This is a genomic window from Planktothrix paucivesiculata PCC 9631 (assembly GCF_900009265.2).
GTDB classification, from domain to species: Bacteria; Cyanobacteriota; Cyanobacteriia; order Cyanobacteriales; family Microcoleaceae; genus Planktothrix; species Planktothrix paucivesiculata.
Genome location: NZ_LR735002.1, coordinates 75,991 through 178,583, shown reverse-complemented (window position 1 = coordinate 178,583; position 102,593 = coordinate 75,991). Strand labels below are relative to the sequence as shown.

The following is a 102,593-nucleotide window of genomic DNA, read 5'->3' as shown; positions in this document are numbered from 1 at the left end:
GGAGGCAGGGGAGGTAGGGGAGGTAGGGGGAGCAGGGGAGGCAGGGGAGGTAAACTTTTGCTATTACCCATTCGTAATTCGTAATTCGTAATTCGTAATTCGTAATTACCCATTACCCTGTTACTGAGCGAAGTCGAAGTATTACCCATTACCCATTCCCAACACCGGCTTTAACTTCTGTCCAAGCTTGATCATATAATTGGGTGGCTTCTCCTACATCTTGGAGATATTGGAGTTTATCAAAAACTTCTGGAGGGGGATAAATTCCAGGATTTTTTAAGTTTTCAGCTTCAATTAATTTCTGATCAATTGCAACTTTATTGGGGGAAGCATAATTAATAAAATTAGAGATTTTGGCACTATTTTCCGGTTCCAAAATAAAGTTAATAAAGGTTTCAGCGAGTTTTTTGTTTGGTGCGCCTTTGGGAATCACCATATTATCCATACCAATAATACTGCCTTCTTTGGGAATAACATATCGTAAATCAGGATTTTCTGCCATAACTTGAAAAATATCGCCACTATATTCCATGGTCAAACTCACCTCTCCTTGATTTAATAATTGCTGACCGGTATCGGGAACAAAAGCGGCAATATTATCTTTATTTTTAATTAAGAAATCTCTCGCTTGTTTGATTTCTTCGGGATTTTTTGTATTGGGACTATAGCCTAAATACATTAAAACAGCCCCCATTGTATGGCGCATATCATCTAATAAACCTACTTTTCCTTGATATTTGGGATCAATTAATGCTGACCAACTATTGATTTCTTCTCCGGTTTTTTTGAGATTATAGCCAATTCCTAACGTGATCCATTGATAGGGAATACTATATTTATTTCCTGGATCATAGGGAGGATTTAGAAATTTTGGTTCAATATTTTTGATATTAGCAATATTAGCCGGGTCTAACTCCTCTAACATTTGTTCTTTTACCATAATTTTAACCATATAATCTGGGGGGAATGCCACGTCATAACCTGGGTTTCCGGCTTTTAATTTAGCATAAAGACTTTCGGCACTATCATAAGTATCATAATTAACTTTAACTTGATGTTTTTGCTCAAAGGCTTTAAGAACTTCTGGGTCAATATAGGTTGACCAGTTATAAATATTCAGGACATTTGCTGTAGGCGTGGTCGGCGGGGTGTTAGACTGATTTGCTGTGCAGCCAAAGGGTAAAAATACACCTAAACAGAATAGTAGAATTAAGGTTAGAATTCGTTTCATGTTTGAAAAATAAAGATTAATGTGTAAGGTGAGTTATGGACTGATTAATTTTAAACTTAATCCCTTGTAAATACAAGCACTAGGAGTATCCTCGCTTACTATCTTACCTTGACTCCCTCTTGTAATTTTAAGGATGATATTACCAATAAAAGAGAAGCGAGTAACATTAAAGTTGAAATTGCATTAATTACTGGACTGACGGATAATTTAATCATTCCATAGACAAATAAAGGTAAGGTTGTTGCACCGACTCCTGTGGTAAAAAAGGTGACAACAAAATCATCTAAGGAGATGGTAAATGCTAATAATGCACCGCTTAAAATAGCGGGAAAAATTAAGGGGAAAGTAATGCACCAAAAGGTTTTCCATTCATTAGCTCCTAAATCTAATGCTGCTTCTTCTAAAGCGGGATCTAAGTCGGATAAACGCGCCCTGACCGTAATAGTAATGAAGGCAATACTAAAGGTAGCATGACTAATAATTACCGATGGTAAGCCTAAAGTCAAGCGAATTCCGGTGAGATTTTCTAGGATTCTAAAAACTAAGGTAAAAAAGACTAATAGGGAAACGCCTAATGTAATTTCAGGAATAATAATTGGTAATAATAATAATGCTTCTAATAATTTAGCACCCGGAAACCTAAATCTCTCTAAAGCCAATGCTACCATAGTTCCTAAAATAGAGGCAATTAAGGTGGAAGCGATCGCAATAATCAAGCTATTTTGTAAGGAATTCCAGAGGCTTTGGGTAGAAATATCGGCGGTACTTTCGGTTAAGCCACTGAATAACTTTTGATACCATTTTAATGTAAATCCCGTCCAATTTGAATTAAACCGAGAGTCATTAAAGGAATAAATGATTAAAATTAAAATCGGTAAGTAAAGAAAAGCAAAAACTAGGGTAGCTTGTAGTTTTAATCCTGTTTTTCCCCAGGTATGAATAAAATTATCTAGGGTTTGAATATTCATGGTTTTAATATAAATTATCTGTATTAGAACTTCTAAAATAAATCATAACAGGAATTAAGACTAATATCATTAATCCCATGGACAAAGCCGAGCCAAAGGGCCAATCCCGGGCTTGTAAAAATTGATTTTGGATTAAATTTCCCACCATAACTGTTTTTGCTCCTCCGAGAATATCCGGGGTAATAAATGCCCCTAAAGCGGGAATAAAAACTAGGATAGATCCGGCAATAATTCCTGGTAAAGTTAAGGGTAAAATAATTCTAAAAAACGTTCTAATATGATTTGCACCTAAGTCTTGAGCCGCTTCAACTAAAGAAAAGTTTAATCGTTCAATGGTGGCATATAAGGGTAGAATCATAAAGGGTAAATAACCATAAATTAAACCGACAATAACGGCGAAGGGAGTAAATAGTAAATTCAGAGGTTCAGAAATTAAATTCAAACTTTGTAAAAAGGTATTAATCACTCCTTCAGAACGAAGAATAACCATCCAAGCATAGGTTCTAACTAGAAAATTTGTCCAGAAGGGAATAATCACTAAAAACAATAACAGGTTTCGCCAACGGCCAGAAGAAATTGCAATAAAAAAGGCAATAGGATAACCAATTATTAAACAAATTAAGGTGGTTAATGATGCTAAACCCAGCGATCGCCAAATAATATTCAGGTACAAATCATTGGCTAATCGTTGATAATTTTTGAGAGTAAATTCCCAAGTTACTCCCCCATAGTTTCCCCGTTCTAAAAAGCTATAAATCAAGACAATAATCAGGGGAATAACAAAAAAAATCAGTAACCAAATGGTAGCCGGAAGCAATAGGATTAGGAGAGTTTTGGTTTTTCGATTTTCCCCGGTGGGATGGGGCAGTTTTTTGAGTAAAAAATCCATAAATTAGCATCAAAACTATTGAATTAAATCGGTAAGAATATTAGGAAATGACGAATGGATGTTCCAGAGTTGATTTTAGATCCAAGATCAGTTATGATGCAACCGGAAAACACTATCCAGCTAAAATTTGCTGTAAGTTACCGTGCAAACGCTTCAGATACCCGAATCGAGCCATCCACTGGTCAAGTCCCTATTTCATCATAAAGACCAGGAATTGTTAACTCTGTTTCAGAATTATCCTGATCAGGGTAAATACTTTGTTGCTATTTTCTGCCGTTACGGTTTAATTGTCTATACTTTAATTCGTCATTCAGTGCGATCGCCTGTACAAGCGGATTATTTATTCTCTCAAACCTGGCGGCATATTTTTTATGAAATGCGACCGTTAAATTTAAGGGAACAAGAAAATACAGAAGGGGGAACAACGCTACAAAATTGGTTAATTAATGTCACCGCAGTTTGTATTAATCAAGCGGAATTACCCCCGGTAGAATCGATTCAATATTCTTTATCTGCGGCTCCTCCTCCTTTGTGGTGTTATGTGGGATTAGTATTAGATCGAATGGAACCTTTATTAAGGTTAATTCTGGTGATGGCACAAACCTTTCATTGGAGTGAAACTCGAATTTCCGCCTATTTACAAGCCGAAGGAGAGTCAGTTTCTCCCAATGAAGTTAAAGAACTATTAAAAGGAGCTTATCGCACGTTAGATGAGAATTTACCTGCTGATATTCGTCAAATTTATTTCAATGAAAATGGCTTAGTTTCCGCCCTCGATCCCGATGTGGATCAACAAATTTTAAAGCCTTAAATTTTGAGGTGCGATCGCCGAATTAAGATTAATTTAAAAACACCGATCCTCCTTGGTTAATATTCATAGATCGGGTATCCAGACTAAAATTGTTTGTCACCTCAAATTGTACTTCTAAAACCCCGGTGGCAGTTGGCTTAGGTCTAACTAATAAAGAACCCCCATCTTGGCGTTGATAGGTGAGAGTAATTGGCAAGGAACCTTGGACTTGAACGGTGGAATTTTGAGCTAATAATTCTTGACGAGTTCCTCCAATTAGTTGATATTGAATGGGTGTATTTGTATTATTAATTAACTTGATCGTGACAATTCCATTAACAGCAGCGACCTTGGCACTGGGTAAGGGAAATCGAGGGGGAAGATCATCTTTTTCTGAGTTAGAGGTTGGCTGAGGTTGGGTGGTTGTGGGAGCAGCTTGGGGTCGTGAGGGTTTCCCAGGAGGAGGGCCACCTGCTAAGGAGATCGCCGATAAACTCGTGAATACTTCACCTATGGCAAGCATTAAGACGATTAAACGAGATACAGTTGATTTCATGATGGATTAATTTAGGATCGGTTGATGTAACCCAGTTTAAGCTAAATTTTCAATTTGAGGATGGGATATTGAGACTTGTTCTATAATAAAGATATCATCCTGATCCGATTCACCCAAATAGGTAACAGGTTAAAACACAATATTGTGATCTTTTTAGCTATGAAATTGCTCAAAAAATTCCCGATTTTCCTTCTAGCATTGAGTGTTTTTATTATCTCGGTTTTGACACTCACCCAACCGATGTTTGTCTCTCGCCAGACCCATCGGTTAATCGCTCAATTGACCCCTATTATTCCTGCTAGAATTGCATTTTTAACCCCTAAAATTTCTCCTCAAACCCTGATTAAACCCGCCTTAAATCTCAATCAAATATCCCCAACCTTAGCCTCAAATTGGACAACGGATCACAGCAAAACCGCCATTACAGGATGTAATTGTCCCCAGTGTCAATTAACGGTTTAATTTGACTGCGCTATTAAGCATCTAATAGTTTGCTACACATTCCCCCCGTAGAGACGTTGTATGCAACGTCTCTACAGGGGAGTTTTATGCAACAGTTATTTCATATAATAACAATATCTACAAAAACTCCTTTGCTGTTTTAATCCAAAGTTCAATTCCTTTTTGAGTCGGTTTACCTGTAGCGGTAAATGTCCAAATATCGCGTTTATGTTGGGGGCCATAACTAATATGAATCGGTTGATTTTTCCCGTAAAAATAGAGAGAATCAAAAGGAAGTTGTTGTTTTAAAATCCAATCCACTAATTGATCACTATCTAAATCTAAAATCAGGAAATCACAGGCCGCCCCTAACCGTTGACAGTAATATTCTCCATTCTTTTTAAGTTCATGGGCAATATGTTGATCTAATTTTGGAGCTACCCGACCATTTTTTAATCCGGTAATCGGATCTTTTTTATCTAAATAAATTCTTAATTCATGGGAACAAAATCCATAAGTTAGCTTAAATTTAGCCAAACTAAAATAATCAATAACCGGATCAATAATATAAAAATTTAGATTTTTTAGTGCTTGAATTGATTCTTTTGAATCAGGATAGGGATTAATTTTATCGGAATATTTTCGATAAGTATTTGTACAGGTACAAAAATCATTTAAGCTAAGATATTTTCCTAATTTAATATTTTTCATAGACAATTTACTAGATTTTTGACTATCATATAAGTAGGTAGTCATAATTATTCGCCCATATAAAAAAGTTCGTTGTTGGGCTTCAGCCCATACCCATGCGCCGCATCGCAACAACAAACCTTATTCTTATTGTTACTTTATTTATGACTACCTACTTAATTGATATTAGTCGAATCCAAAACGACGGCATCTAGTTTTGTAGTTAACCGAAACACCTAATTTTGCCAACCCTAAACGATTATGTCTAACCGAACAGAACCTTCACTTACCCAGGAACTCAAAAGCCATATCCTCATTTTAGGCGGAATTGTGGCTTTCCTGTGGATGATTGAAATTATTGATTTTTTTGTATTTAGAGGCGGTTTAAATCGCTTAGGAATTCATCCGCGCCATATTCAAGGGTTACAAGGGATTTTCTTTGCTCCTTTTTTACATGGAAATTTTAACCATTTAGCCGCCAATACCTTACCCTTAATTATACTAGGTTGGTTTGTAATGTTGCGCGATGTTAAAGACTTTTTCATTGTCACATTCATCACCATAATTGTTAGTGGTTTCGGCGTGTGGTTATTCGGTTCACCTAATACGATTCATATTGGGGCAAGTGGAGTTGTTTTTGGATATTTAGGATTTCTGCTATTAAGAGGATTTTTTGAGCGTAGTTTCCTTTCTATTGTTTTATCCTTACTCGTAGGTTGGCTTTATGGCGGCTTACTTTGGGGGGTTTTACCCTTACAATACGGCATTTCTTGGCAGGGACATTTATTCGGGTTTATCGGCGGTGTCTTCGCTGCACAAATACTGGCTAAATCCCATCGGACTACAGCCTAATTAGATTTTCCCAATAACACTTATAAAAAATTAAATGGACTGGCTTTCTATTTCAGGAAATTGGGTGTTAATTCCTCCCCGTCCTCAAGCAATTGTGCATTTTTTGGGCGGGGCTTTTGTCGCAACTGCACCCCATTTAACCTATCGTTGGTTACTCGAAGAACTGGCATATCAGGGTTATGCAATTGTTGCTACTCCTTTTATTAATACCCTAGATCATACGGTGATCGCTCAGGAGGTTTTCGAGATATTTGAAGATGGATTATATGATTTATATGATCTACAATTATTAAAACGGCGCGGTTTACCTATTTATGGATTAGGACATAGTATGGGGTGTAAAGTTCATTTATTAATGGGTTCTTTATTTCCCCTAGAACGTTCGGGAAATATTTTAATGTCCTTTAATAATTATCCCGCCCGTCGGTCGATTCCTTTGGTTGAACAAATTTCACAATTTATGGATGTAGAGTTTACTCCTTCCCCCGAAGAAACTAATATTTTAGTTAGCGATCGCTATCAAATTAGACGAAACCTTTTAATTAAGTTCTCTAAAGATACTATTGATCAAACTTCTAATTTACATCATATTTTAGATCAAAAGTTCCCCGGGTTAACCACCTTACAAAAATTAAATGGCGATCATCAAACTCCCCTGGGTCAAAATGTCAACTGGTCAGTGGGAGAAACCTTTACTCCTTTAGATGCTGTTGGTCAATGGATTAAACAAGCGGTTTATCAAGATTTAAACCAACTCAAAAAACAAATTTTGTACTGGTTAAATCCGTCATTAAAGTCACCATAAAGCCACAATGGACACTAAACGGGGAACTAATTGTAATTAATTCAGTCTGCTTCTGAGGATCTTGATGACGATCCTCTCCGAATCAACTCGGGGGAATTATAGGGTTAAACGCTAAAATAACAGGAATTCTGAGTTTCCTTCTCCTAACTTTTCTACCGAGAATTATTTGGGGTTAAGGTTATTTTCTGGTGTCAATGTTTTTATAGCTAAATTAAGAAACAATTAATATTTTTTTCATCTTTAATCCGGTTCACGAGCCATTTAAACTGAGTTTATCCTATCCCATCAGATCAGGAAGATTATCTAAAAATAGAATACCTGATGATAACGGATTTTCCGAAAATTATTCTTAATTAATTAATTTTTTGAGTATTTTTGATCACAAATTATGGACTTAATTAATTTTAATTTATACAGAGAAATAAATTTCGATTATTCCTGGGTCTTTGTTTATATAAATTGTTTCTCTGTCGATCCTGATCATTGATCAAATACTGGTATGTAGGGATAGTAGTTTTCAGGCCAGTCCAGCTATTGAAACTTGAAAGATTCGAGATTTCAACTGTAAAAATCTATCAATTTATCACTATACATTAGGTTATTACTATGTCTTTACCCTGTCAAAATCCAACGGAACCCGCCCTTATACAACCTATCCCTGACTCCAAAGATGGAGGGTTTATTATAGAAGGGTTTCTCGATAAATCTAATAGTTTAATTGGTTCTAATGGCAGTGATCAAATTATTCTGAGTAATCAGGATGATGGAGTCTGTGCTAGTGATGGAGATGATGTTATCCTAGCCTACCAGGGCAAGGATCTCCTATACGGAGGAGAGGGAAACGATACCATTTATGCCGGAAAAGGTAACGATACTGTTGATGGCGGAGGAGGAAATGATCTGATCTTTGGAGATGAAGGAGATGACTTCATTTTTGGCGGAACTGGCGATGATGTTTTGTTTGGCAACCAGGGTAATGATTCTATTATTGCAGGTTCTGGTAATGATACCGTCTACGCCGGAAAAGATAATGACACCGTAGATGGGGGAGAAGGCGATGACTTGTTATATGGAGATCTTGGTGATGATGTTATTTTCGGTGGAGTCGGAAGTGATGTTATCTACGGAGGTGAGGGTCAGGATAGCCTATTCGGTGAAGAAGGCAATGACACCTTCTATGGTGGTCAAGATAATGACACTATAATCGGTGGAGACGGAAATGACTTCTTAAGTGGAGATAAAGGAAATGATAGTTTGATTGGCGGTTTAGGGGATGATACATTCAGTTTTGTCTTCGTAGGTCAATCAACACCCAATAGCATTACAGAAGCATTTGGCTTAGATACCCTCACCGACTTTAGCGTTGCAGAAGACAAAATTTTCCTAGATGCGGATTTATTTAATGCTATTAGTACACAAACCGGTGGTTCTCTTGAGTCTGGAGAACTCACTGTAATTGGAAACTTTGATCCGAATAATACTTTAGTTGCAGGTAGCGCCAACCTAGTCTATGACAATGTAACAGGAACATTATATTACCTGGATAAACAAGGACAATCAACACCTGTACTCCAAATGGGTGCAAACTTGAACCTTAATGATGATAACTTCCGCTTAATTTAAGCAAAAATTAACCCCTTTGTTCTCATCCCATCTCCCATGAATAATCGTCCTGTTGACCACACAAATTTATCAGACAACCCTCCTGTATTTCTATCTAATGATACAAACCGAATACACCCATCTGAGGGAAGTCAAGGTTCATCCTTAGCCCTGTCAACAATAGTGATTTCAAATCACCAATTACGGATGGAAATTGAACGCTATGAACAGGAAGTAATTCAAGATCCTGAGTCAGATTTAGCTTATTATAATCTAGCGGTTGCTTTGCAAAAACAAGACTTATTAGACGAAGCTCAAGAAAGCTATCAAATTGCAATTCGCCTGAATCCTGAAGCGATGAATGCCTATCTTAATCTGGGGTTGATTTGGGTTCAGAAAGAGAATTGGGAAGCAGCGATTCAAACCTTTAAACAGGGTTTAATTCATTGTCCACAGTCTGCTAAACTCTATCATAACCTTGCCCATACTTATTTTAAACAAGGCAATTTTGATGGGGCGATCGCGGGTTATTTACAAGCAATTCAACTGCAACCGGATTTAAAAGAAGCCTACTTAAATTTAGGTAAGGCTTTTCAGAAACAAGGGTTGCATGAAGTGGCTATTCAATATTTTAAAAAACTGATTCAGGTTGAACCCCATTCAATTTCTGCCCATAGTGAATGTGTAAACTCACTTTTACAACAGGATCAACTGGCAGAATCCCTGTTTCATTTACAAAGAATTATTGAGTTAGAGCAACCTTTTATGACTGCTTACTGTCAGACTGTTAAACAGTTAAAAGGGGATAACGAACTTGATCAAGCCAGAATTGCCTGTGGAAAATTAATTGAGGGGTTACAACAGAATCCCCAATCCCTAGAGGTTTATCAGGATTTTGCTAAGGTGCATTTTCATCTGGGAAATACTTTAGCAGAATATCGCAATTATCCCCAGGCAGAATATTATTATCGACAGTCTATTAAAGCTGCTCCCCATTGGATTGATCCCTATTTAAAATTAGCAGAATCCTTTGTGGAGCAACAACAATTTGTTTCGGCGGCAATTTATTATCATCAAGCATTAGGAATTAATTCAGAACAACCGGAAATTTATCAACGGTTAACGTGGGTATTAGAACAGCAAAAACCAGACCACAAAAAGCCTAAATTAGCGGGTTTAAAAGTTAAGCTTAATGCTAATTTTGATCAATCGGATTCTAATCATCCCCAATGTCAGGGTTTAGACTGTCCAATCTGTTTAAATCGAGTGTTCAAACTTTTACATCCGACCCGTTTAGATGAGGGAATTTATGACTGTTCTCAACCCAGAGATCTGCCTTGGAATAGTCCCCCCCCATCTATTACCATTATCCCCCATGGAAAGGCCTGGATTGCCCCTCAAAAAAACTGGTGGAATATTTGTAATGCGATCGCAATTCTCAACTCCAAAAATGAACTTTTAACCGATTTATCCCGATTCTATCCCACTCCCTTACCCGGATCTGATCCGATTGATTGGAAACAACATCAAATCTTTTCTTTAGAAGAATTTCCCCCGTTAGAAAAGATTTCTGGTTCCGTCGCCGTGTTATCGGGATTATCAGGAAATGTGTATTTTCATTGGATGGTTGATATCTTGCCCCGTTTTGCTATTTTACAACAAAAACAACCCGATTGGCAAAAAATTGATTGGTTTTTAGTTAATAGTATTAAAGCACCTTTTCAGCGAGAAACCTTACAAAAGTTAGGGATTCCCGAAGCTAAAATTATAGAAAGCGATCGCCATTCTTTTATCCAAGCCAAACAACTGATTATTCCGTCCTTTACCGGGTCAGTCGGATGGGTAACCCCTGAAGTAATCCACTTTAATCGTCAGTTATTTGCTGAGGAGATTACTCCCTCTAATCATCCCTATCCAGAACGCATTTTTATTCGTCGAAATCGAGCCCAATATCGGCAAGTTTTGAATGAAAATGATGTGATTACTTATCTGAGTGAATGGGGGGTTGTTCCCGTTGAATTAGAAACCCTATCTGTTGCAGAACAAGCCAGTTTATTTGCCCATGCTAAAGTCATTATTGCTCCCCATGGTGCGGGGTTGACAAATTTGATGTTTTGTAGTCCTGAAACCATTGTTATTGAACTGGTTTCTCCCCATTATATTCGTCATTATTACTGGGTAATTAGTCAACAATTAAAACTCAAACATTATTATATCACGGGGGAGGTTTTTAAATGTTATCCTTTGCGAAAATTAATGTATCAATCCCCCTTAATTGAGGATATTTATGTCAAAATTAATAATTTAGAAAAAATTCTTAAAATCTTAGATTCTGACCTCCAGAATCAAACCGCAATCTCTCCAGCTTCTACTCGGTTTAATGTCAGAGATCAACCCTTAATTAATCCGGCTGAAATTTCCTTAAAGTTACAACAAATTCCATCCCCAAATCATCACAGGAGTTCAAGTATTAATATGGTTACTACTTCTTATCATAAAAATGGACATCATCGCCACCCTGGAGAATTGACTCTGATCGAAGCTAATTCTTCCGGTAAAAATCCGACTTCTTTAGAGTTATTTTGCCTCTCTAAACAGGAAAATACAACAATTCAAGCATCCAATTTAATTGAAATAGAAAATAGCATTAAAACGGCTGAAACTTACTTTGAACAGAAAAACTATCAACGGGTTGTTCAGGAATGTGAAAAAGTGATTCAACTTGACCCGAATACCGTTGAGGCTTATCACCTTTTAGGAAAATCTTTACAGGGTTTGGGTAAACCGGAAGAAGCCCTAAAATGGTATCAATATATTGTTAATTTTAAACCGAATGAAGCTATTGTTCATGCCAATTTAGGGAATTTATATGCTCAACTTAAACAGTGGAAATCTGCTATTTATTCCTATCAAAAAGCGATAAAATTACAACCCAATTTAGCCCTAGCCCACCGAAATTTAGGAAAAGTTTGGAGTAAAATTGGTAAACCAGAAATGGCGGCTTCTTGTTGGTATCAAGCCTTTAGTTTAGAACCCCAAAATATTAAACCAGAGGAACATCTTTCCCTGGGTAATATTCTATTCCGTCAAGGCAAAATTGATCAAGCCGAAATTAGTTATCGTCGCGCCCTTCATTGTCATGCTAACCCCGTTGAAGTGTATCATAATTTGGGAGAATTATTCGCAGCCCAGGGAAAATTAGCAGAGGCGGAAAGTTTTTATCAACAAGCGATTCATTTTAATCCTAAATCATTTGAATCCTATAATAGTTTAGGAAAAGTATTAGTCGCCCAAGGAAAATGGCAAGAAGTAGTTTCTTGCTATCGTCAAGTCTTGGAATTAAACCCTCGGTTATTGTTGGCATTACAAAACCTAACTCAAGCCCTTTTACATCAAAATAAGGGGATTGATGGAAGTTCGGACTATCGGCAAATCCTATTATTAATGGCAGGTAATTTACCGACTCAATCTGTTTTGACAACGAACATTCCTTCTACAAAGTTAATTCCAGAAACAGCCGTTGCAAAATTCACCGTTACCGAATCTATTTCTCTGGAACAAGCTCATATTTATTATACCCAGCAAGACTATGTACCCTGTTTGCGTTTATGTCAAAAACTTTTAAAACAAAATCCTGGGGATGTTGCTGTTTATCAACTGTTAGCCAAGGTATTTGTTGAACAAAAAAACTGGGGAAAAGCTAAATTTTGTTACCAAAAAGCTATTGCTAAACAGCCAAAAAACGAAAATTTGTATTTAGAATTAGGAGATATTTTTGCTCAACAACAACAATGGCAACAAGCGATTGCCTGTTATCAACAAGCTATTTTAATTCAGCCGCAACCCCAAGCCTATCATCAACTTTCTCATCTTTGGCAAACAGTGGGACGTTCAGAAAATGCTGAAGATTGTCTATATGAAGCCCTACAATTAGCTCCAGAAGAAGCCACCTTAGAGGATTATTTTAGTTTAGGAAATGCCCTCTGGAAACGGGGACAAATCAGTCAGGCGATGATCTGTTATCGGCGGGTATTAGAGCGTGATCCAGAGCAAGTAATAGCTCATCAACGGTTAGCCCAGGGGTTACAACAGCAAAATCAATTAGAAGCGGCGATCGCCCATTATAAGCAAGCCTATCAAGTGGCAATTCAACAACTCAATCCCACCCATCTATCATCGGTAAATACTGATTTTTTAGCATCGAATGAAACAGGTTGGTTAGCCGAAACTCAATCTTTATTGGGAGATATTTATTCACAGCAGCAACAATGGCAAGAAGCCATTATTTGTTATCAAGAAGCGGTGAAATTAAATCCTAAATTAGTTGCAATTCAAGAAGCATTAGGGGATATTTGGTTTGAATCCCAAGACTGGGAATCAGCGATTAATTGTTATCGCCAAATCATCCAATTAGAACCCAATACTTGGCAAGTTTACCATAAATTAGGTGATGCTTTACGAGAACAGGGTCATCTGAAAGAAGCGATTAAAGCCTATCGTCAAGCAACGGAATTAGCTAAAAAATTAGTCCGTTAAAAGCCTAATAATTGAATTTAACAATAGAATCAGGACTTACGCAGCTACGCTATGCATAGCGTAGCTGCGTAAGTCCTGGTCTAAATACCTCAGTCAAGAACTTAAATATCCGTCTTTGAAGCTAAAATTTATTGAGCTTTAAAACTCATGAATTGAGACTAATTTAATCCGGGTGTCTGGCGATTCTCTGAGCTAAATTGCCGAAAATTGCCCGATTTTCTATGAGCTATATATAGCGTAATTGCGTAAGTCCTGTTAATAAGAAGTGCGCTGAAGCGCAACAACGGCGCAACAACGATTTATACACTTCTATCTGATATCGTAGCCAAATAAATTGGGGTCAACTTCGGTTAAATTCAGATCATTTAATCCATATTCTGCCCAACGTCGTGTTACCATTTCGGCTGTATCAATATCTGACTCTAAAGGTTCTCCCCATTCGTGATTAGTTTCCGGGGAGATTTTTGTAGTTGCATCTATCCCCATTCTTCCCCCTAATCCTATTTTTTGACTGGCAAAATCTAAGGTATCAAAAGGCGTATCAGGAAGAATAAAAACATCCCTGGAAGGGTCAACTTTAGAACTAATTGCCCATACCACTTGTCGCGGATCTCTAATATTAATATCCTTATCCACAACAATCACAAATTTGGTATAAGTAAATTGGGGTAAGGCACTCCAAAACGCTAAAGCTGCCCGTCTTGCTTGACCTGGATAAGCCTTATCGATGGAGATAATAGCGGCTTTATAACTTAAGGCTTCCATGGGAAGGAAAAAGTCTACAATTTCCGATACTTGCTGTCTTAAAATCGGGGTATAAATCCGGTTTAATGCGATCGCCATCATGGCTTCTTCTTTCGGCGGACGACCGCTAAAAGTCGTTAAATAAATCGGATCTTGACGATGGGTAATACAGTTAAATCTAACTAATGGAGAATCTTCTACGCCGCCATAATATCCCATGTGATCACCAAAGGGCCCATCGGGTAATATTTCTCCAGGCGTTATCGTTCCTTCTAATACAAATTCCGAGTCCGCCGGAACTTCTAAATCTACCGTTTTACACTTAGCTAATTGTACACCCGAACCGCCATATAATCCCGCAAATAACCATTCGGATAAATCCACGGGAATCGGAGTTGCCGCCGCCATAATAATTAACGGATCAACTCCTAAAGCGATCGCAATTTCTAATTTTTTTCCCTTCTCCGCCGCCTTGCGTAAATGTCTCGCCCCACCTCTAACCGATAACCAATGGACGGTCATGGTATTTTTAGATTGTAATTGTAACCGATAAACCCCGACATTAGGTGTTCCGGTTTCACAATCTTTAGTAATTACTAATCCTAAAGTAATAATTTTTCCCGCATCTTTAGGATAGGGACGAATCATCGGAATTTGGTTTAAATCAACATCATCTCCTTCAATAATAATCTGTTGACAAGGAGGAAAAAAGTTGCGTCCGGGTTTGGCTTTAACGACATCAAATAAAACCTTGCCAAAATCAATAGCTTGGGATATCTTTTTCGGGGGTTTAGGTTGTTGTAACATCCCTAACTTTTTCCCCAATTCCTCCAACTCCTGGGGGTTTTCCATCTTCATTGACCAACAAACCCGTTGTTCAGTCCCCAACAAATTTACCGCCACCGGATAGGGTGAACCTTTAACGTTTTCAAATAACAAACCGGGGCCTCCGGCTTGTAACATTCGATTAGAAATTTCTGCAATTTCTAGGTCAGGATCAACTAAGGTTTGAATCCGGCGTAATTGTCCCCGATCTTCTAACAGTTTTAAAAATCCTCTTAAATCCCTTGCCATTGTGTTTAATAATTGTTAGATCTGTTTTATATTATGACAGTTTCTCGGAAATCATGTAACTCTGGGGAAAATTTATATTTTATTTTGGGTGAATTGTAAGTTTATTGATCCAGAGGCTTTAATATAAGTCTAAAGTGATTGTTAGTCGATTATGTCTCGTTCTAAATCTTTACAATATTACGTTTTTAGTCGTTTACTGTTAGCCCCCTTAATGTTGTGGACGATTACCACCGTGGTTTTTTTGCTCTTGCGCGCCACGCCCGGTGATCCTGTGGATGCGATTCTCGGCCCTCGGGCACCGGCCGCCGCCAAGGAAGCCTTGCGAGCGCAATTGGGGTTAAATGGTTCCCTAGGGCAACAATATTTAGATTATATGGGGAAACTCCTGCATCTGGATTTGGGCACCTCCCTGACCAGTCGCGGCGAAACGGTTTGGCAAATTATTCAAAATCACTTTCCCGCAACGGTTGAACTGGCCTTATTTAGTATGATCGTGGCCTTGGCCGTGGGAATTACCGTGGGGGCGGTGGCCGCATCCCATCCCGATACGATTTGGGACACGGGGGGCCGTTTATTCGGAATTATTACCTATGCAGTCCCTCCGTTTTGGGCGGGGATGTTGTTGCAGTTAATTTTTGCCGTGCAGTTGGGTTGGTTTCCCTTGGGCACTCGATTTCCGGTGACTATTCCTACTCCTGAAGGTTGGAGTGGTTTATATACCTTAGATAGTTTGTTTACGGGAAACTTAATGCAGTTAGGAGTCGCACTTTATTACCTCTGTTTACCTTCTTTAACCTTGGGTTTATTATTAAGTGGTATTTTTGAAAGAATTGTGCGAGTTAACCTGAAACAAACCTTAAAAGCCGATTATGTGGAAGCGGCTAGAGCCAGAGGAATTCCTGAATTAAGAATTGTTTTAGCTCACGCTTTAAAAAATGCCATGATTCCCGTAATTACGGTGTTAGGTTTAACTTTTGCAGCGTTATTAGGGGGGGCAATTTTAACAGAAGTTACCTTTTCTTGGCCGGGATTAGCTAATCGGTTATATGAAGCCATTAGTTTCCGTGACTATCCCACAGTGCAGGGAATTGTTGTCTTTTTCGCGGCTATTGTTGTGGTTGCGAGTATTCTAATTGATGTTCTGAATGCCTGTATTGATCCGAGAATTAGATATTAGGACAATTGGGGTGACGGGGGAATAGAATTGGGATTCAATTCGATAGTATCTAGGGGCAATGGCAACTGGAATCCATCGACTTTTTCAACCCGATTTCTCGCAATTTGACAGTATTCGGGACTCATATCAATCCCGATAAAATTTCTCCCCATTTGTTGAGCAACTTTGCAAGTTGTCCCACTTCCACACATCGGATCAAGAATTAAATCCCCAGCATTTGACCAAGAATAAATATGATCCCGAGCTAATTCACAGGGAAAGGGCGCGGGGTGATTTTTTGCTTCTTGATCTTCGAGATTTTTTCCCACCACATATTCCCAAATATTCCCTTTAATTTTTTGATTCTTTACAGGTTTTGCCATTTTTGAACGTTTTTGATCATCTTTTGAATAATTTTTATAGGTTGTGCCATTTAGTTCTAATCCGGCGTGTAAACAATCTACCATTAGGGCGTTATGGGTAGCGACTTGACCTTTACTAAAAATAAACATATATTCAAATTCATTACTATATCTCCGTCGATAAATTTGGGGGATGGGATTTCTTTTTTTAAAGATCATGGTATCATGAAGATTGAAACCGATTTCTTTAAAAAATATCGCTTGTTTAAAGCTAGTTCCGGTTTCACTTCCCTCAATAGTGGCGTCAGCAACTACCCAAACCATAACCCCCCCTGGTTTAATTACACGGTATAATTCTCCAGCAATATCTTCAAAAGGAAATACAAAACCTTTATATTTTCTCAGGTTATCATAAGGAGGGGAAGTTAATACCATATCAATCCAGTTATTCTCGAAGTTTTTCATCACTTCGATACAATCTCCTTGGACTATTTTATTAATAAATTTAGTCATAGTCATTGAGCTTAAATTTTTGATCATCATCCTAATATAACCCACCCCCATTCTTAACTATTCCAAAATTTGCCTCGAAAATGGATAGTTTTGATAAAATTGGGAATGAGCGATCGCTATAATGATCATTATGGAAAGTCAACCTAGGGAGATTCAACGTTATGTTACACCAGAAGGTAGAGTTCCATTTGCACAGTGGTTAGAAGCAGTGCAAGATAGAACAGTAAGAGCTAAAATTAAATTCAGATTAGATCGAGTTGAGGAGGGCAATTTAGGCAATTATCGTTCTGTTGGTGAAGGAGTATTTGAATTTAAAATTAATTATGGCCCGGGCTACCGGGTTTATTTTGGACAAGTCGGGTTCACCGTAATTTTATTGCTCTGTGGTGGAGATAAAAGCACTCAGCAAAAAGATATTCAAAAAGCAAAAGAATACTGGAGAGACTACCATGCAAGACGTTAAAACTCCCATTACTGATAGTTATCATAATTATTTAATTGAATCTCTCAAAGATCCACAAGAAGCAGCAGCTTATCTGGAAGTTGCTTTAGAAGAAAGTAACGATCAACCTCAATTATTAAAAAAAGTCATTACCAATATTATAGAAGCTCAGTCTCAACTTGATCAAAGTTTTAATTTAGATAACATGAATCGAGAAAAAGTTGATAAAGTTTTAACATCAATCACTTGTACAGAAATTTATACTTTTGTTGAATTACTTAATATTTTAGGGCTTAAAATCTCAATTCAGGTGAAAGAAGCAGAAATAGAAGGAGATGCAGAATAATCGATTTTGAAAAAGTCTGGGCGGGTTTATAAACATCAATTGTAAGTTATAAAGCTCTGAGTGAACCCGCCCCTACAAATCATTTTATATTAACCCTAATTTAACGTGAGTTCGATGGAGTTTGATCGCCACACCCTTCGGCTGACGCTCACGGCGAAGCCACAAGCTGTAAGTTATCAGGCGGGAAGTGAAATTAGCTTGTCAGTTTTAATGTTTATTTAATGCGCGGGAAATTTGAGTTTATTCAAAATGATAAACTGGTTGTTTAATCTCATACAATGATGGCTTTTCAGGTTGATAAGTATAAGCAATCATTCCGGCTACTAAATTCACCATAAAATTACCTACACTTCGATGTCTTGTATGTTCAATTTGGCATAAGTTTTTCAGTTGATCATTCACTGATTCTATTATACCTCTTTTTCTTAATTTCATTTTATCTGACCACAACATTAGTTTATTTTTCATGTTTTTCTTCAGCCTAGTTATCAGTTGTAAACCTTTTTCATGTAATTGCTTAAATAATTTTTCGGAAATATATCCCTTGTCTCCAAAAATTTTTCCCACAATTCCTTCTGTTAATTCTGGGACTACTTTTCGGTCATCAACATTAGCAGGTGTGACTTGAAAATTTAAAATTTCCCCATAGTCGTTGATGATTAAATGTAACTTAAATCCAAAATAAAAGCCAATTGAACTTTTCCCCCATTCCGCTAGTCCAGCAAAGACTTTATGGCTATTTGCTCGATTTTCATGACAGACCTTTAAGGCGGTCGAATCGATAAAACTTGTTCCAGTTACCTCGCCTTTACAACAATATTCAAAGTAACAACATAGTGCTAATAAAGCATAAGACATTAACTCAACAAAACGATTATAACTGACTAAGTTAGGCATAGCTTTTGACCAATATGCCATTACTTGTAATCGGTAAAAGTCTTTAAATGTTCGGTAACGTGAACCATGAAATCCGATCAATATTGTCATTATTTCACTTAAAGTCAAGCGGGTTTTGGGTCGGCTTTGACCCACCACTTCTGGTAACAACATTTGTGCCAATAAGGGTTCAAATACTTGACAAAAGTCATCCAGGTCACAAAAAACTTTTGTTATGTCTAAGTGTGATGCTCTGTGATCCATAAAAGCCTCCTTAATTGTCTAATATTTGCTGGTTACATCTCTATTTTCCCACGCTTACTGATTAGATCATATGCCCAATAGTCGTCTGTTTTGTCGCGATCGCCTGCCCAGTAGTCGTCTGTTTTATCGCGATCGCTTGCCCAGTAGTCGTCTGTTTTATCGCGATCGCCTGCTCAATAGTCGTCTGTTTTATCGCGATCGCACTCCATCGAACTCACGTTAATTTATTTAAAGCTAGGGTAGCAGCTTGCTTTTCTGCATCTCTTATCCTTGTAGCTGTTCCCTGACCATAACTAATACCATTGACTTTAACTGCTACAGTAAAGACTCTATTATGAGCATTTCCAGATTCTTGAATAACAATATATTCAGGATTTTGTTTATGATTAGTTATCGCCCAATGTTGAAAAGTATTTTTAGCATCATTCAATACCTGAGAACAGTTAGCCTCAATTTTTATGGTTTCTAATTGTTCTAACATCGGTTTTAACCATTCCCAAACCGCATCAATACCAGAATCTTTATAATAAGCTCCAATGACCGCTTCTAAGGTATTACTTAATAAAGTTGGATTTGTCCGACCTCCGGTTAATTCTTCGCCTCTCCCTAATTTTATCCATTTTCCTAAATTAAAATTCTGAGCTAATATTGCTAACGCTTCATTACTAACAATTTTTTCTCGTTTCTGGGTCAATTGTCCTTCCTGTTCACCGAAATATTTTTCATAGACATAATCTCCTGCTAAAAATTGTAATACAGAATCCCCTAAAAATTCCAGTTGTTCGTTATCTCCTTGTGTTTTTGTAGGGTTTTCAAACATATAACTGCGATGGGTTAATGCTCGTAATAATAATCTCGCATCTTGAAAGGGAATAATATCTAAAAGTTCTTTCAATTGCTCTCGAATTTGCTCATCGGCTTGAGACATTTGAGCTTGAGAAAAATTAGATTGTTTTTGACTCAGAAGTTTAAAAACAATTTGTTTATGAGCATCAACAGTCTTTTCCTGTTCAGCACCAATTTTCACCAGTAACCGATGAATACTATCTAAAGCGCGAAAAGCGTCCTCTGGTGAAAAGCCATTAATATGCGCCCATCTATTTCGGACTTCAATCAATTCACTGATTAAATATCTTTCTGAAGATAAATATTTCTTGAAAACTTTATCCCAGCGTTGATTGATTATAGTTAATAAAGTAGAAACGTCTTGGAAAATTTCTTCATTACTTCGATTGAAATTGTTCTTGTTTGATAGGCAAAGATTGACCTGAGAAAACCAACTATTACCATAAACTTCTCTCATTTTTTGTTCGACGTAAGGAGAGAGTGCTTGACTTAATAATGTCAAAGATTGACCAATTCTTTCATTATTGCTGAGTTGCATATTAAGTTCATCCTTTTACTAAAATAGCTCAAAACAAAAAGCCACACCTATCAATACCGGTAAATAGTTTGATACCATAGGTTGAGTAACTTAGACCTTAACTACAACTCGACAATATTCGATTTCTGAAAAACTGATATTTTTGTAGAAAGCACAGAAATTATATCCCCAAATTAGCCTCAAAAATGGATATTTTTGATAAACTGGGGGATGAGCGATCGCTATAATGATTAATTAAATTGTAAATATCTGATCATTTTGACTGTTTACTAAACTTTAATACTTCAGACTCTAACCGATCTTCTAACTGATCTTTTGCCAATTCTAAATCATAATTAATTTGAAGGTTTAACCAAAATCGTTCTGAGAGTTCAAAATATTTCGACAATCTCAAAGCAATATCTGCGGTTATCGAAGATTTTCCTTGAATAATCTCATCAATTTTTATCAAAGAAATATGAATATCCTCGGCTAACTTTTCTAAGGTTATCTCCATCGGATTCAAAAATTCTTCTAATAGAATTTCACCAGGGTGAACGGGTTCTAACTTAGGTTCGATCATAATTTTAACGATGATAATCTACAATTTCTACATCTAATATATTGCCATTATCCCATCTAAAACAGATTCTCCATTGCTCATTAATACGAATACTATATTGATCTTGGCGATCGCCTTTTAACTTTTCCAAACGGTTTCCAGGAGGAACTCGCAAATCTTCTATTTTCTCAGCCGCATCCAATATCGCCAATTTACGTTGAGCAATACGTTGTATTGACGGTGGGAGTGTGAGAGAATACTGTCTCCTGAATAAGCGTTCAGTTTCTTTACACCTAAAATTTTGAATCATCCTATTTGATCATAGCAAAATACTATCATAGCGTCAAACACTATTTTGAGTAAAGATTAAATCTTATGATGACTTGCTCATTATTATTTATTCCAAAGTATCAACCTTAGCAAGATGTTGTTTTAACACTTGTTTTAAATAAATCCCCGTATAAGATTTAGCATTTTTAGCAATATCTTCCGGGGTTCCTTCTGCAATTAATTCTCCCCCTTTATCTCCTCCCTCTGGCCCTAAATCAATTACCCAATCTGCACAACGAATTACATCTAAATTATGTTCAATTACTAAAATAGAATTACCTTTATCCACTAATCTTTGCAATACATTTAATAATTGATGCACGTCATAAAAGGATAAACCCGTTGTCGGTTCGTCAATTAAATATAAGGTTTTTCCCGTGGCTCTTTTGGATAATTCTGATGCTAATTTAACCCGTTGGGCTTCTCCTCCTGATAAGGTTGGCGCAGGTTGTCCTAACTGAATATAACCCAAACCAACATCCACTAAAGTTTGTAACCGACCTGCCGCCCTAGGAATATTTTGAAACACTTCTAAAGCCGTTTCTACGGGCATATTTAACACATCTGCAATCGAATATCCTTTATATTTGACCTGTAAAGTTTCCCGATTATATCGGGCTCCTTTGCACACTTCACACTGGACATAAACATCGGGTAAAAAGTTCATTTCAATCACATTAACACCCTGTCCTCCGCAGGCTTCACACCGCCCTCCTTTAACATTAAACGAAAATTGTCCGGCTTTATAACCTCTGGCTTTAGCTTCAATGGTTTCGGTAAAAACCTCTCGAATAATATCAAAAACTCCGGTATAAGTTGCGGGGTTAGATCTGGGTGTGCGACCAATGGGAGATTGATCAATGACAATCACTTTATCTAAGGCGTCTAACCCTTCTATTTGTTTTAAATCCTTGGGAAAAGGCACTTTACGGGTAAAATGATGTTGTAAAGCCGGATACAGTAATTCACTCATTAAGGTAGATTTTCCTGAACCCGAAACCCCCGTAATACTCACCAGTTTTCCTAACGGAATTTCCACGGTAATATTATTTAAGTTATTGCGGGTAGCGTTAATTAATTTAATCTGTTTTCCATTTCCTTTTCTTCTTTCTGTGGGGGTTTCTATTTGTTTTCTTCCTGATAAATAAGCACCCGTTAAAGAGCGCTCAGTTTTTAATAAAACCTCTATATTTCCTTGAGCAACAATTTCGCCGCCATGTACTCCCGCCCCCGGCCCAATATCCACTAAATGATCCGCCGCCCGAATGGTTTCTTCATCATGTTCAACCACAATTAAAGTGTTACCTAAATCCCGTAATTTTATCAACGTATTTAAGAGTTTTGTATTATCCCGTTGATGTAAACCAATACTAGGTTCATCTAATACATATAAAACCCCCGTTAAACCCGCTCCAATTTGAGTAGCTAACCGAATCCGTTGGGCTTCTCCTCCTGATAGGGTAGATGCGGTTCTAGCTAGGGTTAAATAGTCTAATCCTACATCGAGTAAAAATTGCAATCTGGCTCTGATTTCCCGCAGAACTAATTCCGCTATTTTTGCTTGTCTTTCGGTTAGGTTTAACTGATTAATTCGGTTTAAACAATCCTGAATTGAAACCCCTGTTAATTCATCGATTTGATATTGTCCAACTCGCACCGCTAGGGCTTCGGGTTTGAGTCGTTTTCCCAGACAAACTTCGCAGGGTTGATCAATTAAATATTGTTCTAATTTTTGCTTTTGTAATTCGGAAGCACTATCTTGATATTGACGTTGTAATAATGGCAATACCCCGGCGTAGGGTCGATAATAACCTTTGTTTTCTCGATAGCGAGAATCGGTTTCAATTAAAATAGGTTCCTCTGAACCATAAAGGATAATATTTTGTTGTTCTTTTGTGAGTTGATTCCAAGGAGTGGTAATCTCAAAACCAAAGGCTTGACCGACACTATGTAAAATGGATAAATAATAGGAATTATCCTTATCTGACCAAGGAGCAATGGCCGTATAAACGGGTTGAGTGGGGTCGGGAATGACTAACTCCGAGGAAAAGGTTTTGAGATGTCCTAAACCATGACAACTTGGACAAGCCCCAAAGGGAGAATTAAAAGAAAATAACCGAGGAGAAAGTTCTTCCATTACCGCCCCATGTTCGGGACAAGCGAAGTTTTCAGAAAATATTAATTGTGAAGATTCTACCCCTTTAATTGAGGGGGATTCAAAGTTATCTTGTTCTAAATGATCCTGATGTTCTGGATCTTCAGAATTTTCATTTTTTGCATCCGTTGATCTATCATCTAAGAGTTTGATAATTGCAATTCCATTTGATTGTTTTAAACAGGTGGTTAAGGAATCAGCGAGACGTTCTTGTAGTCCTGGTTTTTTAATTAAGCGGTCAATAACAATTTCAATATTATGGCTATGGTTTTTATCTAATTCAATATTTTCTGAGAGTTCCAAAACCTCATGATTCACCCTAACACGCACAAATCCCTGGGAGGCTAAACTTGATAATAGCTTGCGGTGGGTTCCTTTTTTTCCCCTAACAACTGGAGCTAGGATCATGAATTTGGTGCGGTCTGGAAGTTCCATGATCCGATCGCACATCTCATCAATGGTTTGGGGGGCAATATTGCGATCGCACATCGGACAATGGGGCTGTCCAGCGCGACCAAATAGCAACCGCAAATAATCATAAATCTCCGTCACCGTCCCAACGGTAGAGCGGGGGTTATGGGAGGTTGATTTCTGGTCAATGGAAATGGCGGGACTCAAGCCATCGATCGCATCGACATCGGGTTTATCCAGTTGTCCGAGGAATTGGCGGGCGTAGGCGCTCAGGGACTCCACATAGCGGCGCTGACCTTCAGCGAAGATGGTATCAAAGGCGAGGGACGATTTCCCAGAGCCGGAAACGCCTGTAAATACAATTAAGCGATCGCGCGGTAACTCCAAATCAACATTTTTCAAGTTATGTTGTTTCGCCCCCCGAATGCGGATGGTGTTGGGGGAGTTGTTGGGATAGGGCAGGGGGTCAGAGAGCAATTTTGAGTTCACTACATTTCGAGTGGTACAGTCCTTAATTATCTTAGCGTTACCATTGGCTCGGTTGAATGAAAAGGAAACCCAACAATGAATTAAAATCCGTTAATCCCATATATCAAATCTGATATACTGGATTAAATCTGATATATTTAAAAGATGAATCAGCAGGATAAACCCCTAATCTGGTTGCACGGAGAAGTTAGAACTCCACCTTTTAGTCAAAACGCAAGAATTGAAGCAGGTGTTTTCTTAAGGAGGTTGCAGCAAGGTTAAAATTTGGGGATGCCTCACTCTCGACCGATGCCCAGTATTGGAAATAACTGTCATGAATTAAGAATCCGAGATAGTCGTCAAACCTGGCGAATTATTTATCGAATTGATCACGATGCTATTTTAATTGTTGATATTTTTAGTAAAACAACCCGAACCACACCAAAAATTGTTATTGAAAATTGTAAAAAGAGGTTGACGCAATATGACAGAGATTAGTCCTAATCATGCAATGGATCAAGAAAAAAAGAAACGCTTAGAAGCTAAAGGTTGGAAAGTTGGAACTGTTGCTGAATTTTTAAAACTCACACCGGAAGAAGTGTTATTAGTTGAAATTAAATTAGTATTAAGTCGTCATTTAAAAGAACGTCGTCAAAATTTGATGACACAATCAGAGTTAGCTGAAAAAATTCATTCTAGTCAACCGCGTATTGCTAAAGCAGAAAATGGGGATGGTTCGGTTTCTATTGAGTTGTTAATTAAGGCTATTTTAGCTACAGGTGCTACCCCTCAAGAGATCGGAGATTTAATTTCTAGTATAGGGTAATTAACAATATAGAGAGCGATCGCATCATTCAACAATAGGAATTATTTAGATTAACCTTAAATCATATGATTCATAAAACAAATTAATTATGGATTTTTCAGATATGACTTATTATCCAAACAATCAACGATAGAGATTGCTAATTCGTGCATAACTTCTATAGCAGCATCTTCATATTTTTTATATTCTTGCAAGTCTTTGATAATCATCTTTTTACCATGAGCAATGTGATTCCTCCTTTTTACCAAAGCTTTTAACTCTATTTCATATTTTTCAACTAATTGGTAATTCAAACAAACCTGAATAGAGTTTTTCTTTAATAAATTTGGATAAAGATTGGATTCTGTATCGAGTTTAGTTGAAAAATCCAAATCTTCTTCTAACATTTTTTGAAACCCAGTTTGCCCGAATTCCCAAAAGCTATCTATACTTAAGTCCCATTTAAAGCTATTAAGGTATTTTTGTAACGATAGTTTAGCGATTTCTTCTCTACAATCTTTTCTCTTAATTCCTAATTTCTGTAATTCTTCTAAATAAAGATCCCAAGCAAATTTACAAAATCCTTCATAGTGAGCATACAGCATTGCCCACAATGCACGCAGAAGTGCTTGGTATATTACAGAACCTTTAGTAGTTTTTAACACCTGCAACTTTAGTGATACAAGTTCTGCTTCCCGCCAGCTTAAATCATTTTCTAGTTCTTGAGACCAATTACTCATTAGTTTTGAATTAGTTCTAGTAAAGCGTTTTCAATAGTATTAATTCTATTTTTAAGCCAACTTTTTTTATTGGCTCCTGAGCCAGTATACTGCTTAAAGTCATTACTTTGAACCGTTTCAATAATTTTTTGTTTAATTACTTCATCAGAAATGTCCATCAGCTTATCTAAGGCATTACAAGTACCTACGGTAATTGCTTCATAGTAAGCAGGTTTTAAGTTTCCTTTAGGTTGATTATCTTTATAAATTACAAAAGAATTTTCACCTAGTGTTCTGGCAAGGATCTCAAATAAGTTATCAAACTGATTGCTTTCAGATTGATAATCAAAATCAATTTCTTCTAACAGTATTTTTTCCATATAAATATCGAGCCAGTCTTTTACACTTGACTTAAATAAATCTGGAGCGTTTTTAGCTGCAAAAAACCTTAACACTAATTCTTCATCAGCTTTTTCATCTTTATCTTCTTCTGGTAAAGTTTCTATACATTTTCTGAAATTAGGATTAGATGCTTTTTGAGTTAAAAATTCATAAAAATTAATTCCTTTTTCTCCCACCATTCTTGCTGAACAATTACGAATCTCTTGAGGTTCTAAACTTTCACCACCTGTATTCAACCTTTTAAACATATTATATCTTAAAAAAGATTTACTTTGTCTTTTAATGATAACAGTTCTGATTGATGATCTTTTAATTCTTAGTCTAAGTGTTAAAGATAGATCATTAAATAGTTTATCGTCTAGTTCTTTAATTAAATCACACCCTTGCAATTTTAAAGGAAGCAAAGGTTGATCATCTTTGTCTTTCAATTGTGAAGAATCAACAAATTGGATCACTGAACTTACTCTTTGCAGACCATCAATCAATTCAAATACACCGTCGGAATTCTCTATAACAAAAATTTGTGGAATAGGCAATTCTAAAAGAATTGATTCTATCAACCTGGATTTTTGCACATCAGACCATCTAAATAAACGTTGATATTCTGGTTGAATAATTAGTTCATTATTTGCGTGTAAGTTAACAATCTCACCAAAACTTAAATCTAGCGATTCTGTACGAACTTCACCAATTTTTTCATCAATGATTTCTTCAAGAGAAGGCATCTTTTATTTCTCCTTTTATTGCAATTAAGTTTAAAAGCTATCATTCAATTTAATTCTAGCTTATCATAGTCTTTCACGAAGAACCAAGTCAAGCTGTTGAAGTAACTCGGCTACATTCTCAGGGCGATAAAACTCTGTCATTTTCCGAGCTTTCGGTTTGACGGGTAGAACCTTGAAATTAGCATTTTTCTTGGCAACCTTTTCCAAAACAGTGCGATAGGCCATACTGGTCGCGTATCCAATGCAAGCAATATAGTGATTGCTATAACGTTCTAAATATAAGGTCAGACGTTCTGTTAGCAAACTAATTTGAGCATTATTAAATCGCTCTAAGCGAAAATCATACCCCAAGATGGCAGACTCAAGTTCATATTCTTCAGGAACAGGGCCGTAAAGCCCCGATAGGGTAACTTTATGAATCAATTTTGTTTTTTCACCAAAAGTTTCGTCTAAGCGTTGTTTAATTAGACGGTGAGAATGAGACATAGAATAAGGTTTATTTTCAGAACAAGGGATAATTAGTAATATCTGTTTATGTCCTGAAGGGTTATAACCATTGGTCAAAATATTAAAATCCTCAGGAGTGTACTGAAGGGAAACGAAACCTTCAAGCTGATTTTTTTGACTTTGAATAGGAGGAGCCATTGAGATTACTAGGCGTGATAATCTTTTCTGTAAACCATCATCTTGCGTCCCTAAATAGGATAAAGCTGGACGTAAATTAGTAAATTTTTCTGTATGCTCAATAACATACTCCTGAAGTTCATCAGATTTTATAGATTCTTGAGTTTTTTCCAAGATTCTAAAATCCATTTCTAAATTATGTAAAGCAATATCAGCATAATATTTACTTTTATAATGCCCATTGTGAACAGGACGACCGCGAATTTCTGAGGTTAAGGCATCTTGTATATGTTTTAAATTAGCATTTTGACAAATACAACAATCACAAGTTATTTTTTCCATTCCTAAAATTGGGCGAGAACGTCCAGTGAGAGGTTCAATATAGCCCAAACCTCTTGCTTCTTGAATATAACTACTAGAGTCAAAACTATCTACTCCTAGATAAGCTAAGATTGGAATTAAACTCCCTGTTATTCCAAAAACATGAATAGGGATTCTATCAATTTTTTCTTTAGGAATATTTTCCTTTAAGCCTAAAATTAGATTAATAATTGCACTATATTTATGCGCTCCTCTCAGTGGAACTAATGAACCAACGGCAAATCCAAAAGGATAGTTTCTTAATTCTTCTCGATGAAATTTATCAAACACGCTTTTAATATAGTTTCCCATGCTAGTTCTATCTTGACCATGAGCAGCTACATATAGAAAAGGATTATAATCTGAATCATTTTGAAGTATTAAAGCGGTTTCAACAGCATTATTGATACTTTTTAACATTCGTTCTTTAGCTTCAATTTCTGATAATTTAGGCGGTAATGGATAATCTAATGTCGCAATAATCTGTCCTCCAAAATCTTTTTGTAATTGTAATATGGATTGAGGGCCTTGTCCATTTTCAATAGAAAGACCATAAGCTGATAAGTCTATACTTTGGTTCCAGAGTAATTTAAACCCTCCAGAATCCAAAAATAGAGGGGCTGTATAATCAAATCCAGGTGATAAATCCTGATGATAACGTTTAATAATTCCTTGACTTCGCCATTTATTTAATTGATTGGGTCTATCCCGAATAAAATCTAAAAAGTGCAGAACTTGAGATAAAACGGGTAAATTACGACGTAATAAACTATTCTGACAATCAGCTTGTAAAATATATTTCCAGAGACCCCCACCTTTTGCTGTTGTACCCGTTACTAGGGAAACTACAGGAAAGAGAATTGGTGTTTGAATAGATTGGCTTTGAACAAGGTCTAGTTTACCAATGCGACCATATTTAAAACATTGGGCTGAAAACATTTTTTATAAACTTTGTAGGAATAAAGGCCAGTTAATTATAGTATAAAGACAAAATTAACAAGGAAATAACCAAAATAAGCTTCGGTTTTTACCTTGTTATTATCTTGTTTAAAAAATAATTTAACAGAGAAAAATGTTCTCGAAAATATCAAGTTTGTTCGGATTTCGGCAACAGCAAATCAGTTTTGTTTACGGCTTGGTGATGATGTGAGACGATCAAGTTGTGTCAGAGCGATCGCCACAATCAATAATACAATCGCAAAGACTCTGGAGCTATTCAGAGCATGGAGTGGAACACCAAACCAACCCAACTGATCAATGATTAGTGACATCACCATTTGGCTACAGACAACGGCTAATGTGGCTGTAGTTAAACCCAGCTTTGGTACGGTCAACGTACTTAAGCTGACAAATATTGCTCCTAACAATCCTCCTAAAAATGCCCACCAAGGGACATTAGCAACCCTTTCCCAGCCCGGTGATTTGAAAAGACCCGATGCAAGTAAAAGCGTTAAAATACCGAACCCTACCAAGAAATTCATAGCTGTCGCTGCAATTGCAGAGTGAAGGGTTTGTTTCAACCGAGCATTAGCAGCAGATCCAATTGCCAAGAAACTTCCGGCCGAACCCGCCCCAAGCATTGCCAATAAAATATCCATAATATATGAGAAATAATTGATTATTGTCTCAGAAAAAAGATAGCAACGGCTAACAGCCCGACGGCAATACGACGATGGGGAGTCAGACGATGTTTAGGCATTCCTAGCCAACCAAAATGATCGATGATGATCCCTGCGATTGCCTGTCCACCGACCACAAATCCTAACGTGAGGGTTGCTCCCAAACTAGAGATGAAGTAAGCACTGGAGGCAATGTACCAAGCTCCAAATAAGCCTCCGGTGAAACTCCATAGCGGTGCTTGGCGTAGGGTGAAGCCGTCTAAATGACCGAACTTTCCGGTTAAGAGCAAGGTTATTAAAGTTAGTAAACCGACGAAATAGGAAATATCTGCCGCCAGAGGAGCAGAGTTGAGTGAACGTGCCAATTGAGCATTGATGCTGGCTTGAATGGGTAACAACGCCCCACTCAATAACGACAACAGCAGATAAAGACCAATTTGACCGCGCCATAAGGGATTCCGAGAGCCGAACAAAGGTAAGAAGGTCATGGTTGTAGCCGTGTCAGGATGGAATAATTAATTTATCTTGATATCAAGATAGTTGAAACAAAGATAAATGTCAAGAATCTCGATATCAAGATATAATCAGCCTATGAAACACGATCGCATTGATGAAATTTTGGAACAATGGCAACGAGAGTCCCCTGAGCTAGATGTTTCCGCTTTAGCCGTGATTGGACGAGTGTTGCGAATTGCCCGATTATTGGAAAAGCATCGGGAAACTGTGTTGGCTGACTATGGTTTGAATGTGTGGTCGTTTGATGTGCTGGCGACGCTCAGGCGGCAAGGTTCACCCTACCAACTCAAACCCACTGACCTCTATGGTTTGTTAATGCTCTCGTCTGGAGCGATGACGAACCGGATTGATCGCCTGGAACAAGAGGGTGTGGTTGTTCGGATTCGTGATCCCCATGATCGGCGCAGTGTAAGTGTGCAACTGACTTCCAAGGGAGTTGAGTTAATGAATCGGGTCATGCCTGTTTTGTTTGAGAAGGAAACTCAATTTCTTGAGCAATTCAACCCAACTGAAACTCAAATTTTTACTCAATTGCTCCGTCGTTTTTTGCTGTCATTTGATGAGAGCGATCAATGACCTGAAAAACTCTAATTTTTTTCTTAGTCACTATTAGTGACTATCATCGGGTTAGGCTGAGTTGCTTTACAGGCTATTTGGATTTAGTAAATTTCTAGGGTATCATAAACTTGTTTGAGTTAATCCGGGCTGTAGCAGTACAACGGTCAGGATTCGTTGTTTTAGTTGAGGAATTTCTGGGAACTTTAATATCCCTAATATATTCCCTACAATTTCATCGTTAAACTAATCCGTTTTAACTTCTCATTAATTTCCATAACTCGCACTTTAACAACCTGTCCCACTTTAACAAATTTATTCGGATCATCGACAAATTGATCGGCGAGTTGGGAAATATGAACTAACCCATCTTGATGGACTCCAATATCAACAAATGCCCCAAAAGCCACTACATTTGTTACACTTCCTTCTAATTCCATTCCTATTTTTAAATCGGTTATTTCTTTAATTCCTTCTCGGAATGTGGCATATTTAAACTCAGCCCGGGGATCTCGTCCGGGTTTTTCGAGTTCGCTAATAATGTCTTTTAAGGTAGGAATTCCGATGGTTTCGGTAACATATTTATCCAGTTTAACCGATTTAATTTTATCCTTAAATTGACTAATATTATTTAAGGTAACGCCTACATCCTTTGCCATAATTTCCACAACCGCATAACTTTCGGGGTGAACTGCGGTATTATCTAAAGGATTAACACCTCCTCGAATTCTTAAAAATCCCGCCGCCTGTTGAAAGGCTTTTGGGCCTAATTTAGCGACTTTTAAGAGTTCTTTCCGGGTTTTAAAAGCTCCATTTTCATTGCGATAATTAACAATATTCTGGGCCACTGTTGGGGTAATTCCTGACACAAAGGTTAATAATTCCTTAGAAGCGGTATTTAATTCCACGCCCACATAGTTAACACAACTTTCAACCGTATCATCGAGTTTTTTCTTTAATAATTTCTGATCCACATCATGTTGATATTGTCCGACACCAATGGATTTTGGATCAATTTTAACTAATTCCGCTAGGGGATCTTGTAACCGTCGTCCGATACTAATTGCACCCCGCACCGTTAAGTCTAAATCGGGAAATTCTTGCCGCGCCACATCACTAGCGGAATAAATGGATGCACCGGATTCATTCACCATCACTTTGATCGGTTTTCGCTCTAATTTAGCGATAATTTCTGTTATAAATTCATCGGTTTCTCGTCCGGCGGTTCCATTTCCGATCGCGATTAATTCGATTTTATATTTATCAATTAATTGTTTAACTTTTTTCGCTGCTTCTTGACGTTGACCCTCCGCTTGGTGGGGGAAAATGGTATGATATTCACAGAATTTTCCGGTTTCTGATAATACTGAAACTTTGCACCCAGTTCTAAACCCGGGGTCAATGGCTAAGGTGGGTTTCATTCCCGCAGGGGAGGCGAGTAATAATTCTCTTAAATTTGATTCAAAGGTTTTAATTGATTCTAAATCAGCGTAGGTTTTGCGATCGCTTCTAACTTCACTAATTAACGATGTTTTCATTAACCGATTAAAGGCATCTTTCAACATCGGTTGATAAAATTTTCTAATGATCGGATTTTTGGTTTTAATTTCCTGGGATTCTAAATGAGACTGAACAAAATCTTGATCAAATTCAATCTCAACTTTTAAGATTCCTTCGGTTTCTCCCCGCAATAAAGCTAACAAATTATGGGGTCTAATATCCTGTACATTTTCTCGATATTGGCGATACATTTCAAATTTAGTTGTTCCTTCGGGATAGTCGTCTTTAACTAGGGAAACAAATACCCCTCGATTCATTAAATATTCTCTTAAATAGGCTCGTAAATTCGCTTTTTCAGATACGATTTCTGCCAAAATATCAGAGGCTCCATTTAAGGCTTCTTCAATGGATTTAACACCTTTTTCTTCAGAAACATATTTTTCTGCTTCGGCGTTTAAATCAAAAGTAGGGGAATTGGGTTGATTAAAATTGGCAATCCATTGTGCTAGGGGTTCTAATCCTTTTTCTTTGGCAACGGTGGCGCGGGTTCTGCGTTTAGGTTTATAGGGTAAATATAAATCTTCTAGTTCGGTTTTTTGTAAACAGGTTTCAATTTTTTCTCGCAGTTCATCGGTGAGTTTTTCTTGAGATGCGATCGCTTCTAAAATACTTTTTTTTCGGTCTTCCAATTCCGTTAAATAAGTATAACGTTCTGAGATATCTCGCAGTTGAATTTCATCTAATAAACCCGTGATTTCTTTGCGATATCGCGCTACAAAAGGAATAGTTGCCCCTTCAGAAAACAGTTGTAGGGCGTTTTCTACTTGGAAGGGTTTAAGAGAAAGTTCTTGAGCTAGAATTTGAGGAATATTCGACATGAGAAGCGAAATAAAATTAAGTTTAGTCTATTGTTGATTATACCATATCTAATTGAATTGGGGTAAAATCTTCCTATTGTTTATAATTAATATTATTTATGTTATAATTAGTAGACTTTTTGACAAAAGGCTTAATGCGATGGAAACCTTATCTCAAAACAACACTTTATATGAACAAGATTATTATTTATGGTTACTTCAAACTTCTAAACTATTGCAGGAAGGCAAGTTAAATCAGGTAGATATTAATAATTTAATTGAGGAAATTGATAGTAGGGGAAGAAGTGAGAAAAAAGAAGTAAAAAACCGACTAATTGTGTTAATCGAACATTTGTTAAAATTAAACTATTGGCAAACCGAAAAAGAATATAATGCTAGGGGATGGCAGCGTACTATAGTAGAACAACGGTTACAAATAGATTTATCCTTAGAAGATAGTCCCAGTTTAAGGAATTTGTTAGATGAAATATTCCTTGATTGCTATAATCGAGCTAGAAAAGATATTCTCAAAACCTATAATTTATCGAGTGATTTATTTCCCACCGAACCCCCATTTTCTTTAGAGGAGGTTTTAGATTCTGATTATTTACCCTAATTTTAACGGTTCGATGTTCATGTTACCTCAAGGATAAACAATGCTCAACAAATTACTTCTAATATTATTCTTAACCTTAACTTTAGTTCTGGGTTCTGTCCATGCCACGGCCTTAGCTGTTAATATTGATACTGGGGCGAAAATATTTGAAGCGCAATGTGCAGGATGTCATGCTGGGGGAGGAAATATTGTCCGACGGGGAAAAACTTTACAGAAAAAAGCCTTAGAACGTAATCATGTTGATAGTTTAGAAGCAATTTCAAGTTTAGTAACTAATGGTAAAAATAATATGTCTGCGTACAAAGATCGCTTAACAGAAGCCGAAATTCAAGAAGTTTCTGCCTATGTTTTAGAACAGGCCCAAAAGAACTGGAAAAATTAACCGAGTTGCTGAATAGCCAGAAACCCGGTTTCCTCGTTATTTAATTTTTAATTCTGCCATCTTCTAAGGTCAAAATACTATCAGCCACATCCATAATTCGAGGATCATGAGTTACCATTAATACCGTTGTATTTTCTTGTTTGGCTAAGGTTTTTAACAGATCAATCACAGCCCGGCCACTGGTAGAATCTAAGGCGGCTGTGGGTTCATCGGCCATAATTAATGGAGGTTCTCCAGCTAAGGCGCGCGCCACGGCTACCCGTTGTTTTTGCCCCCCCGATAAATCCTGGGGTAGCAGATGAATTTTATCCTGTAAACCGACTTGTTCTAAGCGAGTTTTTGCTTCTTCTCTCGCATTTCTTCCCCTAATTCCTTTAAGATGGAGAGCTAATTCCACATTTTCCAAAGCAGTTAAAGCCGGAAATAAATTAAATCCTTGGAAAATAAACCCAATATTATGTAAACGAAATTCTGCCAATTGAGTCCGAGACAATTTGGTAATTTCTTCGCCCAACAAAAAGACCTGTCCCGCCGTTGGAGTTAAAAGTCCGGCGATAATTGAGAGTAATGTGGTTTTACCCGATCCACTCGGCCCCATTAACAGTTGAATATCCCCTTGTTCGACTTCTAAATCAATATTTTCCAGAACTTGAACCGTTTGCCGTCCAGATTTATAAGCCATTTCCACGCGACAAGTTTGAATTCCAATCGGCTTAACTTTGGCATTGGCTGAATAATATTCAGTCTGATTGGGGGATATAGTAGACTTTGCCTCGTTCACTTGAGTGCGTATCATTGTTACCAATTAATTATGATGTGGGCTTATAACGGGAATTGACAGATCTAATAAACTAAATTACAAGGGCTTATTATCAGTTTACTGAAGAAATCCGGGATTGTCGGAGAAGGAATGGGAACATGAACTATCCTATACAGTTTAGTATTACTATTCTAAACTCAAACGTCCTCAATTGCCTGTGATCTGACTCAACGGAGGAACAAAAACTCATCCTATCAAGCTTTAAACACAATCGCCGGGTCAACTTTAGTGACTTTCTGAATGGCGAAAAACGCCGACCCAGTACACATAACCACCGTTAAGCCGAATACCCCCAAAGCCGATAACGGGGTAATTAAAATCAAAATTCCCTGGGTCGCACCGGCCCAATAGGCAACACCAAAACATAGAGCCATCCCTGGAATATAACCTAAAACCGCCATCCAGAGAGCCTGTTCTAAAATAATTCCGTAAATTACCCAGTCGGAGGCTCCCATCGCCTTCAAAGTCCCAAATTCTTTGAGGTGGTCACTGACGGAGGAATAAAGAATTTGTCCGACCACGACCATCCCGACTAATATTCCGACCGCCGCCCCCAAACTGAGAACAAATCCAACCCCCGTGCGTTTTTGCCAAAAGGTTTGCATGATCATTGACATTTCTTCCCGGGTCAAAACTTGCACATCATTGGGTAAAGTTTCCTGGAGTTTTTGCTTGAGTTGGGCTAAGTCTTGATCGGGTTTAGCTTTAATTAAAACGTATGTAATAGGGTCAGCTAGATTTAATTGTCTTGGGGGCGGAGAATTCAGGGGTTTTTGATTAGAGGATTGATCCTCATAGCTTTGAGTACATTGTAAATCATCATTTTGAAGTTGGCACAGGGTTTGAGTTTTTACGGGGCTATTCACATAAGCGTTAGCATTTTTTAAAGAGGTAAAGATAAAACTATTACTCACAATTGATTGGGTTCCCTGGGTAATTCCTCCTAATTTTGCTTCTAATCCTCCGAGTTTAGCAATATCACCAATATTTTTAATTTTGAGTGCGTTTAATTTGCTCTCATCAACTATAATTGTGTAAGGATTTTTTAAGGCTTGAGCTTCTCCTTGAATAATATTCCAAGGGAAAAATAATTCTCCATCGGGATCGGAACCGACCACAGTAACGGCATGGATTTTATTCTCTAGGGGATCACGCCAACGGGCATTTCTAAAAATAAAGGCTTCGGCTCGTTCAACGCCCTCAACGGTTTGGGCTTGGGTCATTCGTTCTAAAGAAATGGGCATGGTTAACTCTAGGTGAATCATGTCTTTAGAGGCGATCCAAATATCAGCTTTTGAGTGATCAATTAAGATAGAAGAAGACCGAATAAACCCGGTTAAAATTCCATTTTGAATGGTAACTAAACTCACAGCAAACATAATCCCCGCTTGAGCCACTAAAAAACGGGGAATATCTTCAAATAGATTTTTTCGCGCCAGAGAAGCCATAGGTTAGAGGGCAGGGGGGCAGGGGAGGTAGGGGGGAACAGGGGGAGCAGGGGGAGGATAGATAACCCCTGTCGCGCCATGGCACGTCTGTACCTATTGTATACCTTCTTTAAGCCGTGGCTTGTTGGGGAAAAAGTTGGCTGAGATTTTGACGGGATAAGGGTTTTACCCAGGATAACCAAGTGGCTACGGGTTGGAAACCAACGGATTCATAAAGTTTAGTTGCTCCGGTCAAACTATCGGCATCGACGCTGAGTTTGGCGGTGGTGGCTCCGGCTTTTTGCAGTTGGGATAAACCCGCAAAGAGCATGGCTTTCCCTAGGCCTAATTTCCGAAATCCCCGTCGAGTTCCTAACCATTCAATCCAACCGATTTGATCAGAGGTTAATTGACATTTACAGAAGGCTGCAAAGGTTCCATTAGGAGCAACGGCGACTAAATCTAATTCCGGTTGATATTCAGGTTGATTCTGCCAATATTGGGCTTGTTCTAGGGTGAGTTCATGATGATCCCAATGATCAATAAAGGATTCATTAAATAAATCGACCCAAGTAGAAATATCGGGTTTTCCTTGGCAATGGGATAAGCTAAAATCCGAAGGAAATGGGGGGATAAAAAGGGGAGATTCTAAGGATTTCGCCATGGTAATAAATTGACGATCTACTTTGAATCCTTGTTTTTTTAGGAGTTGATTTTGTTGGCTTTGGTTTTCTAAAGTGTAGGTTCGGAGTTGTACCGATTGTTGTTTTTGTTGTCCGATTTCCCGCAGGCGAGTTTCGCACCAACGCAACATTTCTTTTCCTAAATTGCTAGAGCGGATACTCGGATGAATATATAAACCAAAATATCCATCAATTACCATTTTAGAGGCTAAAGGTTCAATGCCCATTAACCCTAAAAGTTGATTTTCTGTATCTGTCCACAGACGAATATCTTTTTGAGGATTAACGTTAGGAGAAGATAGACCTAATTTTAAGTCGGCTAAACTTTCATCTTCGCTAAGATGATCGACGGTTTGACAGGCTTTAAATAAATGGGCGATCGCAGACCAATCTTTTTGACCTTCGTAGGATTTAATTATTAAGGTATTCATAACAAACTGTTCCGAATATTCGGATGGTTTTGACTTAATCTTGAACTGAAAAATTTGTACCAAAAACTGGCGGTTGCGGTAGAAACACAACCCTTGATTTTTCTCCGTTAATCTTAATAACGGAAAGTTTTAAACTAAACCCCAATACTGCCAGAAACACCTGAATATGGAGGTTTCTCGACTGAAATCCGTATGGTTTTGGAGTTAAAAAGCAATTATGATGATAAAACTCTGCTCTGTGTTTGTCCCACAGAAATGTTCAGGTTTTATCGAGTTAGACACTCATAAAAATGGGTTAATAAATTAATTAAATTTTGTTCTCTTAACTTGACTTTATACACAGGTTAAATGGGTATTGCCAGTTCGACCACTGGCCCTTGGAAAGTCACCAAACCCGATATAAAAGTCTTAATAATCTGACTAAAAAGGTGCTATGTCGCTAGGTAAAGAAGAATTTCACCCCCAATGAGGTTTGATTTTCGAGCCCCTCTCAGACCCAACAATTGCAGGCTGGACGATTCCATTTGAGAGCGCGGGACGGATTACAGATGTTTCTACTTCAAAGATAGCCGATCACCCCAATCAGTTGTCAAGGGTTCTAAGGTTAAGATTTGGTTATGCTCTTGTAGTGAGCCCTTCAGGACTCAAAGCCATGCCTCAAAGCCCTGAAGGGCTTACTACCTCTTGTAGTGAGCCCTTCACGCCTCAAAGCCCTGAAGGGCTTACTACGTTGGGATTGATTCTTAATGCGATAATTTGGGTGGTTTGTAAACTCATAAAGTTATTATCACTGATGAGAATGAGCGATCGCCCACCTTCAGGTAAGGGAGAACCCCACGTTAATCCTTCTATATTATCAATCAAAATATTTAAACGGTTTAAATTGAGTAATAATGTTTTTTCTGCGGGTATAATTGCTGATTTTGCTTGTTTTATACTCTCCAATTCTTGAATATTATCGGCTGGCTCTAAGTTAACTAAAAATAATTTAATCGTATATCCTAAACCCAAGGAAAAAGATCGTTCTAAACTAATTAAATGCTGATCGTCAATTGCCAATATATCAACTAAACCCTGTCTATTATACTGTTCTGCAATAAAAGAAGAATTGGCTAAGGGGTCGGTGAGATATAAATACTCTCGATCCGGTTGATTTGTTTGCAAATTATAGCGCAAAATTCGAGAGGGAGTTACCCGATCTAAACTCGCCTTGTCTCCATCTTGAATTAAGGCGTTTTCTGTAGCTGTAAATAAATAGTTTTTATCCGGTGTTATGGTTAAACTTTCTAAGGACAAATTAGAACGGAGTCCTTGATTTTTATTCCCATTCTCATCCATAAATTTATCAGAAATAGGTAAAGAACGTAATAGTTGACCCTCCAAAGAAAACTCCGTAATAAAAGCTGGAATATTTTGATAAAAATTCCCTTCGGAAGCAATAAAAACACTATTTCCAGAAAATGCAATTCCTTCAGGATCAAGACTATCCTTAAGAAAGGGTTCTGCCGTTTCTGTTAATAACGGAGTTACACCAATTACACTTATCCCTGTTTCCGCCAGGGAACCGGAACTTAAATCAATCTTTAGGGTATAAAATCGAGCTTTATTTATATTACTGGGGTCATCGGATATGGCATAATAAACCTGTTGTTCGGGGTCATAGGTTATTCCTGATAAACCACCGACTTCTGTATTATTATAGATCAATCCTGTGGATAAATTCCCTTGTCCCATAAAATCAATTATTGTGGAAATCGCCACACTAGAGGTACTAAAAATCAAGAAGAAGGTTAGGGTTAAAACTATGAATAAAATAGATAATAGAATTCGCATAAAATTCACCTATGCTTTTATTTTTACGAGATAATCTAAGGGATAGGAAATTAATATCGAAGCCCAATTAAAATATTGGCAATAAAAGGTAAAGATCGATTACTTTGTAAGTCCAAAGAATTAGGAGCATTTTTTTGAGGTAAATCTCGACGGAAAAATAACGGTAAGCTAATCAACCCTAAAATGACTACAATAGCTGTGATTATCCAGATTGATAAACGCTTGGGTTGATAATTTCCCTGTTCAATTTGCCAAAAAACTTGATTATAATTCCAAGCTGCAATTACAATAATAATCATTCCGGTAATTACTAGAATAATTCCAATATTATTAGAGTTAAAAACAGGATGAATCCTAGTATTTTGTTGAGTTAAGGAAATCTCTAATTGATTTAAAAACAAACTAAAGCGAGCGATCGCAAATCCCAAAGCAATTAATGAAATAGAGGTTCTTAACCAGGCTAAAAACGTCCGTTCATTGGCTTGATGTCCTCGTTGACGATCAGTTTTTTGTTCTTGAGTCATAGATCTAACTTTCTTTTAAAACGCTATAATTTTCATAACGAATTAATCTATATTATATCGAATCATTGAGAAACTCTGTTAACCATTTTTTAACATGAAATGTAGCGAGACAATCATCTTCATTATATTGAACAATTGCATCCAATAATTTGCGATCGCCTGTTTTTAACCATTGTTCATACCAACAAACAGATTGAGCACCATTTGCTTTCGGATCACGCCATTCAAATCCTAACCATTTCGCCACGGGTTTCAGGGCGTAACTTTCCACCGGAAGGGTCACAGTTTCCGTCATTTTGGCATGGAGATCAATAAATCGTTTTAACACGGGTTTCCACCAATAATCTGGCGTATTATAAACCATTGCCAATCGTTTAATCGTCTTAGGTTCATAGTCACAAAAATGGAAAATAGGGGCGATGGGATACATCCAAACTAATTCTAAAAACTGTTTCCAAATTAGTTCCTCTTGGTTCTGATGTTCTGCCAAAAAGGGATAAAATTTTTGTTGATTTGAACGGTGATCTACAACCAGCATTCCATGAAGATAATCCAAGTTTAATTCCGGTTGAGCTTCAATATCAAAATAAATCTCAACGGGAAATTTTTTTAATTTTGTTTGAGAGTTATCATTAAAAATATCAATCCATTCGCTAGAATTAAAATTTTGTTCAAAACTGATAAATTCTTCCCGACGTTTAATCGCTTTATTCCTTAAATTTGATTCTGCTTGTTTGATAATTTGTAAAGCAATTCCCTCGGCAAATTCGGGATAGACTTCTAATTGTTCAGGGGTGGCTTTAGCTAAGGTTTCAACCGTAGTTAAATTAAGTTCTTGTAACCGTAAATAACGGGTTGGAGTCACCCCGGGAATTAAAGAAATATGATTTTGCGATCGCGCTACACCCAAACAATAACTATGCCATTGACATAAATTACATTTTTGTCTCGCAATAAAAACCTCCGGTTCCTGACGAGATAACACCATGATTAAATAATTATTTAAAACCTTCTGCATCTGCGGCAGACGTTGCTCTAAATTAACCGCATAAGGTGCTTTTCCGCGTAAAATTAACCAGCCTGTTTCTGGCTGTATTCCTTGAATATCTGTTAATAAATAAGCATGAAACGCCGATATCACTTGATAATCGAGTTTAGGACGTTTACCTAACTTAATATCCTGGGAAACATAAATCCAATCTCCAAATTCAGAAGTTCCTGGCTGTTTAACCAATAATTCAGGAGAACTCAATAATCTGATCTGAATCATCTCATCAGATTCTATAGATGACCCATCTAAACTGAAATCAGAAGTATTAATTACCTCGGACTTAAGTAAAACTCCTTGATAAATTCGCTCCACTCCTTGCTGCATTAATTCTATCGTTTGTTTTGCCCCCAACTCCCAATTTTTAAAAAAAGAATTGAGTTTAGAATAGGGATAATTTGATAAAATACTTTGCTGATAGGCAAAACTATCCTGGATTAGTTTCAGTAAAAAATCACTCGGAGGATCTTGTTGAGAAATATCGCCATAACGATCTAAAAATGCCCGCCTCTGACAGCGTTGATAAAGTAACAGTTGTTTATCGGTGATTAACATAATTATTTAAGTGTCAATGATTAATTGTACATCAGATATCCCCTTCAGATTAAACTTAGTAGAGACGTTCCATGGAACATCTCTACAGCGTCTTCCTTAACGAAAAATAACTAACCTTCAATATTATGACAATTCCTTCCCTAGAAACCCATCGCCAAAATTTTCCCGCATTAACGAATAAAGCCTATTTTAATTATGGCGGACAAGGGCCATTATCCCAAATATCGATGGATGCTATTGTTGAGGGGTATAAATATATGCAATTCTCTGGCCCGTTTTCGGGGAAAGTCAACCAATGGCAAAACCAAGAAACCCAATTAACTCGCCATTTGCTGGCTACGGAATTAGGCATCTCACCAGAAACCCTAACTTTTACCGAAAATGTTACTGTAGGCTGCAATATTGCCCTCTGGGGAATTGATTGGCAACCCGGAGATCATCTGTTGATTTCTGATTGTGAACACCCCGGAATTTTAGCGATTATTCAAGAAATTCAACGTCGTTTTGATCTGGAAGTTTCGTTTTTTCCCTTGAGAGAAACCTTAAACCAAGGTGATCCGGTAGCGATGATTTCTAAGTATTTAAAACCCCATACTCGTCTATTAGTCATTAGTCATATTTTATGGAATACAGGACAAGTATTGCCCTTGACAGAAATTGTTAACCTTTGCCACAATAATTATAACACAAAAGTATTAGTAGATGCGGCTCAATCCGTAGGAGTTTTACCGCTCAATTTAACAGAAACTGGGGTTGATTTTTATGCCTTTACCGGTCATAAATGGTTTTGTGGGCCCGATGGATTGGGGGGGTTATATGTTAGCGCTGAATCTTTATCAGAATTATCTCCAACCTTTATCGGATGGCGGAGTATTATGGGGGATGAACAGGGAAAACCCATCGCTTGGACACCGGATGGAAAACGCTATGAAGTGGCAACTTCCGCTTCTCCATTATATGCGGCTTTACGCCAGGCGATCGCTCTCCATCATCAACAGGGAACAGCAACAGAACGCTATCAACAAATTTGTCAAAATAGTGAATATTTATGGCAAAAATTATCAGAAATTCCCCAAATTCAATGTTTAAGAACTTCTCCCCCAGAAGCGGGTTTAGTTTCCTTTCAACTCACTGATGGAAAATCCCATAAATCCTTAGTTAATACTTTAGAAAACCAAGGTATTTTCCTGAGAACTCTCCTCGATCCTAACTGCGTTAGAGCTTGTGTTCATTACCTTACCCTCTCCTCAGAAATTGATCAACTTATAGACGCCATTAACCAGTTTATTGCTGTTCCTTAAACCCCTACGGTGCGTCAGATGTATATCACGCACCACCCCACTACATTAATGATCGGTTATATTTGTTATAATATAATCTAAACATCAAATCATTGTATTTTCCCGAAAATTAATATGACTCTCTTTTCTTCTGAACAACTACTGATAGATATTCAAGAACTACCAGAAGAAGCTCAAGAAATTATTGCTGATCTGGTCGCTGTTTTAAAAAGACGCTATGAAATAGAACAAAAGCCCCCGATTAATTCTCTGCAATTAGAAGATCAACCTTTTATTGGAATGTGGAGCGATCGCCCAGAGACTCAAAATAGTACGCAATGGGTGAGAAATATCCGACAACAACATTGGCATCAGTAACATGAAATCTATTCTAATTGATACAGATATTTTAATTGATTTCGCAAATAACGACATAATTGCTCAAGAACGTCTTGTGCAAGAATCGCAAAAATTATTGCTAACAATTAGTATAATTACTAAATTAGAATTAATGGTTGGATGTCGTAATAAAAGAGAATTAGAATCTTTAGAAAAATTCCTTAAACAGTTTATTATTCTCCAACTAAACCAACAGATATCTATTAGAGCAGAACAACTGATTAATTATTACTATCTTAGTCATGGACTCTTAATACCAGACGCTCTAATTGCTGCCACAGCTATTGAGTACAAAATTCCCCTACTGAGTAAAAACCAACGAGATTATCGGTTTATATCAGAACTCAATTTATGGAAATATCCGTGAGATACCCATCACCCACTAAATTATTTAAAACTAATTTGTACTCGTTATATATTGCTTAATTAAAGGTAAAACAGTATAAAAATTTCCTTGTTGTTCGATTAAACACCGTTTTAATAAAGACTGTAGGGCATTAATTAAATCCGATGAATTAATTCTGCTATTTTCTAACAGTTTAACTAAATTAACAGGATAGCTTTCTTCCGCCAATAAAGATAGCACTTGTTTTTCTATTTCCGATAAGCGATCGCACTGTTGCTGTAAACTCTCTTTCACATCTTCAGGTAACAATAGAGTATTATTCAGTAACACCTCAATTTCACATTTTCCCAAATCCTGCATCAAATTTGCTATACTTTTTAACCAGAAGGGATTGCCTTGATAGTGTTGAATCATTGCATCCCAGTGAGTAATTTCTGTTAACCCATTATCGCTCAATATTTCCCGTGCAGCTACAATATCTAAACCCGTCAGTCGTAAAGTCCGAATTAAAGAATTTTCGCTTTTAACCTCAGTTACAATTCTAGGTTGTTCCCAACCTGTTAACACAACACAACTTTGATGATGTAATTCTTTGATTTGTTTAAATAAAGTGCGATAGTCTTCATATTCTGGTTTATATTTTCCCGCTAATTCGCCGCTACTAAAAAGATTTTGAATATTATCTAAAATAACTAAACAGCGATACTTTTGTAAATATTTAATTAGAGGTAAAAATTTCTGATTATTGGCAGATAAATCTAACTGTTCAGACTGAGAAATTATCCGAATCAAGTTACTTTGAAATTCCGCTAAAGTCGGCGATGAGTCAAAATCACACCAAATTACAGACTCAAATTCCTCCTTAATTTGTTGAACCAGTTTCACCGTTAACGCCGTTTTCCCAATACCACTAATACCCGTAATTGCAATCAAACGACATTGTTCTTGTAAAATCCAATTTGTCAGGGTTTCTAATTCAGGAGTGCGATCGTAAAAAGCACCCAAATCAGGCATTTCACTTAAATCATTATGTAGAGTTTCAGTTGATTTAGACTGAGAAATATTCTCATTTTGGTGATAGGGGTTGGGTATATCAGGCGGATGTCTACTTTCTCCACAAATATTAAAACTATGACTAACATTATTATTATTTTGTGCAAAGTTGAAAAGATTAGAGTCTTGTAACCTCTCTATTGCAGATTTAAAATTAGATTTATTAACATCTTCCCCCAACTTCTCTGAGAGAATCTGCCATAATTTTGATCCTGTATTTCTCACATTACTCTCCGAACAATCAAAATCCCTAGCAATTTGTTTGTACGTCTCCCGTTCCAGTGTTCCCCGCAATACCGCTTCCTCTAAATCATCAAGATGCCTACCCGTTTTAGCAAATACTATTTTATCAGCCACTTTTAACATTTCTTTAAGGTTCATTTGGGCTAGGAGATGGGAGAGTTTTGTGTATTATAGCGTACATGGGCTGATTTTTTTAGACATTTTTGTATATTTTTGTATAAAACTAGATTAAATAGTTTGAAAGACAGTAAAAGTTGTTGACAAAATTGAACATTTTTGAGCTAGACAAACATCAGATTTCTCAATCATCATATAGAAAGTATTACTACTTAACTAAATTTTGGGATTAAACGCTTGTCGTTTTATACCCTCCATTTAGATCAAAGTTACAATCTAAATCGATAATTATATTGCTGGGAGATGAAATAATGAGAGACGATTACTGGATTCAACTTGTGAAAAACGCAGGAGAGGCTGCTGTAATTGCAGGAGCAAAGGCTTTGGGAACAGGTCTTGCAGGAGCCCTTGTAGCTGGAACTATTGGTTGGGTAGTTGCAGGCCCAGCAGGAGCCGCTGTTGGTGCAAAAATAGGAGCCACGACTGGTACAGCACTTGGAGGAAATGGCATTTCTGTCTAATTAAATCCTTAGTCAGTACAAAATTAGGTAGGGTAGGTAATCGTCTATCCTACCTTTTTTGATTTACTTTATAAATCTAATTGATCGCAGTCTTAAAAAAGGAGCGATCGCATTCTTATGATAATTGTAGGGAAAGCGATCTCGTTTCTCATGAACAAATTTTAATTCCCAAAACTTACGGAAAATAACGATAAAATTCTCGACGATATAAAACTCGCATCACTTCTATAAAATCATCATTAACCTCTATTCCAATACGGTAATCGCCGATGCGGATACGATACCGATGACTGTAACCTTTCATGGATTTAATGTCAGAAATCTCCTCCAAACTGTTGATAGCTGCTAGAGTTGTAAACGCAACTTCATAGATGCGTTGGTATGATGTGGAACTCTTAAGTTGCTTCAAGTCTTTTAAAAAAGCCTGACGGTATTGAACTTCCAAGATCATTACTCCTCAAGATAAGCCAAAGCCATCGCTCGATCAAGTAAGGGAGTATTAATAGCTTCATTCATCGCTTTATTCAAACAATAGTCTTCTACCGCTTCCCCAAGTTCCTCCAAGGAAGATTCTTCATCAGGCAAAAGTTGTCGCCATAGAGCAATAGGAATTACCACGGCGATCGCCTCTCCATCTTGGCTCGTCAGATATTCAATATTCAGCATGGTTTCCATTTTAGACTTCAGAAACTATTAGTCATTCTACCTGATCTGCAAGTGATACGGCAAGAAAATCTATCGTCCCACAACAAGAAACTATGATCGCATTTTATTCGTGATAATTGTAGGGAGAGCGATGCCGACAGGCGGCGGCTACCCCATCGCAGTCTTAAAAAAAGAGCGATTAGTGTATGTTGTACAATATTTGTGTACTTTCCAATTTCCCAACTGTCCATTTTACAACCAACGGACACAACCCGTAAACCCCTGATTTTTCTTGAGTTAATCAGGGTTTTACGTTTAAATAGACCCCCCATTTTCTCTCAACCTTGTAGAACTTTGAATAGTAGCACTCACTAACCACCGAAACTATTAAACTCCTCGGTAGACTGAAATCAAAGCATGAGGAAAATGTATGATTTCAAATCGAGTTCGCACCTGTTTAATTGCCACAATTATTCCTTTTATGATTAGTGTGTTCATGCCGATGTCGGGAAATGCCCAAACCCCCAGTAGTAACGGCAATACCGATATATTTATCCTAAAAACCCAAGATGCCAGCCATAATATGTTTCATGTTTCTGTGATTTCTGATTTTGATTGGTTTAATGATGGGGATAAAATTGGGTTAACCGATGGCATTGGTGAAACCGATTTAGACTATAAGGAATTAATGGATTTTGATGGAGATGGAAGGGTTGATGATGTTGTCATTAAAATCAAATCCACCCAAGAAATTTTAGGGGTCGTCTTGAATGCCGATGATTTTGTTTTAGAAGGAGAATTTGTTTCTATTCCTTCGATTTTGACTCAACCTATTGCTTGTTTACCAAAAACCAATACGGCCACCTGTCAAGTTCCTGCTTTCAACCCAATAATATTACAATCTTCATCGAGTGTAACCTCCTCAGAAAGTCCTCAACCCAAAGGAGAAATCAATTCTAAAAATTAAACGGGGCAAAATATTGACCTCTGGGCATCTACCCCCAATCATCGGATCAAATTAACAGTAATTTGTTAAACTATAATAGCTCTTTAAACTTGAGATTTTATTCCGATGAAACGTTTCGATGTTGTGATTATTGGTGCGGGGCCAGCCGGAGGTCAATGTGCAAGAAAACTCACCCAGGCGGGTCAGCAAGTATTATTAGTCGAACAACATGAAACTTTTTCTAAAAATGATTTTTCCAGTGCCGCTACACCGTTAGAAACTTTGGAAAACTTCCATTTACCGGAAACTGTGGTCGGGAGTTTTTGGCAAAATTTAGTGATTATTACTACCAATGTTCATCAAAAATGGCAGTCTCCAACACCTTTGGGGGCTGTTCTTGATTTTACCAAATTACGGGAATTTTTAGCCACAGAAGTTACTACCCATGGCGGCGAGGTTTGGATGGGATATCGCTATCTTAGGCATTTTAAAGAGAATCAAAATACAATGGTTGAATTAAAACAACGGTCTACCGGGGAAATTATTTTAGTAGAAACTCAAGTTTTAGTAGATGCAACCGGGCCGACTCGGGCGGTGATGTATACTAAAAAAGCACCCCAACCTAATTATTTAACGGGAACAGGAATTGAATATTTAATTGAACTTTCAGAAACGGATTATCAAAACTATTCTCAAGATCTAATTTTCTTTTTAGGTCATCGTTGGATGCCCAGGGGATATTCTTGGATTTTTCCCATGGGAAATAATCGCTTAAAAGTGGGGTCTGCTCAATTAAATCGTTCCCATGAATGGGTCAATCAAACTCAGACTTTACGTTCCTATGTGGAATTATTATTAACGGATTATTTAACAGAAATTCCCTATAAAATTATTAATCATCATGGGGGAATGTTAAAATATTCTAGTGGTTTAGAAGATATTTATTATCAGGATAATATTATTGCCATTGGGGACGCGGTTTCTATGGTGAATATGTTAGGCGGAGAGGGTATTCGTCACGGAATGCAAAATGCAAATATTGCTGCCGGATATATTCAAGATTATCTATCGGGAAAAATAACTAATTTTGCCGGATACCGTCAAGAAATCAAACAAACCTATACTCAAACTTGGAACTGGTCAGAACAAATGGGTTTGAGTAAATATTTAAAATATAGTGATCAATCTATTGATAAGGGAGTCTATTATCTGAAGGATTTATCTTCAGAAGATATAATGGCTATTTTATTTGACTATGATTTTAAACGATTATATAAAGCCGGGTTCAAATATTTGCGGTATAAAATTAGTAAGATTTGGACAAGATTAAAACTTAAACTCAATTTAACCTAATTTTGTTTGGGATTATGGGATTAATTTTGATTATAATAGATCAAGATCACCCGATAGGTTGATGGGAGGACAAGCCAGGATGACCCATGCAACGACTGAAAAAATCATGTCCTTGCAGGAGTTTCTCAATTATGATCAGGATACCGATGCTGGTTATGAGCTAGAGGATGGGAGACTTCTATTAATGCCGACTGAAAGCGAAATTAATCGACGTATTGCTTGTTTTTTGTTTGCCTATTTTCTGCAATTAGGTGTTTCCTTTTCTCGGTTAACCCTAAAAACTGAATTGGTCATGATGGGAAGTCGAACTACGGTACGAATTCCTGATTTAATGGTATTAACAGAAACCTTAGTACAGATGATGGAGGGGGCAAGTCGCTCCTTAATTACCCTAGATATGCCACCCCCTCAAATGGTGGTGGAGGTTGTCAGTCCTGGTCAGGAAAATCAACAGCGAGACTATCGTTATAAACGATCACAATATCAAGCCCGAGGAATTCCTGAATATTGGATTATTGACCCCATCCAACAACAGATTACCGTATTTAGTTTAGTAACGGGACTCTATGAACAGGCTATTTTTACAGGGGATATGGTCATAAATTCCGCCTTCTTATCAGACTATAATCAGCCCTCTCCTTTGAGGGCATCACAGCTATTACAAACACAAAATTAACGAGTCAGTTTTACATTATTAAAGCTCAATTTAGACTTATAATTAAATAACTGGCAACAATATTCTACTATCAACTTTAACTCTAAAAATGACCTCAACTCTAACTCAAGTTTATCCGATTATTTGGGAAAGCGATCGCGCTTCCCTCATCGACCAAACCCGTCTGCCCGATGAATATACCCGGGTAGAAATTACCACCTATCAACAAATGGCAGAAGCCATTAAAACCATGATTGTTCGGGGGGCTCCCGCCATTGGGATCGCCGCCGCCTATGGGTTATATTTAGGGGCAAGGGAGATTCAAACTTCAGACCGTCAGGAATTTTTTAACCAACTAGAAACCATAGCCCAAGTCCTACGGGCAACCCGTCCCACGGCGGTCAATTTATTTTGGGCAATTGATCAAATGTTGCAAACCGCAACCGAAACCCCCGGCACAATTGAGGAGATTAAAACAGCTTTATTACAAAAAGCAAATACGATTCGGGAAGACGATATTAAAACCTGTTTTGCTATTGGAGAAGCGGGTTTAATTGTATTACCTAAAACCCCAGAAAAACTAAATATTCTTACCCATTGTAACACGGGTTCTTTAGCCACGGGAGGATATGGAACCGCTTTAGGGGTGATTCGTTCAGCATGGAATTCAGGACGGTTAAATCGAGTGTATGCTGATGAAACTCGCCCCCGGTTACAAGGAGCTAAATTAACCACTTGGGAGTGTGTACAAGATCAAATTCCAGTAACATTAATTTCCGATAATATGGCAGCCCATTGTATGAAACAGGGGTTAATTCATGCCGTTATTGTGGGGGCTGATCGAATTACAGCTAATGGCGATGCGGCGAATAAAATTGGAACCTATAGTTTAGCAATTGTGGCTAAAGCCCACCACGTTCCTTTCTTTGTAGCTGCACCCTTATCAACGGTTGATTTTAAATTAGCAACCGGGGATGAAATTCCGATTGAAGAACGAGATCCTACGGAACTTTATCAGGTAGGAACTACTCGAATTTGTCCCGAAGGAGTGGAATTTTTTAATCCGGCTTTTGATGTGACTCCGGCGGAATTAATTACCGCTATTATAACAGAAAAAGGGGCGGTTATTCCCGGGGAATTGAAACAATTCTCTATGAGTTAATCAACCACAAAGGCACTAAGGGGTATTAAAGAGTTATAGATGGTTGTTAATATTACCGTCTATTTTTTTATTGATAACTAGCAATAAAGATTTGGTCGGCGGTTAGGTTGATGTTGGTGAATTGTGAGGAAAAAATGCGATCGCTTCCTTGAAATGTGCCGATTTCCGTATAAAAATTATTGACCAATTTTAATACTAATACGGTTTGTAATTGTGGATCAATAATCCAATATTCAGGAATTCCTCGATCTTGGTATTGCATTCTTTTGGCAATATAATCTCTATCTCTTTGTAATTCCCCAGGACTAACTACTTCCATAACAACTAAAGGAGGAGCCATAAAAAAACGTAATGTATTGCGCTTTTCTAATTGTTCGATATGTTCCTCTCGGATAATTCAGGACTTACGCAAGGACGCTATATATAGCGCATTCAGGATCAGGCGATCGCTTGATTCAGACAGAAGGGCGATATGCGTCCGGCACGCTACGCGAGCGCGCTTATAAAAAGAGAATTAATCTGTGTTTGAATTGATAAGTAAACTAAATAAAAGAAAGCTTGAGAGAGGGATGTTTAAGCTCTTGGCTCAGGTAATCTGCTAACAAACTAGCTTTTAACTGATAGACAGTTTGAGAAACTTTCTTAGCCATACGAGTCAGAAAAACCCAAACTAATAAAGCGCAAGCAATGTGGTTTTTTTGAATACTCGCTTTACGGCATTGGCAAGATTCTATCCCCGTTAATTGTTTAATTTCTCGGTGAAATTCCTCAATTTTCCATCGCAGTTTACATTGAGAGATGACTTCATCTATTGAAGACTGATTTAAATCATTTGTAGCTACATATTCCGTTCTGTTGGCAGAAACAGTTACCCGAAATAGTTTAACTTTTTTATCTCTAGGGAATTTATTTATTTTGATTAGCTTTCCCTGTTTTTCTTCAATTTCAGACCAAATTAACTGTTCAATAGGCTGATATTTTTTTTGACCTCCTGTATCATCAACCAGCCGGTTTTTTTTGAGCGGAACATAATAAATTTTCCCTAAATTATCAATCAAAGCCATTAGCTTTTGGGCTGCGTACCAACTATCCATAAGCACTTTCGCTACAGGAATCTTTTTTTTAAAGACGACATCATTCAGCATATCTGCTACATGATCTAGCTTGGTGTGACCATCCCCATCTGGATCGTAAATTCGATAATCAATCACTGAATAGGATCCGGTTTCAGGATTTACATAAATACAGCTTATTAAACCAATTCCTCGAATCACTCGATGTTCATTGCCGCTATATTGACGGCGGACAAGTTCAATTTTCGAGGAAAATCTTTTGTCGAGTACCGTATCATCAAAAACTAAACAAGCTTCGGGATGGCTCTGAAGTTCTGAATGCACTTTTTCCCAAATCACTTCGGGTGTTAAGTTTTCTGAATTCAAGTAACGATTAATTGTATCATGGCTAAACTCTTGAATATGTTCAGCGAAGTTGGTTAGAGTATAATTGATTTGGCTACTCAGGAGATATTGGCAATAGTATAGATAATTGATGCTCATATTTTTGGGCATAGATTCTGATGCTATTTTAACATTCCTTATTCTCCGTTTCCAGATTTCTTTTGGGTTAGCGATCGCTAACTCCTTAGTACGCTACATATAGCGTCACTGCGTAAGTCCTGTAATTGTTAGGTCTGGATAGCGGTTTTTTGGTTCTCCTCTGACTTCTAGTTCTAAACCCTGTCCTCTGACTCTTAAATGACCGATTAGCAAGGCAAATTGTACAAACAAAAATCCAGCAATTGCAACATTTTTTCCCGACTCGGGAGGCACTTGAATTAATTCTCCATTGAATAGTTCATACAAGTTTTCTGTACCATCATCAAAAGATAAGTAGTCTTCAAAATTTTGAAATCTTACTTGAGCTTGAGTCATATTCAATTGATCATTAGACATCTCCGAAATAAAAATGGGGAGGGATACTTGATGGTAAAATTAGATTTTACCCCAAGGAGAGATGACTAAATTAAGAGGCTATCTGGACAAGAATCCCCAGCAAACAAAAAGGCTATTGTCGATGAACAAATCTTACTAACTCTAATTTATCTGCATCAGATGCCCACATTTCAAATGTTAGGGTTACAGTTTGAAGTGAGTGAATCAACAGCGAATGATATTTTCCATAACTGGATAAAAATCTTCAGAGAATTACTGCCAGCCAGTTTAGTTGAGCAAGTAAAAAAAAACGAGAGTGATTGGGAGTGGGTAGAAGAAATTCTGCTGGAATTTGAGTTAATAGTAGATAGCTATGAACAGCCCATGCAAAGACCAATAGACAACGAAGAGCAGAAAAAATATTACTCAGGAAAGAAAAAAACACATACGTTTAAAAATCAAGTCATTGTCATGCCGAGCGGGAAAGAAATAGTGGATGTAGCTGTGGGTTATACCGGAGCAACAAGCGATCTGAAATTGTGGAGAGAAAGAAGGGAGGAATTGGGGAATCATCAAAAATACAGGGGGGATAAAGCTTATGTAGGGGAAACAGCAATTAATACACCACATAAGAAACCGAGGAATCAAGAAATATCCCTTGAACATCGAGAAGAAAATCGGTTAAAAGCCAAACAAAGGATTGTAGTCGAACATTTAATAAGACTGATAAAAATTTATCGAGTTGCTTCCGAAAGATTTCGGTTAAAGAGCCAAAATTATGAAGCAGTAATCTTGACAGTATGTGGACTAATAAGATGGCGAATAGGAGCGATTGTATTATCATCTAAGAATTGCCCAGAATACTTTTGAAAAATGATTGAATATCAGAAATAAAATTCATTAATTATTATTAATGTAACTGAAAAAGCCTATGAATCCGTTACTTTAGGAGAACCCGGCACAGGAGTGCTAGAGGCTCAAAAAGTAGCGATAGAGGGCGTTTGAGGATTTTCGGAGATGTCTATTACTTCATAATATCCATTTTACGCTCAATAGCCCCCGGATAGCTAACAACAGTAAACCTATCTTGACGTGCCATTGAGTCGTACAATGATCTTGATCGGTTTCGTTTTTACTAGGAGACTTCAATGCCAGAGGCAGTGGGTGTCATACAAGCCCTGGGTTTTCCGGGGATTTTAGCCGCAGCAGATGCGATGGTCAAGGCTGCGCGAGTTACCCTGGTTTACTATGATTTAGCAGAACGGGGTGAGTTTATAGTAGCAGTTCGTGGCCCAACATCGGAGGTGGTTCCTGCTGTAAAAGCTGGTGTTGAAGCGGCAGAAAAGACGTTTGGCTGTTCAGTGATTACTTACTACGTTGTTCCCAACCCCCCTGAGAACATTGTAGATGTTATGTCTATTGGCTACACAGAACTGAGTGAACGTTTTCGCACTTAAGATAATTTCTATTTTGCGAAAAATATTCAATTTCCACACTTTTAAAGTCTAGTTAATTTAGGAGAAATTCAATGGCAGAACAAGCAGTTGGAGCGTTAGAAACGAAAGGATTTCCTGGGGTTTTAGCCGCCGCCGATGCAATGGTGAAGGCGGGTCGAGTGACCTTGGTGGGCTATATTCGGGCAGGAAGTGCACGGTTTACAATTATGATTCGGGGCGATGTTTCCGAAGTAAAAACCGCCATGGATGCCGGAATTGCAGCCGTCGATAAAGCCTATGGTGCGGCATTAGAAACCTGGGTGATTATTCCCCGTCCCCATGAAAATGTGGTCGCTGTTTTACCGATTGATTTTAATGAAGATGTTGAGGAATATCGGGCTGCGGCGGAAGGGTTTACTTTACCCAGAGGTCGTTAATTCATTTATTGATATTAACCCTCTTTTGTAGTAGGAAAGGACAACCTTGATTAATTGTTTGCAAGGGTGTCATTTCCCCCATATCGCCCAAACAAAAGAGGGGTAGAAGGGTGGCGGTATAAACTATCAATAATATTGAAATGAGTTTAAGGAAAAAATCAAAGAAGCTAAATGTTTTTGATCGGACAAAGGAAAATAGCCAAATTCATCCGAAAACACCCTAATGCGAAAGCTTCCTTAGAAAGATGGGTAGTTTTAATCACAGAAAACGATTTTGATTCTTTCCCTAATTTAATCTCTATTTTTCCTACGGCTGATTATGTTAGACCATATACCGTGTTTAATATTAGTGGTAACAACTTTCGCTTTGGCGTTACTGAACAAACTTTTCTGGGTTGAGGCCCACCCATTTTAATAACACTTTCCTTGTAACGAGTATGGAGGGACTCGAACCCTAGGTACAGCCTACAACACTGATTCTGTCGTTGATCGCTATCACTCAATATACCTAACCCGAATATAAGGATTGAGTGAATAATGAGTGACAATTCTGGCGGTGTGTATGATGAGTATTCCGATTTGCTCCTAGATTTAAAGCGTACCCAGAAACAATGTCCCAAAGGTGTAAGGATTAAACTAGAAAACGGAAAAACACTATCTTTGCAATTCGTTAACCCTGACACCGGGAATCGTACAACTAAAGGGTTATCCTTACAATTTACTCGAAGGGGATTGCTGGACGCACTTGATAAAGCCTATAAGGTATCAGAAGCGTTAAAACGCTACAATACATCATCAGACTTCTGGGCTTGGTATGACGACAATATAAAGGTTAAAAGTAATACTTTAGAGAGTGATAGGCTAACTTACAAGCAAATATTCGAGATTATTAAAGACAACTATTTTAAAGGTAAGCATAGAAACACTGGTAGACAACGCACGGAGGATCAAAACACGCCCGGTGGTGTAAATGATTGGAGTAGCTTTAACCGTGTCTATGGTGTGGTATTTCATCGGTTTACCGCTTGGGATAGTTACCCTACTTGGGATGAGATAAAAACAGTTTGGGATAGTTTCATTGTAGGTACTAAGTCGTATAAAGATGTTAAGTCGGTAATGTTAGCTATTGCTGAGTTAACCCCGAATAATACTAAATTAATTAAACAGATTAAAAACGTTAATTCGCAGCAAACAATTTTTAATGAAAAACAATCTATCAGCTTAGATGATTTTTTGATCTGGTATAAAGAAGCGTATAAAAGTATTGAATTATTAGAGAGAGAGGATCGGATACTCCCTAAGCGATCTTGGTTGTGGGTTTCTGCTATGTGCGTACTATACGGTTTACGACCCTCTGAGATTGCAGCTAGTTTAAATTTAGATAAATCATACACTAAAGATAATGTAACGGTTCACCCGATAACTGATAAAATCAATAACCCTGAGTGTACTTTGGTAATCGGTGAGTTTACTTACTTTGGAACTAGCACTAAAACAGGATTAAGAGTCATTAACCCAGTACCGTTAAAATACCTCTGGGATGATTTAAAAATACGTGATCCGTTATTACCGATTTATAACCCTAAAAAAGATAGTAAACCCGAAACTATAACCAATGGTTTTGATTTAAACTTCAGTAAACGTATGAATAGTTATAATTGTCCGATAACTCAAAAATATGCTTTCAGACATTTATACAATCAATTATTAGAGATGTGTGGGATTAATACTACTATCAGATCGCGTTTAATGGGACACAGTGAAACCACGAATACAGGTACATATAAGAAGCGTAGAAACTTAAAAACTGAATTAGATATTATTAATAATTCAACAAAAAAACAACCGTTAGATATAGATACAGCCAAACAACGGTTAATTGACAATAATTTTAGTTTAACTGATATTGATAATATTTTAAGGATTATCTATCAAAATTGCTGATAGAGTAGTTTTAACAGTGTAACACCGTTTCATAAGGGGGATTATCCCCCTAGTTTTGTTAATGCCCTTGGTAGGGTTCTATCTGATGCTCATACACATCGCTCATTAACCCGGTAGTATGTGCGTTATCCCATCTGACTTTGTAGATACCCCCCATGTCTCCCCTTCTGGGTTCCTCTATCGTGACAACGACACCAAACCACTTATACCCGTCAACAGTCTGTTGAAACACCTCTATCACCTTGTCACCAACCTTAAACCCTTCTGGTTTTGGTGTCGGTATGGGTTCTGATTTTACATTTTCTGAAGTTTGACAATTTTGCTGTGTAGGCCGTGTAAACTGTGTATCCCCCTCTGTGTCAGGGTTTGAGTTTACACAGCTATCTACACAACTAGGGGGGGCCGTGTAAGGGGGTTGTGTATCTGATGATTCCGTATCGGGAACCGTTACAACAGGGCGCTTATAACCACGCCTACGAATACCGTTGTCATCTTTAATCCCTTGAGCTTTAACCCATTTCAGTTTTAGCATGATGTCAGCTATCTCTATTTCAGCCCTCTTGGTTTGACTCAGGTTGTCTTTTTGAACTCCCATCACGTTCAGTAAATCATCGGTAGCGACACTTATCTTGTCTTCTACGAAGTTCTCAATGTCATCTAACCAGGGAGAATCCCTTGAATACGCTTCATTATTAACATTAGATTGTTTTTGCTCCTCACGATTTAACCACCAAAGTTCACCGTTTTTATAGCATTGTACGGCAGCACCCCAAATCGCGTCACACTCTTTTTCTAGTAAGTCTATAGGGATTTCTTTAGTAACAGAAATTATATGAAACCTCCGCGCACCAGACGGGTCATTAAGCACCCCTAAGCTGTTTGTTGTGCCTGCCATAGCACACATACGAGGCATTGACTCTGTTTTGACGGCGTAAGGTGTTCTAAGTTTGTCGGATGATGTCGATAGAAATGACTTGATTTTACCTGTATCTGTCTTACTGAATGTATAATCTAATTCGGCAATTTCAGCTATCCATGTTTGGTGAAGTTTTAACAATTCATCTTTGTCCCTATCTTTAATACTTATATTGTCACAAAACCAGTTGTCTTTTATTGCCAAAGTTTTGAAGAAACTAGACTTACCGACACCCTGCTCCCCTTGTAAAACTAGCATGGTATCTAGTTTACATCCCGGCTCAAAAACCCTTGCCACAGCACCAGTCAAAAACTTTCTAACAAACGTTTCATATAACGGGTTACTTACTCCAAAATACCGTTTAGCAAAACCGTTAAGAATAGATGTATCAGAATGCTTTTCATTGCATTGACTAAGGTATTCTCTAACGGGGTGATAACTATTCTCCTTTGCGGTTTTAATGACGATAGCTTTTAAGTCTCTCTCGGTACATTTTAACTCAAGCCCAAAGGTTTCATCTAACTCAAGTTTAAAGTCATCAGACCCTATTGATATCCCATCTAATTCAATTTCCTTGGTTAATTCGTTGTGCCGGAGTCTATTGCCAACAACTAGTTTTAATTGTGTGCGTTGCGCTCCCAGTTTACCTATTTTTTGAGGTAAGTCATCTGCATTAATCCCATTATCCTTAAACTCCTGATCAACCTTAGTTAACCATTCAGCAAAAGATTGAACCTTTGATAAAACCTCGCTCTGGAATTGTGGGAACCCGTGGTTAAGGATGTAATCATCTACACCCTTATCTTTTTCGCTTGTCATATTCCAACTAGCTACATAAACAGGATTATTAAACAATCCTAGTTGATGACCGAGTTTTTTTAGCGCATTTTTAACATTTATATTCGTAGCGCTATCACCGTCAAACATCATTAAGAACCCAAAACCCGCTTTAGCGAATTTTTCTAGGGCGTGAACTAAATATCGTTTCTCTTGCGGGTCATTTTTCTTAGGAGTTAAACCCATTTCAACCCCTAGCACAGACACACAGGGGATACCGTTATCCATTACCACCATTGCCTTAAACGCACCCTCTGTTATAGCAATACAGGGTACACCGTTTATCTTGTAAGCCCGTTCCTTCAACTTATCAAGGTTAGTCCAGTAATCGGAATAATCAGGATGAGTTAGGAGCATTGCATCATACCCTTGATCTTCCCTAGGGGTTAAGTATTTTAAAACCTTTTTAGTCCCATCATCTTTAGTTGTGACCTTTGGGCTATCCGGTTTAAACTGCCATTGACCGTTACTGCTACGGATCATAATCCCGTTAGATGGGGGTGCATATCCTAGATACCCCGTGGCGGTCTCCGCAGTCATTGACTCGCAGTTATCTATAACCCAATCAAACGGCAAACCCCGTTCTGTAACCAAGTAGTCCCAATGGGTAACGGTTAACCGAGTATTTTTTTTGAGTTCCCCTAAAGGTTGTGCTTTTTGGTGAGTTGTACTATAATTATTTGTATCAGCACTACTCATCGGTGTTTTGTTTACATTCTTGGTGGAGGTGTTCATATCATCAATATTCCTTTATACGGTTAATCTATTTGAATTTCTATTTATATCTTCAAAGAGGTAGCTTTTACGGGTTGCCTCTTTTTCGTTTGTAAGAAGGTACTCTCTGAAAGTAGCACAACTATCGAGAGAATTTCAACAATAAAAAGATTTATTTTTGAACAGGGAAACCCTAGGGTTTAGGCATTCTGTATCAATACTTTAGGGGGTGTAAGTTTAGGGAAAGATAAACGAAACCTTTAAGGTTTCCTATTACACTCTCGCTAACTCCACTTGCTGTACACTTTTAACTTTTAATCAAATAAAAACTGATAACTGATTTAGAGTAAAAAACTAATTAACGGGTTTTTCGCGAAAAATGATTAATCGTTTAACTCAATAAAACGTTTAATCTCGTTTAATACGTTTTTACCCTTTTTGTAGCTTCTCCCTTTATACCCCATTAACTCCTCAACTATTTTGGTATCTGAGTAACCATCCTCTAAGGCATCAATTACAAGTTCAAACATTTCTTCAGCTTCTACACTTAACCCAGTTTCCGGTTTACTTCCACTTACGGGAATGTCGGAAGTGGGTACTTCCGGTGTTTGGGAAGTGTGGGAAGTTTCCTCATCAAAAACGGTAGTATCGGCTTCTAGTGTCACTTCCGGGTCACTTACACCTTGGGAAGTCAGGGAAGTACCCCGCTCAGTGAGTAAATATTGGGCGATAGCGGTATTCGTACCCTGTGCCAAGAATAAGTCACTAGCTAAACTGTGTTTAAATTCGGCTTGTTCACGTTTTTTAATCGCGTCAATTTTAGGCTTAATTTCTCCTAACTTTGTTGTTAAGTAGAGTGATGTGCCACTCGCTAAAATTGCGTAGGTTATAGAGGTAAATCTAAAAAACTTATGCCAATTGTTAGCGTTTACGTCGCGGGTTAAAAACGGGGTAGCAATCCAGAATGGGAGTGAGGTAGTTAACAGGAAAATGTTAATTAAGTGATGGGTTTTCCAGTTCTGTTTAATTGCTTCTACGTTACTAGATGGATTGATTACTGAGTAACCCATTGAATGACACCCCCTAATGATAAGGCGGTAGCTAAACCGATAATAAAAACTAAACCCAAGACCCATTCTTTATCATCGGTTTTACGGTAATAGATAACCGTTCCTGCGATTCCTAAACCAATAGAACACAGTAAGGAAATAATAAAAAAGAGTTCTCTCAATTGAGTAATTAATAATGCCAGTAAACTAACTAAACTTGCACCACTAGCTACCAATAAAAAGAACCCGACAACGCGATAAAATTGGATCATTTTGGTTAAGGTTCTAATAGCCACATATCTTGAGGGTTGACCCATTCAATACCTTGACCGCTACAGTTTAGGAATTGAACTTGATAACTCCACTTGCTGTGGCTGTGTTCCATGCCTGTCACCCTTGCTGGGAACCAACGCTTTTCACTAGGGTTATCCCAGCTAACTGATGAAAAAACCTCTACCAGTTGACCGATACAATATTCAGGTAATGGGATATCTGTTGACACGAAAAACTCAATTTTGCGTCTTTCAATTTGTGTTACAATCATGTTACAATTCTTTTTAGTTAGTGCAGTAGTTGTACATTTTGATTTGACCCGTCCCGGCATGAAAGGACGGGTTTATGTTTTTGAGTTTTACTTCGTAGAATCTACAATGTAAAACAGTTACAATTGAGCCATTAAGTTAGCGATTGCTTGGTCAGCTAACTGTTCAGACTTTTCTAAACCTTTACCCATAGCTGCATAACGCGGTCTTTTTGCTTGCAAGGCTTTGGCGGTTGTGCCTTTATAGCCTTGAGTTTTAACCTCAAATTCAGCTTCATTACGGATCATCCGTTGCCCATGTCGGTTGATTTTCGCCTCACTGTTAAGGATGATTTCATGCTGATCAGCTGCTTTTTTAGTAGCCTTAGCATTCTGTTTTTTGACCCGTGCTAACTCGCTCAGGCCGTCCGCTTCTTCTGGGGTAAACTCCCTCACTCGGTCACAAACTGGCATTGTCCGATAAGTGTCAAAAATTGTTTCCGGTGGGTTATCGGGTGTAATTGCGTTACTAGCTGAAAGTTTAAAAACATTGTCTTTAGCAATGCCTTTATGCGAACCGTCAACGGGTGCGATTGTTGATGATTTTAAATCATCTCCGCGTAAGAATCCGAGCACAGCTTAATCTCCTTATGAATCAGTGTTACAGCGATATTGTGATAGTGATGTGAGTTGCTAAATAGAAACCTGCTAAGAAGCAAAGTAGGTACAACAAACCTGGGAACAAATAATCAATTATCCCTGTGGGTTTCATAGTGCCAATGCCTCCGATAACATCCGATCACTTTCTTCTAATAGAGTTAAGAAAACAACGGCGGTATCTTCATCCAAGGGCGCGTTCTCAAGTTCCTCTAAATCTGGCAATGACAAGCCTTTGTCCATCATCTTTAAAAGCAGTTGATCACGAATGGGTGTATCGGATTCAAGACAATCGGATAACTGGTTAGCTTCACCTAGGGGAGTTAACGGCGGGATGGGTTCGGACTTTTGGACATAATCATCCGTTGCGGTGTTAACGATACTCTCAATTCGGAACGAGTATCCTTTGGTATCGGCTCCTTTAGCGTTGCAGTTACCCCAAACATCAAAGTAGAGAATTTCATAAACTTGCCATGCTCCGGTAAAGTTCGCGCCGGGTATCATCCAAGGTTGCCACGCTTCAAAACGTGGATCGGTTTCTGCAAGTTCTGGGAGTTTGCTAGGGTCAACGGTTTCAGAACATAGCACCCATTCCCCATCAATCAAGGTATGGGTAGGGTTGTCAAAGGGCAAATATTCAACGGTAGGTTGATTGACTGTTACAGCGATATTTTCTACCGTTTCAACTTCAACGGTTTCAATATTATCAATAGCACTCTCCCAGGTTGCCTTTTTGGATAAGCTACCGTGTTGACGCACTTCATCAGGGGTTAACCCTAATTCAGTAGCTTTAGCTTTAAGTTCTGTCAGTGTCATAATTGAAATGCTCCTAATAACTAGGGGTGAGTACCCACTGGTGTCGGTCGCCAAACTTTTCGCCAGTGGGTTATTTATTAACAGATTACTACTATTTGAATATTAATGCTATCTTTATTAATACAATATACTTATTACCTACTGCTATCGGATAAGTAATACTAATTAGATATAACTACTATATATATAGTAATAACTGCTAGGATACTGTTAATGGTAAAGTTGAGGTATGGCAGTGATAAATAAAATCAAACATTTTTGTGATAACAGGGAGATTACCCCTTACCGACTCTGGAAGGACGTAGGGCTTGCTCCTAAAACAGCTTACGATCTGTACAACAACCCAGAACAGCTACCCTCGTCATCCGTGTTAAGTAGAATCTGTGATAGATACAGAGTCCAACCTAGCGAGTTATTAGAATGGGTAGAGCAAGTAGACTAACCCACCATCACCCCCCAAACATTAAAACCCCTGACTAACTATCTATCAGGGGTTATTTTTTGATTATTTTCACCGTGTAGGCTGTGTAAGTGTTGTAATGCTTATGGGGTAATGGTTACAAGCTATTTAGGATAAAACTGCTAAGGGTGGTTGTGTAAGGTTGTGTAAGGGGGTTGTGTAAACCTCTAACCCTTATATATCAATACTTTCAATTTCCTTACACAGCCTACACAGCTATTTTAGTTAAATTTATTTTTTTACCAGCTTTACCAGGTTAGTTACCAGCTTGTTAGGGGGTAGTGTACCAGCTTAAACCCTTATATAGAGGGAGTCTTTACCAGCTATACCTGCTTTTGACTAAATATAAGGGAAAAATTAACGGTTAGACTTCTCTAGTATCTCTAACACTTTTTTGATATCTGTTTTAATCGCGCCCCCTTTGTTAGCAGGGTGTTTTCATTGTCGGGGGTAAAAAAGAAAATAAAAGTGATCTTTTTTTGGTAAAATCAAAGAAAGATCACTTTTATTTGATTTTAAAAAACTATGTTAAACAGTATAATCGAACAACTGAAGTTAGTCAAGGATTTTCGGAAAAATCGTGGTAAAAGACATGAATTATGGGTAGTGTTGACTATCATTGTTTTAGCACTGCTAACTGGCAATGTTACTTATAAGCAAATAGATAATTTTAGAAAAAATGAAGAAAATAAGCTAATTAAATTATTAGAAACTAACACTAAAAAATTGCCGTCTTATAGTACCATAAGACGAGTAATGCTCGGAATAAATTCAATAGAAATTCAGTTGGTTTTTCAGTCAATAGTCCAGGAATATTATTGGCAACAAGAAGGCGTTGATTGGATTGCGATCGATGGAAAATCTTTAAAAAACACCCTGACTAACTATGAAAATCAGAAACAAAATATGTTAATTATGGTATCTTGGTTTAGTCAAGAAACAAAGTTAGTAATTAAATCGGAAAGTTTTGAAAGTAAACAAAGTTCTGAAAACGCTAAAGTTCTGTCTATGATAGAAAAATGCGGGTTATTAAATAAAGTATTTACCCTCGATGCTCTCCATTGTAGTAAGGAAACAACTCAGGCAATAATTGAGAGCAAAAATAATTATTTAATTACGGTAAAAGGGAATCAAATTAAATTGCACAATCGGATCAAGATTTTAGCAGAAATCGAAAAACCTTTAACGGTATATGAAGAAAAAGATGTCAGTCATGGGCGAAATATTAGCAGAAAAGTATCAGTATTTGATAGCCAAAATGTCAACCATAAAAATTATCCTCATCTTCAAAGTTTTATTCAGGTAGAAAGAACGGGTTTTCGGGGTGATCAAGAATATAATGAGACTTTATATTATATTAGTAGTCAGAAATTAAGTGCGAAAACATTTGCAGAAAAAATTAAAGCACATTGGTTAATTGAAAATCAAGTACATTGGGTCAAAGATGTGAATTTTAATGAAGATAAATCAAGAATAAAAGGCATAGACGTAGCCGGAAAATTCTCGTTATTAGTAACATTAATTTTGAATATATACAGAAGTTTGGGTTTTAGCTCAATAAAAGAGGGACAGTCATGGTTGGGAAATAATTGGGAAAAGATTTTAGCGATCGCCTGAATTAATTAAGTTTTTAAAACTATTTTTCTAAAAAAACATTCAAAATATTTAATAATAAATAGTCATAAAGTCTTATTAATCAAGACAATGGCTATCTTTTGCTGTTAATAAATATGAAAATTGTTCATTCTTAATATTTCCCACTTATCTGATGAAAATTAGAGAGAATTTGATCGGAAAAATTGATAATTTTTTTTGAAGATAGCGATCGCATTTGGGAAAATGAAAACCCCCTGCTTTGTTAGCAGGTAAACCTAGTGCATGGTTCAGGATGATGACAATAGGAGCAACATCACCCTTGTCCAGTAGATGAGCATAGGCTAGTACGTCATCTGCTATGGGTTCAGGTAAACGGTAAATTTTCACGGGTTTATTAACCCATTTTGGTTGACTTAATCCTTCAGTATTCGGATTGTAGTTAGGCATGACTTTTTTCAGTGTTTACTACTGTTTGCTAATATCAGTGTAACACTGATTCAATAGGATCGCTTTTTTATTTTAGTAGCCTGTGCCTTTTCTGGATGAGCTTGTATTATAATCGGATTAGAACGCACAGCAAAAACAATTAAATTATTATGGTTACAAGTACACAATCTTATGAATTTGAAGCGTCAAACGATAAAGACGTAACAAGCGTTTTTTTAGAAACGTTATCGGAGGCATGGTCAACAAAGGATATAGCACCCGATCCAAATTGGTTCCAAGGAAAGAGTGATTTTATATCTACTTTAGGGCAACAGTTAAACTCTCCCAAAGGTTTTTGGGATAAATTAAAAGGGTTTTTATTAAATATAGCTACATCTGCAACAATAGGCGCGGGACTGGGCGCTATAGGCGGGCCGATAGGAGCAATAGGCGGTGCTATTGTCGGAGGTGTAGCAGGTAGCCTGTTTCAACCGATCACCGCTTTGGTAAACTTCATAGGATCAAAAGGTAGTCAAGCTCAAAGCCTTGTACAAGACATATCTATCACCGCTATTGTTGGCGGCGCTGGGTTTATCGCTGCTAAAAACGGTTTAGGATCGGCACTCGGTTTAATCTTGAATCAGACAGACTTTTTATATGATTTTAACTGGGATATACCGGATAGTCAGATCTGGAAACAAATCAAGGGGTTGATCGATGGGTTATATGGACAAGCGGGCGACTTTTTAGGTAGTAGTTTCGCTCGATTATTATTACTCGGTAGTTTAGAACCGCCGAAAATAGAGGTAGATATTAGAGGACTTGCTATTACTTATTCTGAATTTGCAGAAGATAAGAGAGAGGATTTATTAAGCGGTGTTAGTGCGTTTGCATATCAGGGTGTAGTTGTTAGTCAGAGAGTCGGTTTCTTGTTCGCGTTTATGCGCGGTCGGACTGCATTTAGAGACTTTATATTAAAGACTCCCGATATCGAGAAAAATTACCCTAAAATTGCTGCTTTCGCTAAAGAATGGGGAGATGAAGAAAACACACTCACAAAAGAGTCAGAAGTCAAGGACTGGCGTGTCAGTACATGGGTGGAAAACAAATTTGAAGATATCAAAAAAAATTATGGTAGTCAGATCGGGAATTTTATCGAACAGTTTTTTGAAGGGTTTACCGATGAAATTAGAGATATCTTAGAAGACTATGTAGTTTATAAATTCGTATAATTTTAATGGTTAACTGCTACTTCTACTTTGTAATCTACATTGTAAAATCTACAATGTAGATTCTATTATTACCTAATCTTTAACATCTCAAATTTCTGTGTTACTAAACCTGCTTTTCCTTTACTGTGTAACCATACTAGGTACTCTATCGTTTCACTCATACCATTACCGTACTGATTCAAGTAGTCCCTTGTAGAGCGTGATAATGACAGGGTAGTCTTTACCTTCTCATCCGATCCTATATACCGTTTAACCCTACCCTTCTCTAAGTTGTCTAGCTTACTCATAATTTTTACCGTTCCTAAAAAAGTTTTACTTACATCCCATTGTATGTACTTAGGGAAGTAAATATCTAAGTCTCTGGATTGGAGAGAATAAGCTAATCCTTCCACTAATACCACCTATTTACGGGTCATAAGTTTTACTTTAGCGATCGCTCTCAAACCTATAACAATTATCTATATAACCGAATAGTGTTATTACTCATTCAACCCGTTAGACTAATAGGGTATTGAGTGATTATTGAGTGATTTGGGATCAAGTGCTAAGTCTTAACTGAATACTAAAGGTTACAACTACCTTTATATATACGTTCTAACACTTTCCTTGTAACGAGTATGGAGGGACTCGAACCCCCGACCCTCAGGACCGGAACCTGATGCTCTATCCACTGAGCTACATACCCAAACTTTTATTAATATAGCATATTCTGGAGAAAATATCATTTTATTTTGGGAATTATGGACTCAATCCACATTTCAGGGATTCGCAGCTACGGTTATACCGGATATTTACCCGAAGAACAGGTTTTGGGACAATGGTTTGAAGCCGAGATCACCCTATGGTTAGATCTAAGACCCGTGGGTAGTAGTGATGCGATCGCCGATACCCTGGACTACCGCCAGACCATCAAAACCGTTGAGAACGTGATTAAAACCAGCAAATTTGCCCTCTTAGAACGATTGGCTACGGAAATTACCGATACCCTATTACAACAACCCTTAGTTGAAAAAGTCCGGGTGCAGTTAACCAAACCCGCCCCCCCCATTCCTGATTTTAGTGGCAAAATCAAAATTGATATCACCCGTTAAGTCATCAGTTATAGGGGCGGGTTGATCAAGATGCGCGGTGATTAACAAAGATGTAAAAGAACTGGCCCCTACCAGTTATTTATCCAGACAAGGGAATGGGTAATCGAAAATCTGATCAAGGAACTGATTACCATTGGGGCGATGATAGGAGTAGCTTAACGGCTTGTTCGGGGTTGAGTGGGGTTGAGAAGAAATACCCCTGGCCAAAATCACAATTTAACTGTCTTAATTTTTTTAATTGTTGGGCGGTTTCTATGCCTTCTGCAATCACATTCATCCCCATTTTTTGAGCAATATTAATAATCACGGGAACCAAGCCAAATTGCTGAGGATTTTCATCCAATTCCCGAATAAAAGAATGGTCAATTTTTAACGTATCAACGGGGAATGAATGCAGATAACTCAAGGAAGAATAACCCGTGCCAAAATCATCTAAACTGAGTTGAATTTCCCGTTGTCGTAACTGATTTAATATAATTTGTGCGGTTTTAACATTATTCATAATGGCACTTTCTTTGATTTCCAATTTTAAACAGTTATAATTCAGATGGGTTTGTTCAACAATTTCATCCAGTTGAGCAATTAAGTTATTTTGGCTAAATTGTCGAGGGGTGAGATTAATACTAATAGTTAAGGGAATCTCCTGAAATTGTTGTTGCCAACGATAGATTTGTTCCCCCGCTTGTCGTAAAACCCAGTTACCAATTTCCGTAATTAAACCCGTTTCTTCAGCGACGGGAATAAACTCATTAGGAGAGATTAAACCCCGTTGGGGATGTTCCCAACAAACTAAGGCTTCAAATCCCACAATTTTTCCAGTTTTTAAAGCAATAATAGGCTGATAATTCACCCCCAGTTGTTGTTCTTTAATAGCCGTGCGTAAATCCGCATCAAGCTGTAAAAAAGATAAAGCATTTTTATACATAGTGGGATCAAAAACTTGATAACAGGAAATGCCTCGGGATTTTGCCCGATACATGGCCGTATCCACGTCGCGTAAAATTTGTTCCGGTCGGGTATAGTCCGGTTGACTATAGGCCACCCCAATACTGGCATTAATATAAATCGGATAGGAGAGAATAGAAAAGGGTTCAGCCAAGATATTAATAATTTTCTCCGCCGTTTGAATCGCAATTTCCGGCTTAGTTAAATCCCTTAATAAAATCGCAAATTCATCTCCGCCAAATCGGGATAAAATATCAATATTAGATACGGTAGATTGTAACCGTTGGGCAATGGAAACTAATAATTGATCACCGACGGAATGCCCCAAGGAATCATTAATCACTTTAAACCGATCGCAATCCAAAAACAACACCGCAAACTGATGTTTAGGATGATCTTCTAACTGGTTAATAGTCGATTCCAAATGTTGAATAAATAACAACCGATTGGGGAGGTTTGTCAACTCATCATAGAGAGCTTTTTTCAGTAATTGAGCATGAACATCTTCCAGTTCTTGGGTACGTTCTTTCACCGTTTGTTCCAATTCCATGTTCAATTTTACAATTCTTTGTCGAGCAAATTGTAACGATAGTTGATTTTGAACCCGGACTAAAACCTCATCAAATTGAAACGGTTTAGTAATATAATCCGATCCCCCGGCTGCAAAGCCCTTAATTTTATTTTGAACTTCGTCCAAAGCACTTAAAAAAATCACCGGAATATCTGCGGTTTCAGGATTTTTTTTAATCTGTTTACACACCTCATACCCATCCATCTGAGGCATCATAATATCTAATAAAACAATATCAGGTCGTTGAATTTCAATCGCCCTCAAGGCAATTATTCCATTCAAAGCTTGACGCACTTCATAGCCTCGACGGATCAACATTCTGGATAATAAGCGCAAATTTTCAGGATTATCGTCGATAATCAGAATATTGCCTTTAGAAATATCAGGTTGGTTCTCAATCATTGTGTATTTTTCGCAGAATCTTCAGGTTGTTTCGCCCATTCCATCACTTGATCAAAGCGGAAATTATCCACTAAATGGTTCAAATATTGAGCCGTTGCTTCATGTTCAGAAGGAATTTGACTAATCAACTGGAGTAATAAGCGATCGCTACATTGAGCCGCCGCATGATAGAGTTGTTCCACCCATTCCGGGGGCATTACCAGAGCCGTAGCAGTAACCAGAGGTTGAGTCATAGTAACACTATCGCATGAGTCACCGAATCCCGATGATTGAGATAACAATGGGGCCGCGTATTCATACTGTACTTTTAAATATTCACCTATTTTGTTCAAAAGTTCATCCTCTGGAAAAGGCGTATACAAAAAGTCATCACAACCAGCCGATAAAGCCAACAGTTTATCCTTCTCCGACCCCGATGGAATCATCGCCAGAATAATGGTTTGATGGGGGCTCATGCCCTCAAATTCAGCTTCCGACTTGATTAACCCCTCGCCAAGATTTTCATCCGCAAATTCTTCCTGACGAATTTTTTGAATAGTATAACCCTTCAAAATCGGCATCCCTATTTTGATCAGAATTAAGTGGGGTTTCCACACTCGCCAAAGGGTTAAAGCCTGATCCCCATTTTCCGCTTCCCTAACTGTAAAACCCATCTGTTCCAGAAATTCAGTCAAATGGGAACGCCAGGAAATTTGATCCTCAACCACCAACAAGCGATAGTTGAGTTGATTGGGGGATAGACCGATAATTTTCTCCGAGGAAAATACTGGGTAGGGCGGTTGAATTTCTGCGAGTTGAACCGGAATCACTAACTTTAATTTTATCCCCTGATTTGAGGAATGTTCGATCATGATTGTTCCTTCCATCAGGTGTAGAAATTGTTGGCTAATGGGTAAACTTAAATTTTCTGTATGGTGCAAGGTGAGACTACGTTGAATCGATGTAAAGGGCTTAAATAAATCTTGAATTTCTAAGGATTGTCTATTTGATCGGGTGGTTTCAATTTCAAATTCAAGTTGAATATTTTGGGTAGAAGAATTGGACTCCAAACCTGACGATTCCCGAGGAGGAAATAGGGGTTTAACTCTAACTTGCAGCCTCCCTCCTTCTATCCAACTCATCAAATGTCCCAAACAATTCAACAGAATTTGTCGGAATTTATTTTCATCGGTAATAATCCATTGGGGTAGATTTTCAGCCCGTTCTAACTCAAATTCTAATTGCCTGGTTTTAATTTTTGTCCTGAGTAAATCTCGAATATAATCTAACCCTTGGAATAAATCAAAGCGAGTCGGACTTAGGCTAATCCGATCGGCTTCTAGTTTAGACATCTCCAGAATATCATTAATTAAAGCCAATAAATGTTTACCACTCCGATGAATAATTCGGATCTGTTCTTGTTGTTCCGAACCCAGACTCGAATCGAGGTTCATCAGTTGTGTAAATCCCAAAATTGCATTTAAAGGAGTGCGTAATTCATGACTCATATTAGCTAAAAATTCACTTTTAGCTCGGTTCGCAGCATCGGCAGCTTCCTTAGCTTGAGACAGTTCTTCCGATTGTTGTTGAGTATGGGTTAATAAAGCCACTTGTTGCAATGCCACTCCTAATTGGGAGCCAATTTGTACCACTAAATTAATTTCTGATTCTTGCCACTGACGGGGACTTGAATGTTGATAGACCGCCAACAGTCCCCATAATTTTAACTTAGCCCGAACCGAGGTAGAACTTTCGAGTGTAACGTCTACTGTAGGTGAAACCATTTGACAAAAAATCGGCACAATTAAATAGGCTTTAACCTGCATCCGTTCTAATAAATGTAAATAACAATCGGGAAATCCCGCTTGGTAAATATCAGAAATACATAAATAACTCAAACCATCTCGATGAACTCCTTCCTGAATATCTCGGACGTAGGTATCTTGAATTTTATCTTCCTGATTTAAACTCGATAAAACACAATTTTCCGGTTCAAAACTAGACGGATCAAAGTGTAAGTCTTGAATCGATTGATAGATTAAGGGTTCCCAACCCGATGCCAAAGATTCCGCCACAAATTGACCTTGACCATCGGAATTAAACTGATAAATTCCCACCCGATCACTATTTAATTCATAACGCAATTCTTGAGTTGCCGTGGAAAAAATCGTCTCTGCATCCAAGGTTTGACGCATTCTACCAATAATTCGAGCTTGGGTTTGTTGACGTCGGGTTATTTCGCGTAAGAGAATTTCTGCCTGTTTGGTTTGGGTAATATCAATAATTAAACCATCCCATAAAATGCTCCCATCCGCCATCGCTTCGGGACGAGCATTTCCCTGTAACCACTTGATCTGACCTTCATGATTAATAATCCGCCAGGTATAACTCCAAGGCATTAAACTTTCAGCCGAATCACAGATGGAATTGAACACTCCTTGAAAATCTTCAGGATGAACTTTTTCAAATAATTGATGCACATTAATCATCGCCTGGGCGGGAGAAACCCCGTATAAATCCCAACAGCCTGAACTGGCATAGGGTAAACTCATAGAACCGTCGGGATGTAGGACAAATTGATAAATCATCCCGGGTATATTATCCGCTAAATTTTGATAGCGGGTTTTGCTGCGTTCTAAAGCCTGTTGGGTTTCTTCGGTGGTTTGACGAATGGCAATTAATTCTCCTACGAGTTTTAACCAATTCTGGGTTTCTACTGTCCATTCCTGGGCAGCATGAAAGTTCATGATTCCCATAAATCCCTTAGTTTTTCTACCTTTAATTAAGGGAATAAAAATCAGAGATCGACAATTGAGGCGACAGAGAGTTCTTTGATCCTGGGGGAGTAAATCAAAAAACTGATCGAGGTCGGAAATCGCTAAAATTTCAGTCTTTTTCAGTTGTAAGTGTTGATGAATCTTGGGGAGAGTTTGACCGGATAAAATCGGACAATAGTTATGTTCAATTTGTCGGTCTGTTGTTTGCCATTGGGCTGTAATTTTCCAAGGCATCGGTTCAGTCTGAAAATTAAAAATAAAAGCCCAATCAGCGTCAAGAAATTGACCGACTTCTTGCAGAGTCAAACGAATCGCATTTTCTATTTTATCATTAATAAATAGCCGAGAAATATGACTGAGCAGATGATCCACCCGCGATCGGTATTTCAGCAATTCCTCCGCTATTTGGCGTTCTAGTTCCGCACCCGCCCGATCTGCAAAAATTTTTAAAATGGATTCTTGACTCAAATTCAGTTCTTTATTTTGGGTATCGATAATTGTTAATATGCCGATCACCTCTCGAGTCGAATCAAATAAAGGGATTCCCCAATAACTTTGGGCTTTTAATTCCCTTAACTCTAGGTCATTGGGAAATAAAATCTGGACATTTTCACTAAAATGACAGGGTTGAGCCATTTTAATTACCTGATCGCAAGGTCTTCCTGATAGCTCATACATTAAATGCTCCTGCCAGTTTTCTCCATTCCAAAAGGCTAAGGTTTCTAATTTTAAGGGGGAAGATTTTAAGAGTTTAAAAAATCCAGCATAGCGGACTTGTAAGACTTCAGTTAAATAGTAAACACAGGAACGGAAGAATTCTTGACCTGTTTTGGCGGCGGTTCCTTCTACAATCAGTTGTAACGCTCTTTCTGTTGTTTTTTGTTCCGTAATATCCGATGCTGTGCCTCTAATTCCAATCAAATCTCCCTCGGAACTATACAGGGGAAAAGCATTCACTAACAGATGCACGTATTTTCCCTCTTTGGACATATTAATTAGATGATTTCTGACTAAAGATTGACCTGCTAAAATGGGTTGAAAGATTTTCTGCACCTCAGAAACTTGATCCAGGGGAACAAAATATGAAAATAGCTTGCCGATCACTTCTTCGGGTTCATATCCCATAATGGTTTTCACCGCCGGACTCACAAAAGTATAATATCCCTCTAAATTTACTGACCAAATAATATCCTGAGACGTTTCAACTAAATTTCGATATTTTTTTTCACTTTTAATTAAGGCATCTGCAATTTTTTCTTTATCTTTTGGGGATAATTCTTTTTCGCTGATATCATTAATAATCGATAAAATATAGGTTTTTTTTTCTAAAAAGATGATTTCTTCTGACAATAATAATCGTTTGATTTCTCCGGTTTTAGTTCGTTGCTCGACAACCTGATTATGAATGGGGTTTCCCAGTTTAATTTGTTGTTTTAACTCCTGTTCGTCTTCGGAATTGACCCACAAATTTAAGTCCGTCGCTTGTTTGCCCAACACTTCAGATTCTTGATAACCAAAAACCTTGAGAAAACTGGGGTTAACGTCTATAAAATATCCCTCTTTGTAGGTTCTCAAACTAATCGGATTCGGACTATTTAAAAATACCTTAGAAAATTTTTCTTCCAGTTGTTCACGAGTTTGAATTTCAGCTTGAAGTTGGAGATTTTGAAGTTTAAATTGATGGTGTAAACCTTGGATCGTGAGTTGATGATGAATTCGGGCTAGAACTTCATCTTTTTGTAACGGTTTAGTGATATAGTCCGCCGCGCCCATTCGGAAGGCTTTGACTTTTTCCGAGATTTCTTCAATCACACTCACAAAGATCACAGGAATATACTGAGTCCTAACATCGGCTTTCAGCCTTTGACAGACCTCATACCCGTCCATAACTGGCATCATAATATCCAATATGATTAAATTGGGTAGGGTATCTAAAGCCATCTTTAAGCCCAATTCCCCAGAAGTTGCCAGTTGAACTTGATATCCTTGCAAACTGAGAAGTTTCCCCAAATATTTAAGGTTAATCGGGGAATCATCGATAATTAAGATATTAAGTGCTTGATATTCAGTAGTATCCATAATCGGTTATCAGTCATCAGTCAGTGATCATTTGGTAGACGTGCGGTGAGCACATTCATGCTGCCATTGGCCCGTCTTTACCCGTCATCAGGTATCAGTGATCAACTCTGGAACTGATAACTGTTTACTGATAACTGATAACTGATGCTAGGCTTTTTTTAAGAGTTCTGTCCGAATTGAGCCCCCTTTCCATGTCCAGTCCTCCCGTTCTTCGGTGGGGACAAAACAGGCCCACAGACTACCCGGAGACACTTCATAGAAATTTTGAATTTCTGCGATCGCCACATCTCCCCAGGGCGCTCTTACTTGAATCAGATCCCCTAAATTAAACACCTCACCCCCTTGGTTTTGGGCTTCTTGGAGTTCAACCCAAGGTTTAGGCGGGGTGACATCAGGGCGACGGGGTTTACTAAACGAAGGTTTATCCCGATCAGACGGCGAATGGGCCCGACTGATAGACTTTTCACTTCCGGCGGGTGTTAATCGAATCTCCGCGGCCGGTTTCGGTTTAATAATTGCCGGAGTTTTCTCATCCATGAATAAACGGCTCCATCAAAATTGGATATCGGGGGTTCAGATCAACATTCTAATCCAACAAACACGGACAAAAAACCCCAATTGTTAAGAAATCGAGGATTTTGCCCTCCGCCCGTGCCCCCAATTATATATGGGGTCTATCTTGAATATACACACAAAAGAAATTTGCCTAGATAAACGTGCTAGGTTAGTTTTAGGCGATATGCTTGTTTGTAACTCGTTCCCTAGCTTTGCTGTTCCCCGACCGTTGTATCTTTCCGCATCTGAGTTCATCAGGTTGTGTTTTGTACCAGCCAAGATTCACCGTTTCAGGAGTCACCCCGTCATGAATCAAAAACCCCAGGATCTCCGTCGTAGTGCCGCCGAAAAATTTATTGAGTCCTTTGATCAAGAATTATTGCGCGCATTCCAAGAGTCGGATGCAGTGACTCCTAACCTTCAGCCGGCCCCCCCAGAACAAGCTGTTTCGGTTCCCCGTCCTGCCAAAACCCCCGAAGCCATTAGCTTATCGGATTTGGAAGCCGCGATCTCCGATATTGAACAATATCTACATGATCAACATCCTCCCACTTCGGACGAACCCCAAGAATAACTTATCCTAAATTCCTTGGCGTTGGCGTTGGGCTTCATAGAGCATCAGCGCGACGGAAATACCCACATTCAGGGACTCCACCCCTGGCCGTAATGGAATTTGAACCTGATAGTCTGCTAAAGCTTGAAGATCGGGAGAAAGTCCAGCCCCTTCATTCCCAAATACCAGCAGGGTCGGTTGGCTTAGGTCTAATTCCCAATAGGACATCGAAGCCTGGGGGACTGTCGCTACAATTTGTAATCCCTGTTGCTGAAAATGGCTAATATCCGTGGCTAAGTTAGGGCTAACGGTTTTATTTAAACGAAACCAAGCCCCCGCAGAAGCTCTTAAAACTTTCGGGTGGTCTAAATCTACACTATCGGAACTTAACCATAAACCCTCTACCCCCGTGGCTGCTGCTGTCCGAATAATAGTTCCTAAGTTACCCGGGTCTTGCAAGGTTTCTAAAACAATGCCCAAACTTTCCAGGGTCTGGGGCTGGGGGAGTATTCGAGGAGCCAGGGCGATCACGCCATCGGGATGAACAGTGGTCGCCATCGCCTCCAGTACCTCGGGACTCACCCATTCACATCGGGGGGTATGCTGGCTTAAACGTTCCAGGAGCGGTTGATGACGCCCTTGCCAGGAGGAGGTATAACACACCGTTGTTAAGGGATAGTCCACCTCACAGGCTGCTTCTACTAGGTGGGTTCCTTCGAGTAAAAATAACTGGTGTTCCTTGCGTCCCTTGGCTTGATGCAGCTTGCGAATTTGCTTCACCAATGGATTTTGCAGACTCGTTAACATAAGACCTGATGGATAAACAACAATAGGGGCGCGAAAATCACACCCCTAACCGTTCAATGCGGAACCCGGGACTTGAACCCGGAAGTCTTTGCAAACACTAGAACCTGAATCTAGCGCGTCTACCAATTCCGCCAGTTCCGCTTTTTTTATTCAATTGCACAATTATTAATCCTGTCATGGTTTTTGAGATTTGTCAATCCCCCAGGAAACACTGAGGGAAAAGATCAAAAATTGTGCCTATTGCTGTTCATTTAGGGGATAATCAGGATCACCAAGTCCACCCACCCGGTCAGGGGGCCAAAACCGCACCGTTGCCCGACCAATAATATTTTCCCGGGGGACAAACCCCCAATAGTGGCTATCGTAGCTATTGTTGCGATTATCTCCCAAAACTAAATACTGGCCGTCGGGAACAGTCCCCGGCCCCCAGTTATATTCAGGTCGTTCGGCAATATACTTTTCTGGGAGAGGTTGGCCATTAATCAACACCGAGCCATTTTTCACCTCCACCGTTTCACCGGGTAATCCGATAATTCGTTTGATAAAGGCATCTTTATATTGTTTTTTCAGTTCCTCTGTGGGGTTAAAGACCACGACATCACCCCGATGGGGGTTGACCAACTTATAGCCGACCTTATCAATAATCAATCGATCATTAATTTCTAAAGTCGGTAACATTGACCCAGAGGGAATATAGCGAGCTTCTGCAACGAATGTCCGAATCCCTAGGGCTAAAAAGATACTCAAACTAACGGTTTTCAGGATTTCTACCCAGGGGTTTTCTTCCGGTTGAGGAGAAGATTTAACGGGATCTGGTTCTTGATTGGGTAGGCTACTCATAGGCGGGTGGTCACAGAACAAAAAACTATATTCATCATATCAAATTTGTCTACAATTGGGGGGTGATAGTTCCCACCAGTGACAATTCGCGGTTAAATAGTTTTATAACAGATTAGATCAAGGTAATAATGTTTAATTCATACAGTGTATTGATTAATCAAGCTCGGATTTTGTTACCCAATGGTGATTTTTTACTCGGAGATGTTGCTATTATTCACGGTAAAATTGTCAAGATTGCTCCAAAAATTGATCATCAGGAGCTAGGGGGAGAGGATTGGGAAATTATTGATGCCCAAGGGTTAACGTTGTTACCCGGTGTGATTGATCCCCAGGTACATTTTAGAGAACCGGGTTTAGAATATAAAGAAGATTTATATACGGCTAGTTGTGCCTGTGCAAGAGGGGGCGTGACTTCTTTTTTGGAAATGCCCAATACTCGCCCCTTAACCACCACCCAGGCTCTTTTGGATGATAAATTAAGACGGGCTGCGGAAAAATGTCTTGTTAATTATGGCTTTTTTATGGGGGCAACGGCGGAGAATTTACCGGATTTATTAGAGGCAAATCCCACCCCAGGAATTAAGATATTTATGGGGTCAATGCACGGGGATTTATTAATTGATCAAGAAGAAATATTAGAAACTATTTTTGCCAAGGGCGATCGCTTAATTGCAGTTCATGCAGAAAATCAAGCCCGAATTAATCAACGCCGTCAGGAATTTGCCGGAATCACAGATCCAGCGATTCATTCTACGATTCAAGATAATCAAGCGGCATTAGAAGCCACTCAACTCGCCTTAAAACTTTCTAAAAAATATCAGCGACGGTTACATATTCTCCATCTGTCAACGGGGGAAGAAGCGGAGTTATTACGTCAAGAAAAACCCGACTGGGTGACAGCAGAAGTCACGCCTCAGCATTTATTATTAAATATAACAGATTATCAGAAAATTGGCACATTAGCCCAGATGAATCCCCCCTTGCGATCGCCCCAAGATAATCAAATATTATGGCAAGCGTTATTAGATGGCGTGATTGATTTTATTGCTACCGATCACGCCCCCCATACCTTAGAAGAAAAGGCGAAGGAGTATCCGAATACACCATCAGGAATGCCGGGAGTTGAGACTTCTTTACCCTTAATGTTAACACAAGCGATCGCCGGAAAATGTACGGTTCAACAAGTTTCTAATTGGATGTCTACCGCCGTGGCAAAAGCCTATAAAATCCCCAATAAAGGTAAAATAGAAGTAGGTTATGATGCAGATTTAGTCTTAGTAGATTTAAACAATTATCGTCCGGTATTGCGGGAGGAAGTGTTAAGTAAATGTGGTTGGAGTTCCTTTGAAGGTTGGGAGTTAACTGGATGGCCAGAATATACCCTAGTTGGGGGTCAAGTTGTTTATGCAAATCGAAAAGTTAATCCAGAAGTTCGGGGTCAGGCGTTAAGGTTTGATGCTTCTTAGAAAAACCGTAGTAAGCCCTTTAGGGCTTTGTCTATTAAGATAATAATATATTTCCCATAAAAAAGCACACCCTTCGTTTAAATTGTAGGGCGTGTGCTTTTTAGATAATCAGGACTTACGCAGCTACGCTATGCGTAGCGTAGCGTAGCCGTGTATAGAAAATCGCGTTTTCACACTCGGCGGGTATGGAACCCAACTGAACAATTTAAAAACAGACAATAATCAATGTTAAAATAGGAAGATAATATATTCTTGAAAAAAATGAGTATAAATTATTTAGACTATTGTCAATATCTCCTAAGTAGTCAAATCAATTATACCTTAACTAACTTTGAAGTTATTTCGGGTAACTGTTTCAGCCAACAGAACGGAATATATAGCAACTAATGATTTAAGTCAATCGTCAACGGATGAGGTAAAAAATCAATGTCATGCTCGGTGGAAAATTGAGGAATTCCACCCTTGAAATCAAACAGTTAACTGGGATAGAATCTTGTCAATGTCGCCAAGCGAGGATTCAAAAAACCATATTGCTTGCGCTTTATTAGTTTGGACATTTCTCTCAACAATGGCGAGGAAAGTTTCTCAAACTGTTTATGAATTAAAAGGTAATTTATTGTCTAAATACCTCAGTCAAGAACTTAAATATCCGTCTTTGAAGCTAAAATTTATTGAGCTTTAAAACTCATGAATTGAGACTAATTTAATCCGGGTGTCTGGCGATTCTCTGAGCTAAAACGCCGAAAATTGCCCGATTTTCTCTGAGCTATATATAGCGTAATTGCGTAAGTCCTGTCAGTATTAAAATATTACAACCTGGGCGGGGATTGGTATATTTATTCTGATTTATTTGCCCCCAATTGCCTAGGGAACTGACTTTTTGAGCAAAGATTTTTCCAAATAGCCGCGTTTTCCGCTACAATCAAAGGGCTAAAATTCTACGGTTATTATGTCTTGGGGGAAACTCTTACAGCCTGATTTAGTCCTTGGGGATTGCGTTTTGCATTTGACACCGGAACTATTGCGCCGACATGGGATTAGGGGTATGGTGCTAGATGTGGATGAAACCTTAGTTCCGATTACAGAAAAGTCGGTTTCTGAAGATCTCAAAGGTTGGATCGATACCTTCAAACCCGATCTGAGTCTATGGTTGGTCAGTAACAATGTTAGTCAAACTCGCATTGGCAATATTGCCGAAACCTTGGATTTACCCTATATTAGCTCGGCGGCTAAACCCTCCCGGCGCAAACTCAAGCGGGCGGTGGAAGCCATGGATTTACCAGTTGAACAGGTGGCGATGGTGGGCGATCGCTTATTTACCGATGTATTAGCGGGAAACCGTTTAGGAATGTTTACGATTTTGGTGGAACCGATGGTTGATCCAGAAATCACACCCTCATTTAATTCTGTGCGTAATTTTGAGGTTTTGCTCTCCAAAATATTAGGAGCATCTTTACACTAATGGGCATGGAAAACCCGTATATGTACCGGCGAGCGAGGACGCTCGCATTGTTTTTTTCCATGAAGGACGCTAGAAACCGGGGTAGGCGATCGCCAAAGGATGATGGACAAAGGTTAATCCTAACCTGAGTTATTCTAATTTTTCTGCATATAAACTTTGAACTAAATTCTCTAATTTTTCTTCAGAACAACAGTCAATTAACATATCAAAAGCATCCAGCAGTTTAGCGGCATTTTCCCCTAAAATCGGGCTCATATCCCAGACATCCTGCACCCAGTCTCGGGGGAGTTCATCATCAAAAATCATCCGTTCTAAAAGTTGTCTGGCTTCGGTTTTACTCAGGGTCATAATTATTCAAAATTATTCAGATGGGCACTTTAAGTATCATATCAAATTATGATTATGAGTTGGGTTACAGAAGATACAACCCCACTTTTAGACTCAATTACTATAGCGTTCTTCCGCCCAAGGTTCTCCTCTTTTATGATAACCATTTAGTTCCCAAAATCCCAATTGCTCATGCTCCAAAAACTCTAACCCGTTAATCCATTTTCCACTTTTACAAGCATATAAATGGGGAACTACTAACCGCAGGGGGCCACCATGATCGGCGGGTAAAGGTTCATCAAAGAGTTGATAGGCAAAAAAGTTTTCTTCGCGTAAGAAATCCGCCATTAAAATATTAGTTGTATAACCGCCATAGCAATGTTCCATAATATGAATTGCTTGGGGATCAACTTCCACAAACTGCATGAAGTCTGTCACCTTGATTCCTGTCCACTGCACATCTAATTTTGACCAATGGGTAACGCAATGAAAATCCGCAGTAAAGTTAGTTTTAGGCATGGCCATGATCTCCGACCAATTAAAAGTTTTTGGCTGAACTAAACCCCAAACTTTTAACTCCCAATTCTCGATAGAAACCTGGGGCGTTTCCCCATAGGTTAAAACCGGAAATCCTTTGCTAAGATGTTGTTTGGGTGGAACGCGATCGCTCTGATCAGAAGTTGGCTTACTAAAAAATTCACCTAACATGATTAACTCCTAACGACCACTTTTATAATTTTACTATTAAACGCCTAATTTTAATTAGAATTAGATGTGGGGTTGCCAAAAATTGTAAAAGACATTTTTCCGGTTAAGCCACTTTTCCAAGCCAAATCATCCCGATCTCTAAAAAATATTTTTAGATCCCCATCCTGTAACTGAGTTTTAGGGTCAGTGGTCATCCATAACCAGTCATCTGTATGACCCTGGGTATTATTAACAATTGATAGCATATACCGTCCTGCTTCTAATTTAAACGGGATCACCGAACCCCCATAATTAAATACGGGATGGGAGAACCTTTCAATATTAGTTTTAGTTTGACGAACTTCCCTTAATTGTACCTGAAAATGAGGTTTAATTTCCGGTTTTCCCTCAACAATTTTAAAAATTCTCAGAGAGAATTGAGGCTTTGAAGGTTGACCGTCGGGGAAATATTGACCATTCCAATCAATTTGATCAATTTCAACGGTTTCTTGAATAATAAATTCATAGCCAATTTGTTGTTGTCCTGAAAAATATTGACCATCAAAATCACTCAGAAGTCCAAAGGAACCATTACCTTCACCGGATGCAAAAATCACCTCAGCTTGTACCGGATTTAAGGAATAATTAACCCAAATTAAACTACTCAAAAATCCCGTCAAGACCATCGCCGATGACTTGAAAAACCCCACCTTTTTTAATATCATAAAACTTGATAGTTGCCATTAAAAACTCAAATTAAGATACAATAGTAACTGTAAACGTTAACTTAATCTCCTCTATGATACCTGCTCCGATCCCAGACAACGAAAAACAACGATTAGAGGCCCTCTATGACTATCAGATTCTCGATACCGAGGCGGAACCTTCTTTTGATGAACTGACCCTGCTGGCGACCTATATTTGCAAAACACCCATTGCTTTAATTAGTTTACTCGATCGCGATCGCCAATGGTTTAAATCAATTATTGGCCCGATACCGCCTGAAATTAGTCGAGATAGTGCCTTTTGTTCTTACTGTATTTTACAACAGGATTTAATGATTGTTCCTGACACCTTAAAAGATGAACGATTTATTGATCATCCCATGGTTATATCCGAACCTAAAATCCGTTTTTACGCGGGTTTTCCCTTAATCAATGATCAAGGTTTTGCCCTTGGAACTCTATGCGTTATGGATGTTATGCCTCGGAATTTAGCGCAATCTCAAACCGAATCTTTAAAACTGATTAATTATCAAATTATCAGACAGTTAAATACTCGTCGTCATCTGTCTCGTGTTAGCCAAGCTATTGATTATTGTTTCAAATCATTGACAGTAAGCTAATTCTAATTAAGATTTTATTACCGCTTAATCTATGTATCCTAACGTTACGATTATTGAACATCCTTTGGTTCAACATAAACTCACCTTGATGCGACGAGAGCAAACCAGTACCGCTAAATTTCGTCAATTGTTGCGGGAAATTAGTATGTTATTAGCCTATGAAATTACCAGGGATTTACCCCTCCGCAAAGAGTTAATTAAAACCCCCCTATCTACGATGGAAGCACCCATTTTAGCCTCGGAGAAAAAAATGGTGATTGTGTCGATTATGCGGGCAGGTCAGGGGATTTTAGATGGGATTTTAGAATTGATTCCTTCGGCTAGAGTCGGACATATTGGTTTATATCGAGATCCGCGAACATTTATCCCCATTGAATATTATTTTAAACTTCCTGATGATATAGAAGAACGGGAAGTTTTAGTAGTTGATCCGATGATTGCCACGGGAAATACGGCCGTTGCTGCCATTCAAAGATTAAAACAAACTAATCCTTTTTCAGTCAAGTTTCTGTGTTTAATTGCCTCGCCCGAGGGGATTAAACATTTTCATTCCTATCACCCCGATGTTCCCCTGTATACGGCTGCTATTGATGATCATTTGGATGAACATGGGTATATTATTCCGGGGTTAGGGGATGCGGGCGATCGCCTATTTGGAACTAAATAATAGCGGTTGATTTTCCTCGGAACTCTCATCACAAATTAAAGGAATTTTAATGGTAAATTCCGTTCTTTTTCCGGGGAGAGAACTGCAAGTCAATTGACCGCCATGTTTATCCACCACAATGGCATAACTAATGGATAATCCCAAACCCGTCCCCGTCCCAATGGGTTTGGTGGTAAAAAAGGGATCAAATAATCGTTGCTGGATTTCTGGAGGGATTCCCGGGCCATTATCCGCAATCCGAATCATTACCATTTTTTCAGGAGTATTTTCATTAACTAAATCTATGATTTCTGTACTAATATAAATTTTAGGATCAGTAGGGATAGAGGATTGGTTTATGCTTTCTTGTAAAGCATCAATACCATTGCTAATAATATTCATAAAAACCTGATTTAATTGACTAGCATAACAGTTAACTAAGGGAAGATTTCCATAGGTTTTTACGACTTGAATAGATGGATAATTAGGCCTCTCTTTAAAACGATGTTGTAAAATTAGTAAGGTACTTTCAATTCCCTCATGAATATCGACGGGTTTCATTTCCGCTTCATCCAAACGCGAGAAGTTTCGTAAAGTCAAAACAATTTCACAAATTCGTTTTGCCCCTAGTTGCATTGAAGACAGTAATTTGCTGAGATCTTCAGTTAAAAAATCTAATTCGATTTCCTGAATATAATCTTCTATTGTGTTATTAGCTTGGGGATATTCCCGTTGATAGAGTAATAATAACTCTGACAGTTGATTAAAATATTCAGTCGCATAGGTTAAATTTCCTGAAATAAAATTAACCGGGTTATTAATTTCATGGGCAACCCCAGCTACTAATTGACCTAAACTCGACATTTTTTCCGTTTGAATTAACTGGGTTTGGGTGTGTTTTAACTCTTGTAAAGTTTGCTCAAGATCAATATTTTTAGCATTTAGCTCTTGAGTTCTTTCTTGAACTTTTTGCTCCATTAAGTTATAAAGTAAAGCATTTTCTAAGGAAATTGCAGCTTGAGAACATAATAATTTTAAAACCTCTAATCGTTCCGGGGTAAATGCTCCTACGGTCAAGTTATTTTCTAAGTAAAGAATTGCTATTAGTTTCCCTTGTTTAACAATTGGAGTACACAAAACCGACTTTAATTCATGAGAAGTAATATAAATATTATCAGCAAAGCGTTCATCAAGTTTGGCATCCATCAAAACCAGATTAGAAAGGGTTCTCTGCACATAATTAATTATATTAATAGGCAAATCATTATAGGAATTAATTAGAATTGATTCTCCGACAATTACCTGTTCTAAATCGACGGAAGCCGATGCTTCAATGGTTAATTCTCCTCGTTGATTTAATAATAATAAACCTCGCCTTGCCCCGGCATTTTCCATTAAAATTTTCATCAGTGAAGCCAAAAGTTGATCGAGAACAATTTCACTAGCAAGGGTATGGGATGCTTTTAATATTGTCGTTAAATCTAATACACTAGAAGAATTTTTACTGGAAGAACTATGAGTAGAATGGGTTGTTTCTGTGATGCGACTTGAGGAAGTTTTTACTAATAAAAACGAGTATTTTTCTTCAAGATTTTTAACTTTATATTTTGCCCCCCAGCGTTGATAAAGATAATGGGCTTCCACGATATGGACTTTAGCGTATTTCTCCTTACCTTGAGCCATCCAAAACTTCCCAGCTAGTTCCTGGGCTAAGGCTTCATTTTGGATAAATCCATTAATTCTCGCTAACTCAATAGCCTGTTCATAATAATCAATAGCCTGGACAATATTTCCTTCAATTCGAGCTTTTTCAGCTTCAATTAATAACACTTTATGTAAAAAGTTTTCCGGGCAATTATCCGCCCATTCCTGCATTTTAGATTGAAGTAGGGCGAGTTTTTCTTCATATTTCTGTTTCTGGGATAAAGACCCTTGGGGATACAGGGCGATTAAACACAGGGCCGTATAAAAATGATGTTCAACAATAATCAGCATCCCTAAACTATAAGGTAGATATTGTTCGGCTTCATCCAGAAATTTCAAAGCATCTTCCGGTTGTTCATATAGAAATAGCACTTGACTTTTAAAAATATAAAATTGAGCCACCCAAACCAAACTATTATGGGAAAAGCAATCTGCTAAATATTCAGCTTCTGTTAATTCGGAAAGATCAAAATTTAACGGAGATTCCGTAATTTCTACTAAATTTAACAACACCATTTTAAGCCCTAAAATAGCATCATTACCCCACTGATTTTTGTATTTTTTAAAAAAATCTAAGGTGGTTAATACTTTGGCTAATAATTGATTGAGTTCCAGACCTTGATAAAAACTATTAATCTGTTTAAACATCAAAATATAACCAGCAAAGGGAATATCACCGGATTCCATTCCCGCTAAATATCCTTCGTTATTAATTGCTTCTGTGCCTTGAAGGGGTTTAACCCAAGAATGTAAAAAGTTAGCAAGAATAAAACAAGCTTGGCATTTCTGACCTAAACTATGAAATTTCTCACTAATTTTTAAAGCCAGTAACCCAAATTCGTAGCCACCTTGATAATCTCCCCCATCAGAACCTAATAAAATTCCGTAGGTTGAATATCCTTTAGCTGATTCTGGCACATTCCCATATTGTAGATATAAATTGACGGATTTGAGTACAATCACTGCATAGAGATTCTGATCAGTAAAATAAGCAGCAGGATCAATATCTACTAATAATTTAGCTGCCATTTTCTCACGATCATTCGGAATATTAGGTTGATCAATCAGAGCCGAAATAGATCTTGAACCTAAATTTTTAATTGCTTTTTTCCGTTCTTTCTGAATGACAGTTAATAAATTTGAATCGGGGAAGTCAATTCCTAAAAGTTCTAGGGCTTTTCTTCCCTCTTGAATCGCTTTTTCTGGTTTACCCGTTAAACTATATTGAGTAATTAAAATTCGATGAATTTCTACCTTTTTTAAGTTGGTTTTTGCCTGTTCTAAGGTAATTTGAGCTAAGACTTGAGCCTCTTGAGAATCACCGACTATAAACTCAACTTCTGCTAATTCTTTATAAAGAGTAAAGGTTAAGTTATACTGCTGTGTCCACCGACTTTCCGGTAACAGTTTAATTCCTATCTGAAAATAGGCTTGTGCCGCTAAATAAGCCGTGGCTTCTTTCGCTTTCTGACCCGCTTTTAAATTGAGTTTAGCAAGATGGATTTTTTCTGGCTCATCGGTGATTAATTCCCAAGCCATATTTAGATGATCAATAAATTGAAATAGCTGATCATTTTTTTCGGTCTGTGTCATCCGACTTACCACTAACCGACCAATTTTGAGATGAATTGATTTTTTATCAGCTTGCTCAATCAGGGAATAGGCTGCTTGTTGTACACGGTCATGCAAAAATCTATAGTTAAAAATTAACAGAGGTGCTTTAATATCCTGAATATCAGTATTTTCTAACTCAGAGGTAGGAATAATTAACCCTAACTGAATGGCGGGGGATAAAATAGAGTAAATTTTGGGTATAGGTATTTCACAGATACCCGAGAGAGTTTTTAGATCAAAATGATTGCCAATACAAGCACAAAAACACAGAAATTCTTGAGTTTTTTTGGATAATTTTTTTAATTTTTTGAGCATTAACTCCACAACATTATCCGTAATATCTAAGGTTTTAATTTCTTCAATACTCCATTGCCAGCTTAATTGATTATTGTTGAATTGGATAATTTTTTCTTGATATAAATATTTTAAAAATTCGCTAATAAAAAAAGGATTTCCTAATGTTTTTTGTTCAATTAAAGCAGCCAACGGTTCAACGGTTTCTGAACTTTTCTTTAAGGTATCCCCTACAATTTGACTAATATATTCAAGGGTTAAAGGAACCAAATGAATAGTTTTTAGGATGGCTTCTGCTTTTTTTAAGTCATTAATCGTATTAATTAAAGGATGGGTTCCACTCACTTGATTGTCTCGATAAGCACCAATTAAAAATAAATATTGGGTTTCAGTATCGATCATCATTAATTTAACTAAATTTAAGGTGGCGGAGTCAGCCCATTGCAGATCATCTAAGAAAATCACCAGGGGATGGGACTGTTGACAAAAGACTCTAATAAATTTTTGAAAGATTAAATTAAAACGGTTTTGAGATTCGGTTCTTCCCAGTTCTTGAATTTCAGGTTGCGCGCCAATAATAAGTTCCAATTCTGGGATCACATCTGTGATTAATTTTCCATTAGCACCCAAAGCCAATAATAGTTTTTCTTTCCATTCATTCAGTTGGACTTCAGTTTCTGTTAACAGTTGTTGAATTAAGAATTGAAACGCATTTACAATCGCTGAATAGGGAACATTTCGTTCTAGTTGATCAAATTTTCCAGAAATAAAATAGGCTTTGCGATATGTTAAAGGTTTATAGATTTCCTGAACTAAGGAAGATTTTCCAATTCCTGAATAACCGGATACTAACATCATCTGAGTTTGACCCTCACTCACCTGTTCAAAGGCTGTTAATAAGGTCTCAATATAGTGTTCTCGGCCATAGAGTTTTTGCGGAATTTGAAATTGATCCGTAATGTCCTGTTCACCTAAAGAAATCTGAGTAATTTTTCCTTGAGTTTGCCATTGGCTGAGAAATTTTTCTAAATCCGCTTGAATTCCTAATGCACTTTGATAACGTTCTTCTACACTTTTTGCTAATAGTTTCATGACTAATTCAGAAATAGCAGGGGGAATTTCTGGATTAATTTCACAGGCAGGAATCGGTCTTTTTGCAATATGACAATGGACTAATTCCATCGCGTCCAAGGATGGGAATGGAACCTGTTGGGTTAATAATTCATATAATGTAATTCCCAGGGAATAAAAATCGGTTCGATAATCGAGGCAACGGTTCATTCTTCCCGTTTGTTCGGGGGATATATAGGCAAGGGTTCCCTCTAAAATATCAGGATTTTTTAAGATGGGATTTTCTTGCTTTAACCGGGTAGAAATGCCAAAATCAATAATTTTAATTTGTTCAGTTTCAGGATTAAAAACCAGATTAGAAGGATTAATATCTTTATGAATAATATTACATTGATGAATTTGCTTTAAACTCTCAATAATTTTAATTCCCAAATTCAAGACTTCTAGCCAATTTAGCTTCTGCTCCGTGATCAACTTTTTTAAAGATTTACCTCCAAAGTCCTCTAAAACTAAGACCAGATTATTTTGATATTTTTGTAAATCATAAACCTTAATTACCCCTTCTAAACTTAGATTGCTGAGGATTTCATATTCTTGTTGATAGCGCGTTTGTTCTTCTGCGGTGGGATAATCAACTCGCAAAACCTTATGAATAACACTTAATTGATCGGACTCGCGAGTACAGCGATAAACCAGGGATTTATTACTTTCATAAATTAAGGATAAATTTTGGTAGCCAGGAAGAGTTATCATAGTGAAACTTAAAAGTAGGTTAGGTAGCAATTGACCGAGTGGAGGGGTAATCCGATGATTGTGATAAATTATGCCTAAAGTAGTAGAGCTTGCTGTATTCTATTGAACATTTTAACAGCTTTTACAAAAAAAACCTCAGTCGAAAGTAAGATTTTTTAGGAAATAGCCAAGATGAAAACAGTTAAAATTTTACCTAACTATATTAATGGACAATGGCATTTATCCAAGACAATAGATACTTTAGATGTCATTAACCCAGCGACCTTAGAGGTATTAGCAAAAGTTCCTCTTTCTCCAGCGACTGAACTGAATCAGACGGCAGAAATTGCTCAACAATCGTTTGATTCCTGGCGACGGACTCCGGTTACAGAAAGGATTCGTTATCTATTTAAACTCAGAGAATTACTGGAACAAAATCAACAGGATTTAGCGGAAACTATTACCTTAGAATGCGGAAAAACCTGGGCTGAATCTCTAGGAGAATTACAACGGGCGATTGAAAATGTGGAAGTGGCTTGTGGTGTTCCTAGCTTAATTCAGGGTTATAATTCTGAAGATATTGCTAGGGGAATTGATGAAATGATGATTCGTCAACCCCTAGGAGTTGTGGCGATTATTTCCCCGTTCAATTTTCCGGGGATGATTCCGTTTTGGTTTTTTCCATACTCGATCGCCTGTGGTAATACTTGTATTATTAAACCCTCGGAAAAAGTTCCCTTAACGATGCAAAAGGTTTTTGCTTTAATTGATCAATTAGGATTACCCCCAGGGGTGATTAACTTAATCAATGGAGGCAAAGAAACCGTTGATGCTATTTTAGATCATCCTGATATTAAAGCGATTAGTTTTGTCGGTTCCACTGCCGTTGCTAAATATGTCTATAGTCGGGCTGCTGCTAATGGCAAAAGGGCACAATGTCAGGGCGGGGCAAAAAATCCGGCGATTATTTTACCCGATGCTGATTTAGAAATGACCACAAAAATTATTGCTGATAGTGCCTTTGGTTGTGCCGGACAACGGTGTTTAGCCACGTCGATTGCTATTACCATTGGTCAGGCTAAACAGAATTTTACCGATGCGATCGTCACTGCTGCGGAAACCCGAATTGTTGGCTATGGATTAGATAAAAATGTCCAAATGGGAACCGTGATTTCCGCCGAAAGTAAAACTCGAATTGAAGGATTAATTCAACAGGGAAAAGAGGAAGGAGGCACAATTTTAGTTGATGGTAGAAATCCTACAATTTCCGGCTATGAACGGGGTTATTTTGTCCGCCCGACTATTTTACAAGACATTAACCCCCGGGGAGAAATTGCCCGTACTGAAATTTTTGGCCCCGTATTAAGTTTAATTCATCTGAATACCCTAGAAGAAGCGATCGCATTGATTAATCAAAGTGAATATGGCAATATGGCCTGTCTATTTACCCGCAGTGGGGCGGCGGCGCGACAGTTTCGGTATCAAGCTCAAGCGGGAAATATTGGGATTAATATTGGTGTCGCCGCACCGATGGCGTTCTTTCCCTTTAGCGGTTGGAAAAATAGCTTTTTCGGCGATTTACACGGTCAAGGACAGCAGGCCGTTGAGTTTTTTACCCAAACTAAAGTCGTCGTCGAACGGTGGTTATCTGACTGGTCACGACAATTTTAACCCGAGCTTACAGATCATGAATTTAACAAAAAAAGCCTAAACAGATAGCCTTGGAACTATCAAGCTCTAGGTAATCTTGTCAATAATTAGGTCAAAAAATATACTTGATTTTGATTAAAACAATCCGTGAATACTGAGATCTAAGTTAATCAGAAAAAACTATTTGTCAAATTTGAACAACTATGTTATGTTGTGGCGCAAGGGTGCACAAAAATTCTACCTAGCTACTTAGGGATTCATAATTTTACAGCACCAGATTAATCAATTTGACTCAATCACTGTTTGCCCGATTCCTATATTCTCACAGGCATTACCTAAAGCCAGTATAAAGTTATGCTTAGTGTTTTGATAAAACCGATCAAAATACTTAAGTATCTTGTACCTTTTGGCTCTAAAATTTTGCCCAATTTGGTTTAAAAAATCAAAATTTCTTCAAAAATTTTTGTTTAGATTCTAATTAATTCATTGCAGAGCGGAATTTCCTGATCATCGGCGCATTGATTGGTGTCGCTTTTAAGTCCTTATGTCATTAACTTAAAATATGAAAACATCAACTACCGAAATAACGAAAACTCAATCCTTGACTGAAGGAGTAGCAAAACCCAGTTATCGCCCTTGGATTCCGATTATTTTAATCTTAATTTTATCCCTGGGGTTACGCTTATATCAGATTGGTACAGAAAGTCTTTGGGTGGATGAAAATTTCAGTATTCGAGATGCAGAACAACTTAGATTAGGAACTCGTCCCCTTTATTATTTATTACTGCGGTTTTGGATGATTTTCGGAACCAATGATACTTGGTTAAGATTATTATCTGTTCCCTTTAGTTTGGGCTGTGTTTTTCTAACTTATTTAGTCGGGTTAAAAGTTGCATCTCGTTCGGTTGCTTTAATAGCAGCCTTTATGATGGCAGTTTCTCCTTTATTTGTGGGTTATGCTCAAGAAATTCGGATGTATTCCTTGAGTACCTTTTTAACCCTATGGGGAACCTTAGCCCTAGTTAATATTTTAGAAGAAACCACGAAATATTCTTTTCGTCCTTGGATTCTCGCCAGAGGTTTAGCCCTGTTAACCACTCCATTAAATATATTGATTTTGTTCGTGGATTTAATCCTATTAGGATGGAAATTTCGAGAGCAAAGACATCAGTTTCGGAGATTAGGAAAAGGCTTAATATTAATTGGCTTATTTTGGTTACCTTTTGCCTATGTTCTCTGGAAAGCTACCCCCAAGTTTATGAGCAGTTGGGTCGCCAATAAACCCAAACCAGATATTTTATTAATTCCCTCCATTCTCACTGTATTTACTGCTTTCTGGCCCGTGAGTGATTTACCTAAAATGGGTGAATTAAACTTCAGTTTGGCAGCTTGGGGATGGAACGAAACGGTGATGTTATTTTATATGGGTTATACCCTTCTCACCGTATTTTTATTCACCATTGGATTATTTCAAGCCAAGAATCAAATCCAAAAAAATGTTAACCCCCCTAAATTAGTCTGGGTAGCACTTTGGGCCTTACTCCCTTCCTTGGTAATCATTATGATTTCCCATCTTGGAAGCCCGATTTGGCGCGATCGCTATTTAATGTTTGTGGCGCCTTATTATCTGATTTTACTTGCCGTTGGCTTTCGGGAAGTTTGGCATCACTATCGAGTCATTGCTTTAGGGATTATGGCTGTTTATTTTGTAGCCGTGAGTGGCGGACTAACTCACTATTACACCACAACCTATCATGATGATTGGAAAGGAATTGCTCAACTGATTGAAAAAAATGAAAAACCCGGGGATGTAATTGGATTGTATATTGTTGATTGGGAAACCCATTTAACTCTCCCTCGCTATTACAAAGGGTCTGCACCCTTCCACATCATGGGACGGGAAAAATTACCTCGTCCTCCAAAAGAAACCCCCGTTTTTGTATCTAAAGCATTAGACACTTTACCGCCCACAGATTCCCGGTATTGGTTAGTTTTTTATGAACCCTGGGGTGGGGGGATGGAAGTTGTTCAAAGTTTAATCAACAAACGATTTGAAGTGCTAGATATGCAAATGTTTCCTAACTCGGTTAATGATGATGAATATGTCTTTTTAGTTAAACCTCGTTCAACCAGCAAGGAGGCTATTAATTAACCCTTGACCTTGGGGGCGAGGTATCCTCGCCCCTACCTGTTTTAATGGTGGTGGTGATGACCATGATCATGATCGTGATCATGACTGTGGTGGTGATCGTCATGGCTATGAACACTCACCAAGGAAGGATTGACCGCCAAAGCCATTTCATTCAATAGCGCTTCAATTTGGGGATTTGCCCAGTCTGCGGCCATTTTTAGAAACTCGGGATGGTCGTTAACACACTCCATTTGCACATATTGAACATCAGAATATTTCCGACGTAAACCCTCAATAATATGCTCAACATCTAACAGGGTTTCATGGTTTTCGGTGGCAAATCCAATCGGCATAAAGACAATCGCTTTCGCCCCTAATTCAATTAAATTATTCGCTGCCAGTTTGGCGTTAGGTTGTGTCCATTCAATTAACGGGGTATCATGGTTTAACCAACCCACAGAAATTAACGGATAACGGTTAATTAAATTTTCCCGAACCTGCTCATAAAGGGCTTGACTTTCATCAATTCCCGAGGTAAACCCTTTGGCTTTGTGGGGACAACCATGATTCATTAAAACAATCCCAATTTGAGAGGGGAGACAGGATTGAATCAGGTCTTTTTGAATTTTGTCTTCTACTAACTTTCCTAGCAGTTGAATATAGGCAGGTTCATTATAAAAAGAGGGGATATACCGTTGACCTTTTACCCAATGTTCACCTTCATCTGCTAATTTTTCCAGGCCTAAATTCACCTGTTCCACGGCAATTCCACTGGTAAAAATAGAATCAACCACTAACAGAGGATAAATTAACAGTTTATCAAATCCTTCGGCTTGAATTTGAGTTAAAACCTGTTCAGGAAGGAAAGGAGCACAAAAGTTAAAGGCTTTGAACACTTTAATCTGGTTGCCCCATTTTTCTTGTAAATGTTCCTCAATTCCCGCCCGTTGTTTCTCAAAAATGGCATTATGGGGAGAAATAAAATTCCCATGTTGATGACTCCACTCATGCAGATCAAACATCGCTAAAAGTTTAGCCAAAGGTGGATAAATCCAAGTGGGAACGGGGGCAAATTTAGCCGTTAAAAGGTTTAAAGCCTGTTCGTTATAATTGGCAAAGTCTTCATAACTTTCGACTTCACCATACCCCATCAGCAAAACCGCAACTCGATTTTTACCCTCTGCATGGGTCGGTGCTGAATTAATTATTTCGAGTTTTTCAGGAGTGGCAACCACATTTTTGTCCTCACGTTTAAGTGCTACTATCGAGTCCTCCGATGAAACTGTCCCTCTCAGGGGGATATTCCATAAAACGACTCTCCCAGATAGTTTAACATCCCTTACAGGGGGATAGGGAAAGGGAGGCAGGGGGAGCAGGGGAGGCAGGGGAGGCAGGCAGGGCTGTTTCAAAGTCAGGTGAAAAAGAGTAAAGAAAGAGCGATCGCCACCTGATAAAATGGAGAGCGATCGCCATTTTTTTCTAAAATAAAGATGCTAACAAGTTTAATAGAAAATTTAAAAGAAGTCAAGGATTTCCGAAAAAGTCAGGGAAAAAGGTATAGTTTATGGGAAGTGCTATTAGTAGTAGTTTTAGGGGTGATGTCAGGGCATCAAGGATATCGAGAGATGGAATATTTTGTCAAAGCCAACGAAGTTATCCTGAAAAGAACATTCAATATCTATAGCCAAGGAATGCCATCTTATTCAACAAGAAGGAGAGTGATGAGAGGAGTAGACGAGAAGGATTTAAGCAAAATAGTAAAAGAATGGTCAAGAGAGAATTCTCCTAAATTAAAGGGAATAGAGGGATTAGCAATAGATGGAAAAAGTTTAAGAAGTACGGTAAAAGACCCAGGAAATCAGCAGCAAAACATGGTAATAATGGTATCTCTATTTAGTCAAGAAACCGGATTAGTATTAGCGACGGAAAAGTTCGAGAGTAAAACCGGGTCAGAACAAGCTGTAGCCCAATGTATAATAGGAGAATGTGGTCTAAAAGGAAAGTTAATAACTGCGGATGCGTTACATTGTAATGTCACCACAGCCCGAAAGATTATCGAGAGTGAAAACGATTATTTAATTGCGGTTAAGAAGAATCAAATCAAACTGTATAATCAAATTGAAAAAATCACAAAGACGACGAAAGCTGAAAGTATAGATACTCAAAAAGAGCGGGGTCATGGACGAGAAACAACTCGTCGGGTATCAGTGTTTAAAAAATCAATAAAATTTGAAAGCCCTTGGGAACATATTGAAAGTATAATTCAGGTAGAACGGTGGGGATATAGAGGAAAAAAGCCTTATAAAGAAACGGTTTATTATATAAGTAGTATCTGGGAAAAGGCAGATTTTTTTGCCCAAAAGATTAAAGGGCATTGGGGGATTGAGAATCAAGTTCATTGGGTAAAAGATGTGTTATTTAAAGAGGATAGTATGAAAATTCATCAAGTACAAGCGGCGACTAATTGGGCACTGCTCAACACCCTAGGATTGAATATTTTCAGAGGTTTAGGATTTTGGTCAATAACAGAGGGAAGAAGGTGGTTAGGAAATCATTGGGAGAAATTAGTGGCTATCTCTTAATCCGATAGTTAAAAATTAAAAAATAGAGCAATTAATTTAGGAAAAATAGATAAAAATCGGGAATGTAAGTCTTACTCCATAGGGAATAAGAATATTTATGTTGCTTAGATGATATCTCCTATAATTAATATTAATATAGCAATTATATGAAATATTAATTATTCGGAAAATAGCTATCATGTTTGAGAATTATGGCCCAAAAGTAGGCTATAATTTTCAAACATGAAACAGCCCTGGGAGGCAGGGGGGGCAGGGGAGGTAGGGAAGGTAGGGGAGTTAGGGGGAGTATTCACTTATTAGCAACTATCAAACAATGCTATTAGTTTGTCCTGGAATTCATGCACCGGAATTAACGGAATGTTTTTTAAATGGAGTTTTGGAAAATTGGGAAAATCAACAACAATTGGGAGAATTATTGATTTTTCCAACTCAAGATTATCCTGCTTATTCAAGTTTTGATATTTTTAATTTTATATATAAAAATAAGCCCAAATCTGCTATAATGATTATAGCTTTTAGTGCTGGAGTTGTGGGAGCAATAGGGGCGGCTTTAGCTTGGCAACAATTGGGGGGGAAAATTCAAGGATTGATTGCCATTGATGGTTGGGGCGTTCCTTTAGGGGGAAATTTCCCGATTTATCGCATCAGTCATGATTATTTTACTCACTGGAGTTCCGCTTTATTAGGAGGAGGAACAGAAAGTTTTTATGCCGATCCTGCGGTTGAACATTTAGAATTATGGCGATCGCCCCAAACCACAAAAGGATGGTGGATACACGAAACATCAACGGGATTAAAAACCTTAACTCCCAGCAGCGCAACAACATTTATTCAAAATGTATTTAATCGTTTAAAATAGAGAGAAAATTCAACATTTAGAAAGATGACTGTAGCCACAAACCTAAATAAAACCGTAATTTCTGTTAATGGAGTCGATCATTATTGTGAGTGGGTGACAACGGCCAACTCCGCACCCGGCTCAAAACCGGTAATGGTGTTTATTCATGGTTGGGGCGGTTCGGGACGCTATTGGGAAAGCACCGCCCAGGCATTATCCTCGGAATTTGATTGTTTAATTTATGATTTACGCGGGTTTGGACGGTCTAATGTGCCAGAAGTCACGGATAAACCCGCATCAGAACGTTATGAATTAATAGAATATGCTGAAGATTTAGTCACTTTATTAGACCAGTTAAATTTAGACAAAGTTTATATCAATGCTCACTCCATGGGCGGCTCCATTGCCATGTTATTTTTAAATCGATATCCCCAGCGAGTTGAACGAGCCATTTTAACCTGTAGTGGTATCTTTGAATATGACGAAAAAACCTTTAATACCTTTCACAAATTTAGTCGTTATGTTGTCATGTTTCGGCCTAAATGGTTAACCTTAATTCCTGGGATGGATAAAATGTTTATGGCTCGGTTTCTCCACCGTCCAATTCCTCGCCCCTTGAGTCAAGCGTTTTTAGAAGATTTTCTCTTAGCGGATTTTGATGCCGCCTATGGAACCGTATTAACCTCTGTTTCTAAAGAAGCCACGGAATGGCTCCCCGCAGAATTTCAAAAATTAACCGTTCCCACCCTATTAGTGGCCGGAGAATACGACCAAATTATTCCCGCAGAAATGGGACGACAAGCCGCCCGTTTAAACCCTAACGTTAAGTTAGCAATTCTCAAAGATACGGCTCACTTTCCGATGTTAGAAGATCCCGAAACCTACTTAGAAAACCTGCGAAAATTCCTAGACATTTAATTCTCAGGGCTGTCAAGTTTGCTAGTTTCGAGTTTGCGGTTGTTGCAAACGGATTAGAATACATTAAAATATAAAAAAACCCTGTTTTTGGTTAAAAACTTAGTTGAGCCGGAACTATGACATCCTATGCAACCTCCACTGCCAGAGCCGAAATGAGCGAACTCCGGCGATTAAAAGGCTTACTTCCTCCTGAGTTGCAGAGTTGGGTAATGGTGGAAAAAACCGTTGAAGTTAACCCACCCCTCGTCCGTTGCGAAGAAATTGGCAAGGATCAAGTTGAAATTCAAATTGACTTGGTTCGTTGGGAACAGTTGGCAATGGATCAGCGCAATTTGCTATTTTGGCATGAAGTCGCCCGCATTCAAAATGATACGATTCCTAGAGATGGCTGGGAAATGGCCGCCCTCGCCATTGGTTTAGGGGGAGCCGTCGGAGAACTTTGGGTACAAGACGGACTACTACTCTTATTAGCCCTAGCATTATGTGGGGTTTCCGGTTTTCGTCTCTATCAAAAAAATAACGGAGAACGCACATTACAGGAATCTTTAGACGCCGATGAGAAAGCAATTTCTCTAGCCACCCGTTTCGGTTATACCTTACCCAACGCCTATAAAAGCCTAGGAAGTGCCTTAAAAACCCTAGTGGATCAAACCCCTAAAAAACGCCAAAAATCCCGTTATGAAGCTCGCTTACAAGCTCTCAAACGTAGTGCAACTAAAGCCAAAGCTAGAGTCAAAGGGGGAAGTGATACCGCATCCTCGGGTTCAGAAAATGTATTTAATTAATTGATTAATACTAATCATTCTTTCTAGGGTGCGTTAAATAAATGTTGACGCACCCTATAATTTTGGTTTTAAAGTAATAGAAAATAGTGCATAGCCCATGGGCAATGAACAATAGATTTTAGAAAAAAGGAAATTTAGAACACTCTATAAATCAATCCCCATTACCCATTACCCATTACCCATTACCCATTCCCTGTTCCCTATTATGTCTATTATTATTGCTGAACAGTTAAGTAAAGTTTATCCCGTCGCCATCAAAGAACCTGGATTTAAAGGAACCATTCGCCATTTTTTCCAAAGAACCTATCAGAATATAGAAGCGGTGAAAGAAGTTTCTTTTAAAATTGAATCGGGGGAGGTTGTGGGATTTTTAGGAGCCAATGGAGCCGGAAAAACCACCACCTTAAAAATGTTAACAGGGTTAATTTATCCCTCTAGGGGATTTTTGGAAGTTGCCCATCACACTCCCTTTAAACGTCAGCCTAAGTTTTTACAAAAAATTACCCTGGTTATGGGGCAAAAACAACAGTTAATTTGGGATTTACCCGCCTTAGATTCTTTGAGAATTAACGCCGCTGTTTATGGAATTTCTGATAGTGAATATCGTCAACGGGTCGGGGAATTAAGCGAGATGTTATCCCTAGAAGGAAAGTTAAAACAACCCGTCAGAAAACTGTCTTTAGGCGAACGAATGAAAGCGGAATTAATGGCAGCTTTATTACATCGTCCTCAAGTGTTATTTTTAGATGAACCCACCTTGGGATTAGATGTGAATGCTCAAGTCAGTGTCAGGGAGTTTTTAGCCGAATATAATCGCCGTTATCAAGCTACAATTTTGTTAACCAGTCACTACATGGCTGATATTACGGCATTGTGTAAACGGGTGATTTTAATTCATCAAGGACAATTGATTTATGATGGCAGTTTAGATGGGTTATTAGAACAATTTTCTCCCTATAGAGAAGTTACAATTGAATTAGAACATTATTCTGCTGAAGTCTTAGAAAGTTGTCGTCAGAAATTATTAACCTATGCAGAAATTGAATCTATGGAGGGTCAAGTGGTGCGCTTATTAGTCAAGCGGGACACCTTAACGACGACGGTGGCTAAAATATTAGCGGAATTCAATATCTTGGATTTAACCGTCAGTGATCCTCCGATTGAAAATGTGATTGGCCGGGTTTTTCGGGCTGGGGTTGTTGATTAATCAAGGCTGCGAGCACCTTACACGATCATCCCCAAATCGGCAATAGATTACAAAATATTAAGCTGTATTGCAAAGCGTCACAACTGAGGGGGGAAAAATGGTTTCCGGGTGAGGGACTGTGATACCATCACTCATGAATAAAAAGACAAGATAGATTGGGAGAAGACCGTTGACACTACGGGTTGCTGTTGTTGGTTCTGGCCCTGCGGGTTCTTCCGCAGCCGAGACGCTAGTTAAAGCAGGGATTGAGACTTACCTGTTTGAACGCAAGCTGGATAACGCCAAACCCTGTGGTGGGGCGATCCCGCTTTGTATGGTGAGTGAGTTTGACTTACCGGCTCACGTCATTGATCGGCGGGTGAGAAAAATGAAAATGATCTCTCCCTCGAACCGTGAGGTCGATATTTTCATTGAAAAAGAAGACGAATATATTGGAATGTGCCGTCGGGAAATTCTCGATGGGTTTATGCGCGATCGCGCTGTCTCCTTAGGAGCAATTTTAATAAACGGTACTGTTCATCAATTAAAAATTCCTCAAACCAGTTCCGCACCCTATGTGCTGCACTATCACGATCACGGTACGGGAGAGGGTGGCGTTGGTACACCCAAAACCCTAGAAGTGGATGTGGTAATTGGGGCGGATGGGGCGAATTCCCGCATTGCCAAAGCCATTGATGCTGGGGATTATAATTATGCGATCGCCTTCCAAGAACGCATCCGCATTCCCGACGACAAAATGGCCTATTACGAAGATCGGGCGGAAATGTATGTGGGTAACGATGTTTCCCCGGACTTCTACGCTTGGGTATTCCCCAAATACGATCACGTAGCCGTCGGAACGGGGACAATGAAACCCAACCAAGCCATGATCAAACAACTGCAAGCGGGTATTCGTGCCCGGGCAGCCCACCGGATCGAAGGCGGTAAAATTATTAAGGTGGAAGCTCACCCCATCCCCGAACATCCCCGTCCCCGTCGGGTTGTGGGACGAGTGGCTTTGGTGGGAGATGCCGCCGGGACAGTTACTAAGTCTTCGGGAGAAGGGATTTACTTCGCCGCCAAGTCTGGCCGGATGTGCGCCGAAACTATTGTGGAACGCAGCAATAGCGGTCAACGCATCCCGACAGAAGCGGATCTGAAGGACTATATCAAACTCTGGGATAAGAAATATGGCATTACTTATCTGGTGTTAGATATTTTGCAACGGGTCTTCTATCGGACGGATGCCACCCGGGAAGCTTTTGTGGAGATGTGTTCGGATCGGGATGTGCAGAAGTTAACTTTTGATAGCTATTTGTACAAAACCGTGGTTCCGGCAAATCCTTTAATTCAGATGAAAATTACCGCCAAAACCCTGGCGAGTTTGTTACGAGGCAATGCCTTAGCCCCCTAATTAGTTATTAGTGGCTAGACGTGCGGTGAGCGCAGCGATGCCGTGGGCTATTGGCACGTCTGTAACAGCGTAGAGACGTGCCATGGCACGTCTCTACAATTATAAGGAGAAATTGAGTATGAGTCCAACAAACCCGTCTGAAAACCAATTAAATGCGGCGGAGATTTTGCAGTTAGTACAACAGGAAAAAACAGCAACTTTGAGTCATTTAGTTTCTAGTGTTGTTCATGAAATTAATAATCCCTTGGGGTGTATTGCTGGAAATATTACTTATATTAAAGATTACGTTAAAGATTTATTGAATTTAATTGAATTGTATCAAGAACATTATCCCAATCCGGGGGATGAAATTACCGATGAAATTGATTCTATGGATTTAGAATATTTAATTGAAGATGTGCCAAAATTATTAGCCGCTATGGAAAATGGGGCAGAAAGGTTACATCAAATTAGTAATTCTTTACGGACTTTTGGGAGGTTTGAAGGCGATCGCCAAGTTTTATTCAATATTCATGATGGCATTGATAGTGTGTTATTAATGTTGAAAAGTCGTTTCAAAGGAACTAAAATTAGGTCTCCGATTGAAATTGTTAAAATTTATGGGCATATTCCTGAAATTAATTGTTATCCAGGGCATTTTAATCAAGCTATATCTTATTTAATTAATAATGGAATTAATTCTTTAGATAAAAAAGCAGAAGCGCACCCGTCCGATCCTGAATTTAAACCGACAATCACAATTAAAACTGACTTAAATCAAGACTCTGTAATTCTATCCCTTCAAGACAACAGTTTAGGTCTATCTGAAGACGTTCAAAATACAATTTTTGAGGATTTATTAATTACAAAACCTGTATTACAAGGAAGCGAGATTGGTTTATCGGTGAGTCGTCAAATTATTGAAGACCGACATCAAGGGAAAATTAAATGTCAGTCATCATTAGGGATCGGAACGGAATTTATCATCGAACTGCCGATAGTATCCGATTCCTAGACTCAATCCTCCTCCATATCTATAGATACTGGATCTGAATGGAGCAAAACAGCCCTAAATATATAAGTAGAACTTATATTGGTCATCCAAAACCCTGATGTTAAAAGACTTTACAAACCGTAACAAAGCCGTTAATCTAGTAGACATAGATACCAAACGTACCTCGACAAATACATAGCAATCATAACCAACATGACAACCACGATTCAACAGCGCGAAAGCGCCTCTATCTGGGAACGGTTTTGTAACTGGGTGACATCCACCAACAACCGGATTTATATCGGTTGGTTCGGTGTTCTGATGATCCCTACCTTATTAACCGCCACCATCTGCTACATCGTCGCCTTCATCGCGGCTCCCCCCGTAGACATCGATGGAATCCGTGAACCCGTTGCTGGTTCACTGCTATACGGAAACAACATCATCTCTGGTGCCGTTGTTCCTTCCTCTAACGCCATCGGTTTACACTTCTACCCCATCTGGGAAGCAGCTTCCTTAGATGAGTGGCTGTACAACGGAGGCCCCTACCAGTTAGTGATTTTCCACTTCCTGATTGGGATTCTTTGCTACATGGGTCGGGAATGGGAATTGTCCTACCGCTTAGGTATGCGTCCTTGGATCTGCGTCGCCTACTCTGCACCCGTTGCAGCAGCAGCCGCCGTGTTCCTAATCTACCCCATCGGTCAAGGTTCATTCTCTGATGGTATGCCCCTAGGGATCTCTGGAACCTTCAACTTCATGTTAGTGTTCCAAGCTGAGCACAACATCTTGATGCACCCCTTCCATATGTTGGGAGTTGCTGGAGTCTTTGGTGGTAGCTTGTTCTCCGCCATGCACGGTTCTTTAGTTACCTCTTCCTTGGTGCGTGAAACCACCGAAACCGAGTCACAAAACTACGGTTACAAATTCGGTCAAGAAGAAGAAACCTACAACATCGTTGCAGCCCACGGTTACTTTGGTCGTTTAATCTTCCAATATGCCAGCTTCAACAACAGCCGTAGCTTACACTTCCTGTTAGGCGCATGGCCGGTAATCGGGATTTGGTTCACCGCTTTAGGTGTATCCACCATGGCATTCAACTTGAACGGTTTCAACTTCAACCAGTCAATCATCGACTCTACCGGTCGGGTGATTAATACCTGGGCTGATGTGTTAAACCGGGCTAACCTGGGTATGGAAGTTATGCACGAGCGCAACGCTCACAACTTCCCCTTAGACTTAGCTTCTGGTGAGTCCGCTCCTGTGGCTTTGGTTGCTCCTCAAATTAATGGTTAATTTTTAACCTCAATATTCCAAAATACGCTCTCCGAAAGGGGGGCGTTTTTTGTTGTTCAATATTTATGATTAAATGGTTATATCCCACATTCCGCAAATGGGGGCTAAATTTTCCACTAATTCTAAAAAATTGAAAATTCTTACAGTTCTTCGCTGAACTTCCGAGGCTTTACTATCAGATTTTATAGCTAATTTACCGCTATTTAACTAAACATAAATAATTGCTATTTTTTCATAGAAATAGAATCCTCTTTTTTTAACATATTTGTATTTTATAACCAAGTTCGTTCCAGCCAAGAGTTCTCATCTTGACTCATAACTTAGATTTGTTTACAACTATTTTCCCCTTTCTCTCAATCTTTATCCCCCGGAAATCATTAAATAGTATTCACAGCAAGATTTCCCTAAATGCTGCAATATTTCTTGACGCTCTTGGGTTAAGTTACTCACTTGTTTCTCTCCATTTATCCTGACTAAATGCACTGCTTGGAACATTTGAAATATCCACCGCATCGTCGGTTTATTCGTTAATTTTTTGACCTGATTTCTCACCCCTTCTTGGGCTGTTTCTAGTTGTTTTCTCAATTTTCTTTGGGCTAGGTTATACACTAACAAACACAATCCCATTATCATCGCTATTACTTCTACTCTCTCTGGTTTTTTCACGAATACACTCGCTGTGAAAAATAACGGATCTTTTAAAAATCTAAATCCTCTCTCGTTACTTTGCTGCGCTTTATATTCGGCTAATAGCTTTTCATTACTCACCTCTTTCTTGTCTAATATATTTGTCGCTAATATAAATCTTCCTGCTTTGATTTTTTCCGCTTCTATCACTAATTCTCTAGGTTCTATCTCCCCTGTAACTTGATAAACTATTGTCTTTTCTTTGTTGGCTTTTTCAGTTTTACTTTGGCTTTTCTTACTGGCTTTTTCTGTGCATTTTATTTCTTTTATTTGGTGATATTTCCACGATTCTGATAATATTTTTATCCCTATCTCTGCATCGGCTATGCAGGCATACTCTTCTCTTGTTTCGATAGCTTTCGCAGCGATGCTTTGGCGTTTTCTAACTGTTTTTCTACTTGCTCTGATATTTTTGGTTCTTCAGTATNCCTCTTTTTTTAACATATTTGTATTTTATAACCAAGTTCGTTCCAGCCAAGAGTTCTCATCTTGACTCATAACTTAGATTTGTTTACAACTATTTTCCCCTTTCTCTCAATCTTTATCCCCCGGAAATCATTAAATAGTATTCACAGCAAGATTTCCCTAAATGCTGCAATATTTCTTGACGCTCTTGGGTTAAGTTACTCACTTGTTTCTCCCCATTTATCCTGACTAAATGCACCGCTTGGAACATTTGAAATATCCACCGCATTGTCGGTTTATTCGTTAATTTCTTGACCTGATTTCTTACCCCTTCTTGGGCTGTTTCTAATTGTTTTCTCAATTTTCTTTGGGCTAGGTTATACACTAACAAACACAATCCCATTATCATCGCTATTACTTCCACTCTCTCTGGTTTTTTCACGAATACACTCGCTGTGAAAAATAACGGATCTTTTAAAAATCTAAATCCTCTCTCGTTACTTTGCTGCGCTTTATATTCGGCTAATAGCTTTTCATTACTCACCTCTTTCTTGTCTAATATATTTGTCGCTAATATAAATCTTCCTGCTTTGATTTTTTCCGCTTCTATCACTAATTCTCTAGGTTCTATCTCCCCTGTAACTTGATAAACTATTGTCTTTT

At 38.3% G+C, this 102,593-nt stretch carries 95 protein-coding genes, 2 tRNA genes and 2 pseudogenes; 48 read left to right on the top strand and 51 right to left on the bottom strand.

Annotated elements, in window-relative coordinates; translation table 11 throughout:
- Positions 1–148: 148 nt before the first annotated feature.
- The 3 genes from PL9631_RS05985 to PL9631_RS05975 all read right to left on the bottom strand — a co-directional run bounded on the left by PL9631_RS05985 (position 149) and on the right by PL9631_RS05975 (position 3,088).
- Positions 149–1,231, bottom strand: a complete 1,083-nt coding sequence (locus PL9631_RS05985) for an ABC transporter substrate-binding protein (RefSeq protein WP_083618018.1) — start codon at positions 1,229–1,231, stop codon at positions 149–151.
- A gap of 98 nt (positions 1,232–1,329) precedes the next feature.
- Complete coding sequence (locus tag PL9631_RS05980) at positions 1,330–2,199, bottom strand: ABC transporter permease (RefSeq protein ID WP_083618016.1); 870 nt, start codon at positions 2,197–2,199, stop codon at positions 1,330–1,332.
- A gap of 4 nt (positions 2,200–2,203) precedes the next feature.
- On the bottom strand, positions 2,204–3,088 hold the full coding sequence (locus PL9631_RS05975) for an ABC transporter permease (protein WP_083618014.1): 885 nt from the start codon (positions 3,086–3,088) through the stop codon (positions 2,204–2,206).
- A gap of 142 nt (positions 3,089–3,230) precedes the next feature.
- On the opposite strand from PL9631_RS05975, the gene PL9631_RS05970 reads away from it, so the two are divergent.
- A complete protein-coding gene (locus PL9631_RS05970; RefSeq protein ID WP_083618012.1) occupies positions 3,231–3,899 on the top strand; it encodes an RNA polymerase subunit sigma-70 in 669 nt (222 codons plus the stop codon).
- A 28-nt stretch (positions 3,900–3,927) separates the two neighbouring features.
- On the opposite strand, the gene PL9631_RS05965 is transcribed toward PL9631_RS05970, so the two are convergent.
- Entirely contained in the window at positions 3,928–4,434 is a 507-nt protein-coding gene (locus PL9631_RS05965) for a hypothetical protein (RefSeq protein WP_083618010.1), read from the bottom strand.
- Between the two features lie 159 nt (positions 4,435–4,593).
- Here PL9631_RS05965 and PL9631_RS05960 point away from each other — a divergent pair, with 159 nt between their 5' ends.
- Positions 4,594–4,896, top strand: coding sequence for a hypothetical protein (locus PL9631_RS05960; protein ID WP_083618007.1), 303 nt, complete (start codon positions 4,594–4,596; stop codon positions 4,894–4,896).
- A 117-nt stretch (positions 4,897–5,013) separates the two neighbouring features.
- Here the strand turns inward: PL9631_RS05960 and PL9631_RS05955 are convergent, their stop codons facing one another.
- Positions 5,014–5,586 (bottom strand): hypothetical protein, encoded by a 573-nt coding sequence (locus tag PL9631_RS05955; protein ID WP_083618073.1) that lies wholly within the window; start codon positions 5,584–5,586, stop codon positions 5,014–5,016.
- Between the two features lie 240 nt (positions 5,587–5,826).
- On the opposite strand from PL9631_RS05955, the gene PL9631_RS05950 reads away from it, so the two are divergent.
- From PL9631_RS05950 to PL9631_RS05935, 4 genes are all read left to right on the top strand, one after another.
- Positions 5,827–6,417 carry a rhomboid family intramembrane serine protease gene (locus tag PL9631_RS05950; RefSeq protein WP_083618004.1) on the top strand — a complete coding sequence of 197 codons (591 nt, stop codon included), beginning with the start codon at positions 5,827–5,829 and terminating at the stop codon, positions 6,415–6,417.
- Between the two features lie 34 nt (positions 6,418–6,451).
- On the top strand, positions 6,452–7,222 hold the full coding sequence (locus PL9631_RS05945; RefSeq protein WP_083618002.1) for a DUF1350 family protein: 771 nt from the start codon (positions 6,452–6,454) through the stop codon (positions 7,220–7,222).
- Between the two features lie 606 nt (positions 7,223–7,828).
- The gene (locus tag PL9631_RS05940; protein WP_083617999.1) at positions 7,829–8,845 is read left to right on the top strand and encodes a calcium-binding protein; all 1,017 of its coding nucleotides are present in this window, start codon (positions 7,829–7,831) and stop codon (positions 8,843–8,845) included.
- A gap of 36 nt (positions 8,846–8,881) precedes the next feature.
- On the top strand, positions 8,882–13,360 hold the full coding sequence (locus PL9631_RS05935; RefSeq protein WP_083617997.1) for a tetratricopeptide repeat protein: 4,479 nt from the start codon (positions 8,882–8,884) through the stop codon (positions 13,358–13,360).
- A 309-nt stretch (positions 13,361–13,669) separates the two neighbouring features.
- Here the strand turns inward: PL9631_RS05935 and PL9631_RS05930 are convergent, their stop codons facing one another.
- Positions 13,670–15,178, bottom strand: a complete 1,509-nt coding sequence (locus tag PL9631_RS05930; RefSeq protein ID WP_083617995.1) for a UbiD family decarboxylase — start codon at positions 15,176–15,178, stop codon at positions 13,670–13,672.
- A gap of 151 nt (positions 15,179–15,329) precedes the next feature.
- On the opposite strand from PL9631_RS05930, the gene PL9631_RS05925 reads away from it, so the two are divergent.
- Positions 15,330–16,355: an ABC transporter permease gene (locus tag PL9631_RS05925; protein WP_083617993.1), complete on the top strand. Its 1,026-nt coding sequence runs from the start codon at positions 15,330–15,332 to the stop codon at positions 16,353–16,355.
- Here the strand turns inward: PL9631_RS05925 and PL9631_RS05920 are convergent.
- Positions 16,352–17,215 carry a DNA-methyltransferase gene (locus tag PL9631_RS05920; protein WP_083618071.1) on the bottom strand — a complete coding sequence of 288 codons (864 nt, stop codon included), beginning with the start codon at positions 17,213–17,215 and terminating at the stop codon, positions 16,352–16,354. The two genes, PL9631_RS05925 and PL9631_RS05920, sit on opposite strands and share 4 nt — an antisense overlap.
- Before the next feature lie 124 nt (positions 17,216–17,339).
- Between PL9631_RS05920 and PL9631_RS05915 the strand changes: the two genes are divergently transcribed.
- Entirely contained in the window at positions 17,340–17,672 is a 333-nt protein-coding gene (locus tag PL9631_RS05915; RefSeq protein ID WP_083617991.1) for a type II toxin-antitoxin system RelE/ParE family toxin, read from the top strand.
- Positions 17,659–17,997, top strand: coding sequence for a helix-turn-helix domain-containing transcriptional regulator (locus tag PL9631_RS05910; protein WP_083617990.1), 339 nt, complete (start codon positions 17,659–17,661; stop codon positions 17,995–17,997). The genes PL9631_RS05915 and PL9631_RS05910 overlap by 14 nt, the downstream gene beginning before the upstream one ends.
- 240 nt (positions 17,998–18,237) lie before the next feature.
- Here the strand turns inward: PL9631_RS05910 and PL9631_RS05905 are convergent, their stop codons facing one another.
- Positions 18,238–19,137 carry an IS982 family transposase gene (locus tag PL9631_RS05905; RefSeq protein ID WP_083617988.1) on the bottom strand — a complete coding sequence of 300 codons (900 nt, stop codon included), beginning with the start codon at positions 19,135–19,137 and terminating at the stop codon, positions 18,238–18,240.
- Between the two features lie 70 nt (positions 19,138–19,207).
- Here PL9631_RS05905 and PL9631_RS05900 point away from each other — a divergent pair, with 70 nt between their 5' ends.
- Positions 19,208–19,360 (top strand): hypothetical protein, encoded by a 153-nt coding sequence (locus PL9631_RS05900; RefSeq protein WP_156090468.1) that lies wholly within the window; start codon positions 19,208–19,210, stop codon positions 19,358–19,360.
- Here PL9631_RS05900 and rnc read toward each other — a convergent pair.
- The 4 genes from rnc to uvrA all read right to left on the bottom strand — a co-directional run bounded on the left by rnc (position 19,352) and on the right by uvrA (position 24,447).
- Positions 19,352–20,521: a ribonuclease III gene (rnc, locus tag PL9631_RS05895; RefSeq protein WP_083617987.1), complete on the bottom strand. Its 1,170-nt coding sequence runs from the start codon at positions 20,519–20,521 to the stop codon at positions 19,352–19,354. The genes PL9631_RS05900 and rnc overlap by 9 nt on opposite strands.
- Before the next feature lie 253 nt (positions 20,522–20,774).
- Positions 20,775–21,083, bottom strand: coding sequence for a HigA family addiction module antitoxin (locus PL9631_RS05890; protein WP_083617985.1), 309 nt, complete (start codon positions 21,081–21,083; stop codon positions 20,775–20,777).
- 4 nt (positions 21,084–21,087) lie between these two features.
- On the bottom strand, positions 21,088–21,372 hold the full coding sequence (locus PL9631_RS05885; RefSeq protein WP_083617984.1) for a type II toxin-antitoxin system RelE/ParE family toxin: 285 nt from the start codon (positions 21,370–21,372) through the stop codon (positions 21,088–21,090).
- A gap of 87 nt (positions 21,373–21,459) precedes the next feature.
- On the bottom strand, positions 21,460–24,447 hold the full coding sequence (gene uvrA / locus PL9631_RS05880; protein WP_156090467.1) for an excinuclease ABC subunit UvrA: 2,988 nt from the start codon (positions 24,445–24,447) through the stop codon (positions 21,460–21,462).
- Positions 24,448–24,717: 270 nt separating this feature from the next.
- Between uvrA and PL9631_RS26035 the strand changes: the two genes are divergently transcribed.
- Both PL9631_RS26035 and PL9631_RS05870 read left to right on the top strand, forming a co-directional pair.
- Positions 24,718–24,924 (top strand): type II toxin-antitoxin system RelE/ParE family toxin, encoded by a 207-nt coding sequence (locus PL9631_RS26035; RefSeq protein WP_197046278.1) that lies wholly within the window; start codon positions 24,718–24,720, stop codon positions 24,922–24,924.
- A complete protein-coding gene (locus PL9631_RS05870) occupies positions 24,911–25,252 on the top strand; it encodes a helix-turn-helix domain-containing protein (RefSeq protein WP_231516651.1) in 342 nt (113 codons plus the stop codon). The genes PL9631_RS26035 and PL9631_RS05870 overlap by 14 nt, the downstream gene beginning before the upstream one ends.
- A gap of 86 nt (positions 25,253–25,338) precedes the next feature.
- Here the strand turns inward: PL9631_RS05870 and PL9631_RS05865 are convergent, their stop codons facing one another.
- From PL9631_RS05865 to PL9631_RS05845, 5 genes are all read right to left on the bottom strand, one after another.
- Positions 25,339–25,971, bottom strand: coding sequence for an MAE_28990/MAE_18760 family HEPN-like nuclease (locus tag PL9631_RS05865; RefSeq protein WP_083617982.1), 633 nt, complete (start codon positions 25,969–25,971; stop codon positions 25,339–25,341).
- Positions 25,971–27,077 (bottom strand): DUF262 domain-containing protein, encoded by a 1,107-nt coding sequence (locus PL9631_RS05860; protein WP_083617981.1) that lies wholly within the window; start codon positions 27,075–27,077, stop codon positions 25,971–25,973. The genes PL9631_RS05865 and PL9631_RS05860 overlap by 1 nt, the downstream gene beginning before the upstream one ends.
- Positions 27,078–27,140: 63 nt before the next feature.
- A complete protein-coding gene (locus tag PL9631_RS05855) occupies positions 27,141–29,000 on the bottom strand; it encodes a tRNA-guanine transglycosylase (RefSeq protein ID WP_083617979.1) in 1,860 nt (619 codons plus the stop codon).
- A 179-nt stretch (positions 29,001–29,179) separates the two neighbouring features.
- Entirely contained in the window at positions 29,180–29,641 is a 462-nt protein-coding gene (locus PL9631_RS05850) for a DMT family transporter (RefSeq protein ID WP_231516656.1), read from the bottom strand.
- 38 nt (positions 29,642–29,679) lie between these two features.
- On the bottom strand, positions 29,680–30,168 hold the full coding sequence (locus PL9631_RS05845) for a DMT family transporter (protein WP_083617974.1): 489 nt from the start codon (positions 30,166–30,168) through the stop codon (positions 29,680–29,682).
- 103 nt (positions 30,169–30,271) lie between these two features.
- Here PL9631_RS05845 and PL9631_RS05840 point away from each other — a divergent pair, with 103 nt between their 5' ends.
- Positions 30,272–30,772: a MarR family winged helix-turn-helix transcriptional regulator gene (locus PL9631_RS05840; protein ID WP_083617972.1), complete on the top strand. Its 501-nt coding sequence runs from the start codon at positions 30,272–30,274 to the stop codon at positions 30,770–30,772.
- Positions 30,773–30,978: 206 nt separating this feature from the next.
- On the opposite strand, the gene PL9631_RS05835 is transcribed toward PL9631_RS05840, so the two are convergent.
- Positions 30,979–33,129, bottom strand: a complete 2,151-nt coding sequence (locus PL9631_RS05835; protein WP_083617970.1) for a Tex family protein — start codon at positions 33,127–33,129, stop codon at positions 30,979–30,981.
- 139 nt (positions 33,130–33,268) lie between these two features.
- Here PL9631_RS05835 and PL9631_RS05830 point away from each other — a divergent pair, with 139 nt between their 5' ends.
- Both PL9631_RS05830 and petJ read left to right on the top strand, forming a co-directional pair.
- Positions 33,269–33,724: a DUF29 domain-containing protein gene (locus PL9631_RS05830; RefSeq protein WP_083617968.1), complete on the top strand. Its 456-nt coding sequence runs from the start codon at positions 33,269–33,271 to the stop codon at positions 33,722–33,724.
- A 40-nt stretch (positions 33,725–33,764) separates the two neighbouring features.
- Positions 33,765–34,106 carry a cytochrome c6 PetJ gene (gene petJ / locus PL9631_RS05825; RefSeq protein WP_083617966.1) on the top strand — a complete coding sequence of 114 codons (342 nt, stop codon included), beginning with the start codon at positions 33,765–33,767 and terminating at the stop codon, positions 34,104–34,106.
- Between the two features lie 40 nt (positions 34,107–34,146).
- Here the strand turns inward: petJ and PL9631_RS05820 are convergent, their stop codons facing one another.
- The 6 genes from PL9631_RS05820 to PL9631_RS05795 all read right to left on the bottom strand — a co-directional run bounded on the left by PL9631_RS05820 (position 34,147) and on the right by PL9631_RS05795 (position 41,427).
- Positions 34,147–34,902, bottom strand: coding sequence for an ABC transporter ATP-binding protein (locus tag PL9631_RS05820; RefSeq protein ID WP_083617964.1), 756 nt, complete (start codon positions 34,900–34,902; stop codon positions 34,147–34,149).
- A gap of 218 nt (positions 34,903–35,120) precedes the next feature.
- Positions 35,121–36,374: an FtsX-like permease family protein gene (locus tag PL9631_RS05815; protein WP_083617962.1), complete on the bottom strand. Its 1,254-nt coding sequence runs from the start codon at positions 36,372–36,374 to the stop codon at positions 35,121–35,123.
- 109 nt (positions 36,375–36,483) lie between these two features.
- Complete coding sequence (locus PL9631_RS05810) at positions 36,484–37,467, bottom strand: GNAT family N-acetyltransferase (RefSeq protein WP_083617959.1); 984 nt, start codon at positions 37,465–37,467, stop codon at positions 36,484–36,486.
- 705 nt (positions 37,468–38,172) lie between these two features.
- Entirely contained in the window at positions 38,173–39,300 is a 1,128-nt protein-coding gene (locus PL9631_RS05805; protein ID WP_083617957.1) for an esterase-like activity of phytase family protein, read from the bottom strand.
- 50 nt (positions 39,301–39,350) lie between these two features.
- A complete protein-coding gene (locus PL9631_RS05800; RefSeq protein WP_083617955.1) occupies positions 39,351–39,824 on the bottom strand; it encodes a YidH family protein in 474 nt (157 codons plus the stop codon).
- Between the two features lie 52 nt (positions 39,825–39,876).
- The gene (locus PL9631_RS05795) at positions 39,877–41,427 is read right to left on the bottom strand and encodes a TM0106 family RecB-like putative nuclease (RefSeq protein WP_083617953.1); all 1,551 of its coding nucleotides are present in this window, start codon (positions 41,425–41,427) and stop codon (positions 39,877–39,879) included.
- 125 nt (positions 41,428–41,552) lie between these two features.
- On the opposite strand from PL9631_RS05795, the gene PL9631_RS05790 reads away from it, so the two are divergent.
- From PL9631_RS05790 to PL9631_RS05780, 3 genes are all read left to right on the top strand, one after another.
- Positions 41,553–42,728, top strand: a complete 1,176-nt coding sequence (locus tag PL9631_RS05790) for an aminotransferase class V-fold PLP-dependent enzyme (RefSeq protein ID WP_083617951.1) — start codon at positions 41,553–41,555, stop codon at positions 42,726–42,728.
- Positions 42,729–42,842: 114 nt separating this feature from the next.
- Positions 42,843–43,085, top strand: coding sequence for a hypothetical protein (locus tag PL9631_RS05785; RefSeq protein WP_083617943.1), 243 nt, complete (start codon positions 42,843–42,845; stop codon positions 43,083–43,085).
- 1 nt (position 43,086) lies between these two features.
- Positions 43,087–43,473 (top strand): type II toxin-antitoxin system VapC family toxin, encoded by a 387-nt coding sequence (locus PL9631_RS05780; RefSeq protein ID WP_083617941.1) that lies wholly within the window; start codon positions 43,087–43,089, stop codon positions 43,471–43,473.
- A 30-nt stretch (positions 43,474–43,503) separates the two neighbouring features.
- Here the strand turns inward: PL9631_RS05780 and PL9631_RS05775 are convergent, their stop codons facing one another.
- Positions 43,504–44,886, bottom strand: a complete 1,383-nt coding sequence (locus PL9631_RS05775) for an NB-ARC domain-containing protein (protein ID WP_197046277.1) — start codon at positions 44,884–44,886, stop codon at positions 43,504–43,506.
- 290 nt (positions 44,887–45,176) lie between these two features.
- Between PL9631_RS05775 and PL9631_RS05770 the strand changes: the two genes are divergently transcribed.
- A complete protein-coding gene (locus PL9631_RS05770) occupies positions 45,177–45,386 on the top strand; it encodes a hypothetical protein (protein ID WP_083617939.1) in 210 nt (69 codons plus the stop codon).
- A 175-nt stretch (positions 45,387–45,561) separates the two neighbouring features.
- On the opposite strand, the gene PL9631_RS05765 is transcribed toward PL9631_RS05770, so the two are convergent.
- Positions 45,562–45,837, bottom strand: a complete 276-nt coding sequence (locus PL9631_RS05765; protein ID WP_231516650.1) for a type II toxin-antitoxin system RelE family toxin — start codon at positions 45,835–45,837, stop codon at positions 45,562–45,564.
- Positions 45,837–46,061, bottom strand: a complete 225-nt coding sequence (locus tag PL9631_RS05760; protein WP_231516649.1) for a hypothetical protein — start codon at positions 46,059–46,061, stop codon at positions 45,837–45,839. The genes PL9631_RS05765 and PL9631_RS05760 overlap by 1 nt, the downstream gene beginning before the upstream one ends.
- A gap of 400 nt (positions 46,062–46,461) precedes the next feature.
- On the opposite strand from PL9631_RS05760, the gene PL9631_RS05755 reads away from it, so the two are divergent.
- The 4 genes from PL9631_RS05755 (at position 46,462) to mtnA (ending at position 50,147) form a co-directional block, all read left to right on the top strand.
- Positions 46,462–46,998: a hypothetical protein gene (locus PL9631_RS05755; RefSeq protein ID WP_083617937.1), complete on the top strand. Its 537-nt coding sequence runs from the start codon at positions 46,462–46,464 to the stop codon at positions 46,996–46,998.
- A 105-nt stretch (positions 46,999–47,103) separates the two neighbouring features.
- On the top strand, positions 47,104–48,330 hold the full coding sequence (locus PL9631_RS05750; protein WP_083617935.1) for an NAD(P)/FAD-dependent oxidoreductase: 1,227 nt from the start codon (positions 47,104–47,106) through the stop codon (positions 48,328–48,330).
- A 79-nt stretch (positions 48,331–48,409) separates the two neighbouring features.
- On the top strand, positions 48,410–49,006 hold the full coding sequence (locus PL9631_RS05745) for a Uma2 family endonuclease (protein WP_197046276.1): 597 nt from the start codon (positions 48,410–48,412) through the stop codon (positions 49,004–49,006).
- 88 nt (positions 49,007–49,094) lie between these two features.
- Positions 49,095–50,147 (top strand): S-methyl-5-thioribose-1-phosphate isomerase, encoded by a 1,053-nt coding sequence (gene mtnA / locus PL9631_RS05740; RefSeq protein ID WP_083617933.1) that lies wholly within the window; start codon positions 49,095–49,097, stop codon positions 50,145–50,147.
- A 67-nt stretch (positions 50,148–50,214) separates the two neighbouring features.
- On the opposite strand, the gene PL9631_RS05735 is transcribed toward mtnA, so the two are convergent.
- The 3 genes from PL9631_RS05735 to PL9631_RS05725 form a co-directional block, all read right to left on the bottom strand.
- Positions 50,215–50,487, bottom strand: a complete 273-nt coding sequence (locus PL9631_RS05735) for a Uma2 family endonuclease (RefSeq protein ID WP_083617931.1) — start codon at positions 50,485–50,487, stop codon at positions 50,215–50,217.
- A 202-nt stretch (positions 50,488–50,689) separates the two neighbouring features.
- Complete coding sequence (locus tag PL9631_RS05730) at positions 50,690–51,703, bottom strand: IS701 family transposase (protein ID WP_083617277.1); 1,014 nt, start codon at positions 51,701–51,703, stop codon at positions 50,690–50,692.
- A 105-nt stretch (positions 51,704–51,808) separates the two neighbouring features.
- Positions 51,809–52,099 carry a Uma2 family endonuclease gene (locus PL9631_RS05725; RefSeq protein ID WP_331281250.1) on the bottom strand — a complete coding sequence of 97 codons (291 nt, stop codon included), beginning with the start codon at positions 52,097–52,099 and terminating at the stop codon, positions 51,809–51,811.
- Between the two features lie 69 nt (positions 52,100–52,168).
- On the opposite strand from PL9631_RS05725, the gene PL9631_RS05720 reads away from it, so the two are divergent.
- The 5 genes from PL9631_RS05720 (at position 52,169) to PL9631_RS05700 (ending at position 55,895) form a co-directional block, all read left to right on the top strand.
- Positions 52,169–52,948 carry a transposase family protein gene (locus PL9631_RS05720; protein ID WP_331281244.1) on the top strand — a complete coding sequence of 260 codons (780 nt, stop codon included), beginning with the start codon at positions 52,169–52,171 and terminating at the stop codon, positions 52,946–52,948.
- Between the two features lie 278 nt (positions 52,949–53,226).
- A complete protein-coding gene (locus PL9631_RS05715; RefSeq protein WP_083617927.1) occupies positions 53,227–53,535 on the top strand; it encodes a BMC domain-containing protein in 309 nt (102 codons plus the stop codon).
- Positions 53,536–53,606: 71 nt separating this feature from the next.
- Positions 53,607–53,951 (top strand): carbon dioxide-concentrating mechanism protein CcmK, encoded by a 345-nt coding sequence (locus tag PL9631_RS05710; protein WP_079676654.1) that lies wholly within the window; start codon positions 53,607–53,609, stop codon positions 53,949–53,951.
- Positions 53,952–54,122: 171 nt separating this feature from the next.
- Positions 54,123–54,350 (top strand): type II toxin-antitoxin system HigB family toxin, encoded by a 228-nt coding sequence (locus tag PL9631_RS27305; protein WP_083617925.1) that lies wholly within the window; start codon positions 54,123–54,125, stop codon positions 54,348–54,350.
- 138 nt (positions 54,351–54,488) lie between these two features.
- Positions 54,489–55,895, top strand: a complete 1,407-nt coding sequence (locus PL9631_RS05700; protein ID WP_083617923.1) for a site-specific integrase — start codon at positions 54,489–54,491, stop codon at positions 55,893–55,895.
- Positions 55,896–55,953: 58 nt separating this feature from the next.
- Here PL9631_RS05700 and PL9631_RS05695 read toward each other — a convergent pair whose 3' ends face one another.
- The 6 genes from PL9631_RS05695 to PL9631_RS05670 form a co-directional block, all read right to left on the bottom strand.
- Positions 55,954–58,383 carry a VapE domain-containing protein gene (locus PL9631_RS05695; RefSeq protein WP_083617921.1) on the bottom strand — a complete coding sequence of 810 codons (2,430 nt, stop codon included), beginning with the start codon at positions 58,381–58,383 and terminating at the stop codon, positions 55,954–55,956.
- A gap of 362 nt (positions 58,384–58,745) precedes the next feature.
- Complete coding sequence (locus PL9631_RS05690; protein WP_083617919.1) at positions 58,746–59,432, bottom strand: hypothetical protein; 687 nt, start codon at positions 59,430–59,432, stop codon at positions 58,746–58,748.
- The gene (locus PL9631_RS05685) at positions 59,417–59,728 is read right to left on the bottom strand and encodes a hypothetical protein (RefSeq protein ID WP_083617917.1); all 312 of its coding nucleotides are present in this window, start codon (positions 59,726–59,728) and stop codon (positions 59,417–59,419) included. Before PL9631_RS05685 ends, PL9631_RS05690 begins: the two co-directional genes overlap by 16 nt.
- Positions 59,689–59,955 carry a hypothetical protein gene (locus PL9631_RS05680; protein ID WP_156090466.1) on the bottom strand — a complete coding sequence of 89 codons (267 nt, stop codon included), beginning with the start codon at positions 59,953–59,955 and terminating at the stop codon, positions 59,689–59,691. Before PL9631_RS05680 ends, PL9631_RS05685 begins: the two co-directional genes overlap by 40 nt.
- Positions 59,956–60,072: 117 nt before the next feature.
- Positions 60,073–60,567 carry a hypothetical protein gene (locus tag PL9631_RS05675; protein ID WP_083617915.1) on the bottom strand — a complete coding sequence of 165 codons (495 nt, stop codon included), beginning with the start codon at positions 60,565–60,567 and terminating at the stop codon, positions 60,073–60,075.
- A gap of 132 nt (positions 60,568–60,699) precedes the next feature.
- On the bottom strand, positions 60,700–61,404 hold the full coding sequence (locus PL9631_RS05670) for a hypothetical protein (protein ID WP_083617913.1): 705 nt from the start codon (positions 61,402–61,404) through the stop codon (positions 60,700–60,702).
- Between the two features lie 229 nt (positions 61,405–61,633).
- On the opposite strand from PL9631_RS05670, the gene PL9631_RS27300 reads away from it, so the two are divergent.
- On the top strand, positions 61,634–61,846 hold the full coding sequence (locus PL9631_RS27300; RefSeq protein ID WP_083617911.1) for a helix-turn-helix domain-containing protein: 213 nt from the start codon (positions 61,634–61,636) through the stop codon (positions 61,844–61,846).
- 543 nt (positions 61,847–62,389) lie between these two features.
- Positions 62,390–63,481 carry an ISAs1 family transposase gene (locus PL9631_RS05660; RefSeq protein ID WP_083616174.1) on the top strand — a complete coding sequence of 364 codons (1,092 nt, stop codon included), beginning with the start codon at positions 62,390–62,392 and terminating at the stop codon, positions 63,479–63,481.
- Positions 63,482–63,625: 144 nt separating this feature from the next.
- On the opposite strand, the gene PL9631_RS05655 is transcribed toward PL9631_RS05660, so the two are convergent.
- Positions 63,626–63,907, bottom strand: coding sequence for a hypothetical protein (locus tag PL9631_RS05655; RefSeq protein WP_083617909.1), 282 nt, complete (start codon positions 63,905–63,907; stop codon positions 63,626–63,628).
- A 149-nt stretch (positions 63,908–64,056) separates the two neighbouring features.
- On the opposite strand from PL9631_RS05655, the gene PL9631_RS05650 reads away from it, so the two are divergent.
- The gene (locus PL9631_RS05650; RefSeq protein WP_083617907.1) at positions 64,057–65,118 is read left to right on the top strand and encodes a hypothetical protein; all 1,062 of its coding nucleotides are present in this window, start codon (positions 64,057–64,059) and stop codon (positions 65,116–65,118) included.
- A 612-nt stretch (positions 65,119–65,730) separates the two neighbouring features.
- On the opposite strand, the gene PL9631_RS05645 is transcribed toward PL9631_RS05650, so the two are convergent.
- A tRNA-Arg gene (locus PL9631_RS05645) sits at positions 65,731–65,803 on the bottom strand.
- A 55-nt stretch (positions 65,804–65,858) separates the two neighbouring features.
- On the opposite strand from PL9631_RS05645, the gene folB reads away from it, so the two are divergent.
- A complete protein-coding gene (folB, locus tag PL9631_RS05640; RefSeq protein WP_083617903.1) occupies positions 65,859–66,209 on the top strand; it encodes a dihydroneopterin aldolase in 351 nt (116 codons plus the stop codon).
- Between the two features lie 127 nt (positions 66,210–66,336).
- On the opposite strand, the gene PL9631_RS05635 is transcribed toward folB, so the two are convergent.
- The 3 genes from PL9631_RS05635 to PL9631_RS05625 all read right to left on the bottom strand — a co-directional run bounded on the left by PL9631_RS05635 (position 66,337) and on the right by PL9631_RS05625 (position 73,499).
- Positions 66,337–68,127: a putative bifunctional diguanylate cyclase/phosphodiesterase gene (locus PL9631_RS05635; RefSeq protein ID WP_083617901.1), complete on the bottom strand. Its 1,791-nt coding sequence runs from the start codon at positions 68,125–68,127 to the stop codon at positions 66,337–66,339.
- Positions 68,124–72,962: a PAS domain S-box protein gene (locus PL9631_RS05630; protein ID WP_083617899.1), complete on the bottom strand. Its 4,839-nt coding sequence runs from the start codon at positions 72,960–72,962 to the stop codon at positions 68,124–68,126. The genes PL9631_RS05635 and PL9631_RS05630 overlap by 4 nt, the downstream gene beginning before the upstream one ends.
- Before the next feature lie 147 nt (positions 72,963–73,109).
- Positions 73,110–73,499, bottom strand: a complete 390-nt coding sequence (locus tag PL9631_RS05625; RefSeq protein ID WP_083617897.1) for a hypothetical protein — start codon at positions 73,497–73,499, stop codon at positions 73,110–73,112.
- A gap of 325 nt (positions 73,500–73,824) precedes the next feature.
- Here PL9631_RS05625 and PL9631_RS05620 point away from each other — a divergent pair, with 325 nt between their 5' ends.
- A complete protein-coding gene (locus PL9631_RS05620; RefSeq protein WP_083617895.1) occupies positions 73,825–74,091 on the top strand; it encodes a hypothetical protein in 267 nt (88 codons plus the stop codon).
- Between the two features lie 6 nt (positions 74,092–74,097).
- On the opposite strand, the gene PL9631_RS05615 is transcribed toward PL9631_RS05620, so the two are convergent.
- The 3 genes from PL9631_RS05615 to lepB form a co-directional block, all read right to left on the bottom strand.
- Positions 74,098–74,877, bottom strand: coding sequence for a TrmH family RNA methyltransferase (locus PL9631_RS05615; RefSeq protein WP_083617893.1), 780 nt, complete (start codon positions 74,875–74,877; stop codon positions 74,098–74,100).
- Between the two features lie 57 nt (positions 74,878–74,934).
- Positions 74,935–75,018, bottom strand: a tRNA-Leu gene (locus PL9631_RS05610).
- A gap of 96 nt (positions 75,019–75,114) precedes the next feature.
- Complete coding sequence (lepB, locus tag PL9631_RS05605) at positions 75,115–75,717, bottom strand: signal peptidase I (RefSeq protein WP_083617891.1); 603 nt, start codon at positions 75,715–75,717, stop codon at positions 75,115–75,117.
- Between the two features lie 128 nt (positions 75,718–75,845).
- Between lepB and PL9631_RS05600 the strand changes: the two genes are divergently transcribed.
- From PL9631_RS05600 to PL9631_RS05590, 3 genes and pseudogenes are all read left to right on the top strand, one after another.
- The gene (locus tag PL9631_RS05600) at positions 75,846–77,183 is read left to right on the top strand and encodes a dihydroorotase (RefSeq protein ID WP_083617889.1); all 1,338 of its coding nucleotides are present in this window, start codon (positions 75,846–75,848) and stop codon (positions 77,181–77,183) included.
- Positions 77,184–77,514: 331 nt separating this feature from the next.
- A pseudogene (locus PL9631_RS26625) lies at positions 77,515–77,865 on the top strand (IS701 family transposase); the annotation flags it as partial.
- Between the two features lie 267 nt (positions 77,866–78,132).
- Entirely contained in the window at positions 78,133–78,645 is a 513-nt protein-coding gene (locus PL9631_RS05590; RefSeq protein WP_083617887.1) for a YqeG family HAD IIIA-type phosphatase, read from the top strand.
- A gap of 129 nt (positions 78,646–78,774) precedes the next feature.
- Here the strand turns inward: PL9631_RS05590 and PL9631_RS05585 are convergent, their stop codons facing one another.
- From PL9631_RS05585 to PL9631_RS05575, 3 genes are all read right to left on the bottom strand, one after another.
- On the bottom strand, positions 78,775–78,993 hold the full coding sequence (locus tag PL9631_RS05585; protein ID WP_083617885.1) for a hypothetical protein: 219 nt from the start codon (positions 78,991–78,993) through the stop codon (positions 78,775–78,777).
- A gap of 93 nt (positions 78,994–79,086) precedes the next feature.
- Positions 79,087–79,680, bottom strand: coding sequence for a sulfite oxidase-like oxidoreductase (locus tag PL9631_RS05580; RefSeq protein ID WP_083617883.1), 594 nt, complete (start codon positions 79,678–79,680; stop codon positions 79,087–79,089).
- Between the two features lie 50 nt (positions 79,681–79,730).
- Positions 79,731–80,384, bottom strand: a complete 654-nt coding sequence (locus tag PL9631_RS05575) for a hypothetical protein (protein ID WP_083617881.1) — start codon at positions 80,382–80,384, stop codon at positions 79,731–79,733.
- Positions 80,385–80,458: 74 nt separating this feature from the next.
- On the opposite strand from PL9631_RS05575, the gene PL9631_RS05570 reads away from it, so the two are divergent.
- Together PL9631_RS05570 and upp are read left to right on the top strand one after the other, a co-directional pair.
- Positions 80,459–81,004 carry a GAF domain-containing protein gene (locus PL9631_RS05570; protein ID WP_083617879.1) on the top strand — a complete coding sequence of 182 codons (546 nt, stop codon included), beginning with the start codon at positions 80,459–80,461 and terminating at the stop codon, positions 81,002–81,004.
- Between the two features lie 31 nt (positions 81,005–81,035).
- Positions 81,036–81,671 carry a uracil phosphoribosyltransferase gene (gene upp / locus PL9631_RS05565; RefSeq protein ID WP_083617877.1) on the top strand — a complete coding sequence of 212 codons (636 nt, stop codon included), beginning with the start codon at positions 81,036–81,038 and terminating at the stop codon, positions 81,669–81,671.
- Here upp and PL9631_RS05560 read toward each other — a convergent pair.
- Positions 81,654–87,086 (bottom strand): trifunctional serine/threonine-protein kinase/ATP-binding protein/sensor histidine kinase, encoded by a 5,433-nt coding sequence (locus PL9631_RS05560; protein WP_083617875.1) that lies wholly within the window; start codon positions 87,084–87,086, stop codon positions 81,654–81,656. The genes upp and PL9631_RS05560 overlap by 18 nt on opposite strands.
- A gap of 171 nt (positions 87,087–87,257) precedes the next feature.
- Here PL9631_RS05560 and PL9631_RS05555 point away from each other — a divergent pair, with 171 nt between their 5' ends.
- Together PL9631_RS05555 and PL9631_RS05550 are read left to right on the top strand one after the other, a co-directional pair.
- A complete protein-coding gene (locus PL9631_RS05555) occupies positions 87,258–88,736 on the top strand; it encodes a CoA-acylating methylmalonate-semialdehyde dehydrogenase (protein WP_083617873.1) in 1,479 nt (492 codons plus the stop codon).
- 541 nt (positions 88,737–89,277) lie between these two features.
- Positions 89,278–90,867 (top strand): glycosyltransferase family 39 protein, encoded by a 1,590-nt coding sequence (locus tag PL9631_RS05550; protein WP_083617871.1) that lies wholly within the window; start codon positions 89,278–89,280, stop codon positions 90,865–90,867.
- 41 nt (positions 90,868–90,908) lie between these two features.
- On the opposite strand, the gene PL9631_RS05545 is transcribed toward PL9631_RS05550, so the two are convergent.
- Positions 90,909–92,081, bottom strand: coding sequence for a ferrochelatase (locus tag PL9631_RS05545; RefSeq protein WP_083617869.1), 1,173 nt, complete (start codon positions 92,079–92,081; stop codon positions 90,909–90,911).
- A 255-nt stretch (positions 92,082–92,336) separates the two neighbouring features.
- Between PL9631_RS05545 and PL9631_RS05540 the strand changes: the two genes are divergently transcribed.
- From PL9631_RS05540 to psbA, 8 genes are all read left to right on the top strand, one after another.
- Positions 92,337–93,428 carry an ISAs1 family transposase gene (locus PL9631_RS05540; RefSeq protein ID WP_083617868.1) on the top strand — a complete coding sequence of 364 codons (1,092 nt, stop codon included), beginning with the start codon at positions 92,337–92,339 and terminating at the stop codon, positions 93,426–93,428.
- A 313-nt stretch (positions 93,429–93,741) separates the two neighbouring features.
- Positions 93,742–94,287, top strand: coding sequence for a hypothetical protein (locus PL9631_RS05535; protein WP_083617866.1), 546 nt, complete (start codon positions 93,742–93,744; stop codon positions 94,285–94,287).
- Positions 94,288–94,311: 24 nt separating this feature from the next.
- The gene (locus PL9631_RS05530) at positions 94,312–95,184 is read left to right on the top strand and encodes an alpha/beta fold hydrolase (protein ID WP_083617864.1); all 873 of its coding nucleotides are present in this window, start codon (positions 94,312–94,314) and stop codon (positions 95,182–95,184) included.
- A gap of 116 nt (positions 95,185–95,300) precedes the next feature.
- Positions 95,301–95,969 carry a DUF3318 domain-containing protein gene (locus PL9631_RS05525; RefSeq protein WP_083617863.1) on the top strand — a complete coding sequence of 223 codons (669 nt, stop codon included), beginning with the start codon at positions 95,301–95,303 and terminating at the stop codon, positions 95,967–95,969.
- Between the two features lie 205 nt (positions 95,970–96,174).
- Positions 96,175–97,176 carry an ABC transporter ATP-binding protein gene (locus PL9631_RS05520; RefSeq protein ID WP_083617861.1) on the top strand — a complete coding sequence of 334 codons (1,002 nt, stop codon included), beginning with the start codon at positions 96,175–96,177 and terminating at the stop codon, positions 97,174–97,176.
- A gap of 169 nt (positions 97,177–97,345) precedes the next feature.
- The gene (gene chlP, locus PL9631_RS05515) at positions 97,346–98,569 is read left to right on the top strand and encodes a geranylgeranyl reductase (protein ID WP_083617859.1); all 1,224 of its coding nucleotides are present in this window, start codon (positions 97,346–97,348) and stop codon (positions 98,567–98,569) included.
- 118 nt (positions 98,570–98,687) lie between these two features.
- Entirely contained in the window at positions 98,688–99,563 is an 876-nt protein-coding gene (locus tag PL9631_RS05510; RefSeq protein WP_197046274.1) for a sensor histidine kinase, read from the top strand.
- Between the two features lie 192 nt (positions 99,564–99,755).
- On the top strand, positions 99,756–100,838 hold the full coding sequence (gene psbA, locus PL9631_RS05505; protein ID WP_083617855.1) for a photosystem II q(b) protein: 1,083 nt from the start codon (positions 99,756–99,758) through the stop codon (positions 100,836–100,838).
- Positions 100,839–101,198: 360 nt separating this feature from the next.
- Here the strand turns inward: psbA and PL9631_RS05500 are convergent.
- Together PL9631_RS05500 and PL9631_RS05495 are read right to left on the bottom strand one after the other, a co-directional pair.
- A pseudogene (locus tag PL9631_RS05500) lies at positions 101,199–101,938 on the bottom strand (IS1634 family transposase); the annotation flags it as partial.
- A 128-nt stretch (positions 101,939–102,066) separates the two neighbouring features.
- Positions 102,067–102,593, bottom strand: a 527-nt coding sequence (locus PL9631_RS05495) for an IS1634 family transposase (protein WP_156090470.1), incomplete at its 5' end; no start/stop codon positions are given.

Excerpts from the sequence above, each read along its gene's own strand:
- PL9631_RS05975 (WP_083618014.1), bottom strand. The coding sequence starts at position 3,088 with ATGGATTTTTTACTCAAAAAACTGCCCCATCCCACCGGGGAAAATCGA.
- PL9631_RS05900 (WP_156090468.1), top strand. The coding sequence starts at position 19,208 with ATGCCCAATAGTCGTCTGTTTTGTCGCGATCGCCTGCCCAGTAGTCGT.
- PL9631_RS05950 (WP_083618004.1), top strand. The coding sequence starts at position 5,827 with ATGTCTAACCGAACAGAACCTTCACTTACCCAGGAACTCAAAAGCCAT.
- PL9631_RS05670 (WP_083617913.1), bottom strand. The coding sequence starts at position 61,404 with ATGACACTGACAGAACTTAAAGCTAAAGCTACTGAATTAGGGTTAACC.
- PL9631_RS05685 (WP_083617917.1), bottom strand. The coding sequence starts at position 59,728 with ATGGGTCAACCCTCAAGATATGTGGCTATTAGAACCTTAACCAAAATG.
- PL9631_RS05840 (WP_083617972.1), top strand. The coding sequence starts at position 30,272 with ATGAAACACGATCGCATTGATGAAATTTTGGAACAATGGCAACGAGAG.
- PL9631_RS05960 (WP_083618007.1), top strand. The coding sequence starts at position 4,594 with ATGAAATTGCTCAAAAAATTCCCGATTTTCCTTCTAGCATTGAGTGTT.
- PL9631_RS05845 (WP_083617974.1), bottom strand. The coding sequence starts at position 30,168 with ATGACCTTCTTACCTTTGTTCGGCTCTCGGAATCCCTTATGGCGCGGT.
- petJ (WP_083617966.1), top strand. The coding sequence starts at position 33,765 with ATGCTCAACAAATTACTTCTAATATTATTCTTAACCTTAACTTTAGTT.
- mtnA (WP_083617933.1), top strand. The coding sequence starts at position 49,095 with ATGACCTCAACTCTAACTCAAGTTTATCCGATTATTTGGGAAAGCGAT.
- PL9631_RS05945 (WP_083618002.1), top strand. The coding sequence starts at position 6,452 with ATGGACTGGCTTTCTATTTCAGGAAATTGGGTGTTAATTCCTCCCCGT.
- PL9631_RS05570 (WP_083617879.1), top strand. The coding sequence starts at position 80,459 with ATGATACCTGCTCCGATCCCAGACAACGAAAAACAACGATTAGAGGCC.
- PL9631_RS05580 (WP_083617883.1), bottom strand. The coding sequence starts at position 79,680 with ATGTTAGGTGAATTTTTTAGTAAGCCAACTTCTGATCAGAGCGATCGC.
- PL9631_RS05530 (WP_083617864.1), top strand. The coding sequence starts at position 94,312 with ATGACTGTAGCCACAAACCTAAATAAAACCGTAATTTCTGTTAATGGA.
- PL9631_RS05535 (WP_083617866.1), top strand. The coding sequence starts at position 93,742 with ATGCTATTAGTTTGTCCTGGAATTCATGCACCGGAATTAACGGAATGT.
- PL9631_RS05790 (WP_083617951.1), top strand. The coding sequence starts at position 41,553 with ATGACAATTCCTTCCCTAGAAACCCATCGCCAAAATTTTCCCGCATTA.
- PL9631_RS26035 (WP_197046278.1), top strand. The coding sequence starts at position 24,718 with ATGCCTCACTCTCGACCGATGCCCAGTATTGGAAATAACTGTCATGAA.
- PL9631_RS05925 (WP_083617993.1), top strand. The coding sequence starts at position 15,330 with ATGTCTCGTTCTAAATCTTTACAATATTACGTTTTTAGTCGTTTACTG.
- PL9631_RS05965 (WP_083618010.1), bottom strand. The coding sequence starts at position 4,434 with ATGAAATCAACTGTATCTCGTTTAATCGTCTTAATGCTTGCCATAGGT.
- PL9631_RS05770 (WP_083617939.1), top strand. The coding sequence starts at position 45,177 with ATGAGAGACGATTACTGGATTCAACTTGTGAAAAACGCAGGAGAGGCT.
- PL9631_RS05555 (WP_083617873.1), top strand. The coding sequence starts at position 87,258 with ATGAAAACAGTTAAAATTTTACCTAACTATATTAATGGACAATGGCAT.
- PL9631_RS27305 (WP_083617925.1), top strand. The coding sequence starts at position 54,123 with ATGTTTTTGATCGGACAAAGGAAAATAGCCAAATTCATCCGAAAACAC.
- PL9631_RS05630 (WP_083617899.1), bottom strand. The coding sequence starts at position 72,962 with ATGGATACTACTGAATATCAAGCACTTAATATCTTAATTATCGATGAT.
- PL9631_RS05985 (WP_083618018.1), bottom strand. The coding sequence starts at position 1,231 with ATGAAACGAATTCTAACCTTAATTCTACTATTCTGTTTAGGTGTATTT.
- PL9631_RS05560 (WP_083617875.1), bottom strand. The coding sequence starts at position 87,086 with ATGATAACTCTTCCTGGCTACCAAAATTTATCCTTAATTTATGAAAGT.
- PL9631_RS05625 (WP_083617897.1), bottom strand. The coding sequence starts at position 73,499 with ATGGATGAGAAAACTCCGGCAATTATTAAACCGAAACCGGCCGCGGAG.
- PL9631_RS05940 (WP_083617999.1), top strand. The coding sequence starts at position 7,829 with ATGTCTTTACCCTGTCAAAATCCAACGGAACCCGCCCTTATACAACCT.
- PL9631_RS05850 (WP_231516656.1), bottom strand. The coding sequence starts at position 29,641 with ATGCTTGGGGCGGGTTCGGCCGGAAGTTTCTTGGCAATTGGATCTGCT.
- upp (WP_083617877.1), top strand. The coding sequence starts at position 81,036 with ATGTATCCTAACGTTACGATTATTGAACATCCTTTGGTTCAACATAAA.
- PL9631_RS05600 (WP_083617889.1), top strand. The coding sequence starts at position 75,846 with ATGTTTAATTCATACAGTGTATTGATTAATCAAGCTCGGATTTTGTTA.
- PL9631_RS05615 (WP_083617893.1), bottom strand. The coding sequence starts at position 74,877 with ATGTTAACGAGTCTGCAAAATCCATTGGTGAAGCAAATTCGCAAGCTG.
- PL9631_RS05815 (WP_083617962.1), bottom strand. The coding sequence starts at position 36,374 with ATGGCTTCTCTGGCGCGAAAAAATCTATTTGAAGATATTCCCCGTTTT.
- PL9631_RS05540 (WP_083617868.1), top strand. The coding sequence starts at position 92,337 with ATGCTAACAAGTTTAATAGAAAATTTAAAAGAAGTCAAGGATTTCCGA.
- PL9631_RS05590 (WP_083617887.1), top strand. The coding sequence starts at position 78,133 with ATGTCTTGGGGGAAACTCTTACAGCCTGATTTAGTCCTTGGGGATTGC.
- PL9631_RS05855 (WP_083617979.1), bottom strand. The coding sequence starts at position 29,000 with ATGTTTTCAGCCCAATGTTTTAAATATGGTCGCATTGGTAAACTAGAC.
- PL9631_RS05955 (WP_083618073.1), bottom strand. The coding sequence starts at position 5,586 with ATGAAAAATATTAAATTAGGAAAATATCTTAGCTTAAATGATTTTTGT.
- rnc (WP_083617987.1), bottom strand. The coding sequence starts at position 20,521 with ATGCAACTCAGCAATAATGAAAGAATTGGTCAATCTTTGACATTATTA.
- PL9631_RS05865 (WP_083617982.1), bottom strand. The coding sequence starts at position 25,971 with ATGAGTAATTGGTCTCAAGAACTAGAAAATGATTTAAGCTGGCGGGAA.
- PL9631_RS05870 (WP_231516651.1), top strand. The coding sequence starts at position 24,911 with ATGACAGAGATTAGTCCTAATCATGCAATGGATCAAGAAAAAAAGAAA.
- PL9631_RS05715 (WP_083617927.1), top strand. The coding sequence starts at position 53,227 with ATGCCAGAGGCAGTGGGTGTCATACAAGCCCTGGGTTTTCCGGGGATT.
- PL9631_RS05830 (WP_083617968.1), top strand. The coding sequence starts at position 33,269 with ATGGAAACCTTATCTCAAAACAACACTTTATATGAACAAGATTATTAT.
- PL9631_RS05860 (WP_083617981.1), bottom strand. The coding sequence starts at position 27,077 with ATGCCTTCTCTTGAAGAAATCATTGATGAAAAAATTGGTGAAGTTCGT.
- PL9631_RS05910 (WP_083617990.1), top strand. The coding sequence starts at position 17,659 with ATGCAAGACGTTAAAACTCCCATTACTGATAGTTATCATAATTATTTA.
- PL9631_RS05680 (WP_156090466.1), bottom strand. The coding sequence starts at position 59,955 with ATGATTGTAACACAAATTGAAAGACGCAAAATTGAGTTTTTCGTGTCA.
- PL9631_RS05550 (WP_083617871.1), top strand. The coding sequence starts at position 89,278 with ATGAAAACATCAACTACCGAAATAACGAAAACTCAATCCTTGACTGAA.
- PL9631_RS05800 (WP_083617955.1), bottom strand. The coding sequence starts at position 39,824 with ATGACTCAAGAACAAAAAACTGATCGTCAACGAGGACATCAAGCCAAT.
- PL9631_RS05750 (WP_083617935.1), top strand. The coding sequence starts at position 47,104 with ATGAAACGTTTCGATGTTGTGATTATTGGTGCGGGGCCAGCCGGAGGT.
- PL9631_RS05700 (WP_083617923.1), top strand. The coding sequence starts at position 54,489 with ATGAGTGACAATTCTGGCGGTGTGTATGATGAGTATTCCGATTTGCTC.
- PL9631_RS05980 (WP_083618016.1), bottom strand. The coding sequence starts at position 2,199 with ATGAATATTCAAACCCTAGATAATTTTATTCATACCTGGGGAAAAACA.
- PL9631_RS05915 (WP_083617991.1), top strand. The coding sequence starts at position 17,340 with ATGGAAAGTCAACCTAGGGAGATTCAACGTTATGTTACACCAGAAGGT.
- PL9631_RS05835 (WP_083617970.1), bottom strand. The coding sequence starts at position 33,129 with ATGTCGAATATTCCTCAAATTCTAGCTCAAGAACTTTCTCTTAAACCC.
- PL9631_RS05585 (WP_083617885.1), bottom strand. The coding sequence starts at position 78,993 with ATGACCCTGAGTAAAACCGAAGCCAGACAACTTTTAGAACGGATGATT.
- PL9631_RS05510 (WP_197046274.1), top strand. The coding sequence starts at position 98,688 with ATGAGTCCAACAAACCCGTCTGAAAACCAATTAAATGCGGCGGAGATT.
- PL9631_RS05890 (WP_083617985.1), bottom strand. The coding sequence starts at position 21,083 with ATGATCGAACCTAAGTTAGAACCCGTTCACCCTGGTGAAATTCTATTA.
- PL9631_RS05930 (WP_083617995.1), bottom strand. The coding sequence starts at position 15,178 with ATGGCAAGGGATTTAAGAGGATTTTTAAAACTGTTAGAAGATCGGGGA.
- PL9631_RS05695 (WP_083617921.1), bottom strand. The coding sequence starts at position 58,383 with ATGAACACCTCCACCAAGAATGTAAACAAAACACCGATGAGTAGTGCT.
- PL9631_RS05650 (WP_083617907.1), top strand. The coding sequence starts at position 64,057 with ATGGTTACAAGTACACAATCTTATGAATTTGAAGCGTCAAACGATAAA.
- lepB (WP_083617891.1), bottom strand. The coding sequence starts at position 75,717 with ATGAGTAGCCTACCCAATCAAGAACCAGATCCCGTTAAATCTTCTCCT.
- PL9631_RS05765 (WP_231516650.1), bottom strand. The coding sequence starts at position 45,837 with ATGATCTTGGAAGTTCAATACCGTCAGGCTTTTTTAAAAGACTTGAAG.
- PL9631_RS05805 (WP_083617957.1), bottom strand. The coding sequence starts at position 39,300 with ATGCGAATTCTATTATCTATTTTATTCATAGTTTTAACCCTAACCTTC.
- PL9631_RS05780 (WP_083617941.1), top strand. The coding sequence starts at position 43,087 with ATGAAATCTATTCTAATTGATACAGATATTTTAATTGATTTCGCAAAT.
- PL9631_RS05525 (WP_083617863.1), top strand. The coding sequence starts at position 95,301 with ATGACATCCTATGCAACCTCCACTGCCAGAGCCGAAATGAGCGAACTC.
- PL9631_RS05745 (WP_197046276.1), top strand. The coding sequence starts at position 48,410 with ATGACCCATGCAACGACTGAAAAAATCATGTCCTTGCAGGAGTTTCTC.
- PL9631_RS05760 (WP_231516649.1), bottom strand. The coding sequence starts at position 46,061 with ATGGAAACCATGCTGAATATTGAATATCTGACGAGCCAAGATGGAGAG.
- PL9631_RS05655 (WP_083617909.1), bottom strand. The coding sequence starts at position 63,907 with ATGCCTAACTACAATCCGAATACTGAAGGATTAAGTCAACCAAAATGG.
- psbA (WP_083617855.1), top strand. The coding sequence starts at position 99,756 with ATGACAACCACGATTCAACAGCGCGAAAGCGCCTCTATCTGGGAACGG.
- PL9631_RS05730 (WP_083617277.1), bottom strand. The coding sequence starts at position 51,703 with ATGAGCATCAATTATCTATACTATTGCCAATATCTCCTGAGTAGCCAA.
- PL9631_RS05620 (WP_083617895.1), top strand. The coding sequence starts at position 73,825 with ATGAATCAAAAACCCCAGGATCTCCGTCGTAGTGCCGCCGAAAAATTT.
- PL9631_RS05795 (WP_083617953.1), bottom strand. The coding sequence starts at position 41,427 with ATGTTAATCACCGATAAACAACTGTTACTTTATCAACGCTGTCAGAGG.
- PL9631_RS05690 (WP_083617919.1), bottom strand. The coding sequence starts at position 59,432 with ATGGGTTACTCAGTAATCAATCCATCTAGTAACGTAGAAGCAATTAAA.
- PL9631_RS05775 (WP_197046277.1), bottom strand. The coding sequence starts at position 44,886 with ATGAACCTTAAAGAAATGTTAAAAGTGGCTGATAAAATAGTATTTGCT.
- PL9631_RS05635 (WP_083617901.1), bottom strand. The coding sequence starts at position 68,127 with ATGATTGAGAACCAACCTGATATTTCTAAAGGCAATATTCTGATTATC.
- folB (WP_083617903.1), top strand. The coding sequence starts at position 65,859 with ATGGACTCAATCCACATTTCAGGGATTCGCAGCTACGGTTATACCGGA.
- PL9631_RS05660 (WP_083616174.1), top strand. The coding sequence starts at position 62,390 with ATGTTAAACAGTATAATCGAACAACTGAAGTTAGTCAAGGATTTTCGG.
- PL9631_RS05935 (WP_083617997.1), top strand. The coding sequence starts at position 8,882 with ATGAATAATCGTCCTGTTGACCACACAAATTTATCAGACAACCCTCCT.
- PL9631_RS05520 (WP_083617861.1), top strand. The coding sequence starts at position 96,175 with ATGTCTATTATTATTGCTGAACAGTTAAGTAAAGTTTATCCCGTCGCC.
- PL9631_RS05885 (WP_083617984.1), bottom strand. The coding sequence starts at position 21,372 with ATGATTCAAAATTTTAGGTGTAAAGAAACTGAACGCTTATTCAGGAGA.
- PL9631_RS05710 (WP_079676654.1), top strand. The coding sequence starts at position 53,607 with ATGGCAGAACAAGCAGTTGGAGCGTTAGAAACGAAAGGATTTCCTGGG.
- PL9631_RS05920 (WP_083618071.1), bottom strand. The coding sequence starts at position 17,215 with ATGACTATGACTAAATTTATTAATAAAATAGTCCAAGGAGATTGTATC.
- PL9631_RS05810 (WP_083617959.1), bottom strand. The coding sequence starts at position 37,467 with ATGAATACCTTAATAATTAAATCCTACGAAGGTCAAAAAGATTGGTCT.
- PL9631_RS05820 (WP_083617964.1), bottom strand. The coding sequence starts at position 34,902 with ATGATACGCACTCAAGTGAACGAGGCAAAGTCTACTATATCCCCCAAT.
- PL9631_RS27300 (WP_083617911.1), top strand. The coding sequence starts at position 61,634 with ATGGCAGTGATAAATAAAATCAAACATTTTTGTGATAACAGGGAGATT.
- PL9631_RS05575 (WP_083617881.1), bottom strand. The coding sequence starts at position 80,384 with ATGATATTAAAAAAGGTGGGGTTTTTCAAGTCATCGGCGATGGTCTTG.
- PL9631_RS05725 (WP_331281250.1), bottom strand. The coding sequence starts at position 52,099 with ATGTCTAATGATCAATTGAATATGACTCAAGCTCAAGTAAGATTTCAA.
- PL9631_RS05785 (WP_083617943.1), top strand. The coding sequence starts at position 42,843 with ATGACTCTCTTTTCTTCTGAACAACTACTGATAGATATTCAAGAACTA.
- PL9631_RS05755 (WP_083617937.1), top strand. The coding sequence starts at position 46,462 with ATGATTTCAAATCGAGTTCGCACCTGTTTAATTGCCACAATTATTCCT.
- PL9631_RS05735 (WP_083617931.1), bottom strand. The coding sequence starts at position 50,487 with ATGGCTCCTCCTTTAGTTGTTATGGAAGTAGTTAGTCCTGGGGAATTA.
- PL9631_RS05905 (WP_083617988.1), bottom strand. The coding sequence starts at position 19,137 with ATGGATCACAGAGCATCACACTTAGACATAACAAAAGTTTTTTGTGAC.